General features: G+C 74.4%; 107 protein-coding genes and 1 pseudogene (2 of these 108 cut by a window edge). 54 read left to right on the forward strand and 54 right to left on the reverse strand.

The genetic code is table 11. From position 1 onward, the window contains the following. The 4 genes from A6F73_RS29825 to A6F73_RS29840 all read left to right on the forward strand — a co-directional run. Positions 1–55, forward strand: the 3' portion of a protein-coding gene (locus A6F73_RS29825) for a hypothetical protein (RefSeq protein WP_063350607.1). Its footprint begins 413 nt before the window's first position; the window shows 55 of its 468 coding nt (coding positions 414–468); its start codon lies beyond the left edge, outside the window; it ends in the stop codon at positions 53–55. A 66-nt stretch (positions 56–121) separates the two neighbouring features. Next, entirely contained in the window at positions 122–559 is a 438-nt protein-coding gene (locus tag A6F73_RS29830; protein WP_159398574.1) for a DUF3040 domain-containing protein, read from the forward strand. Beyond that, complete coding sequence (locus A6F73_RS29835) at positions 559–864, forward strand: hypothetical protein (RefSeq protein WP_063350609.1); 306 nt, start codon at positions 559–561, stop codon at positions 862–864. The genes A6F73_RS29830 and A6F73_RS29835 overlap by 1 nt, the downstream gene beginning before the upstream one ends. Positions 865–867: 3 nt before the next feature. Continuing rightward, a complete protein-coding gene (locus tag A6F73_RS29840; RefSeq protein ID WP_063350610.1) occupies positions 868–1452 on the forward strand; it encodes a type 1 glutamine amidotransferase domain-containing protein in 585 nt (194 codons plus the stop codon). A gap of 60 nt (positions 1453–1512) precedes the next feature. On the opposite strand, the gene A6F73_RS43510 is transcribed toward A6F73_RS29840, so the two are convergent. The 4 genes and pseudogenes from A6F73_RS43510 to A6F73_RS29855 all read right to left on the reverse strand — a co-directional run bounded on the left by A6F73_RS43510 (position 1513) and on the right by A6F73_RS29855 (position 4823). Continuing rightward, positions 1513–2367, reverse strand: a complete 855-nt coding sequence (locus tag A6F73_RS43510; RefSeq protein WP_244293741.1) for a DNA ligase — start codon at positions 2365–2367, stop codon at positions 1513–1515. 75 nt (positions 2368–2442) lie between these two features. Then, positions 2443–3321 (reverse strand): annotated as a pseudogene (gene ligD / locus A6F73_RS43515) (non-homologous end-joining DNA ligase); the annotation flags it as partial. Between the two features lie 104 nt (positions 3322–3425). Continuing rightward, complete coding sequence (locus tag A6F73_RS29850; RefSeq protein ID WP_063350612.1) at positions 3426–3857, reverse strand: VOC family protein; 432 nt, start codon at positions 3855–3857, stop codon at positions 3426–3428. Between the two features lie 27 nt (positions 3858–3884). After that, positions 3885–4823, reverse strand: coding sequence for a helix-turn-helix domain-containing protein (locus tag A6F73_RS29855; protein WP_347878557.1), 939 nt, complete (start codon positions 4821–4823; stop codon positions 3885–3887). A 174-nt stretch (positions 4824–4997) separates the two neighbouring features. On the opposite strand from A6F73_RS29855, the gene A6F73_RS29860 reads away from it, so the two are divergent. Continuing rightward, the gene (locus A6F73_RS29860; RefSeq protein WP_063350613.1) at positions 4998–5588 is read left to right on the forward strand and encodes a pyridoxamine 5'-phosphate oxidase family protein; all 591 of its coding nucleotides are present in this window, start codon (positions 4998–5000) and stop codon (positions 5586–5588) included. 24 nt (positions 5589–5612) lie between these two features. Here the strand turns inward: A6F73_RS29860 and A6F73_RS29865 are convergent, their stop codons facing one another. Beyond that, the gene (locus A6F73_RS29865; protein WP_063350614.1) at positions 5613–5969 is read right to left on the reverse strand and encodes a hypothetical protein; all 357 of its coding nucleotides are present in this window, start codon (positions 5967–5969) and stop codon (positions 5613–5615) included. Between the two features lie 287 nt (positions 5970–6256). Next, a complete protein-coding gene (locus tag A6F73_RS29870; RefSeq protein WP_063350615.1) occupies positions 6257–6652 on the reverse strand; it encodes a transglycosylase family protein in 396 nt (131 codons plus the stop codon). A 501-nt stretch (positions 6653–7153) separates the two neighbouring features. Here A6F73_RS29870 and A6F73_RS29875 point away from each other — a divergent pair. The 4 genes from A6F73_RS29875 to A6F73_RS29890 all read left to right on the forward strand — a co-directional run bounded on the left by A6F73_RS29875 (position 7154) and on the right by A6F73_RS29890 (position 11883). Further along, positions 7154–7648 (forward strand): universal stress protein, encoded by a 495-nt coding sequence (locus tag A6F73_RS29875; RefSeq protein WP_063350616.1) that lies wholly within the window; start codon positions 7154–7156, stop codon positions 7646–7648. A gap of 54 nt (positions 7649–7702) precedes the next feature. After that, complete coding sequence (locus A6F73_RS29880; protein WP_063350617.1) at positions 7703–9157, forward strand: PLP-dependent aminotransferase family protein; 1455 nt, start codon at positions 7703–7705, stop codon at positions 9155–9157. A 220-nt stretch (positions 9158–9377) separates the two neighbouring features. Further along, on the forward strand, positions 9378–9890 hold the full coding sequence (locus A6F73_RS29885; protein WP_063350618.1) for a hypothetical protein: 513 nt from the start codon (positions 9378–9380) through the stop codon (positions 9888–9890). Positions 9891–10473: 583 nt separating this feature from the next. Further along, a complete protein-coding gene (locus A6F73_RS29890; RefSeq protein WP_063350619.1) occupies positions 10474–11883 on the forward strand; it encodes a family 2B encapsulin nanocompartment shell protein in 1410 nt (469 codons plus the stop codon). 720 nt (positions 11884–12603) lie between these two features. Here the strand turns inward: A6F73_RS29890 and A6F73_RS39660 are convergent. Beyond that, the gene (locus A6F73_RS39660; protein WP_159398575.1) at positions 12604–13101 is read right to left on the reverse strand and encodes a hypothetical protein; all 498 of its coding nucleotides are present in this window, start codon (positions 13099–13101) and stop codon (positions 12604–12606) included. A gap of 190 nt (positions 13102–13291) precedes the next feature. Between A6F73_RS39660 and A6F73_RS29905 the strand changes: the two genes are divergently transcribed. Further along, positions 13292–14062, forward strand: a complete 771-nt coding sequence (locus tag A6F73_RS29905; protein WP_063350621.1) for a DUF4239 domain-containing protein — start codon at positions 13292–13294, stop codon at positions 14060–14062. 84 nt (positions 14063–14146) lie between these two features. Here A6F73_RS29905 and A6F73_RS44440 read toward each other — a convergent pair whose 3' ends face one another. Then, positions 14147–16432 carry a glycosyl hydrolase family 18 protein gene (locus tag A6F73_RS44440; RefSeq protein ID WP_107453107.1) on the reverse strand — a complete coding sequence of 762 codons (2286 nt, stop codon included), beginning with the start codon at positions 16430–16432 and terminating at the stop codon, positions 14147–14149. A gap of 356 nt (positions 16433–16788) precedes the next feature. Here A6F73_RS44440 and A6F73_RS29915 point away from each other — a divergent pair, with 356 nt between their 5' ends. The 3 genes from A6F73_RS29915 (at position 16789) to A6F73_RS29925 (ending at position 19304) form a co-directional block, all read left to right on the forward strand. Then, positions 16789–17436 (forward strand): class I SAM-dependent methyltransferase, encoded by a 648-nt coding sequence (locus tag A6F73_RS29915; protein WP_079136135.1) that lies wholly within the window; start codon positions 16789–16791, stop codon positions 17434–17436. Positions 17437–17528: 92 nt separating this feature from the next. Further along, on the forward strand, positions 17529–18206 hold the full coding sequence (locus A6F73_RS29920; protein WP_063350623.1) for a hypothetical protein: 678 nt from the start codon (positions 17529–17531) through the stop codon (positions 18204–18206). Positions 18207–18257: 51 nt separating this feature from the next. Next, complete coding sequence (locus A6F73_RS29925; protein WP_063350624.1) at positions 18258–19304, forward strand: TolB family protein; 1047 nt, start codon at positions 18258–18260, stop codon at positions 19302–19304. Between the two features lie 12 nt (positions 19305–19316). Here the strand turns inward: A6F73_RS29925 and A6F73_RS29930 are convergent, their stop codons facing one another. Continuing rightward, positions 19317–21530: a hypothetical protein gene (locus A6F73_RS29930; protein WP_063350625.1), complete on the reverse strand. Its 2214-nt coding sequence runs from the start codon at positions 21528–21530 to the stop codon at positions 19317–19319. Positions 21531–21902: 372 nt separating this feature from the next. On the opposite strand from A6F73_RS29930, the gene A6F73_RS29935 reads away from it, so the two are divergent. Beyond that, the gene (locus A6F73_RS29935) at positions 21903–22490 is read left to right on the forward strand and encodes a TerD family protein (RefSeq protein ID WP_063350626.1); all 588 of its coding nucleotides are present in this window, start codon (positions 21903–21905) and stop codon (positions 22488–22490) included. 50 nt (positions 22491–22540) lie between these two features. Here the strand turns inward: A6F73_RS29935 and A6F73_RS29940 are convergent, their stop codons facing one another. Both A6F73_RS29940 and A6F73_RS29945 read right to left on the reverse strand, forming a co-directional pair. Beyond that, positions 22541–24202 (reverse strand): hypothetical protein, encoded by a 1662-nt coding sequence (locus A6F73_RS29940; protein WP_063350627.1) that lies wholly within the window; start codon positions 24200–24202, stop codon positions 22541–22543. Beyond that, on the reverse strand, positions 24199–25125 hold the full coding sequence (locus tag A6F73_RS29945) for an ABC transporter ATP-binding protein (protein ID WP_063350628.1): 927 nt from the start codon (positions 25123–25125) through the stop codon (positions 24199–24201). Before A6F73_RS29945 ends, A6F73_RS29940 begins: the two co-directional genes overlap by 4 nt. A 68-nt stretch (positions 25126–25193) precedes the next feature. Here A6F73_RS29945 and A6F73_RS29950 point away from each other — a divergent pair, with 68 nt between their 5' ends. Then, complete coding sequence (locus A6F73_RS29950) at positions 25194–25760, forward strand: MarR family transcriptional regulator (protein ID WP_244293549.1); 567 nt, start codon at positions 25194–25196, stop codon at positions 25758–25760. A gap of 92 nt (positions 25761–25852) precedes the next feature. Here A6F73_RS29950 and A6F73_RS29955 read toward each other — a convergent pair whose 3' ends face one another. Beyond that, the gene (locus tag A6F73_RS29955; RefSeq protein WP_063350629.1) at positions 25853–27352 is read right to left on the reverse strand and encodes a lytic murein transglycosylase; all 1500 of its coding nucleotides are present in this window, start codon (positions 27350–27352) and stop codon (positions 25853–25855) included. Between the two features lie 673 nt (positions 27353–28025). Between A6F73_RS29955 and A6F73_RS29960 the strand changes: the two genes are divergently transcribed. Next, on the forward strand, positions 28026–28409 hold the full coding sequence (locus A6F73_RS29960; protein ID WP_159398576.1) for a hypothetical protein: 384 nt from the start codon (positions 28026–28028) through the stop codon (positions 28407–28409). A 33-nt stretch (positions 28410–28442) separates the two neighbouring features. After that, on the forward strand, positions 28443–28739 hold the full coding sequence (locus A6F73_RS29965) for a hypothetical protein (RefSeq protein ID WP_159398577.1): 297 nt from the start codon (positions 28443–28445) through the stop codon (positions 28737–28739). 34 nt (positions 28740–28773) lie between these two features. On the opposite strand, the gene A6F73_RS29970 is transcribed toward A6F73_RS29965, so the two are convergent. The 4 genes from A6F73_RS29970 to A6F73_RS29985 all read right to left on the reverse strand — a co-directional run bounded on the left by A6F73_RS29970 (position 28774) and on the right by A6F73_RS29985 (position 33035). Next, a complete protein-coding gene (locus tag A6F73_RS29970; RefSeq protein WP_063350632.1) occupies positions 28774–29472 on the reverse strand; it encodes a DUF6585 family protein in 699 nt (232 codons plus the stop codon). 168 nt (positions 29473–29640) lie between these two features. Continuing rightward, a complete protein-coding gene (locus A6F73_RS29975) occupies positions 29641–31275 on the reverse strand; it encodes an alpha/beta hydrolase (RefSeq protein WP_244293550.1) in 1635 nt (544 codons plus the stop codon). A 100-nt stretch (positions 31276–31375) separates the two neighbouring features. Then, positions 31376–32017: an NAD(P)H-binding protein gene (locus A6F73_RS29980; protein ID WP_063350633.1), complete on the reverse strand. Its 642-nt coding sequence runs from the start codon at positions 32015–32017 to the stop codon at positions 31376–31378. Between the two features lie 88 nt (positions 32018–32105). Next, positions 32106–33035: an EamA family transporter gene (locus tag A6F73_RS29985; RefSeq protein ID WP_063350634.1), complete on the reverse strand. Its 930-nt coding sequence runs from the start codon at positions 33033–33035 to the stop codon at positions 32106–32108. Between the two features lie 111 nt (positions 33036–33146). Between A6F73_RS29985 and A6F73_RS29990 the strand changes: the two genes are divergently transcribed. After that, positions 33147–33650, forward strand: coding sequence for a MarR family transcriptional regulator (locus A6F73_RS29990; RefSeq protein ID WP_063350635.1), 504 nt, complete (start codon positions 33147–33149; stop codon positions 33648–33650). A 39-nt stretch (positions 33651–33689) separates the two neighbouring features. Here A6F73_RS29990 and A6F73_RS29995 read toward each other — a convergent pair whose 3' ends face one another. Then, complete coding sequence (locus A6F73_RS29995) at positions 33690–34565, reverse strand: L-histidine N(alpha)-methyltransferase (RefSeq protein ID WP_079136136.1); 876 nt, start codon at positions 34563–34565, stop codon at positions 33690–33692. 28 nt (positions 34566–34593) lie between these two features. On the opposite strand from A6F73_RS29995, the gene A6F73_RS30000 reads away from it, so the two are divergent. From A6F73_RS30000 to A6F73_RS41715, 5 genes are all read left to right on the forward strand, one after another. Then, on the forward strand, positions 34594–36132 hold the full coding sequence (locus tag A6F73_RS30000) for a PLP-dependent aminotransferase family protein (protein WP_063350636.1): 1539 nt from the start codon (positions 34594–34596) through the stop codon (positions 36130–36132). Between the two features lie 158 nt (positions 36133–36290). Further along, a complete protein-coding gene (locus A6F73_RS30005) occupies positions 36291–37505 on the forward strand; it encodes a glycoside hydrolase family 3 N-terminal domain-containing protein (protein ID WP_244293551.1) in 1215 nt (404 codons plus the stop codon). Between the two features lie 251 nt (positions 37506–37756). Further along, positions 37757–38227 carry a hypothetical protein gene (locus tag A6F73_RS30010; RefSeq protein WP_063350637.1) on the forward strand — a complete coding sequence of 157 codons (471 nt, stop codon included), beginning with the start codon at positions 37757–37759 and terminating at the stop codon, positions 38225–38227. A 257-nt stretch (positions 38228–38484) separates the two neighbouring features. Continuing rightward, positions 38485–38829, forward strand: coding sequence for a metalloregulator ArsR/SmtB family transcription factor (locus tag A6F73_RS30015; protein ID WP_063350638.1), 345 nt, complete (start codon positions 38485–38487; stop codon positions 38827–38829). 134 nt (positions 38830–38963) lie between these two features. Then, positions 38964–39107 (forward strand): DUF6126 family protein, encoded by a 144-nt coding sequence (locus A6F73_RS41715; RefSeq protein WP_159398578.1) that lies wholly within the window; start codon positions 38964–38966, stop codon positions 39105–39107. A 7-nt stretch (positions 39108–39114) separates the two neighbouring features. Here A6F73_RS41715 and A6F73_RS44180 read toward each other — a convergent pair whose 3' ends face one another. Next, on the reverse strand, positions 39115–41700 hold the full coding sequence (locus A6F73_RS44180; RefSeq protein WP_063350640.1) for a cytochrome P450: 2586 nt from the start codon (positions 41698–41700) through the stop codon (positions 39115–39117). A 340-nt stretch (positions 41701–42040) separates the two neighbouring features. Here A6F73_RS44180 and A6F73_RS30030 point away from each other — a divergent pair, with 340 nt between their 5' ends. The 4 genes from A6F73_RS30030 to galE all read left to right on the forward strand — a co-directional run bounded on the left by A6F73_RS30030 (position 42041) and on the right by galE (position 45823). Further along, positions 42041–42778 carry a sigma 54 modulation/S30EA ribosomal C-terminal domain-containing protein gene (locus tag A6F73_RS30030; protein WP_079136139.1) on the forward strand — a complete coding sequence of 246 codons (738 nt, stop codon included), beginning with the start codon at positions 42041–42043 and terminating at the stop codon, positions 42776–42778. Positions 42779–42869: 91 nt separating this feature from the next. Further along, positions 42870–43301, forward strand: coding sequence for a hypothetical protein (locus A6F73_RS30035; RefSeq protein WP_063350641.1), 432 nt, complete (start codon positions 42870–42872; stop codon positions 43299–43301). A 786-nt stretch (positions 43302–44087) separates the two neighbouring features. Continuing rightward, positions 44088–44714, forward strand: a complete 627-nt coding sequence (locus tag A6F73_RS30040) for a hypothetical protein (RefSeq protein ID WP_063350642.1) — start codon at positions 44088–44090, stop codon at positions 44712–44714. A 92-nt stretch (positions 44715–44806) separates the two neighbouring features. After that, positions 44807–45823: a UDP-glucose 4-epimerase GalE gene (gene galE, locus A6F73_RS30045; RefSeq protein WP_063350643.1), complete on the forward strand. Its 1017-nt coding sequence runs from the start codon at positions 44807–44809 to the stop codon at positions 45821–45823. A gap of 39 nt (positions 45824–45862) precedes the next feature. On the opposite strand, the gene A6F73_RS30050 is transcribed toward galE, so the two are convergent. Then, positions 45863–46567: a hypothetical protein gene (locus A6F73_RS30050; RefSeq protein ID WP_063350644.1), complete on the reverse strand. Its 705-nt coding sequence runs from the start codon at positions 46565–46567 to the stop codon at positions 45863–45865. A gap of 72 nt (positions 46568–46639) precedes the next feature. Continuing rightward, positions 46640–46846, reverse strand: a complete 207-nt coding sequence (locus tag A6F73_RS30055; RefSeq protein ID WP_063350645.1) for an antitoxin — start codon at positions 46844–46846, stop codon at positions 46640–46642. Positions 46847–47105: 259 nt separating this feature from the next. On the opposite strand from A6F73_RS30055, the gene A6F73_RS30060 reads away from it, so the two are divergent. Both A6F73_RS30060 and A6F73_RS30065 read left to right on the forward strand, forming a co-directional pair. Next, positions 47106–47681 (forward strand): DUF6542 domain-containing protein, encoded by a 576-nt coding sequence (locus A6F73_RS30060; protein WP_063350646.1) that lies wholly within the window; start codon positions 47106–47108, stop codon positions 47679–47681. Further along, the gene (locus A6F73_RS30065; protein ID WP_079136140.1) at positions 47674–49269 is read left to right on the forward strand and encodes an LCP family protein; all 1596 of its coding nucleotides are present in this window, start codon (positions 47674–47676) and stop codon (positions 49267–49269) included. The genes A6F73_RS30060 and A6F73_RS30065 overlap by 8 nt, the downstream gene beginning before the upstream one ends. A gap of 72 nt (positions 49270–49341) precedes the next feature. On the opposite strand, the gene A6F73_RS41720 is transcribed toward A6F73_RS30065, so the two are convergent. Next, positions 49342–49794, reverse strand: coding sequence for a hypothetical protein (locus tag A6F73_RS41720; RefSeq protein ID WP_159398579.1), 453 nt, complete (start codon positions 49792–49794; stop codon positions 49342–49344). 140 nt (positions 49795–49934) lie between these two features. After that, complete coding sequence (locus A6F73_RS30075) at positions 49935–51164, reverse strand: MFS transporter (protein WP_063350648.1); 1230 nt, start codon at positions 51162–51164, stop codon at positions 49935–49937. Between the two features lie 137 nt (positions 51165–51301). On the opposite strand from A6F73_RS30075, the gene A6F73_RS30080 reads away from it, so the two are divergent. Next, positions 51302–51745 carry a helix-turn-helix domain-containing protein gene (locus tag A6F73_RS30080; protein ID WP_063350649.1) on the forward strand — a complete coding sequence of 148 codons (444 nt, stop codon included), beginning with the start codon at positions 51302–51304 and terminating at the stop codon, positions 51743–51745. Positions 51746–51821: 76 nt separating this feature from the next. Here the strand turns inward: A6F73_RS30080 and A6F73_RS30085 are convergent, their stop codons facing one another. Then, positions 51822–53174, reverse strand: coding sequence for a DUF6777 domain-containing protein (locus A6F73_RS30085; protein ID WP_063350650.1), 1353 nt, complete (start codon positions 53172–53174; stop codon positions 51822–51824). A gap of 419 nt (positions 53175–53593) precedes the next feature. On the opposite strand from A6F73_RS30085, the gene A6F73_RS30090 reads away from it, so the two are divergent. Beyond that, positions 53594–54991 (forward strand): streptophobe family protein, encoded by a 1398-nt coding sequence (locus A6F73_RS30090; RefSeq protein ID WP_063350651.1) that lies wholly within the window; start codon positions 53594–53596, stop codon positions 54989–54991. Positions 54992–55012: 21 nt separating this feature from the next. Here the strand turns inward: A6F73_RS30090 and A6F73_RS30095 are convergent, their stop codons facing one another. The 4 genes from A6F73_RS30095 to A6F73_RS30110 form a co-directional block, all read right to left on the reverse strand. Next, positions 55013–55387, reverse strand: a complete 375-nt coding sequence (locus A6F73_RS30095; protein WP_063350652.1) for a DUF1304 family protein — start codon at positions 55385–55387, stop codon at positions 55013–55015. Between the two features lie 71 nt (positions 55388–55458). After that, entirely contained in the window at positions 55459–56451 is a 993-nt protein-coding gene (locus A6F73_RS30100; RefSeq protein WP_063351672.1) for a serine/threonine-protein kinase, read from the reverse strand. Positions 56452–56552: 101 nt separating this feature from the next. Further along, positions 56553–57143, reverse strand: a complete 591-nt coding sequence (locus A6F73_RS30105) for a hypothetical protein (protein ID WP_063350653.1) — start codon at positions 57141–57143, stop codon at positions 56553–56555. A gap of 129 nt (positions 57144–57272) precedes the next feature. After that, positions 57273–59675 (reverse strand): FHA domain-containing protein, encoded by a 2403-nt coding sequence (locus A6F73_RS30110; protein ID WP_063350654.1) that lies wholly within the window; start codon positions 59673–59675, stop codon positions 57273–57275. A 214-nt stretch (positions 59676–59889) separates the two neighbouring features. Between A6F73_RS30110 and A6F73_RS30115 the strand changes: the two genes are divergently transcribed. Continuing rightward, positions 59890–61161 carry an acyltransferase gene (locus A6F73_RS30115; protein ID WP_159398580.1) on the forward strand — a complete coding sequence of 424 codons (1272 nt, stop codon included), beginning with the start codon at positions 59890–59892 and terminating at the stop codon, positions 61159–61161. A 49-nt stretch (positions 61162–61210) separates the two neighbouring features. Here the strand turns inward: A6F73_RS30115 and A6F73_RS30120 are convergent, their stop codons facing one another. The 12 genes from A6F73_RS30120 to A6F73_RS30175 all read right to left on the reverse strand — a co-directional run bounded on the left by A6F73_RS30120 (position 61211) and on the right by A6F73_RS30175 (position 73048). Then, complete coding sequence (locus A6F73_RS30120; RefSeq protein ID WP_063350656.1) at positions 61211–61999, reverse strand: DUF3050 domain-containing protein; 789 nt, start codon at positions 61997–61999, stop codon at positions 61211–61213. Between the two features lie 33 nt (positions 62000–62032). Continuing rightward, the gene (locus A6F73_RS30125) at positions 62033–63001 is read right to left on the reverse strand and encodes a transketolase C-terminal domain-containing protein (protein ID WP_063350657.1); all 969 of its coding nucleotides are present in this window, start codon (positions 62999–63001) and stop codon (positions 62033–62035) included. Further along, positions 62998–64068 (reverse strand): thiamine pyrophosphate-dependent dehydrogenase E1 component subunit alpha, encoded by a 1071-nt coding sequence (locus A6F73_RS30130; RefSeq protein ID WP_244293552.1) that lies wholly within the window; start codon positions 64066–64068, stop codon positions 62998–63000. The genes A6F73_RS30125 and A6F73_RS30130 overlap by 4 nt, the downstream gene beginning before the upstream one ends. Further along, the gene (locus A6F73_RS30135; RefSeq protein WP_063350658.1) at positions 64065–64979 is read right to left on the reverse strand and encodes a phytanoyl-CoA dioxygenase family protein; all 915 of its coding nucleotides are present in this window, start codon (positions 64977–64979) and stop codon (positions 64065–64067) included. Before A6F73_RS30135 ends, A6F73_RS30130 begins: the two co-directional genes overlap by 4 nt. 33 nt (positions 64980–65012) lie before the next feature. Further along, positions 65013–65999, reverse strand: coding sequence for a 4-hydroxyphenylpyruvate dioxygenase (gene hppD, locus A6F73_RS30140; protein ID WP_063350659.1), 987 nt, complete (start codon positions 65997–65999; stop codon positions 65013–65015). Positions 66000–66041: 42 nt separating this feature from the next. Then, positions 66042–67298: a beta-ketoacyl-[acyl-carrier-protein] synthase family protein gene (locus A6F73_RS30145; RefSeq protein ID WP_063350660.1), complete on the reverse strand. Its 1257-nt coding sequence runs from the start codon at positions 67296–67298 to the stop codon at positions 66042–66044. Then, on the reverse strand, positions 67295–68917 hold the full coding sequence (locus A6F73_RS30150) for a class I adenylate-forming enzyme family protein (RefSeq protein WP_063350661.1): 1623 nt from the start codon (positions 68915–68917) through the stop codon (positions 67295–67297). The genes A6F73_RS30145 and A6F73_RS30150 overlap by 4 nt, the downstream gene beginning before the upstream one ends. A 304-nt stretch (positions 68918–69221) precedes the next feature. Continuing rightward, positions 69222–69839, reverse strand: a complete 618-nt coding sequence (locus A6F73_RS30155; RefSeq protein WP_208869130.1) for a hypothetical protein — start codon at positions 69837–69839, stop codon at positions 69222–69224. 61 nt (positions 69840–69900) lie between these two features. Continuing rightward, the gene (locus tag A6F73_RS30160; protein ID WP_063350662.1) at positions 69901–71049 is read right to left on the reverse strand and encodes a beta-ketoacyl synthase N-terminal-like domain-containing protein; all 1149 of its coding nucleotides are present in this window, start codon (positions 71047–71049) and stop codon (positions 69901–69903) included. Then, positions 71046–71300: a hypothetical protein gene (locus A6F73_RS30165; protein ID WP_079136142.1), complete on the reverse strand. Its 255-nt coding sequence runs from the start codon at positions 71298–71300 to the stop codon at positions 71046–71048. Before A6F73_RS30165 ends, A6F73_RS30160 begins: the two co-directional genes overlap by 4 nt. Beyond that, positions 71297–71578: a phosphopantetheine-binding protein gene (locus A6F73_RS30170; RefSeq protein ID WP_063350663.1), complete on the reverse strand. Its 282-nt coding sequence runs from the start codon at positions 71576–71578 to the stop codon at positions 71297–71299. Before A6F73_RS30170 ends, A6F73_RS30165 begins: the two co-directional genes overlap by 4 nt. A gap of 33 nt (positions 71579–71611) precedes the next feature. Further along, the gene (locus A6F73_RS30175; protein ID WP_208869131.1) at positions 71612–73048 is read right to left on the reverse strand and encodes an AMP-binding protein; all 1437 of its coding nucleotides are present in this window, start codon (positions 73046–73048) and stop codon (positions 71612–71614) included. A 180-nt stretch (positions 73049–73228) separates the two neighbouring features. Here A6F73_RS30175 and A6F73_RS30180 point away from each other — a divergent pair, with 180 nt between their 5' ends. The 4 genes from A6F73_RS30180 (at position 73229) to A6F73_RS30195 (ending at position 77524) form a co-directional block, all read left to right on the forward strand. Then, positions 73229–74323 carry an alpha-hydroxy acid oxidase gene (locus A6F73_RS30180; RefSeq protein WP_244293553.1) on the forward strand — a complete coding sequence of 365 codons (1095 nt, stop codon included), beginning with the start codon at positions 73229–73231 and terminating at the stop codon, positions 74321–74323. A gap of 49 nt (positions 74324–74372) precedes the next feature. Then, positions 74373–75167 carry a class I SAM-dependent methyltransferase gene (locus A6F73_RS30185; RefSeq protein ID WP_063350664.1) on the forward strand — a complete coding sequence of 265 codons (795 nt, stop codon included), beginning with the start codon at positions 74373–74375 and terminating at the stop codon, positions 75165–75167. A 126-nt stretch (positions 75168–75293) separates the two neighbouring features. Beyond that, positions 75294–76229, forward strand: coding sequence for an alpha/beta hydrolase (locus tag A6F73_RS30190; protein ID WP_063350665.1), 936 nt, complete (start codon positions 75294–75296; stop codon positions 76227–76229). After that, complete coding sequence (locus tag A6F73_RS30195) at positions 76226–77524, forward strand: PLP-dependent aminotransferase family protein (protein ID WP_063350666.1); 1299 nt, start codon at positions 76226–76228, stop codon at positions 77522–77524. The genes A6F73_RS30190 and A6F73_RS30195 overlap by 4 nt, the downstream gene beginning before the upstream one ends. Positions 77525–77621: 97 nt before the next feature. On the opposite strand, the gene A6F73_RS30200 is transcribed toward A6F73_RS30195, so the two are convergent. From A6F73_RS30200 to A6F73_RS30215, 4 genes are all read right to left on the reverse strand, one after another. Next, positions 77622–78386, reverse strand: a complete 765-nt coding sequence (locus A6F73_RS30200) for an ABC transporter permease (RefSeq protein WP_063350667.1) — start codon at positions 78384–78386, stop codon at positions 77622–77624. 22 nt (positions 78387–78408) lie between these two features. Next, positions 78409–79383, reverse strand: coding sequence for an ATP-binding cassette domain-containing protein (locus tag A6F73_RS30205; protein WP_063350668.1), 975 nt, complete (start codon positions 79381–79383; stop codon positions 78409–78411). Positions 79384–79529: 146 nt separating this feature from the next. Next, on the reverse strand, positions 79530–80723 hold the full coding sequence (locus A6F73_RS30210) for a glycosyltransferase (RefSeq protein WP_063350669.1): 1194 nt from the start codon (positions 80721–80723) through the stop codon (positions 79530–79532). Continuing rightward, positions 80720–81043: a hypothetical protein gene (locus tag A6F73_RS30215; protein ID WP_159398581.1), complete on the reverse strand. Its 324-nt coding sequence runs from the start codon at positions 81041–81043 to the stop codon at positions 80720–80722. Before A6F73_RS30215 ends, A6F73_RS30210 begins: the two co-directional genes overlap by 4 nt. Before the next feature lie 145 nt (positions 81044–81188). Between A6F73_RS30215 and A6F73_RS30220 the strand changes: the two genes are divergently transcribed. The 4 genes from A6F73_RS30220 to A6F73_RS30235 all read left to right on the forward strand — a co-directional run bounded on the left by A6F73_RS30220 (position 81189) and on the right by A6F73_RS30235 (position 85166). Next, positions 81189–82121 carry a 3-oxoacyl-[acyl-carrier-protein] synthase III C-terminal domain-containing protein gene (locus A6F73_RS30220; RefSeq protein ID WP_063350671.1) on the forward strand — a complete coding sequence of 311 codons (933 nt, stop codon included), beginning with the start codon at positions 81189–81191 and terminating at the stop codon, positions 82119–82121. A gap of 69 nt (positions 82122–82190) precedes the next feature. After that, positions 82191–82481: a phosphopantetheine-binding protein gene (locus A6F73_RS30225; RefSeq protein WP_079136143.1), complete on the forward strand. Its 291-nt coding sequence runs from the start codon at positions 82191–82193 to the stop codon at positions 82479–82481. Positions 82482–82485: 4 nt separating this feature from the next. Next, a complete protein-coding gene (locus A6F73_RS30230) occupies positions 82486–83265 on the forward strand; it encodes a hypothetical protein (protein WP_063350672.1) in 780 nt (259 codons plus the stop codon). A 158-nt stretch (positions 83266–83423) separates the two neighbouring features. Then, positions 83424–85166: a condensation domain-containing protein gene (locus tag A6F73_RS30235; RefSeq protein ID WP_063350673.1), complete on the forward strand. Its 1743-nt coding sequence runs from the start codon at positions 83424–83426 to the stop codon at positions 85164–85166. A 30-nt stretch (positions 85167–85196) separates the two neighbouring features. Here A6F73_RS30235 and A6F73_RS30240 read toward each other — a convergent pair whose 3' ends face one another. Together A6F73_RS30240 and A6F73_RS30245 are read right to left on the reverse strand one after the other, a co-directional pair. Beyond that, a complete protein-coding gene (locus A6F73_RS30240; protein ID WP_063350674.1) occupies positions 85197–85844 on the reverse strand; it encodes a hypothetical protein in 648 nt (215 codons plus the stop codon). A 122-nt stretch (positions 85845–85966) separates the two neighbouring features. Continuing rightward, positions 85967–86641, reverse strand: coding sequence for a sigma-70 family RNA polymerase sigma factor (locus A6F73_RS30245; RefSeq protein WP_063350675.1), 675 nt, complete (start codon positions 86639–86641; stop codon positions 85967–85969). 223 nt (positions 86642–86864) lie between these two features. On the opposite strand from A6F73_RS30245, the gene A6F73_RS30250 reads away from it, so the two are divergent. The 4 genes from A6F73_RS30250 to A6F73_RS30265 all read left to right on the forward strand — a co-directional run bounded on the left by A6F73_RS30250 (position 86865) and on the right by A6F73_RS30265 (position 90313). Further along, positions 86865–87668 (forward strand): SAM-dependent methyltransferase, encoded by an 804-nt coding sequence (locus A6F73_RS30250; protein WP_063350676.1) that lies wholly within the window; start codon positions 86865–86867, stop codon positions 87666–87668. A 102-nt stretch (positions 87669–87770) separates the two neighbouring features. Then, the gene (locus A6F73_RS30255) at positions 87771–88697 is read left to right on the forward strand and encodes a hypothetical protein (protein ID WP_063350677.1); all 927 of its coding nucleotides are present in this window, start codon (positions 87771–87773) and stop codon (positions 88695–88697) included. A 135-nt stretch (positions 88698–88832) separates the two neighbouring features. Further along, positions 88833–89564, forward strand: a complete 732-nt coding sequence (locus A6F73_RS30260) for an SDR family NAD(P)-dependent oxidoreductase (protein ID WP_244293554.1) — start codon at positions 88833–88835, stop codon at positions 89562–89564. Positions 89565–89569: 5 nt separating this feature from the next. After that, on the forward strand, positions 89570–90313 hold the full coding sequence (locus tag A6F73_RS30265; RefSeq protein WP_347878558.1) for a polysaccharide deacetylase family protein: 744 nt from the start codon (positions 89570–89572) through the stop codon (positions 90311–90313). A 92-nt stretch (positions 90314–90405) separates the two neighbouring features. Here A6F73_RS30265 and A6F73_RS43540 read toward each other — a convergent pair whose 3' ends face one another. The 4 genes from A6F73_RS43540 to A6F73_RS30285 form a co-directional block, all read right to left on the reverse strand. After that, positions 90406–91365: an excalibur calcium-binding domain-containing protein gene (locus tag A6F73_RS43540; protein ID WP_063350679.1), complete on the reverse strand. Its 960-nt coding sequence runs from the start codon at positions 91363–91365 to the stop codon at positions 90406–90408. A gap of 253 nt (positions 91366–91618) precedes the next feature. After that, positions 91619–92698 (reverse strand): glycosyl hydrolase, encoded by a 1080-nt coding sequence (locus tag A6F73_RS30275; RefSeq protein WP_063350680.1) that lies wholly within the window; start codon positions 92696–92698, stop codon positions 91619–91621. 12 nt (positions 92699–92710) lie between these two features. Beyond that, the gene (locus tag A6F73_RS30280) at positions 92711–93655 is read right to left on the reverse strand and encodes an NAD-dependent epimerase/dehydratase family protein (RefSeq protein WP_063350681.1); all 945 of its coding nucleotides are present in this window, start codon (positions 93653–93655) and stop codon (positions 92711–92713) included. A gap of 96 nt (positions 93656–93751) precedes the next feature. Further along, a complete protein-coding gene (locus A6F73_RS30285; protein WP_063350682.1) occupies positions 93752–94876 on the reverse strand; it encodes a DegT/DnrJ/EryC1/StrS family aminotransferase in 1125 nt (374 codons plus the stop codon). 415 nt (positions 94877–95291) lie between these two features. Between A6F73_RS30285 and A6F73_RS30290 the strand changes: the two genes are divergently transcribed. The 4 genes from A6F73_RS30290 to A6F73_RS30305 all read left to right on the forward strand — a co-directional run bounded on the left by A6F73_RS30290 (position 95292) and on the right by A6F73_RS30305 (position 100596). Next, the gene (locus A6F73_RS30290) at positions 95292–97481 is read left to right on the forward strand and encodes an MMPL family transporter (protein WP_063350683.1); all 2190 of its coding nucleotides are present in this window, start codon (positions 95292–95294) and stop codon (positions 97479–97481) included. Positions 97482–97722: 241 nt separating this feature from the next. After that, positions 97723–99066, forward strand: a complete 1344-nt coding sequence (locus A6F73_RS30295) for a histidine kinase (RefSeq protein ID WP_063350684.1) — start codon at positions 97723–97725, stop codon at positions 99064–99066. Continuing rightward, complete coding sequence (locus A6F73_RS30300) at positions 99063–99737, forward strand: response regulator transcription factor (protein WP_063350685.1); 675 nt, start codon at positions 99063–99065, stop codon at positions 99735–99737. The genes A6F73_RS30295 and A6F73_RS30300 overlap by 4 nt, the downstream gene beginning before the upstream one ends. A 208-nt stretch (positions 99738–99945) precedes the next feature. Next, positions 99946–100596: a hypothetical protein gene (locus A6F73_RS30305; RefSeq protein WP_244293555.1), complete on the forward strand. Its 651-nt coding sequence runs from the start codon at positions 99946–99948 to the stop codon at positions 100594–100596. A gap of 105 nt (positions 100597–100701) precedes the next feature. Here the strand turns inward: A6F73_RS30305 and A6F73_RS30310 are convergent, their stop codons facing one another. Both A6F73_RS30310 and A6F73_RS30315 read right to left on the reverse strand, forming a co-directional pair. After that, positions 100702–101427 (reverse strand): DUF4097 family beta strand repeat-containing protein, encoded by a 726-nt coding sequence (locus tag A6F73_RS30310; RefSeq protein ID WP_063350686.1) that lies wholly within the window; start codon positions 101425–101427, stop codon positions 100702–100704. 402 nt (positions 101428–101829) lie between these two features. Then, entirely contained in the window at positions 101830–102660 is an 831-nt protein-coding gene (locus A6F73_RS30315; RefSeq protein ID WP_063350687.1) for an SAM-dependent methyltransferase, read from the reverse strand. Between the two features lie 235 nt (positions 102661–102895). Between A6F73_RS30315 and A6F73_RS30320 the strand changes: the two genes are divergently transcribed. The 6 genes from A6F73_RS30320 (at position 102896) to A6F73_RS30345 (ending at position 108477) form a co-directional block, all read left to right on the forward strand. Next, the gene (locus tag A6F73_RS30320) at positions 102896–103252 is read left to right on the forward strand and encodes a PRC-barrel domain-containing protein (RefSeq protein WP_208869133.1); all 357 of its coding nucleotides are present in this window, start codon (positions 102896–102898) and stop codon (positions 103250–103252) included. Between the two features lie 145 nt (positions 103253–103397). Beyond that, complete coding sequence (locus tag A6F73_RS30325) at positions 103398–103664, forward strand: metal-sensitive transcriptional regulator (RefSeq protein ID WP_063350689.1); 267 nt, start codon at positions 103398–103400, stop codon at positions 103662–103664. Between the two features lie 348 nt (positions 103665–104012). Continuing rightward, positions 104013–105446, forward strand: coding sequence for an endonuclease/exonuclease/phosphatase family protein (locus A6F73_RS30330; protein WP_063350690.1), 1434 nt, complete (start codon positions 104013–104015; stop codon positions 105444–105446). 14 nt (positions 105447–105460) lie between these two features. Continuing rightward, positions 105461–107452 carry a phospholipase C, phosphocholine-specific gene (locus A6F73_RS30335; RefSeq protein ID WP_063350691.1) on the forward strand — a complete coding sequence of 664 codons (1992 nt, stop codon included), beginning with the start codon at positions 105461–105463 and terminating at the stop codon, positions 107450–107452. Between the two features lie 97 nt (positions 107453–107549). Continuing rightward, on the forward strand, positions 107550–108023 hold the full coding sequence (locus A6F73_RS30340; RefSeq protein ID WP_063350692.1) for a VOC family protein: 474 nt from the start codon (positions 107550–107552) through the stop codon (positions 108021–108023). 4 nt (positions 108024–108027) lie between these two features. After that, on the forward strand, positions 108028–108477 hold the full coding sequence (locus A6F73_RS30345; protein WP_063350693.1) for an SRPBCC family protein: 450 nt from the start codon (positions 108028–108030) through the stop codon (positions 108475–108477). Between the two features lie 49 nt (positions 108478–108526). On the opposite strand, the gene A6F73_RS30350 is transcribed toward A6F73_RS30345, so the two are convergent. The 3 genes from A6F73_RS30350 to A6F73_RS30360 form a co-directional block, all read right to left on the reverse strand. Then, positions 108527–109762: an aromatic acid exporter family protein gene (locus A6F73_RS30350; protein ID WP_063350694.1), complete on the reverse strand. Its 1236-nt coding sequence runs from the start codon at positions 109760–109762 to the stop codon at positions 108527–108529. A 107-nt stretch (positions 109763–109869) separates the two neighbouring features. Continuing rightward, complete coding sequence (locus A6F73_RS30355) at positions 109870–110610, reverse strand: polyprenol monophosphomannose synthase (protein ID WP_063350695.1); 741 nt, start codon at positions 110608–110610, stop codon at positions 109870–109872. Positions 110611–110880: 270 nt separating this feature from the next. After that, positions 110881–111132, reverse strand: the 3' end of a protein-coding gene (locus A6F73_RS30360; RefSeq protein WP_208869134.1) for a N,N-dimethylformamidase beta subunit family domain-containing protein. Its footprint extends 1326 nt past the window's final position; 252 of the gene's 1578 nt are visible here — the last part of the coding sequence; its start codon lies beyond the right edge, outside the window — the gene reads right to left on this strand; it ends in the stop codon at positions 110881–110883.

The following is a 111132-nucleotide window of genomic DNA, read 5'->3' on the forward strand; positions in this document are numbered from 1 at the left end:
CGCCGCCGCCGGCGCCGCACCACACGTCGTAACCGGCGGCCCCCTGAGCGGTTAGCGCCTGCCCGTACCGGGCAACCGCCCGGGTGCGAGCACGTCACCGGAAGTGTCGGAGGTGACCGAGATGGACGGACCCGCGTTGAGCGGATGGGAGCGACGGCTCCTTGAGGAGATCGAGTCCGATCTGCGCCAGGACACGCGCCTCGACCGGAAGTTGAGCACGATGGGCGCCAAGCCGCCGAGCCGGGCCCGGCGCGTGCTGCGCGGCGTCGGGCGCCGCCTGTCCGCCGGGGTGGTGCTGACCGCCCTGGTGATGTCCGCGATCTGCCTCAGCATCGGCGTGCGGACCCCGACCACCGCGGTGCTGACCGCCCTCGGGGTGGTGTGGGCGGCCTCGGTGGCGGCGGCGATCGCCACCTCGGCGCTGCTGCGCCGCCGGGCCGCGGGCCGGGGCGAGGGCCGGGACCAGGCTGCGGGCCGGGACCGGGGCGAACGCCGGGCCGCACCCCCCGACCGGGACGAGCGCCGCGAACGCCGCCCCTGGGACCAACCGGAGGCATGATGACCACCGACCTGTGGGAGTACCGTCCGGGCCCCCACCACGCCGCCGACCTGAGCCTGACCGGGTACGAGGTGCAGGCGACCGACGGCCCGCTCGGCCGGGTCGAACAGGACACCGGGGACCACCTGCTGATCGACGCAGGGCCCTGGGTGGCGGGCACCCGGCTGTCCGTCCCGGTCGGCCTGGTGTCGCGGATCGACCACCTGGAGCTGACCGTCCACCTGGACTGCCCGCGCGCCCGGCTCAGCCCCACCCCGCCCGCCGCCGTCCATCTGGGTTCTGCCTGCGACCCGCACCGGCACTGAGCCATGGGCTGGCCGTCCACCACGCTCACCGGCCGGACGATCGCCTTCCTGGTCGCGCCGTACGGGGCGGAGCAGATCGAGCTGACCTCGCCGTGGCAGGCGGTGGCCGAGTCCGGCGGCACCCCGCGGTTGCTGTCCACCGGGCCCGGCCGCGTCCAGGCCGTCCGGCACCGAGCCCCGGGCGACACCTTCGCCGTCGACGTCCTCGTCGCCGGGGCGCGGCCGTCCGCCTTCGACGGCCTGGTCCTGCCCGGCGGCGTCGCGAGCCCCGACGCGCTGCGGCTGGACGAGGCCGCGGTGGCCTTCGTCCGCGCCTACTGCGCCTCCGGCCGCCCGGTCGCCGCGATCTGCCACGCCGCCTGGACCCTGATCGAGGCCGACGCCGTCCGCGGCCGCACCCTCACCTCCTGGCCTAGCCTGCGCACCGACCTGCGCAACGCAGGCGCCCACTGGGTGGACGAGGAGGTGCACGTCTGCCGCGCCGGCCCCGGCCCCCTCGTCACCAGCCGCCGACCCGCCGACCTGCCGGTCTTCAACGACACCCTGGTCACCGAGTTCGTCCACGCGGCGAAGCGCCGGAAGGGGTGAACCCGCGTCCTGCTACGGGGAGTTCCGGGTCATTCGAGACCTGAGGTGCACCGGGGGCGGTCAGTCGCCGCGCAGCCGGACGAAGGCGGCGGCGGGTGGGCGGCCGGTGAGGGTCAGTTCGGCGCGCAGCGGGCCGGTGAGGGGGTGGACCGGGCCGTGTTCGGGGTCGGTGACGGGCGGGCCGGCGAGGGGAGCGGCGGCCTCGGCGACCTCGCGGGCCTGGACAGGGGTGAGCCGGGGGGTGCTGAGGAGCACCCGGCCGTCGTCGAGTTCGAGGACGAGGGCGTGCGGACGGGAGGCCGGACCGGTGAAGGCGCGGACGGTGGCGTCGAGGGTGTCGCTGCGGCGGTACTTGACCCAGGCGCGGCCGGCGCCTCGCGGGCGGTAGGGGGAGCCGGCGGCCTTGCAGACCAGGCCCTCGACGCCGGTGTCGGCGAGGCGGGCCATCCAGTCCAGTGCCTCCGCCCGGTCGGTGGTGGCCAGGACCGGCTGGATCGGCGGCGGGACGTCGGCCAGGGCGGCGAGCAGCAGCCGGCGGCGGTCGGTGAGCGGCAGCCGGCGCAGGTCGCGGCCCGGCAGGGCGAGCAGGTCGAAGGCGATCAGGCCGAGGACGACGTCCGGGGCGGCGGCCCGGGCCCGGCGGGTGCGCAGCAGTTCCCCGAAGGCGAACCGGCCGGCCCGCCAGGCGACGAGTTCGGCGTCCAGCACCAGCCCTTCGGGCAGCCGGGCGACGGCGGCGGCGATCGGCGGGAACTCGGGGGCGAGGTCGCGGCCGGTGCGGGACTGCAGGACGGGCGGGCGGGCGCCGCGGGCGAAGGCGACGCAGCGGAAGCCGTCCAGCTTCAGCTCGTACTGCACGCCCGCGCCGCCCAGGCCGTCGGCGGGCGGGACGGCGGTGACGGCGGCGGGGCGCATCACCTCGACGGGCGGGTGGAGCACCTGGCGGGGCTGCTCCTGGCGGGGCTGCTCCTGCCGGGTCGTCGGGCCGGCCGGGAGCGGTCGGGCCCGCTCCGGGTCCAGCAGCGGGGCGAACAGGTCGCCGTGGGCGGCGAGGCGCTCCGGCACCTCGGCGAGGGTGAACACCAGGTCGTCCGCCGTGCCGGCGCGCTCCAGCTCGGCCCAGGACAGCGGGGTGGAGACCGTCGGCAGCGGCCGGGCCCGGAGGGTGTACGGCGCGGCGGTGGTCTTCCTGGCGTTGTTCTGCGACCAGTCGACCAGCACCCGGCCGGCCCGCCGGGCCTTCGCCATGGTGTGCACCACCAGCTCCGGGCGGTCGCCCTCCAGGGCGGCGGCGAGCGCCTTCGCGTACGCCGAGACCCGGGCGCTGGGGGTGGGCTCGATCGGGACCAGCAGGTGCAGGCCCTTGGAGCCGGAGGTCTTCACCCAGGCCGCCAGGCCGTCCGCCGCGAGCCGCTCGCGCAGCAGGACGGCGACGGTGCGGCAGGTGAGGACGGACGCGCCCGCGCCGGGGTCGAGGTCCAGGACGAGGCGGTCGGCGAGCCCGGGTGCGGCCGCGTGCCACTGCGGGACGTGCAGTTCCAGACAGCCCAGGTTGGCGGCCCAGAGCAGCGCGGCGCCGTCGTCGAGGACCACCTGGCGCAGGCCACCGCCGCTGCTCGGCACCTCGACGGTGCGCACCCAGCGCGGGGTGCCGGCCGGCGGGTTCTTGGCGATGAACACCTCGGCCTCCACACCGTCCGGGCAGCGCAGGAAGGAGACCGGGCGGTTGCGCAGGTGGGGCAGCAGGGCGCCGTGCACGGCGGCGTAGTAACGCAGCACCTCGCCCTTGAGGGTGCCGGTGCGCGGGTAGTACACCTTGTCGAGGTGGGAGAGCGCGAGGGTGCGCCCGTCCACCGTGAGCTGCGGCATGGGTGCTCTCCGGAGCCTGGGCGGGCCTGTGCGTGGCCCCGCAGCCAGTCTGCCCGGACGGCGGCGGGGGCGCAGCCGGTCCACCGGCGTCGGCGGCGGGACGCTCAGCCCCGCGCGGGGGCGGCGGGCCGGGGCGCGCCCGGGTAGGTGCCGAAGTACCACTGGTTGCCCTCCGGGTCGGCGGCGGCGAAGTCGCGCGAGCCGTAGTCCGTCTCGGTGAGCGCGGTGGTGATCCGGGCCCCGGCGGCGACGGCGCGGTCGTGCACGGCGTCTGGGTCCGCAGTGACCACGTACGCGGTGAAACCGCCCGGCCGGCTCGGGCAGGGTGCGCCGCCCTCGGGCGTCTCCCGGTCGGAGCCGAGCATCACGCCGCCGCCCTCCGGCCATGCCAGTTCGGCGTGGGCGACGAACCCGCCCTCACCGTAGGTGACGACCTCCTGGAAGCCGAAGGCGTCGACCAGGAAGCGGATCAGGGCCCGGGCGTCGGTGGCGCGCAGGCTGGGCCAGACCTGCGGGGCGGGGGCGGTGCCGTCCATGGCTGTCTCCTCGGGGGCTCGGGTTGCTTACGCCTCCCACTCTGCGGCCGCCGCAGCCGCCGCGCCTTGGACGTTTCGGAACTTCGCCTCCTCCGGCCCCTCCGCCGCCAGCCATACGCTCGGCGCCGCCCCGGCCAGGGCACGGAACTCCCGGGCCAGGTGCGCCTGGTCGAAGTACCCGCAGCGGACGGCCAGGTCGCCGAGCCGGGGCGGCGGCGAGGCGGCCAGCAGATGGCGGGCCCGGTCGAAGCGGATCACCCGGGCGGCGGCCTTCGGCGTCAGACCGGTCTCCCGGCGGAACCGCTCCTGGAGGTGCCGGGCGCTCCAGCCGGTCTCCCGGGCCAGCGCCGCCACCGGCAGGGCGCCGTTGCTGCGCCGCAGCGCCCGCCAGGCCCAGCCGACCTCCGGAGGCACCTGCCCGGACGGACGGGCGGCCCGCAGCAGCGTCCCGTCCAGCACGGCGAAGCGCTCGGACCAGGTGTGCGCGGACTGCAACTGCTCCTGGAGGCGCGGGCCGAGCCGCCCCAGCACCTCCTCCGCCGGGAGGTCGATCCCGGCCAACTCGCCGGCGGGCAGCCCGAACAGCGCCCGGGCGGCCAGCGGGTGTACGGCGATCTGCACGCCGGACTGCCGGCCGTCGTGGGTGATCAGGGCCGGGCCGGTGTGCAGGCCGCCGAGCAGCGTCGGGTAGCTGCCGGGCGGCTGTGTCGGGTCGGGGTGCCCGGCGATCACCAGCGGCTCGTCCAGGGTGAGGATGAACGTCAGGTACGGGGACGGCAGGCCGCGGTGCAGGGCGGGCGGGATGCCGCGCTGGCGGTACCCGGAGTACCACGCCACGTACGGGCGCAGCGCGGGCGCGGGCCGGGCGCGGACGGCTTCGTCGATCAGGCCGGCGTCGGTGTCGGCGGCCGGGTCTGCGGCCTCGTCGGCTGCGGCTGCGGACGTCTCGGGGGCTTCCGTCGTCACGTTTCCAGTATCGGCGGCCGGAGGGGCGCGTACCGCAGTGGAACGGGCGTCCTGGACAAATGCGCACCGGGGCGGCCGAGTTCGGCCGTCCAGCGGGTGCCCTCGGGTGGAGCGTCCGTCTCGCTCAGTGGATCATGCTTTTTTGTCGGGCGAGATGCGCGCACACTGATGGGCATGGGAAAGCAGTATGAGAGCATCAACGGCAGGCTGCGGGCGTTCATCGAACGGCAGCCCGTCTACTTCGTCGCGACCGCGCCCGTCTCGACCGACGGGCACGTCAACGTCTCGCCCAAGGGCCGCTCCGGCACGCTCGTGGTGATCGACGAACTCACCCTCGCTTACCTGGACTTCGGCGGATCCACCGCCGAGACGATCGCCCACCTGCGGGAGAACGGCCGGATCACGCTGATGTGGTGCGCCTTCGACGGCCCGCCGACCGTGGTGCGGGTGCACGGCCGGGGCGAGCCGGTGTTCCGCGACGACCCGCGCTTCGCCGGGCTGCTGGGCCGCTTCGACCCGGCCGTCGACGGCTCGGGGCTGCGCGCGATCGTGCTGGTGCGGGCCGAACGGGTCAGCGACTCCTGCGGGTTCGCCGTCCCGCTGATGGACTTCCGCGCCGACCGCGAGCTGCACGCGCAGTACTTCGGCCGCAAGGACGAGGAGGAGTTCAACACCTACTGCGAGGGCAAGCAGTACGTCGGCACCAGCATCGACGGCCTGCCTGCTCTCCCGCTGCCGCTCCCGCCCCGGCCGGGCACGGCGTAGGCCCTGCGGGCCGTCAGGCCTGCGCTACGGGCAGGGTTCCTCGACGCGCATCGCGGTCAGGCCGATCACCTGCCCGGTCAGCACCTCGCCGGCCGCCGGGCTCTGCCCGCACACCTGCCACTCCCACTGCACCACCACGACCCGCCCCCGCGGATCGGCGTCCCGCACGCTGACCGGGTACCAGAGGGGCAGCAGCGCCCGTGCCGCCAGGACGGTCTGGCCGCGCAGCTCGGGCATCGGCGGGTGGGGCGGGCTGGGTGCGGGGACCGCGTAGCCGGGCCGGTCGTCCGGCGGCAGCGTGCGGCCGGGATCGGTGTGCGGATCGCAGGCGGCCAGCCCGAGCGAGGCCACGAGCACGAGCAGGGTCCAGGTGCGGCGCATGATCCCCCCGGTGGATTCGCCTACGGTCCCGGCGAGCCGACCGTACCTGCCGTGCGGTGCGCCGGATCGGTTCGTGACCGGCTCGCGGCCGGAACGTCGCCACCTCGGTACGCGCCGGGGCCCGGCCGGGGCCCCCGGGGAAGCCCGTGCACGAGCGGAACGGGCACCGTGCGGCGCTGCGCGGGCGTGTGGTCGGCCGCGGCGGGCGGGAACGCGACGACGCCGCCGCACCCGGGGAGGGTGCGGCGGCGTCGGGGGCCCTGGACAGGTGGGCCGAGGGGTGGGGACTACTTGCCCAGACCGGCCTTGACGGAGCAGATCGGCCAGGCGCCGGGGCCCTGGGCGGCGAGGACCTTCTCGCCGATGGCGATCTGCTGGTCCTTGGTGGCCTGGTGGGCCTGCGGGGCGTACGCGGTGCCGCCGAAGGCGGCCCAGGTGCTGGAGGTGAACTGCAGGCCGCCGAAGAAGCCGTTGCCGGAGTTGACGGCCCAGTTGCCGGTGGCCTCGCAGGAGGCGACCTTGTCCCAGACCGTGGCCGGCGCGGCGGAGGCGCTGGTGGCCGTGACGAGGCCGGCGACCGGCAGGGCGGTGATCGCCCCGGCCATCAGAGCCATCCGGACGCGGTTGCGGCGCTTCGGGGTGGCAGTGGTGGTGGCAGCGGCAGTCTCGTTACGGAAAGTCATGCGGGTCCTTTCGGAGGGGGCTGCGAGCGTGCGGAACCAGGCCCTCGGAAGGCCGTTGGTTTCGGGGGACACGTTGCTCGCCTGGTCCGGCACCGTTCCGGTTCCGGGGCGGTGAGGCCGACCGGAGCGGAGTGCTTGGTGCAACGAGTTCGAAGGTACGGGGGCGATTGAGGCGGTTTCAAGGATTTGGAGGTTTAGGCACGTCAGGGGGCTGTTACCGGTCGTAAGGATCAAGGAAATGGCATGATTTGGCCCGATTTGCCACCATTTGCAAGATCAAACCACCCGGCGAAGTGGCCTGCGTCACGCCGCATGTCCTGTGAGCCCGCCCACATCGTCGACAGCGCGTGACGGCCCACCAGCCCCCGGTGTCGAAATCGCCGCACCGTCCGGCGCCCCGGGTGGCCCGCACCACAACCCTCACCGGGAGGGCCCCCTCCGCTCACGCACGGTGGCGGGCATAGCCTCGGGGCCATGAGCAACGAGAGCGATGCAGAGGACATGGAGGCCGTCGGCGGCGCCGAGGAGCCCGGGGTGGCAGCGGCCCCCGCGGGCTTCGAACTGGGGACGGACGGGCCCAAGGTGATCCTGGCGGGGCTGGACGGCTCCGACTCCTCCTGGCGCGCCACCGCCTACGCCGCCGGGCTGGCCCGCCGGCAGGGCGCCACCCTCGCGGTCGCCTACGTCCAGCCGATCCTGGGTGCGGCCACCGCCCTGGCCGGGGCGGCGGTGGAGGAGACCACCCAGGAGATCGCGGACGAGCTGCTGTCCGCCCTGCGCGAGGCCGAGCACCACGTGAAGGAGGTGTGGCGGGTGGAATGGCGCTTCCTCACCATGCGCGGCGACCCCTATACGGGGCTGGCCAAGCTCGCGGACGAACTGCGCGCCGACGCCGTCGTGGTCGGCGCCTCCGAGCAGGCCGGGCACCGGGTGATCGGCTCGGTCGCCGTCCGCCTGGTGAAGGCGGGCCGCTGGCCGGTCACCGTGGTGCCGTAGCGCGGCCGGGCCGCCCGGCAGGGGGCCGGGCGGCGGCGGGTAGGGTGCGTGACCATGACGGAAACGCCGGGCGCGCACCCCACCGGGCCCGCCCACCCGACCGGCAGCGACCTGCACCTCGACCTCCCCGCCGTCGGGGGCCGCCGTGCCGCGCTGATGGCGGCCCTGCGCGAGGCGATCCGCAGCGGCCGACTCGCCCCCGGCACCCGGCTGCCGCCGTACCGCGCGCTCGCCGCCGACCTCGGGCTGGCCCGCAACACCGCCGCCGAGGCGTACGCCGAACTCGTCGCGGAGGGCTGGCTGACCGCCCGTCAGGGCTCCGGCACCGCCGTCGCCGAGCGCGCCGAGCCCGTCCCGCCGAGCCCGTCCCCTCGGCCCTCCCTGCGGCCGGGGCCCGTCCACGACCTGCGCCAGGGCCAGCCGGACGCCGCGTCCTTCCCGCGCACCGCCTGGCTGGCCGCCGCCCGCCGGGCCCTGACCGCAGCGCCCAACGAGGCCTTCGGACCCGGCGATCCGCAGGGCCGGCCCGAACTGCGCACCGCCCTCGCCGACTACCTGGCCCGCGTCCGCGGAGTGCGCACCGACCCGGACCGGATCGTGGTCTGCTCGGGCTTCGCCCACGCGCTGCGGCTGCTGTTCGCCGGCGGGGCGCCCGCCCTGCCGCCCGAGGCGACCGGGCCGCTGGCCGTCGAGGCGTACGGGCTGGGGTTCCACCGCGGGCTGCTGGCCGCCGCCGGGGTCGCCACCGTGCCCCTTCCGGTCGACGAACACGGCGCCCGGCTCGGCGGGTTGGCGCACCGTCAGGACGTCCGGACGGCCCTGCTCACCCCCGCCCACCAGTTCCCGACCGGCGGGCCGCTGCACGCCGGCCGCCGCGCCGCCGTGGTCGACTGGGCGCGCGGGCGCGGCGGCCTGCTGCTGGAGGACGACTACGACGGCGAGTTCCGCTACGACCGCCAGCCGGTCGGAGCCGTCCAGGGGCTCGACCCCGAGCGGGTGGTCTACCTCGGCTCGGTCAGCAAGAGCCTGTCACCGGCGCTGCGGCTCGGCTGGATGGTGCTGCCGGACCACCTGGTCGACCGGGTGCTCGCCGCCAAGGGCGAACGCGAGGGCTGGGCCAGCGCGTTGGACCAGCTGACCCTCGCCGAGCTGATCGACTCCGGCGGCTACGACCGGCACGTGCGGCGGATGCGCCGCCGCTACCGGGAGCGCCGCGACCAGCTGGTGGCCGCGCTGGCGGCGCGCGCCCCGCACGTCGGGGTCTCCGGCGTCGCGGCCGGCCTGCACGCCGTCCTGCGGCTGGAGCCCGGCACCGAGGACGCGGTGCTCCAGGCCGCCGCCCACCGGGGCCTGGGCCTGGACGGGCTCGCCGACTTCCGGCACCCGGGGATCGGCCCGGAGGCCATGCCGGTCATGGACGGCCTGGTCGTGGGCTACGCCACGCCGCCCGACCACGCCTACCCGGCGGCGCTCGCCGCGCTCTGCGACATCCTGCCGCCGCCCGCCTGAACCGGCCGGACCCGGGGCGGCCGGACCGGCACCGGCCTGCCGGGCGACGGGCCTCGGGTGGCCGTCCGGGGCGGCGGGCGAAGCATAGGGCCCCGGGCGGGGGAGTGGGGGCGGAACGCGGCCGGGCTGGTCCACGGTGTCCGCCCCCGACTCGTGCGTCGGTACGGACCGGGGCGGAGCGGGGCAACGGAACCGGTACGGCGCCCTACGCTCCTTGGTCATGCGCAGAACACATTTGAGCCGTGTCGCCCTCGCCGCGTGCCCGGCCCTCGCCGTCGGTCTGCTCCTCTCCGCCACACCCGCCCAGGCCGACACCCCGCTGCCGTTCACGGCCGTCTCCGACCGGCAAACGACCGTCCGGGGCGGCGAGTTCACCCTGACCCTGACGCTCAGCAACCCGTACGACACGCCGATCCAGTTCGTGTACCAGAGCGTTCAGCCGACCTACCAGACCAGTCTGGAGAACGGCCTCAAGTTCGCCGCCACGGCCTGCGGCACCCAGACCAACGGCTGCAGCGACAACGTCCACGGCGGGATCGCCCGGTACAACGTGCCGCTCGCCCCCGGTGCCACCAGCAGTTTCACGGTCACCTACACCGTGGCGCCGGACTCGACCTGCGGCGCGGCGACCAGGATCGACTTCTACTCCTACCTGTACTACGAGTACAAGGGGGGCGAGGCCAAGAACTCCGGCATCGTCGGCATCCCCGGCAGCCAGATCGCCTGCGCCTGACGCATCGCCCGACCGGCGCTGCCCTCGCCGCTTCCCCGTCGCACCCCCACTGCGCATCCCCGATCCCCCGTCAGGTGCCGGCCGCCCCCGTCCCGGCACCTGACGGGCCGTTCGCGTGCCCGGAGCCCGGTGGCGGGCCGGTGCCCATGGTCGGGGCGCAGCTCACCGGGCCCGTTTCGCCGCCCCCGTTGACGATCCGCTCCCGCCGATGTCGTACGGGAGGTACGCCGCCTGTCCGCTTTGTCCGGGCGTGCGGGCGGTCGCGGGCGGGCGTCGGTCGTGCGGGATCCGCGGTGGCGAACGGATGTTCTCGCGACCTGGGGCCGAGCGGAATGGGACTGCTTCAGATTCACCCTATCGGGGGGTAGTCGGTCTCCGCGCGGGTCCGGTCGGGCGCTGGTGATCTAGGGTTCCCGATGGGCCGCCGGGAGACGGTGGCCGTGATCGCGATGAATCGCCAACACCCCCATCGATACGCGTGTCTGATGATCCGTCATGGCATCAGTCGGGGTGGGCAGGGACGACTCCGTCGCCGTCCGACCCTGACCGCGTGATCCGACCAGATGAATGGAGACCCCTGCCGATGCCCGTGGACACGAGCCCGGAGACAGCGCAGGTCCCGCAGCAGTCCAGCCTCACGACGGCCGCTGCCCGCAACCTTGCCACCACGACCAAGTCCGCACCGCAGATGCAGGAGATCACCTCCCGCTGGCTGCTCAAGGTGCTTCCCTGGGTACAGGCCGCCGGCGGCGCCTACCGTGTCAACCGACGGCTCACCTACACCGTCGGCAACGGTGTGGTCGAGTTCATCAAGACCGGCTCCCAGGTCCGGGTGATCCCCGCCGAGCTGGGTGAGCTCGCCCTGCTGCGCGGCTTCGAGGACGAGGAGGTGCTGACCGCCCTCGCCGACCGCTGCGAGCAGCGCGACTTCGGCCCCGGCGAGGTGCTCACCACCCAGGGCGAGGCCGCCGACCGGATCTTCCTGATCGCGCACGGCAAGGTCAACAAGATCGGCACCGGCAAGTACGGCGACGACACCGTGGTCGGCGTGGCCGGCGACGGCGACCGCTTCGGCGACGACGCCCTGCTGAACCCGGACGCCGCCTGGGAGTTCACCGCCACGACCGCCACCGCCGGCGTCGCGCTCACCCTGACCCGCCGCGACTTCGCCGCCATCCGGGACAACTCGCCGAGCCTCCAGGAGCACCTGCTCGGGTTCCTGGCCCTGCCGCAGCAGGCCCAGAACGAGCGCGGCGAGGCCGAGATCGCCATGTCGGCCGGCCACCACGGCGAGTTCGAGCTGCCCGGCGCCTTCGTGGACTACGAGCTCAAGCCCCGCGAGTACGAGCTGAGCGTCGCGCAAACCATCCTCAAGGTCCACACCCGCGTCGCCGACCTGTACAACGAGCCGATGAACCAGGTCGAGCACCAGCTCCGGCTGACCATCGAGGCGCTGCGCGAGCGCCAGGAGCACGAGCTGGTCAACAACCCGGAGTTCGGCCTGCTCAACAACGCCGACTTCGACCAGCGGATCCAGACCCACTCCGGCCCGCCCACCCCGGACGACCTGGACGAGCTGCTCAACCGCCGCCGCGACCCCGACTACCTGCTCGCCCACCCGCGCGCGATCGCCGCGATCGGCCGCGAGTTCAACGCCCGTGGACTGTACCCCCACCACGTCGACCTCGGCGGGCAGCAGGTGCCGGCCTGGCGCGGGGTGCCGATCCTGCCGTGCAACAAGATCCCGATCACCAAGGAGAACACCAGCTCCATCCTGGTGATCCGTACCGGTGAGGACAACCAGGGCGTCATCGGCCTGCACCAGAACGGCATCCCGGACGAGTACCAGCCCTCGCTGTCCGTCCGCTTCATGGGCATCGACGAGAAGGCGATCATCTCGTACCTGGTCAGCGCCTACTACTCGGCCGCGATCCTGGTGCCGGACGCGGTCGGCGTCCTGGAGAACGTCGAGATCGCGCACCGCCGCCACTGAGGACGGCCGACAAGGGGCCCGGGCCGTAACCGGCCGGCTCGAAGATCGTTTGACCTGATGACGGACGGCCCGCCCCCGGAAGGCGGGCCGTCCGCCTGATCGTGCCCCATCACGTCTGATCACGCCTGCCCGCGTCCTCCTGCGGGCCGGGCGGATCGCCCTGTTCTGATCCCGTCCCTGGCGACCCGAGAGGTGAGTGGAGCCCATGCCGCAGCGCCGGCAGTCCCGACGGATATCGCTGGACGGCGGTGGGGGTGCGGCCTCCGGTCGGCGGACCAGGCTGATCGGCGCCGCGGTCGGTGTGGTCGCGATGTGCGCCCTGGTCGGCGGCGCCTCGGCGTCCGGCACCGAACACCACGGCGGGGAGCAGCCGCGCGGCACGACCGTCGACTCGTGTGTCTGCACCGGGACGGACGTGTCGGTGCAGGTCGGGCCGGGCGGGGACGTGAACGTCGGGGTCGACGTGGACGTCCAGGTCGGCGTCACCGTCGCCCCGACGGCCGACGCGCGGCACCAGGGCCCCAAGCCCCCGCACCGGCACCATCCGTGCCGCACGCCGAAGGCCGCGCCCGGACCGGCCTCACCACGACCCTCGGACACCACGGGGGTCCGCCAACAGCCCGGCCGCCCGGACGACGAGCACGGCGGGTACGGGGGCCATGACGGGGACGGCGGCCACGGCGGGGACTGGTGGCACGGGGACTGGTGGCACCACCACCATCACCACCCGCACCCCTGCCCGAGCCCGACGGCGACCCCGACGCCGAGCCCCACCCACACGCCCAGCCCCACACCGACCCCGACGCCGAGCGCCACGCCGACGCCGAGCGCCACCCCGACGCCTTCGCCGACGTCGAAGCCCAGTCCGACTCCGACACCCGTCCCCACGGCGTCGCCGACCCCCGCGCCGACAACGCCGGCTCCCAGCAGGACGCCTGGGCCCACCTCGCCGCCTGCGGCACCCGCGCCTGCTCCGCCGCCCGCGCCGAACCCGCCCGCGCCGAACCCGCCTGCACCCCCGGCGCCGGCCCCGGCGGCACCCGCGCCCCCGCCGGACCCGGTGGCCCCCAGTCCGGCCACGCCGAGTCCGGTGCGCCCGAGCCCGCTGTGGCCGACCCCGGCGGCGCAGCCGGTGTACCACGTGCGGGCGGCGCAGCCGCCGGCCCCGCTGCAGCACCACCACAACGCCCCGGCGACGACCACCATGCTGCTGGTCACCGTGCCCGCCATCCTGGCGGCGGCGGCCCTGCGCCCGGGCCGTGGACGCGGCCGCGGCCGTTCCGGGCGGTCCTGACCGCCCCACCGAGGCGGCCCGCCCCGGCCCCGGTCCGGCCCTGGAGCCCGACCTGCCTGGGGCCGAGTCCGACCCTTTGTTCCGTCACAAGCCGAGCCAGAGAAGGGAGTTCCCATGTCCGAATGGTTGGCGTTGGCCATCGCGATGGCGGCGGCCTGTGCCGTCGTGGTGGCGGTGGTGGTGCTGCGGCACCGCCGGGTGGGCACCGAGAAGAACGTCGACGAGACCCCGGACGTCATCGACTACATCACGATGATGATCGGCGTGGTCTACGCGATCGTCCTCGGTCTCGCCCTCGCGGGTGTCTGGGAGGCGCGCGGCGCCGCCCAGGACGACCTGTTCCGGGAGGCACAGTCGTTGCAGGAGGTGAGCGACCGGGCGGTGGTCTACCCGGCCGAGTTCCGCGACCAGGTCCGGGCCGACGTGGACGCCTACGTCTCGTACGTGGTGAAGGTCGAGTGGGACTACATGCGCAAGAACGGCGAGATCTCCGACAAGGGCACCGAACTGCTGGACAAGCTGCGGGTGGACGTCGCCACCCGGCCGCCGGCCTCCGAGCTGGAGTCGCAGTCCTACCAGCCGATCATGGACCGGATCAGCCAGGCCGACGACGCCCGCAACTCGCGCGGGCAGAACGCCGGGCCGACCATGCCCGGGGTCGTCTGGTTCGGCCTGATCACCGGTGCGGTGGTGACCGTCGGCATGCTGTTCGCGTTGCAGATCCGGCGCACGCCGAGGGAGTTGATCCTGGCGGGCTGCTTCAGTGCGCTGATCGCGTTCCTGCTGTTCATGATCTGGGACTTCGACGATCCGTTCGGCCGCAGCGTCTCGGTGACCACCCAGCCGTTCGTCGACCTGTTCCCCTCCCTCGGGCTGAAGGGCTGAAGGGCTGAGCAAGGCCCGCTGAACCTCGCCGAAGCACGGTGGGCCCGCGCGGAGATCCGCGCGGGCCCACCGGTGTGCCGGGCGTCAGCGCAGGCTGCCGTCCATGGAGTTGAGCAGCGTGCCGGAGGCGTCGTCGTTCTCCAGGGAGAAGGCGAACAGACCGCCGAGGCCCTTGCTCTTGGTGTAGGCGCCGCGCGCCTGGATGGCCTGCGGGGTGTCGCCGGTCCAGAAGTTGGTGCCGTCGTAGACCCAGCTGCTCTCGGTGACCGGGTCCCAGTGGGTGGTGGCGGCGGTCGGGTTGAGCTCCTTCCAGGCGGCCAGTCCGGCCTCCTGGCTCAGCGGCTTGGCGGCCGTCGGGCCGGTCGCGCTCTGGTACAGGCCGTAGTTGGAGCCGGCCGGGACGCCCGTCCAGCCGCGCCAGTAGAACGGGATGCCGAGCACCAGCTTGTTGGCGGGGAAGCCGCCGGGGATGCCGTACTCGGGCAGGCCGGTGGTGTACGCGGCGAGCATGGTGTCCACGTTGTACTTGCGGGTGCCGGGGGTGATCGGCGTGGTCGGGTCGGCCGGGCTGTCGTGCAACGGGTCCTGGTGGTTGGTCGGGCCCTTGGCGTCCCAGGCGCCGTGCATGTCGTAGGACATGACGTCGGCGTAGTCGAGGTAGTTGCCGATCTTGTCGGTCTCCAGCTGGGCGATCTTGTCCTGGCCGCTGGGCAGGGCCGCGGACAGCAGGTAGCGCTTGCCCTGGGCGGAGCCGAGGGCGTCCAGCTGGGTGCGGAACTCCTTGAGCAGGAGGGTGAAGTTCTGCTTGTCGGCGGGGGAGTAGTGGTTGCCGGTGTGGCCGCCGGCCGAGCCCGGGTACTCCCAGTCGAGGTCGACGCCGTCGAAGATTCCGGCCGCCGTGGCCGCGCCGCCGGAGGCGTCGCCCGCGACGCCGGTCGGCAGGTTCCCCTTGAGGAACATGTCGACGCAGGAGGAGACGAAGGTCTTCCGGGAGGCGTCGGTGGCGGCCGCGTCGGAGAAGTACTTGGAGTACGTCCAGCCGCCGATCGAGATGGTGAACCGCAGGTTCGGGTACTTGGCCTTGAGCTGGCGCAGCTGGTTGAAGTTGCCCTTGAGCGGCTGCTCCCAGGTGTCGCTGCTGCCGTCCACGCTGGTGCCGGAGTTGTAGTCGGACTGGTAGTCGGCGTAGGCGTCGCCCGCGCCGTCACCGGCGTTGGGGTTGTTCTCGTTGGTCGAGTCGGAGGCCTTCACCGCCTGGAAGCAGGTGAGCTTGGTGGGGTCGATGTTGGCGAACGCGTAGTGGATGACGTCCAGCTTGCCCGCGGCGCCGCTGGTGTCGACGTTCTTCGGGTAGTACGCGTTCTCGTAGACGCCCCACTGGTCGAAGTAGGCCGAGCGGACGGGCTGTTGCGCGGGCGCGGCGGCCGTCGTGGTGCTCACCGCGGCGGACTGGGCGGAGGCGTGGGAGCCGGAGTAGCCCTGGACGCTGAAGGTGTACGCCTTGCCGGGCAGCAGCGAGCTGACGGCGACGGAGGTGCCCATCGAGGTGGCGACCAGCTGGCCGTTGGACCACACCTTGTAGGCGATCGGGCCGTCGCCGGTGGTCAGGGTGGAGGGCTGCCAGGTGAGCACCACGGCGCCTGCGGTGACCTTGCTGACGGCGACGCCGGTGGGCGTGGTGACCTTGCCGTCCCCGGCCGGGCCGCTGGCGGTGGCCGTCGCGGTCGGGGTGCCGGATCCGGTGGGGCTGCCGCTGGCCGTCGGGCTGCCGCTCGCGGTGGGGCTGGTCGAGGCGGTGGGGCTGCCGGACGCGGTCGGACTGCTGGACGCGGTGGGGCTTCCGGAGGCCGTCGGGCTGCCGCTCGCGGTGGGGCTGCCGGTGGAGGTGGGCCCGGCCGGGCCGGTGAGGCTGAGGTCGTCGGCGTAGTAGGCGCCGGTGCCGTACCAGCCGTGGGTGAAGACCGTCACCGAGGTGGTGGTGGCGCCGGTGGTGAAGGTGGTGCTCAGCTGGTTCCACCCGGTGCCGCCGGGCGTCCAGACCGAGGAGTTGACGCCCGTCCCGGTGGCGCCGAGGTAGACGTAGCTGCCCTGGACGAAGCCGGACAGGGTGTACGTGGTGTTCGGCTGGACGGTGACGGTCTGCTGGCACTGCGCGGTGTCGGAGGCCGAGGCCGCGCCGCTGAGCGCGTAACTCCCGCCGTGCACCGGGGTGGTGACGACGGAGCCGTTGGCGCAGGTCCAGCCGGCCAGGGTGCCGGCCTCGAAGTCGCCGTTGGCCAGCAGGTTCACCGGGGCGGCCGAGGCGGGGCTGAGGGTCAGGGCGAGGGCGGCGCCGCTGGTGCTGAGCGTGGCGGCGAGGGCCAGGGCCATGGCCCGTCTGCGCGGAGCGGTCCGGCGCCCGGCGGCCTGGGCGGGCCGTGCGGGCATGACGCGGTCGTGCATGCGGTGTGTCCTCCGGATGTGTGGGGGTTCCGGCGGTGCGTGGCCCGGGTGGGCCGGGGGAGCCGCCCTGGCGCTGTGGGGGCGCGCGGGCAGGTGGAGCGTGCCGACGTACGGACGGCGGGCGCGGCGGGCCGGCTGACCCGCTCGCGTCACGACATCACAGATTGGACTGGACCAATATTCGCCGTCAAGGGTGTCCGCCCGCTGGACCGTTCCGGGCCGCCGCCGCCCGGGCCCGGTAGGTTGACCGCTGCGGAGCAGGCCCGCCGAACGGAGGACTCGCCATGGACAGCCAGGACTGGGACGACCGCTACGCCGCGACCGAGCTGGTGTGGGGCGCCGAGCCCAACCGCTGGGTGGTCCGCGAACTGGCCGGCCTCACCCCGGCCCACACCCCCGGCCACGCCCTCGACCTGGCCGCCGGCGAAGGCCGCAACGCCATCTGGCTGGCCGGCCGGGGCTGGGAGGTCACCGGGCTGGACTACTCCGCCGTCGCCCTGGAACGCGCCGAGCGGCTCACCGCCGACCTGCCCGACGAGGTCGCCGACCGGCTCACCTGGCGGCACGGCGACGCCCGCACCTTTGAGGCCCCCGCCGCCGGCTACGACCTGATCCTGGTCGCCTATCTCCAAGTCCCCGCCCAGGACCGGCGGACCGCGCTGCGCCGCGCCGCCGCCGCGCTCGCTCCCGGCGGCACCCTGCTGGTGGTCGGGCACGACCTGAGCAACCTCACCGAGGGCGTCGGCGGCCCGCAGGACCCGGCCGTGCTGTTCACCCCGGAGGACGTCCTCGCCGACCTCGCCGACCGCGGCCTGCGCACCGTCCGGGCCGAACGGGTGCACCGGACGGTCGGCCCGGAGCCCGGGCACAAGGGCGAGGGCGACGGCGTCGCGGTCGACGCGCTGGTGCGCCTGGAGCGGGGTGCCGAGTGATGACGGGGCGCCGAGTGGTGGGCCACCGAGTGGTGGGAGACCAGGTGGCGGGGGGCCAGGTGATGGGAGGCCGAGTGATGGAGCAACGGGTGATGGAGCACCGAGTGGCGGCGCGGCCGGCCCGGCGCACCCTGCTCACCGGCCTGGCGATCGCCGCTCCGGCGCTGCTGGCGGGCTGCTCGGCCGCCTCCGGCAAGGCCGGCAAGAAGGCGGGCAAGGACGCCGGCGCGGCCAGGGCTAGCGACGCGGGCGGCGAGGCCCTGGTGATGATCATCCGCCACGGCGAGAAGCCCGACGGCAGTCACCCGGGACTGGACGAGAACGGCGGCCACGACGGCAAGTCCCTGACCGAGCGCGGCTGGTCCCGCGCCCGGGCGCTGCCCACCCTGTTCGCCCCGCCCGCCCCCGGCCTGCGCACCCCCGCCCGGATCCTCGCCGCCACCGACCAGGGCCCGCTGGCCGGGGCGCACCGGATGCGGCAGACCGTCACCCCGCTGGCCGCCAAGCTCGGGCTGACCGTCGACACCGGGTACGCCGAGTCCCAGGAGACGGCGCTGGCCGGCGCCGCCCTGGCGGGGCCCCAGCCGGTGCTGATCTGCTGGGAGCACTCGCGGATCCCGCGGATCGTCGAGGCGCTCGGCGCCGCCGGCAGCGGCGCGCCCGCCACCTGGCCGGACCGCTTCGACCTGGTCTGGGTGTTCGCCCGCCCGGCCGGCGGGGCCTGGACCTTCCAGGAGGTCCGCCAGCACCTGCTGGACGGCGACGCCTGATCCGCCTGCCGGCGTACGCGATGTGACGAAGAGTCAACTAGCTTGTGATTCATGAGAATTCGCGCGTTCTTCGCCGCCGCGGCCGTCACGGCGCTGCTGCTGTCCGGCTGCGCCGAATCCGGCTCCGAGGGCGGGCCGCAGCCCCGGCCGACCCGGGCCAGCGGCGCGCCGCCGACCGGGGGCGAGCGCCGGGCCGACGGTGCCGAACTGCTCTACCGGGCCGAGGCCGGTCGCAGCGCCCAGAACCCGGCCTTCGCCCCGGACGGCCGCTCGGTGCTGTTGACCGAGTTCAGCGAGGGCTACAACAAGGGCGCCGCCGCCCTCGGGGTGCTGCCGCTGGACGGCGGCCGCACGCCGCAGAAGGTCCTGGAGGATCCCGACAAGGCCGCCGTCAACCTCCCGGGCACCAGCTGGAACGCCGCCACCGGCGCCTTCACCTTCGCCACCGACCGGGAGTCCGGCCACGACGAGGTCTGGCTGATGACGCCCGGCGGCAGCCCCGAGCGGGTCACCCGGCACGAGGACGGCAGCGGCTACAGCGAGCCGAGCTTCTCCCCGGACGGCGCCTGGATCGTCTTCCAGCAGAGCTGGGAGCCGGAACACGCCGCCGTGCACGGCGACGACGCCGAACAGGACTCGCTCTGGAAGGTCCGCCGCGACGGCGGCCCCCCGGTCCGGCTGGTCGACGGCAAGGGCACCGGCACCGACAACCGGCAGCCGAACTGGTCGCCCCGGGGCGACCGGATCGTCTTCCAGCGGCGTGCCGCCGGCAGTGAGAACTGGGCGCTGTGGACGGTCGGCGCGGACGGCACCGGCCTGCGCCAGGTCACCGACGTGCCGGGCGAGCACACCGATCCCACCTGGTCCCCGGACGGCCGGTACCTGGTGTTCTCCTCCAACCTCGGCGACCTGCCGAACGCCCAGGTCTTCGTGGTCGCGGCCGACGGCGGCCGCCCCGTCCGGGTGACCGGCGACGACGGCTCGTACGACGGCGCGCCGAGCTGGTCCCCGGACGGGAAGTGGATCGCCTTCGAGTCCGCCCCGGGCGGCGAGGCCAACCCCGCCGCCCTCTGGCGCATCCCCGCGCCCGCGCTTTAGGACCGGACAGACCTAGCCCGCCGTCACCGTCACCACCGAGTACTGCACGACGGTCAGCGGCACGCTGACCGTCGCTCCCGTGACGGTGTACGGGACGGGCTTGGGCGTCGGGTCGGTGCCGTCCGGGGTGGCGACGGTGACGGCCGTGACGGCGGCGCCGGCCGGGAGGGCGTAGGAGAGCGTGCAGTTGGCGGGCGTGGTGCGGAAGGCCGCCGGGGTGTCGCCGAAGTTGGTGAAGTTCACCAGGTGGACGACGGTGTCGTTGCCGAGCCGCCGCGCGTCCAGGAAGATCCGGCGGTCCCCGGCCAGGGTGACGGCGGGCGGTGCGGACTGGCGGACGGGGGCGAGCAGTTGGTCGGCCGAGGCCTGGTCGGTCTTGGTGAGGTAGCTGAGCCCGGCCCGGTTGCGGACGTACCAGCAGGTGCCGCTGCCGTAGGAGTTCTGCTTGGCGGCCGGCAGCGGGCTTCCGCGGCGCAGCCCGAGCACGTCGGAGAGGGCGAACTCGGTGCGCTGGCCGCCCAGTTCTTCGAGCGCGGTGGGTGCCGGGCCGGTGATCACGATCGTCCCGCCGGCCGCGACGAAGCCCCGCAGCACGGCCGCCTCGGCGTCCGAGACCGCCTGGAGGTCGGGCAGCAGCAGCACCTTGAACCGGGCCAGGTCGGCGGCGGCCAGGCCGGGGCTGGGCACCGTGTCGAACGGGATGTGCGCGTACACCAGCGCCTTCACCGCGCCCCGGAACTCGCCCAGCCAGGGGACGGAGGCGCAGCTCTGCTCCGGGTCGTCGCCGCCCCACCAGTCGGCGATCCCGGCCGGTGCGGTCGCGTTGACGTACATCCCGATGCCCGCGCCCGGGCTGACGTAGTCCCGGGACGGGCTGGAGTGGTAGATGCCGACCTGGGCGGTCGAGGTGGCGTTGTAGAGCCGCTCCTGGTTGGTCTGGACGAAGCGGTACATCCGGGCGCGCATCGCCGCGTCCACGGTGTCGTTCTTGTACGGCGTCTTCACCTCGTAGGGGTTGCAGCCGGCCGCGATCAGCTGGGACATCACCAGCGAGGCGTCGTCGGCCTGCCAGCCGTAGGAGAACGCCCAGGCGGGCTTGGTTCCGCTGGCGCCGCGCGCGTACTTGTACATCGAGATGAGACAGACCCAGTCGGAGGTGGTGGCGTGCCGCATGCCGTCGTAGTTGCCGAGGATGTCCACCTCCCAGACCTGGCTGACGGCGCCCTCGGCCTGGCGCAGGTAGCCGCCGTCCAGGCCGATCGAGGTGGCGTAGCGGTAGTCCATCGAGACGGTCTCGACGAAGGTGACCAGGTCGGGGTTGACCGCGCGCCCGGCGGCGGCGATGTCGAGCTGGAACTGGAGCAGGTTGCGGTGGCGCCATTCGACGTAGCGGCGGAACACCGGGTCGGCGAAGTCGGCGGCCTTGGGCAGGGCGAGGCCGGTGTCGGCCTTGAAGGCGGCCGCGCCCCAGGTGGAGGCGTCGCACCAGGAGAGCACGCCGTCGAAGTAGATCGGGACGTCGGGCCAGATGCCGTCCACGCCGGTGGCGGCCACGCCCTTGATCCGCTTGAGGTAGTAGTCCCGCCAGGGCGAGTTGGGGCTGAGCCAGACGCTCTCGTCGCCCGGGTCGACCCAGACCACCACGCTGCCGTAGAACACGTTGGGCTTTCCGGCGAGGTCGCGCTGCACCCAGGCGCCGCCCTGGTCGTTCTTGTAGAACGAGCGGCCCTTCTCGCCGCCGGGGGAGATCAGCTCCAGGGAGGGGTAGTACATGACGACCTTCAGACCGGCGGCGTGCGCCAGGCCGGTGAAGGTCTTCACCTCGGCCATGTGGGCCGCGAACTCGGCGTCGGTGAGCCAGTTGGAGAGCAGGGTGTCGAGTTCGATGACGCTGACGTTCTGCGCCTTGAGGGCGTCGACGGCGCTCTGCATGTCGGCGGGCTCGTTGAAGGTGCCGTCGCCGACGCGGGCGAACCGGGCCCAGTCTGGCCAGGGCTGCGCCGTGGCGGCGGCGCCCGGGAGGGGTGCGGGTGCGGGCGCGGACTCCGGTACGGGCACGGGCGCGGACTCCGGGGCGGCGGCCCAGGCCTGGCCGCCGGGCAGCAGGCGGACGGCGGCGAGCGCGCCGCCGGTGCCCAGGCCGGCCCGCAGCAGGCGGCGGCGGCCGAGGCGCGAGGTGGTGGCGGCGGTGGCGGGTGCGGGCGGTGTTCCTTCGTGCTCGGACATGGTGGTCCCCCCAGCGTGGGTTGGCGGATCACGGGAACGTGCGCGGAACGCTCGGTGCGTCGGCGGCCGTTCTCCCGGTCGGCGGCGCCTCCGAGCCGACCCTAGTCCGCGTGCCGCCCGCCTGTTCGGCCCCTGTTCGCGGCTACGCCAGACGTCGGATCGCCGGTTGCCAGGTTGACCGAGCCGGATTGCGCGCCCGCCCCGCGCAAGCTCCTCCCCGGGGCGCTTGACAGTGTGCAGACCGCCCCCGGTGGTGACGGCGGGGGGAGCGCGGGGTAGGGGTGCGGGGAGCGCGCCGGTCGGATGATCATAGAAGTTCGACAGTGCTGTAGATTCACGGCACGGAGCGGCGGCAGGGACGAGGAGGGCACGATGAGCGTTTCGCTGGCCAAGGGGCAGAAGATCAGCCTGGAGAAGCCGGGCGGCGGTCAGCTGAGTGTGGTCCGGATGGGCCTGGGCTGGAAGGCCGCGCAGCCCAAGGGCTTCTTCGCCAAGCTGCTGGCCGCCGGTCGGGAGATCGACCTGGACGCCTCGGCGGTGCTGTTCTCCCAGGGGCGGCCGGTGGACGTGGTCTTCTTCCAGCACCTCAACAGCAATGACGGTTCCGTCCGGCACAGCGGCGACAACCTGGTCGGCGGCGCGGGCGACGCGACCGACGACGAGTCGATCACCGTCGACCTGACCAAGATGGCCGCCGAGGTCGACCAGATCCTCTTCACCGTCAACTCCTTCACCGGCCAGACCTTCCAGGAGGTCGAGGCGGCCTTCTGCCGGCTGGTCGACGAGCAGACCGGCGCCGAACTGGCCCGGTACACGCTCACCGGGGGCGGCCCGTACACCGCGCAGATCATGGCCAAGGTGCAGCGCACGCCCACCGGTTGGCAGATGACCGCGATCGGGCAGCCGGCCAGCGGGCGGACCTTCCAGGACCTGATGCCGGAGCTGGTCAAGCACCTGTGACCCGGTCCGGGGCCGGCCCGCCGCGGCCGGCCCCGTCGCGGGCCTTGACGTCAGCGCACTTCCAGGTCGCGGCGCCGGAACCCGGCCAGCGCCAGGGCGATCAGGGCGGCCGCGACCAGGGTGAGCGCCGCTAGCGGCGTCCAGTCCATGGCGGCTGCCGGGAGCCGGGGCACCTGCCCGAACGGGGAGAGCCGGTCCAGGCCCGCCGGGAGCTTCAGCAGCGGGCCCAGGTACCCGATCACGAACGCGTACGCCGGCACCAGCCAGGCCAGCTGCGTCGCCCGGGGCAGCCAGCCGTACACGGCGGCGGCGAAACCCACCGTCACCCATTGGGCGGGCGCGAACGCCAGGGCCGCGCCGAGCAGTCGCGGGAACGCGCCGGCGTCACCGGTGGACAGCGCCCCGGCCAGGCCGAAGCCCACCCCCGCCGCGAGCAGCACCGCGGTCGAGCCCAGCAATGCCGCCGCCAGGTGCCCGCCCAGCCAGCCGGACCGGGACACCCCGGTGGCCAGCACCGGCTCGGCCCGCCCGGCGCTCTCCTCGGCGCGCGGGCGCAGCGTCGCCAGCACCGCGTAGACCGCGCTGACCACCGCCACCACCAGCAGGGTCATCGCGGCGAAGGAGTCGGTGAGCGAGCGGCCGCCGAGCCGGGCGAGGGCCTCCTTCAGCTGGTCGACGTCCTTGACCATCGCGTCGGCGCCGCCCAGCAGCGACCCGTACATCGCGCCGAGCAGCAGCAGCGCGACCGCGAAGCCGCCCAGCAGGCCGCGGTGCAGGCGCAGGGCGAGGCCGAGCGGGGTGCCGAGGGCGGGGCGCGCGGTGGGCGGCCCCGGGCGGGCGGCGCGCAGGCCGGCGCCCACGTCCCGGCGGGTGCTCAGCGCGAAGCCGGCCGCGCCGGTGACGACGGTCAGGGCGAGTGCGGGCAGCAGCGGCCACCAGTGGTCGTCCACGAAGGGGTAGCTGCGCTGGAGCCAGCCGATCGGAGAGGCCCAGGAGAGCTCGTTCGACCCGGCGTCCCCGGCCGCGCGCACCGCGTAGGCGGCGCCGAGCACCGCGAGGGCCAGCCCGGAGGCCGTCCGGGCGTGCGCGGTGACCTGGACGGCGACGGCGGCGACCGCCGCGAACAGCAGTCCGGCGGCGGTGGTCGCGGCCCCGAACAGCAGCGCGCCGCCGGTGCCGAGCCCGGGGACGCCGAGGGCGGGCAGCCCGGCGGCGAGCAGCACGCCGAGCGCGAGGTCGGCGACGGCGGCGGCGCCCAGGGCGGCCGCGAGCTGGGCGTGCCGGCCGACGGCGGCGGAGCGGACCAGCTCGGCCCGCCCGCTCTCCTCCTCGGCCCGGGTGTGCCGGGCGACGGTCAGCACGCTCATCAGCCCGGCCAGCACCGCCAGCAGGCCGAGCAGCCGGTGGCCGAGCATGGCGCCCCAGGTGTAGTCGGCCAGGTAGTGCCCGGGGCCGGTCATGGCGAGGACGGCTGAGCCGGCGGAGGCGTGGGCGATCGAGGCGCGGTCGGCGGCGGTCGGGTAGAGGGTGTGCACGCTGTTGGCGCTGGCGAGGGTGAGCAGGCCGAGGCCGAGCACCCAGGCGGAGAGGCGGAGCCGGTCGCGGCGCAGGGCGAAGCGGAGCAGCGTGGCGGTGCCGGCCAGGGTGGTGTGCGGGCGGGGCGGGCGCGGGGCCGTGGCGGGCGCGCTGGTCGCGGTGGTGGTGGCGGTCATCGGGCGGCCTCGCCGTCGAGCGGGTGCCCGTTGGCGGCCAGCTCGTCGCCGTAGTGGCGCAGCATCAGCTCCTCCAGCGTGGGCGGGTGGCTGACCAGGCTGCGCAGTCCGGCCTCGCCGAGGCGGCGGATGGCGGCGTCCAGGTGGGCGCCGTCCACGGCGAAGTGCACCCGGGCGCCCTCGGTGCGGACGGCGTGCACGCCCTCCAGCGTCTCCAGTCCGGTGACGGGGCGGTGGGTCTCGGCCTCGACCGTGGTGCGGGTGAGGTGGCGCAGTTCGCCGAGGCTGCCGGTCTGCACCACCCGGCCGTGGCGGATGATGCTGACCCGGTCGCCGAGCTTCTCCACCTCGTCCAGGATGTGGCTGGACAGCAGGACGGTCCGCCCCTGCCGCCGGGCCTGGAGGACGACGTCCTGGAAGACCACCTCCATCAGCGGGTCGAGGCCGGAGGTCGGCTCGTCGAGCAGCAGCAGTTCGGCGTCGGAGGCGAGCGCGGCGACGATGGCGACCTTCTGCCGGTTGCCCTTGGAGTAGCTGCGGCCCTTCTTGGTGGGGTCGAGGTCGAAGCGCTCGATCAGCTCGTCGCGGCGGCGGCGGTCGAGCCGGCCGCGCAGCCGGGACAGCAGGTCGATGGCCTCGCCGCCGGTGAGGTTGGGCCACAGTTCGACGTCGCCGGGGACGTAGGCGAGGCGGCGGTGCAGTTCGACGGCGTCGTGCCAGGGGTCCTTGCCGAGCAGTCGGGCGCTGCCGCCGTCGGCGCGCAGCAGGCCGAGGAGCACCCGGATGGCGGTGGACTTCCCGGCGCCGTTGGGCCCCAGGAATCCGTGCACCTCGCCGGTCTCGACGGTGAGGTCGAGGCCGTCCAGCGCGGTGGTCCGGCCGAAGGTCTTGCGCAGGCCGGTCAGGGTGATTGCCTTCGTCATGCTGCTGAAGCTACCGTAGTTTCAGAAAAACGTGAATATTGGGAAGGCGTTAAAGTTCAGTCGAGTTGTTGATCACCGGAGAGGGGAAGGCGCGCGTGGTGGAGCGGGAAGCGGAGCAGGGGCGCGACGAGCAGGCGGTGTCGGACTTCGTCGAACGGTTCGCGGCCGAGCTGGCGTCCGCGGGCATGGGCCGGATGCCGTCCCGCCTCTTCTCCTGCCTGATGGCCGAGGAGAGCGGCGTCCTGACCTCCGCCGAGCTCTCCGAGCGGCTGCGGATCAGCCCGGCCGCGGTGTCCGGCGGGATGCGCTACCTCATCCAGATCGGCCTGGCCGCCAAGGAACGCGAGCCGGGCTCGCGGCGCGACCGCTACCGGGTGCTGAACGACGTCTGGTTCGAGTCGCTGACCCGGCGCGACGAGTACCTGCTGCGCTGGGTGCGGGTGCTCAGGGACGGCGAGGCCACCGTCGGCGCGGGCACCGTCGCGGGGGCGCGGCTGGGGGAGAGCGCGGCCTTCTTCGCGTTCATGGTGGACGAACTGCACGGCATGCTCGCGCGGTGGCGGGTGCACCGGGAGGGGCTGGGGCCGGGGGCGCTGCCGGGGGCCGGGGCCGGGGCCGGGTCGGATCCGGCGTAGGGCTCGGTCTCGGTCTCGGGAGCGTAGCGGGCGGGGCGGGGAACGCGGACGGCCCGCACCAGGGGTGCGGGCCGTCGGCGGATGAGGCGGTGTCAGCGGGTCGGCGGGGCCGCCGAGGGGGAGAGGCCCGCGCTGGGGGTCGTGCTCGGGGCGGCGGAGGAGGGGGTGCCGCCCGGGGTGGGGGTGCCGCCGGGGGTCGGCGTCGCCGTGGCGCATCCGGGGGTGGCCGGGGTGCCGGTCGGCGTTCCGGTCGGGGTGGCCGTCGGGGACGGGCTGCCCGTCGGGGTGGTCGTGGCCGTGGCCGTCGGGCTCGGGCAGCCGGTGGGCGTTCCGGTCGGCGTCGTGGTCGGCGTCGTGGTGGGGGTGCCGGACGGCGTTCCGGACGGGGTGCCCGACGGCGTTCCGGACGGGGTGCCCGACGGCGTTCCGGACGGGGTGCCCGACGGAGTGGTCGACGGCGTGCCGGACGGCGTGGCCGGCGCGGTCGACGGCGGCGTGCTGCTGGGCGTGCCCGTCGGGGTGGTGCTCGGGTCCGTCGTCGGCTGCGCGGAGGACGACTGCGTCGGGGCCGGCGAGGTCGGCTGCGCGCTCGGCGAGGGCTGCCCGCCCGGGGTCGGGGTGGTCGCGGGGGCGCTTGGCGTCCCGGTGGTGGCGCCCGGAGTCGTCCCGGTCGGGGGCAGCAGCGGCACGAGCGGCAGGAGCGGGGACGGCAGCGAGGCCGGCGGGGTCGAGGAGGCCGGGCGGTTCGGCACGGTGGTGACGGTGCCGCTGCCGTAGTGCGCCATCCAGTTGCGGACCGTCCGCAGGTACTCGCCCGAGTTGTTGTAGCTGAGGATCGCCCGGTCGAGCTGCGCCGGGTCGGCGAGGTCGCGCCCGCCCGCGCACAGGTAGCGGGCGGCGCTCTCGGCGGCGTCGAAGATGTTGTTCGGGTCGGCCTTGCCGTCGCCGTTGGCGTCCGTGCCCCAGGTCGCCCAGGTGGAGGGGATGAACTGCATCGGTCCGACGGCGCGGTCCCAGCGTGCGTCGCCGTCGTAGCGCCCGCCGTCGCTGTCGGGTATCGCGGCGAAGCCGTTGCCGTCCAGGGCCGGTCCGAGGATCGGGGTGAGGGTCGTCCCCGCCGCGTCCACCTGGCCGCCGTTGGCCTGGCCGGACTCGACCTGGCCGATCGCGGCCAGCAGTTGCCACGGCAGGTGGCAGCCGGGCGAGCGCTGCGCGGCCGAGGCCTCGGCCTGGCGGTAGGCGGCGAGCACGGTCGCGGGCAGGGCCGGGCCGGTGGCGGCGAAGGGGCCGGCGGTGGGCGCGCCGGGCACCGTGCCGGGCGGCTGCGGCAGTTGGACGGTGCCGCCGCCGTCGGCCGGGAGGCCGGTGCCGAAGGTGCTGCCGGCGCCGGCGGTCGGGCCGCCACCGGCCGGTGAGCCGGCGGTGTCCGGCGCCGTCACGGCGTCGGCGGCCGCGACCGGGGCGAGCCCGAAGCCCGTCACCTGGGAGCCCGTCAGCGCGGCGAGTGCGGTGAAGGCCGCAGCCGTCCCCGTGACCCGCTTGCCGAGCCGCAGCCCGCGCCCGCCCTGCACCTTGCCGAACCTCGCCGTCATACCGTGCCCCTCCCCGTAGCCGTCCCGGCCCTCCCGGAACGGATGAACCGCCGTCATCGTGCCTGCCGCCGGCCGGCGGCTCCCACAGTCGCAACGATTAGTATCACGACGATCTGACGCGACAGGGGTGGCCGGAGGTTGCCCCGGCCCGGCACCGGCGTCACAAGCCGCACGTCACCAGGGGTGGGGGAGCTGCCGCTCGGGCTCGGTTCGGGGCCGGATCCGCGTCGCGGCCGGGCGGGCCGACGGCCCTGCCGGGTAAGCGAGTTGGCGTGCGCGCGCGTCCCCCGCAGGTTCCGTCCACAGGCCCGGTGGCGGCGCCGGAGGGGTGTCCGGGTCGGGTGTCGGCGGCATATCCCCTTTCTGCCAAGGGAGTTGACCGGGGGCGTGCCGGTGGTGGGCCGGGCGTGCAGGGGCCCGGACCGGCGGTCTGGGGCGCGGGGGTGGTGCGTGCGCGTCGTTCCGGGCTCCCCGGCGGCGCCCGCCGTCGACCCTCCTGACCTGCGTGGATGCCGGCCGCCGGGTGGGTGTTTCCCTACCAGGGCGGGCGTGCGGACGCCAGGGGGCGGCCCCAACTCGCCCCTGGACGGGTGACGTTCTGGTGAAAAGGGCATGCCAGGAATCTCCGCCCGGCATGCTGTGCCCCGTGACCATGCGGATGGAGGCCCGGACTGTGAGCGCGAACCTGCCCGAGACCGTCGCCGAGGGAGCGGTCGTCCTGCCGACCCCTCCTCGGGTGGTCGACGACCTGGCCCGCGACCTGACCCAGGCCGCGGCCGCCGTCCGGGCGGTCTCGCGGGTCGCCCGCAGCGGTGGGGACCTCGCCGTCGCCGCGTACACCGCCGTGGTGTGCACCGGGCGTTCGGCCGCCCGCGTACTGGAGGAGGCCGCCGCCTGGTGCCGGCAGGCCCCCGGGGCCGAGGTGCACTCGCTGGCCTGGGCCCGGGTGCCGGGGCACCGCGAGGACGTGGACGAGTACCGCGTCACCCTCGCCGTCAGCTTCCCCGACGACGAGACCGGCGAGCACCTCGGCGACACCCATCGCGCCCGTCGGTGAGGAAGCCGGTGAGGAATCCGTAGGATGATCCCCATGGGTGATGGGGACACGAAGCAGCTGACGGGCGACCAGTCGCAGGACGCGACGGGCGACGGCCCGCGAGAGCTCTCGCGGGCCGCCGCCGTGGCCGTCACGGTGCTCGCCGCCCTCTGCGGCGCCGCCGTCCTGCTGGCCGTCTTCCACTGGCTGGGCTGGAGCGTCCCCTGGGTCGGCTGGATCGTCGCCAAGGCCGGCATCAAGCTCGCCGTCGGGGGCTTCGCCGGGCTCGCCGCCGCCTTCGCCTGGCTCCGGTCGCGGCTGGGGCGTTCGGCGAGCGACTCGCCGTCCTGACGGCGCTCCAGGGTCCGTCCGGGCCGGCCGTGCGTCAGCCGGAACGGCCCAGCAGCATCATGAAGAGCGCGTAGTTCGGGATCAGGCTGACCGCGGTGTTCGACAGCGAGAGGAACTTGCCGTCCTTCTTGACCACCAGGTAGCCGTTGACCACGCTGATCGACTTGATGTCGGACCAGGGCACGAAACCGCGCTTCACCGTGCTCAGTCCGGCCGAGCTGACCAGCAGGTCACCGAAGGCCAGTTCCTCTCCGTCCGCCAGTGAGGCCCGGGCCCCGGACAGCTGGGTGGCCGCGACGTAGTGTGCGGCGGTCTCGCCCAACTCCGCCCACCTGCCCAGCTGGGTGCCTTTGTCCCCGCCGCTGAGCTTGGCGCGCCGAGGGTCGCGGTACTTGCCGTCGATCGTGAACGTCTCCCCGTCGTCCCGGGTGAACTGGTAGGAGAAGTCCGTTTCGGTGTAGATGCTGTGCGTGTAGTGGGCGACGGTCGACTGCATCACGGTCGAGACCTCGTCCCAGCGGAAGACCGTGAGCTCCAGGCCGCCGCCCTCGTGCACCAGGCCGTGGTCGAAGTGGTAGACCCGGAGCTTCTCCTGCTCGCGCGGCTGGCCGAACAGTCGTGTCTTCGTCAGCACCAGGAAGCACTGGCGCAGCAGGCCGAGGTCGGCCTCCTGCGCCTGCTCGGCCACTGCGGCGGTGATCTGGGTATCCGTGGTCTCGACGACCTTCACCATGGCTCGCTCCTGTGTGTGGCGACTACGTCCATCGCAGTATTCCCCGGAGCCGGGAGTGGTGAGGCACAACGGCGCCCGCCCGCTTGGACTTTGGCAGTCTTTCGGCCAATCGCGCCCCGCCGGGCCTCACCCGGTGCGTGCCACGGCCGCGGTGGAGCGGCCGGACGCTCAACCCGCCTGCGGGGTGGGGCAGACGAGGTCGCGCTCGGGGGCGCGGCCGCCCAGCAGGTAGCTCTCGACGACGTTCGTGACGCAGGAGTTGGCGGTGGGGTACTGGCCGTGGTCGCCGCTCCCGGTGACGGTCACCAGCTTGGAGCCGCGCAGCGCGCGGTGCGCGCCGAGCGCCGCCTCGTAGTACGTCGCCGGGTCGTGCACCGAGTTGAGCATCAGCACCGTCGGCAGGTGGGCGCCGGTCACCTTGACCTTGGGGGCGGGCGCGGTCGGCCAGGACGCGCAGACCGCGCTGAAGGCCAGCGTGCGGGCGCCCACCAGCGGGTAGCGCGCGGTGTTCTCCGCGCCGTGCTGGACCCAGGTGTCCATGTCCTTGGTCCACGGGGTGTCGTTGCAGGTCACCGAGAAGTACTCGGCGAGGAACTCCGGGCTGAGGTACTGGCCGAACAGCCGCCCGGCCATCGTCTTGGCCGCGGGGTCGGCCCCCTGCCAGTCGTCGACCGCGGTCAGGGCCTGGGCGAGGAAGGGGAAGGTGTCCCGCTCGTAGATCGCGCTGATCGCGCCGTTGTCCAGCTGGTTCGGGCCGATCGTCAGGGAGCCGTCGGTGATGGGCTGGTCGTGCAGCGCGGCGCGCCGCTGCTCCCAGCGCGCCTGCACCTCCTCGGGGGTGGAGCCCCAGTGGTAGGTGGCGTCGCGGGCCGCCAGCCACGGCACGAAGTCCTCGTCGAAGCGGCGCTGGAAGCTCATCGGCTGGCCCAGTTCGAACTTCTCCCAGGTGCCGTCGAAGCCGATGTTGCTGTCCAGGACCATCCGCTCGACCCGGTGCGGGAAGAGCGTCCCGTAGTAGGCCCCGATCATCGAGGCGTAGGACGGGCCGAAGTAGCTGAGCTTCTGCTCGCCGAGCAGGCCGCGGAACAGGTCGATGTCGTGGGCGGTCTGCTCGGTGTTCAGGTAGGGCAGCAGGTCGCCCGTGCGCTCCTGGCAACTGGCAGCCAGCTTCTTGGAGTTGGCGACCACCCGGTCGATCGCCGCCGGGGACTGGTCGCGGAAGTCGCCGGCCAGGAAGTCCTGGAACTCCTCCGGCGTCTGGCACACGGCCCGGGTGCTCTCGCCGACCCCGCGCTGGTCGAAGCCCACGATGTCGTACGCGGCGCCGACGGCCGGGGCGGCGGTGGCCAGGTTCGCCGGGCGCAGCAGGCCCGACGCGCCGGGGCCGCCGGCGGCCATCAGCAGCGTGCCCTTGCGCTTGGCCGGGTCGCCGGCGCGGTGCCGGGAGACGGCGATCGTCACGTCGGCGCCGGCGTCGGCGTGGTGCCAGTCGCGCGGGGCGGTCATGGTGGCGCAGTCCAGCGCCGGCTGCTTGGCGCAGGGCTGCCAGGCGAGGGTCTGGTGGGTGTAGCGGGCGGGGGCGACCTCGGCGTCGCCCGGGTTCCGACCGGCGTCCGGGGCAGCGCTGGCGGTGGCCGGCACGGCCAGGCCGGCCAGGACGGCGGCGACGACGGCCACGGCGGCGCGCCGGGTGCGGGAGGCGGGGGCGCCGGCCGCCGGGGTGTGCGAGGCGGTGGTGTTCGGCGCGGTGGTGCTCGGCGTGATGGTGTGCGAGGCCGTGGTGTTCGATGCGTTGGTGTTCACGGGAATGATCCTGTCCGAGCCCGCCCTGACGGTCGATCATGCGGGGTTCCGTGTCCGGGGTGGTGCTGGGTACACCCCGGACACGGAGGATCGCCCCAGGTCAGTAGGCGGCGGTGAAGCGGGTGCGGCGGTGTGCGGGCTGCTCGGCCTCGTCGAGCAGGGCGACGGCGAGGTCCTCCATGGAGATCACCGAGGCGCCCTCGGCGTCCACCAGCAGTTCGTCCCGTCCGAGCCGGAAGCGGCCGGTGCGCTCGCCGGGTTCGAGCAGGGCGGCGGGGCTCAGGTAGGTCCAGTCGACGTCCGGGTCGGCGGCGCGGTAGAGGTCGAGCTGCTCGCGGCAGGCCCGGGCGATCGGCCGGAGTTCGGCGGGGAAGCCGGGGTCGTCGGCGAGGGTCGTCCCGTCGCGGCCGGGGAGGGTGAGGCTGCCCGCGCCGCCGACGGCCATCAGGCGCACGCCCGTTCCGGCGAGACCGGCCAGCAGGCCCCGGGTGGCGGCGGACAGCTCGTGCTCGCTGCCGGGCGCCGGGCGGGTGGCGGTGATCACCAGGTCCTGCCCGGCGGCGAGGCGGGCGACGTCCTCGGGGTTGCGGGCGTCGCCGACACCGAGGGCGACGGCGGCCGGCAGGCCGTGCGGTTTGGCGGGGTCGCGCAGGACGGCGGTGATCCGGTGGTGGCGGGCGAGCGCCTCGGTCACCACCCGGCTGCCGACGTTGCCGGTGGCGCCGAACACGGTGATGTGCATGGAGGTTCTCCTGGTGCGGTGGGGTGTCAGCGGCTGCTGGGCGGGGGTCGGGGAGTGCGGAGGGGAGTTCGGCGGGAGCGGGGCGGGGTCAGGCGTTCTCGCGGACGGGCGGCGCGGCGGCCGGGGCGCTGGGTACGGCGGGCGCAGTGGCCGCGGCGGTGCTGGGGCGTCGCCGGGTCTGGGCCGCGATCAGTGAGCCGAGGACGATCAGTGCGCCGAGCGCCTGGAGCGGGCTGAGGTCCTGCCCGAGGGCCAGCCAGCCGATCGCGGTGGCGACCACCGGGCTGAGCAGCGAGAGGAAGGAGACCGAGGTCGGCGGTAGTGCCCGGATCCCGCGGAACCAGAGCGCGTACGTGAGCGCCGCGCCGATCAGGCTGAGGTAGCCGTAGCCGAGCAGGTTGCCGCCGGTGAGGTGGGACGGCGGGGCGCCCTCGACGAACAGCGCGACCGGCACCAGCAGCAGTCCGCCGGCGGTGAGCTGCCAGCCGGTGGTGGCGAGCAGCGGGGCGGGGGAGACCCAGCGCTTGGAGAGGACGACGCCGGTGGCCATGACGACCGCGCCGGCGAGCGCGGCGGCCACGCCGACGGCGTCCAGCTGGGCGTTGGCCCGCAGGACGAGCAGGCTGACGCCCGCGATCCCCGCGATGCCGCAGATCACCGTGCGCGGTGTGAGCCGGTCGCCGAGCAGTGCGGCCGAGAGTCCGGCGGTGATCAGCGGCTGGACGGCGCCGACGGTGGCGGCGACCCCGCCGGGGAGGCGGTAGGCGGCGATGAAGAGGAGGGCGAGGAAGGCGCCGATGTTCAGCGCGCCGAGGACCAGTGCGCGCCACCACCAGCTGCCCTTCGGCAGCTGGCGGGTGACGGCGATCAGCAGCAGTCCTGCGGGCAGGGCCCGGAGGACGGCCGCGAGGAGTGGACGGTGGGGCGGGAGCAGTTCGGTGGTGACGATGTACGTCGACCCCCAGACGGCGGGGGCTATCGCCGTCACCAGCACGATTCCGAGGCGGTTTCTTAGCACTAAGCAAATGTATCTCAGTGCTAAGACATCTCTCACCGCTTTGGCGGGGTGACGTGGCTCACAGTTACCTCATCGCTAAGGAATCCCGGCGGAATCCCCTACCCTGAACCTGTGGCAGATGCAGATCATGTGGACCGAGTAGTCGCGCAGTGGGCCGCCGAACGCCCCGACCTGGACGTCTCCCCGATGGAGGTGATCGGCCGGCTCAAGCGCCTCTACCGCCTGATGGACGCGGAGCTCAACCGGACCTTCGGCGAACACGGCCTGGACGCCGCCTCCTTCGACGTCCTCGCCACCCTCAAGCGCAGCGGCCCGCCCTACCGCCTCACCCCCACCGGGCTGATGCAGTCCGCCATGGTCACCTCCGGAGCCATCACCCAGCGCCTCGACCGTCTGGAGGCCCGCGGCCTGGTCACCCGCACCCAGAGTGACCAGGACGGCCGCAGCCGCGTGGTCGGGCTCACCCCCGAGGGCCACGCCCTGATCGACCGCGCCCTCCCCGACCACCTCGCCACCGAGCGGCTCCTCCTCGCCGGCCTCGACGCCCCCCGGACCGCCGCGCTCGTCGACGCCATGCGCACCCTCCTGGCCGCCCTCGGCGACAGCCCGGAGTGAGCGGGCGGGCAGGCGGGCGGACCTCCCCGCCCGACCGGCCTACGGGTTGACCGCCACCGCCTTGAAGAAGGTGTAGTGGAACGTCCCGCCCGGCTCGGCCGTGCGGCGCAGTTCGGCGATGCCGCGGTCGAAGGCGTCGGGGGTGGTCAGCCCGGCAGCCAGCGCCTCGGTGCGGACGGCCTCGACCATCGCGACGAAGGTGCGCCGGGTGAAGCCCTCGACCAGGGCGGGGCGGGCGCCGTCGGCGTGGACGGTGCGGGGGCGGACGGCCGCGTCCCGGAAGCCGGCCTCCGCCAGGAGCGGGTACAGGCGGCGCCCGAGCAGGGCGTCGCCGCCCGCCGCCGCCTGGAGCCGCACCAGCAGGTCGACCGCGTCGCGGGCCGCCGGGCCCTGCGGGTGGAAGAAGGCCGAGCCGTGGTCGCCCTCGATCACCGTGATCGTCCCGCCCGGCCGCAGCACCCGCCGCAGCGCGGTCAACGCGGCCACCGGATCGGCCAGGTGCTCCAGCACGAAGCACACGAAGACGTGGTCGAACGCGCCGTCCGGGAAGGGGAGTCGGTGCAGGTCGCCGTGGTGCCAGGTGACCCGCGCGGTGGGCGCCTCGGCCGCCACCCGGGCCCGGGCCTGCGCCAGCGACTCCGCCGAGACGTCCACCGCCGTCAGCAGCACGCCGGGACTGGCGGCCAGCAGGTGCGCGGTCTGCGCCCCCACCCCGCAGCCGGCCTCCAGCACCCGGCTGCCCGCCGGGTACGCGGTGCCCGCGTGCAGCAGCTCGGCGAGGGTGTCCGCCTGGTCGCCGAGCCGTTGCGCCTCGGTCTCCGAGTAGCCGTGGACGTAACCCGGGACGTAGCCGGTGAGGTGGTCGGGGCCTTCGGCGTCCTGCCGGTCGTTCAGTGGTGCCGTTTCCGTGGTCATGGCCCCACCCTCACGCCACAATGGCCCGGTGAACAGGTCCAAAGAAGCGCCAGACGACAGGTCCAAACAGGCGGACCCGGGCGCCGACTTCCTCCAGCTCGACACCGCCGACGCCCCGCCCGGCGGCCTGACCGGCTGGCTCGCCCGCCGACTGCGCGAGGCCATCGCCGACGGCCGCCTCCCCACGGGCAGCAGGCTGCCCGCCACCCGGGGGCTGGCGGCCGAACTCGGCGTCTCCCGGGGAGTGGTGACCGACGCCTACCGGCGCCTCGCCGAGGAGGGCCAGATCGCCGGCCGGGGCAGGGGCGGCACCGTCGTCGTCGCGGTTCCGGCGCCGCCCGCGCCCCCGTTGTCGGCCGCGCCCCCCTTGTCGGCCGCATCCCCGTTGTCAGCCACATCCCCGGCCCCGCCGCGCGCCCGGCCAGAGCCCGTCCTGTTCCACGCCGACCCCGACCCCGAGGTGTTCGACCTGCTGCGCGGCACGCCCGCCCGGATCGACCTCACGCCCGGCGTGCCCGACCTCGCCGCCTTCCCCCGCACCGCCTGGCTGCGCGCCGAACGCGCCGTCCTCGACGGCCTCGCCGCCGCCGACCTCGGCTACGGCGACGTCCGCGGCACCCCCGCACTGCGCAGGGCCGTCGCCCACTGGCTGGCCCGCAACCGGGGCATCCGCGCCGACCCGGACGAGGTGCTGATCGTCGCCGGGACGGCCCAGGCCCTCGCCCTGCTCGGCCGGGCCCTCGGCCGGATGGGCGTCACCGAGGTCGCCGTCGAGGACCCGGGCTCGCTCGGCGCCCGCCAGCACCTCGCCCACTGGCTCGCAGCGACCCCGCCCGTCCCGGTCGACGCCGAGGGCGTCCGGGTCGACGCGCTGCGCGCCACCGGCGCCCCGGCCGTCCTGCTCACCCCGGCCCACCAGTACCCGACCGGGGTCGTCCTCGGCGGCGAGCGGCGGCGCGAACTGCTGCGCTGGGCGGGCGAGGGCGGCCTGGTCATCGAGGACGACTACGACGCCGAGCACCGCTACGACCGCCCGCCCGTCCCCGCGCTGCGCGCCGCCCTGCCGGAGCAGGTCTGCTACGCGGGCAGCATCTCCAAGCTGCTCGCCCCCGCGCTGCGCACCGGCTGGCTGCTGGTGCCGCCGCGGCTGCGCGAGGCCGTCCTGGAGGCCAAGCGGTTCGCCGACCTGGGCAACCCGGTGCTGCCGCAGCTGGTGCTGGCCCGGCTGATGGAGTCCGGCGAACTCGACCGCCACCTGCGGCTGTTGCGCCACCGCCACCGCCGCCGACGGGACGCGATGATCGCCGCCGTCCACGCCCACCTCCCCGGCGCCACCGTCCACGGCGCGGCGGCCGGCCTGCACCTGATGCTCACCCTGCCGCCCGGGGGCCGCTGTACGGACACCGAACTGGCCACGGCGGCGCTCGCCGAGGGCGTCAAGGTGCAGCCGCTGTCCTGGCACGCGCGGCTGCCGTACCCGCCGGGACTGGTGCTCGGCTACGCGGCGGGTGCGCCGGGGGAGATCGCGGAGGGGATCGCCGTCCTGGGGCGGTTGCTGCGCCGGTAGGTCTGAGGTCTGAGGGCGTCGGCACCCGGGTCCCCCGTCCGCGCGGGCGCGGGTGTGCTCCTCCGGGGTCCGGGCTATGGTGGCGACGGGCTCGGGTGCCTTGACGGCCTCGGGTGCCTTGACGGGCCGTATCCCGCTGCCGACCTCAGGGAGGCGTGATGGCCGTGCTTCGGCGCACCGTCCAGTTCGGCGCGATGCTGGTGGTGTTGGCGGCCACGCTCGGGCCGGTTCCGGCCGGGTCGGTGTCGGCGTCCGCACCGGCGTCCGCACCAATATCCGCGCGGGCCTCGATACCGGACGTGCCGGGGTCGATACCGGGGCGGGGAGTTGCCCCGGGCGAGGGGACGGTGGCGGCGGAGATGGCCGACCAGGACGCGCGGCAGCTCGCGGGGCGCCGGATCGTACTCTCCTACGCCGGTCCGACACCGCCGCCGGGCGTGCTGCAGACGATTCGGGAGGGGCGGGCGGCCGGGGTCATCCTGTTCGCCGAGAATGTCACGAGCCCGGCGCAACTCGCCGAGGCCGTCGGTCAGTTGCGGCAGGCGGCGGCGCAGTCGCCGGTGTCCGAGGGGCTGTTGCTGATGACCGACCAGGAAGGCGGCAAGGTGCGCCGCCTGCCCGGCGAGCCCGAACTCTCCGCCCGCCGGACCGGATCGGAGCCCGACCCGCTCGGCGCGGCGGGCCGCGCCGGGGTCGGCGCCGCCGGGACGCTCGCGGACGCGGGGCTCAACGTGAACCTCGCGCCGGTGCTGGACGTCTACGACACCCCGGGCAACTTCATCGACCGCCATGAGCGCTCCTACGGTCAGGACCCCGCCGGCGTCGGCGAGTTGGGCAGCGCCTTCCTCGCCGCCCAGCAGGGCTTGGGCGTCGCCGCCACCGCCAAGCACTTCCCCGGGCTGGGCTCGGCAGTCAACGGCGAGAACACCGATGACCGCCCCGTCACCCTGTCCGTGCCGCTGGACGAGCTGCGCACCCGCGGCGAGGAGCCCTACCGGGCGGCCATCGCGGCGGGCGTCCGGCTGGTGATGGCCTCCTGGGCGGTCTACCCGGTGCTCGACCCGGACCGCCCGGCGGGGATGTCGCCCGCCGTGGTCGAGGGCGAGCTGCGCGGCCGTCTGGGCTTCCGGGGCGTCACCGTCACCGACGCCCTGGAGGCCGAGGCCCTCGCCCCGTACGGCGGCCCCGGCGACCGCGCGGTGGCCGCCGCCGAGGCCGGGATGGACCTGATCCTCTGCTCCGCCCGCGACCCTCAGCAGGCCGAGGACGCCACCACGGCCCTCGCCGACGCCCTGGACTCCGGCCGGCTCGACCGTGCCGCCTTCGCGGCCGCCGTCACCCGGGTCGACGCCCTGCGGGCCTCCCTGGACTGAGCCGGCGGCGGCCGACCGGCCCCGCGCCGGGCACCGGGGAGGCCGGCCGTGGCAGGTGCGCGGAGCCCGACCCTCCGGGGTGGGATTACGCCATCAAAGGTCTGGTTTCGGTCTGCTCGGCACTTCGAAGGCAGAATCGCGGTCATGGCATGGGAATCGCATGGCAAAGTCTCTTCATGGCGCATGTGAAATGTCACATGTGCTACCTCACCTGTTCTGATCGTTCCTCGTACCCTCCGAAGGAGGAGGCAATGAACCGCATCACCCGGATCGCCTCGGGCGCGGCCGGCGCCGTCGCCCTGCTCGCGGCGCCGGTGCCGGCGCTCGCCGTGTCGACCAGCGGCGCGGCCGAGACCGCCGCCACGGTGACGACCTGCGGCTACAACGGCCTGCAGGCCGGGCTGTCGACCAAGGTCTGCGCCGAGGTCACCGGCGCCAGCGTCGTGCTGTATGGGCAGATCGGCCTGGCCGGTCCGCCCACCCCGGACACCCCGTGGCCGCCGAAGCCGCAGGAACTGCTCACCCGCCTGTCGGCCGGGGTGGTCGGCGGCGAGTCGCTCGGCTCGGCGAGCGTGCGCGCCGTGTTCACGGCCGCCACCGTGCGGGTCGACGGCGTCAGCGTCACCGTGCCGTGCGGTTCGACCCTCCGCGCGACCTTCGCCGTCGAGTCGATCTGGCGGGGGCCGGCCCCGGTCGAGGTGGATGTACCTGTAGTCTGCTGACGGAACCTCACCATGACGGCCGAGTCCGGGAGTTGGCAGCGTCCCGGGCTCGGCTTCCGGCGTTCCCGCGCGCCCTCCGGATGTGACGTGGACCACTCGGTGGTGGCCCCGGTGGGCCGGGCGGCCGCCAGACGACGGCCGGGCGCCCACTGTGACGACTTGAAGAAATCTTCATCTGTGGCGATGATGCTTGCCGGCCGCCGGTGAGGACGCGGCCGCACGCTCACCGAGCCGTACCCGAGGGAGGGACGCGGACCATGCCCGTCCCGCTGTACCAGGCCAAGGCGGAGTTCTTCCGCACCCTCGGCCATCCGGTCCGGATCCGGGTGCTGGAACTGCTCCAGGACGGGCCCCGGCCGGTGCGCGAGCTGCTGGCCGAGATCGAGGTCGAGCCCTCCAACCTCTCCCAGCAGCTCGCGGTGCTGCGCCGTACCCAACTGGTCGCCGCCACCCGCGAGGGCAACACCGTGGTGTACGCGCTCAGCACCCCGGACGTGGCCGAGCTGCTGCGGGCCGCGCGCCGGATCCTGACCGAGCTGATCACCGACCAGGGCGCGCTGCTCACCGAACTGCGCGAGCCCGGCGGCCGGCCGCACCGTTGAGCCCGCCGAGGCCCTCGGGCCGGTCGAGCGTGTCGAGCCCTTCGAGCCCGTCGAGCCCGTTGAACCCTTCGAGCCCGTCGGGCCCGCTGAACCCGCGCCCGACCCGGCCGGCCGACCCGAGGAGAACCCCCGCCATGAGCGAGAGCACGAGCGACGGCACGCGCGAGGAGAAGCGCCGACGCAAGGCCATGCTCATCCGGGCGGGCATCTACATCTTCGCCACGCACCTGTTCGCCGGCTTCGTGCTGCTGCTGTTCGCGCTCGGCGGCCGCAAGTAGGCACCTCCTACGTCCGAGGGCCGTCCGTCACGAGGTAGCGGTCGCTGGTGCTGGTCCAGGCCTGGACGCCCTCGATGAGCTCCCGGGTGCCGTCCAGGTACCAGCGCCCGGCCGGGTGGCGGTGACGCAGGTCGCTGCGCAGGGCGTCGTTCTCCCGCCGCAGCCGGGCGACCCGGGAGCGGACGGCGCCGACGGCCCGGCTGCGGGTGCAGCCGCGGATCCGTTGCAGGGTGAGGACGGTGTTGAAGGCGGCCGCGCTCTGGCGTTCCTCCCGCTCCAGTGAGTACAGGTCGTTGATCAGCGTGGCGGCGTCGGCGGTGTTGGCACGCAGCCGGTGCAGTGCGGGCTCCGCGTGGAGGGCGGCGGGGGCGTCGGCGCCGTGGACCCGTTCCAGTATGTTCATGAACGGGTAGAGACAGCTGCCGTGGCGGCGCAGCCGCATGGTCTCGGGCAGGCCGAGGGCGGGGACGGTGCCGTGGGCGCGGTGTTCGGCCTCGGCGGGGAAGGTCTCCAGACAGGCCTGCCACTCCCGGGCGGCCCGGGCGCGCCAGTTGGGGGACATGCCCTGCGCCTGGCGGCTCCACAGGTCGTGCCAGGCGCGGAGTACGTGGTCGCCGGAGCGCGGCGCCGGGCCCGCGCCGACCGGCGCGGAGGCGCCCGTCCGATCGGCCCCGGTGCGGTACAGGACGTCGATGAGCGGGTCGACGACGTCGCGGGCTTCGACGGGGCGGCGCCCGGGCGGGCCGTCGAAGCGGTCGTCGAGGATGGTGAACCAGCCCAGCATGTCCACCAGCAGGTCGAGGTCGGCGCCGTGGGCGCGGGGGAAGGCGTGGCCGATCAACTCGTGCAGGGCGTAGGCCCCGTAGCGGGTCATCTCGGGCGGGGTGAGGAGGTTGCGGCCGACCACCCAGGCGGCGTGCCGGGCCGCGGCGGTGCGCAGTTCGCCGGACCGTTGCGGGAGTTGGGGCGCGGCGGGGGCCGGGGCGGGGATGCTCACCGGGCAGCGGGCCGCCGGCGGGGCCTCGACGGCCGCCCGGTCGTCCCGCGCTCGGTCCTCTCCCGCTCGGTCCTCTCCCGCCCGGTCCTCTCCCGCCCGGTCGTCCCCCGCCCGGTCGTCCCCCGCCCGGTCGTCCCCCGCTCGGCCCTCTCCCACCCGGTCGTCCGGCGGGCTGTCCGGGCGGGGCACCCGGGCGCCGCGCGGGGTCAGCCGCACGCGCAGCCCGTGCGCCTGGACCGTCGTCCACACCACTTCCCGGGCCCGGGCGCCGGGGACGGCCACCGGCCGCCAGCGGCGCAGGATCGCGGCCGCCGCGACCGTCAGCTCGGCCCAGGCGAAGGCTTCCCCGATGCACTTGTGCTTTCCGGCCCCGAACGGGAGGAAGGAGTGCCGCCCGGCCCCGCCGGACTGCCAGCGCTCCGGGCGGAAGCGCAGCGGGTCGGGGTAGCGGTCCGGGTCGCGGTGCAGTGCGGTGAGGCTGTAGAGCAGTTCGGTGCCGGCCGGGATCCGGTACGGGCCGAGGTCCACCGGCACCTGGGCGGTGCGCATCAGGAAGGCGTTGGGTGCGTGCAGCCGCACCACCTCCTGGGTGACGCTGCGGGTGTAGGTGAGCCTGGCCAGCGCCTCGGGGGTGGGGGCGGCTCCGGCGGGCAGGTGCTCGTCGAGTTCGGCGAGCACCCGGGCCTCCACCTCGGGGTGGCGCAGGAGTTCATCGAGGAGCCAGGTCAGTGTGGTGGAGACGGTCTCGGTGCCGGCGCCGAACATGGTGATCGCCTCGGACCGGACGTCCGCCTCGGTGAGCGGCCGGCCGGTGCCCGGGTCGGTGGCGGCGCGCAGCAGGGCGGGCAGGGTGCCGCCCCGTTCGGCGGATCGGGTGCCCGTCGGCCTGACGGCCTGGTCGACGACCTGGTTGAGCACCCGGACGGCGGCGTCGAAGCGCCGGTTGACCGCCAGCGGCAGCCGGGCGAGCGCCGGGTGCGGGTAGAGGGACTGGACGATCTGGCCCTTCACCAGGTCCGGCAGGGCCTGGTGGAAGGCCAGGGTGGCATCCTCGCTCAGCCGGGCGTCGAACAGCGAGCGGGTGACGATCTCCAGCGCGAGGTGGTTCATCTCCTTGGCCACGTCGAGGACTTGCCCGGGGTGCCAGCGCCTGGCCCGCTCCTCGGTGACCTGGTGCATCACGGCGACGTACTCGGCCATCCGGTCCGGCCCGAAGGCGGGTTGGATGATCCGGCGGCGGTCGCGGTGGGCCTGGCCCTCGGACATCAGCAGGCCGTCGCCGAACGCCGTCTTGAGGGTGTCCTGGACGGCGCCGCGCGGGCAGTCGTAGGCGAGGGCGACGAGCAGGGTGTGGACGAGCGGGGCGTCGGTGACCACGCAGACGGTGCGCGGCCCGAGCCGGATCCGGACGACGCCGCCGTGCCGGGAGAGCGAGCCGAGGAAGCCGAGCGGGTCGCGCAGCAGGGCGGCTGCGTGGCCGAGGCCGGGGACGGCGCCGGGGGCGAGCGGGGGGACGGTCGCGGGGGTGGTGCGGGGTGCGGTGGGTGCGGTTCTCGGGGGGAGGTCCCGTTGCCGCGTCTCGGTCAGCAGGGTCATGTCAGTACCTCTCATCAGAGGAGCCGGTGCGGACGGTACCGGGGGCCCCGACGGGCCGGCCGGGTGGTGGGGGGCCGGCTCGCGCGGATCCGCGCGTGCCCCGGCTGGAGGGGCGCACGTCATGGCAAACGCGCCGGTTCGACGGGCGTTGCGCCGAACGCGGGTGGATCACTCCAACGGTCGATCATCCGCAGTGGCTCCGACCGCCCCGGAACGCGGTGCTGACCTGCGGCGAAGGCCCCACCGGAAAGATCCGGGCCGGTCCCCTCGCGCAGGGTCTTTGGACCCTCGCCGCCCGGCCGCCCGAGGGCCAGCATGGTCCGGGAGAAGGAGGACCCTGATGACCAGTCTGCGCCACCGGCCCGCCCTCGACGTCCGGGTGGAGATCCGCGGCGAGCTGCCGCGCGAGAACGCCGAGTACGCCCGGGCGCAGGCACTGGACACGGCGGCCGGGCTCGGCCCCGGAACCCGCGCGCTGCGCATCCGGCTCACCCGCGTGCGCGACCGGGCCATGACCCGGCCCGCCCTCGCACAGGCCGACGTCGACCTGGCCGGCGCCGGTCCGGTCCGGGTGCAACTCGCCGCCGCCACCGCCCGCGAGGCCGTCGACGTCGCCCTGGGCACCCTCGCCGGCCGGGCCGCCCGGCTGCGTGAGCAGGGCGACATCGGATTCGCCGCCGCCCACGAGAGCGCCTACCGCCCGCAGTACGCCGCCCGCCCGCTCGCCGAACGGCGGATCGCCCGGCGCAAGGAGGTCGTCCTCGCCCGCCGCACCCCCGAGCAGGCCACCCGCGAACTGCTCGCGCTGGACCGGTCGTTCCACCTCTTCGCGGACGCCGTGACCGGCCGGGACGCGCTGGTCCACCGCTGCCCGCTCAGCGGCGCGCCCGGGGCGGGCCGGTCCACGGGCGCCGACCCGGCGGACCCGCTCGACCTCACCGAGGCGGCCCGGCGGCTCTGGCTGGCCGGCGGCCCGTTCGTCTGCTACGCCGACCCCGGCGACGGCCGTGCCCGGGTGCTCTACCGCCGCTACGACGGCCACTACGGCCTGATAACGCCGGTAGCGGAGCCTCGTTGACGGGCAGGAGAACCACCGGGGCGGGCCCACCGGCCCCGATGGCCACGACCGCCACGACCGCCACGACTTCCACGACAGGGGAACCGGGACCATGGACTGCGACGAGGTCATGCTGACCGTCCGGATCACCGCCGCCGAACGCGCGCTGCTGCGGGCCCTCGCCCGCGGCCACGGCGGGGACGTCTCCGAGGTGGTGGTCGACGGCCTGCTGGAGGTCATCCCCGCGCTGCACGACGACGCCTCCGCGCTGCCGCTGCGGCGCGTCCTGGCCCGGCCCGCCCCCTGCGCCCTGACCCTCTGGCTGCCCGCCCCGATCGCGGACCTGCTGCCGCTGTTGGGCGAGCGGATCGCGCGGACCGGCGGCCCGTCGAGCGGACCGGCCAGCGCCGCGCTGTCCGCCGCGCTGCGCCTGTGGCTCGCCGGGGACCGGGCGGGGCTGGCGGCCGGGCTGGCCCGGCTGCACGGCGGCTGCGCCGGCGGGCGGGCGGCGGCGCAGCAGGCCCCGGTGCGGGCGGCGGCCTGACCGGTTCCGGTGGCCGGGCGGCGACCTGGCCGGTTGTTGACGGTACGTCAGTCATCGGCCCCAGCTGGCATGTCCTGGGCGGGAATTGGCCAGTTCAGGACTCTGGTCAGGGCCCCGTGACACGCCCTAGCATTCCCGTCACGGCCGTCTGAGCCCAGGCCCCGGGACTCCGGCCGGGTGGCCGCCACCACCCCGTTGCCGGGGAGCGCACACCCCCCGAGTGCGCTTCCCGGCATCGTCGCGTCCGGGGCCGTCCCCGGGGGCTCACGGGTTGCCCCCGACCTTCCCCCCGGTGTCGTCAGCTCCGCGCGACCCGGCCCGCCGCGTGCGAGCGGCCGAATTCCGCAAGAGGTTTTCGTTATTCCCGTGCGGCCCACCGCTCTCCTGAGTGCCGGAAGGTGTGGGCCCCCGCTCGGCAGGGCGCCCGCACCTCGCACGAGGAGGGGAAACGCGATGGGACGCCGGAGCGCGGAGCCGCGCCCCCCGTAGCGGCAACTCGCCTTCGGCGTCGGCCGGTTCACTTCACGGCGGGTGGCGGCGCGCTGGTGCTCGGGCTCGACGGCCGCTGGTACTACGGTGGTCGGCTAGGGCGTGTCCTGATCCACAAGACACGCCCCCGGGGGGAGTTCCAGCAGCCCGAACGGCCGGCCGTGCAACAACCGGCCGCTGCTGAAGGCCTCCTGAGACCGTCCGGCGGCGCCGGGTGCGGGCGCCGCCACCACCCGGTGGCGCCCGCACCCGGCGTCACCGCTCCCTGCCCCTCACCCCTCACGAGGATTGCCCGCCATGCGAACCCGACCCTTCGTCGCCGCCCTCGCCCTCGCCGGTGCGGCCGTGCTGCCCGCCGCCGTGCCGGTCGCCGCCCACGGCGACACCGTCCACCTGGACGTCTCCGGCCAGCGGAACGGCCGCGTCAGCACCGTCGCCACCTGGGAGAACGACCACGACCCGGTCACCGGGGAGTTCACCGGCACGCTGGCCGCGACGGCCACCGACGGTCGCATGGTCGGCCCCTGGCGCCTGGTCGCCGTCCCGGGCGAGCCGGGGACGTACACCACCCGGGAGATCCTCCCGGCCGGGCACTGGCGGGTGAGCGTCGACTGCGCGTTTCCCTCGCCGGGGCACGGCGAGGGTGAACTCGACGTCGAGGCTGCGGTGATCGGCGATCCGCCGCTGCCGGGGGCCCCGATACCCGCGCCCGCTCCCACGGCCACCCCCACTCCCATTCCCACACCCACGGCCCCCACCGCCCCGCCGGCCGCCGACAGCGCCGCCCGGGCCCGCTCCGCCGCCCGCGACACCCCCTCCGACACCACGCCCGACGCCGCCACCTGGGCCGCGATCGGCACCGCCGTCGCGGCCGTCGTGCTGGTCGCCACCGGCTTCTGGCTCCGCCGCCGCCCCCACCGCTGAGCCCGCCGACGGAACCATCGAGCGCGAACCACCGTCCCAGAGGTCACCGGGCGCCACCGGGCGCCCGGCCGACCGCAAGGGAGCGTCCGCGCATGAAGAAGGTCCTGATCACCGGCGGCGCGGGATTCATCGGCAGTTCGGTGGTGTTCGCCCTCCTCGACCAGGGCATCACCCCGGTCATCCTGGACGACCTGTCTAAGGGCCGGGCCGAGTTCGTCGAGGGCAAGGTGTTCTACCAGGGCGACGTCGCCGATGCGGCCCTGCTCGACCGGATCTTCGCCGAGCACCCGGACATCGACGCCGCCGTGCACTGCGCGGCCAGGATCGTCGTCCCGGACTCGGTGGCCAGGCCGCTGTACTACTACCGGGAGAACGTCGGCAAGACCATCGAACTGCTCGACGCCCTCCAGCGCCACGGCTGCACCCGCGTCGTCTTCAGCAGCTCCGCCTCCATCTACGCGCCCACCCCGGACGCGCGGGTCGACGAGAGCAGCCCGGTCGAAGCCAACAGCCCCTACGCGCGCACCAAGCTGATGATGGAGCAGGTGCTCCAGGACTGGACCAGGGGGGAGGGCGCCGAGCGGCAGCGGGTCATCTCCCTGCGCTACTTCAACCCGATCGGCGCCGACCCGCGGCTGCGCAGCGGGCTCCAGGACCTCAACCCCAGCCACGCCCTGGGCAAGCTGATCGAGGCGCACACCAACGGCACCCCGTTCACCGTCACCGGCGTCGACTGGGCGACCAGGGACGGCTCCGGCATCCGCGACTACGTCCACGTGCGGGACCTCGCCGAGGCGCACGTCGCGGCGCTGCTCCGCTTCGACGAGGTGATCGCCGAGGGCGCCGAGGACCGCTACCGGGTCATCAACGTTGGCACGGGCGACGGCACCACCGTGCGCGAGCTGATCGCCGCCTTCGAGCAGGCCGTCGGCGCGACGCTCGACGTCCGCGAGGCGGGCCCCCGACCGGGCGACGTGATCGGCTGCTACGCGGCCGTCGACACCGCCCGCGAACTGCTCGGCTGGCAGCCGCGGCGGGGCATCGCCGAGGGCGTCGCCGACGCGCTGGCCTGGCGCGCGCAGTGGGCCGCCCGCCTCGACGCCAGCTGATTCCCGGCGCGGCCGCCCCCGCCCCCGGGGGCGGCCGCGCTACTGGACGGCCGTGCCGGACTTGGCCCAGTTGTCGTGCAGCCGGTCGAGGTAGGACTGCGCCTGGGAACCCACCTTGACCCCCCGGGCGAAGGCCAGCATGTTGCCCGCGCCGGCGTTGTAGCCGAGGGCGAGGAGCTCGTCGTGGTTCAGTGGCGCGCTCGGCCGCGCCGGGAGCTGCCCGGCCAGGTCGTGCAGGTGCCAGGCGGCCGCCTGGACGGCCAGGTCGCGGTCGTCCGGCAGCTCCTCCCACTGGCGGTCGGCGAAGGGGCGGCCGGGTTTGGTGTCGTCGAAGGCGGCGCGGTGCATGTTGGCGATGCCGAACGAGGCTTCGGGCTTGCTGCGCTGCCAGGCCCGTTCGAGCTCCGGGTCGTGCGGCTTGTACGACTCGTTGTAGAGGATCGCCATCAGCAGCTGCGGGTTGACCCCGGCCTCGGCGGCGAACCGGCGCACCGGGGCCGCGTAGTCGGCGGGGTCGTAGCGGCCGGACGGCTTCGACGGCTTCGACGGCGCGGTCGAGGCTGACCCGGACGGGGCGGACGCGGAGGGCCCGGCACCGTCCGGGGAGGGGGTCGCCGACGGGGAGGCGCCGGACGACGCCGTGGTGGGGTGGTCACCGCCGTGGACGATGCCCCACCCGGCCGCGACGAGTACGCCGATGACCAGCCAGCGCCCCCAGCGCGACCCCTGTTGCCCCTCGCTCATCGCTGCCGACCCCTCCCCGTGTGCCCGTGCCCTTGTTCGACCGTCGTACTGTCGATCGTGCCCGGTGGCAGGCTACTCGGCCGGCTTCTGCTCGCCGTCGAGGTTGCGCAGGAAGCCCTTGGCCTTCTCGACGCCGGTGTCGATCTGGCCGCTGTACTTGCCGTCCGTGCGGTCGTCGATCACGTCGCCGACCTTGTCCAGGCCCTGCCCGAGCACGCCGCTGTGCTCGCGGGCGAGGTCGGTGGCCTTGTCCGCGAGGTTCTTCAGACTCTCAAACATGGTGACGCTCTGCTCCTCTGACGCGTTCCTGATGGTGTGCCGACGTGGCGGGGGATCATGACCATCCTAACGACGGCCCACCAGGCGCTCGGCCGCTGCCGAAGGACGGCGGGTGACTTTGCTGGAATGGGTTTGTATGCTCCAGCCCAACTTCTACAGCCATGTAGAAGCTGGGAACCGCCACCAGGACGGAACGCGTCCCGGCACGCACAGCGGCGCGCACGCGCCGCGGCAGCCGAAACGAGCGAGGGAAGTGCGCATGGCCGGCCAGCGGGCGAGAACGCCGTACCAGGACGCGGGACCGCGCACCGAGGACCCCGCCCTGCCCGCGCAGCGCTCGCGCGCGGCCGCCCCGGCGGAGCCCACCGCGCCGCCCGCCGCCCGCCCGCCACGGCCCGCGGCCTCCCGCCGCCGGCCGCAGGCCCGCCGGGGCGTCCGACTGCCGGTGCTGCTCACCGCCGTCGGCCTGCCCGTCCTCGGCGGTGTCGCGGACGAGCTCGGGGGCCCCGGCGTCGGCGTGCTCTTCGCGGTCGGTGCGGTCGGCGGGACGGGCGCCGCGGCGGCACTGTGCAGCCGGGCCGGCCGCTGGTGGGTCGTCACCGCGGCCCCGCTCGTGGTGCTGCTCGGCGCCGCCGGCATCGAGTACCTGGCGAACCGGGACGCGTACCAGGGCAAGCAGCTCGGCACCGGCGCGCTGCGGTGGGTGGTGGGGGCGTTCCCGGTGATGGCGGCGACGGTGGGGGTCGCGCTGCTGGTCGTCGCGGTCCGCATCGCGCTCGACCGCCGACGGCTCCGCAGGGCGGGCACCCCGGCCGGAAGGAGCCGTCGTGGCTGAACGCGCCGCCCGCCTCCGCCCGCGCGGCCGCGCCCCGCGCCGCGGCCCCGCCCCGCTGACCGTCGCCGGGCGCACCCTCGCCTGCACCGTCTCCGTCGCCGTCCTCGGCGCCAGCGGCTTCACCTGGTACGAGTACCGCAGCCTCGACGACGGCATGACCAAGTCCACCGCGCTGAGCGAGGCCAAGAAGAACGCCCCGCCCCACCTCGACAAGTCCGTCAACCTGCTGCTGATCGGCCTCGACAGCCGCAAGGACATGGACGGCAACGACCTGCCCAAGCAGTTCGTCGAGGACGAACTGCACGCCGGGTCGAGCGAGATCGGCGGCTACAACACCAACGCCCTGATCGTCCTGCACATCCCGGCCAACGGCGGCAAGGTCACCGCGCTGTCCGTCCCGCGCGACGACTACGTGCAGACCCTCGGCGCCGACGGAAAGATGCACAAGATCAAGGAGGCCTACGGCATCGCCAAGGTGGCCGCCGAGCAGAAACTCGCCGGTAAGGGGCTCTCCAAGGCCGACCTGGAGCGGCAGAGCCGCGAAGCCGGACGCTCCGCCACCATCCAGACCGTGCAGGGCTTCCTCGACGTCCCGATCGACCACTTCGCCGAGGTCAACCTGATCGGCTTCTACGACATCGCCAAGGCCGTCGAGCCGATCCAGGTCTGCCTCAACCACCCCGTCGACGACCCGATCACCGCCCGCACCGTCGCCCACGAGGGCGGTGGCACCGGCCTCAAGCTCCCCGCCGGCATCAGCTCCCTCAACGCCGCCCAGGCCCTCTCCTTCGTCCGCCAGCGCCACCACCTCGCCAACGGCGACCTCGACCGCACACACCGGCAGCAGGCGTTCATCTCCTCCGTCGAGTACCGGCTCAAGCAGCAGGGCATCCTCAACGACTTCGGGCAGATGCAGAAGCTGTTCGGGGTGGTGAAGAAGGACGTCGTCATCGACAACGAGTGGAACATCCTCGACTTCGCCCAGCAGGCGCCCAACCTCACCGGCGGGAACGTCGAGTTCAACACCCTGCCGATCACCGGGTTCAAGACCGTCGGCGGCCAGGAGGTCAACACCGTCAACCCGGAGCTGATCAAGAAGATCGTCCGGCAGCTGTTCAACCGCGAGCCGGCCCCCGTCCAGGCCGTCCCCGCGCCCACCGAGACGGCCGCCGAGACCGCCACCCCCTCGCCGTCCGCCGCCTCCCCGACCGCGACCAGGGCCGTCGTGGACGTCAACGCCGTCGCGGGCGCCGGCGCGGCCGCCACCGAGTCCAAGGCCCTCGCCGAACTCGGCTACCAGCCGGGGAAGATCGGCGACGCCGCCGCCAGGACCAGGGCCACCACCGTCACCTACGGCAGCGGCGCCAAGGCCGACGCCCAGCAGCTCGCCACCCGCTACGGCGTCACCGCCACCGCGGCCGCCGTCGTCGCCCCCGGCCACATCGTCGTCACCCTCGCCGTCACCCGCACCCCCAGCCCCTCCGTCGCCGCCACCACCGGGCCGGGCGACGCGGCCACCGACCCCGCCGCCGGCCTCCCCATGCAGGGCCCCGCCGTCAAGGCCGGCGGCATCCCCTGCGTGGACTGACGGGGGCGGCGGGCGCCGCGCGGCCGCACCCACGAGGCGGTGGGCGGACCGGCTCGGCGGCCGAACCGGGCGTCACGGGAGGAGAGTCCGGCCCCGGGCGCGCTGGACGAGCAGGCCGACCAGCCACAGCAGGACCGCCGTGGCGCCCACCGCGGCCAGCACGTAGGTCGCGGGCATGTCGTCGTTGGGGTAGTGGTCGCCGGCCACGCGCACGGTGGCCGGGTCGTCCGCCGCCGCCTCCAGGGGGACGGTCATCCCGACGTGCGGCTTCTCGACCCGTTTGAGGCCGAGCGCCGACGTGCGGTAGTCGCGATCCCCGGCCCGGTAGGTGATGGTGTAGAGCCAGCCGCCCTTGCGCAGGGCCACGGCGCTGACCGTCCCGTCGACCCGCAGCGGCGCGGCGTCTATCCGGCTCGCGGCCCGCCACTGCGCGGACGCGGCGAACAGGCTCCAGCAGAGCACCAGCAGCGAGACCACCGCGCCCGCCAACGGAAGGGACCACACCCGGCGTAACACTGCCTTCATGGCCCGGACGATACCCGCCCCGTGACGCGCCGTCGGTGGCCGGGGCGCCGCCCCCTTCGAGAGCGACACGGCGGTGGACTTCGCCGACGGCCTGGCGCGGACGCCGCCGGATCAGGGCGAGGAGCCGTTCCGAGACTTCGTCAATTCTGCTTCCTGGCAAGCCAGTAGAGCAGTGCGGCCAGACTGGTGGCCGCGCCGAGGAGACAGACGGCCGTCCAGCCCCAGTGCTCGTAGACGACGGTGGAGCCGATCGCGCCCGCCGCACAGCCGGCGGAGTAGAGGAGCATGTACCCGGCGGTGAGCCGGCTCTGCGCCTCGGGGCGGACCTGGTACAGCAGGTGCTGGTTGACCACGTGCACGGACTGCAGGCCGTAGTCGATCACCACCATGGCGAGCACCAGCCACCACACCGAGCGCGGCAGCAGGGCCGCCGGGATCCAGGCGGCGAGCATGGCCAACAGGCCGATGCCGGCGGTGTGTTCGGCCCGGCCGCGGTCGGCCTGCCGGCCCGCGCGGCCGGCACCCAGGGCTCCGGCGGCGCCGGCCAGGCCGAACAGCCCGATCTGGGTGTGGCTGAGACTGAACGGCGGGGCGGCGAGCGGGAGCACCATCGGGGTGAGCAGGACGGTGATGGAGGTGAAGGTGAGCAGCGCGAGGACCGCCCGGGCGCGGAGCACGGGCTCCTCGGCGAAGAGCGTGAACACCGAGCCGATCAGCCGGGGGTAGCTGATCCGTGCGGTCCGTGCGGTCTGCCCGGTCGGTGCCGACGGCCGGTGACGTTCGGCCGGGAGGACGACCGCGACGGCGAGGGCCATCGCGCCGGTGGCGACGGCGGACACCACGTAGACGGCGCGCCAGCCGGCCAGGTCGCCGATGGTGCCGGCGACGGTGCGGGCGAGCAGGATGCCGACCACGATGCCGCTGGTGACGGTACCGACCACCCGGCCCCGGTCGGCTGGCGCGGCGAGCGAGGCCGCGTACGCGACGACGACCTGGGCGACCACCGCGAGGACTCCGACGGCGGCCATCGCGGCGAGCATCAGCGGCGCGGAGGGGGCGAGCGCGACGGCGGCGAGGGCGAGCACGGAGAGCCCGAGCTGAGCGGTGGTGAGGGTGCGGCGGTTGACGCGGTCGCCGAGCGGGACGAGCAGCAGCAGGCCGAGCGCGTAGCCCGTCTGGGTGAGGGTGCCGACGAGCCCGATGGTGGCCGGGTCGATGCCGTAGTCCGCGGCGATGAGGTCGAGCAGGGGCTGTGAGTAGTAGACGTTGGCGACGGCGAGGCCGCAGGCGACGGAGAGGAGCCAGGCGGCGGCGGGTGGCAGGCCGCGTGGGGGCGCTTCGGCGGCGGTGGCGCGGGTGGGCGAGGTCATGGGCGGGACTTCCTGGTGGCGGGCACGGCCGGACTGGTTTCAAAGTGCTACCACGCCACCCTGGCATAATGTGGTTTCAATAAGCAACCACGCGACTCGCCGCTAGGCTGGGCGCCGACCGGTGGAAGGTGGGAGAAGTGCCGAAGCGCACCACGCACGAGGAGTCGACCTGCCCGGTCGCCCGCCCGCTCGACGTCGTCGGCGACGGCTGGACGCTGCTGATCGTCCGCGACGCCTTCGACGGGCTGCGCCGCTTCGGGCAGTTCCAGAAGAACCTGGGCCTCGCCAGGAACATCCTCTCGGCCCGCCTCACCAACCTGGTCGCCAACGGGGTGTTCGAGCTCGCGCCGGCCGCCGACGGCAGCCCGTACCAGGAGTACGTGCTGACCGAGAAGGGGCGCGCCCTCTTCCCCGTGATCACCGCGCTGCGGCAGTGGGGTGACCAGTGGTTCTTCGCGGAGGGCGAGCCGCGCGCCCGGCTGGTGGAACGCGGGACGGGCGCGCCGATCGAGGCGATGGAGGTCCGCGCGGCCGGCGGCCGGGTGCTGGGGCCCGAGGACGCCGAGGTGCTGCTGCCCTGAGACGCGCCGCCGCCACCGGCGGACGGGCGGCCGGTGGCGGCGGGTAGTGGCGGGTGGTGCGGGGGAGTCGGGCGGATCAGCTGGGGGTGGCGCTCCCGGCCGTCGCGGTCTTCGGGGGTTCGGTGGCCGTCGCGGTGGTGCCGTTGGTGGTGTTCGTCGTGGTGGAACCGGTCGTGGTCGCCGGGGCCTTGGTGCTCGGCGGCGGGGTCGGGGTCTGGGTCGGCGTCTTGGTGGTGGACGAACCCGTGGACGAACCCGTCGAGGAGCCTGCGGACGACCCCGTGGACGAGCCGGTCGAGGAGCCGGTGGACGCGGACGAGGAGCCGGTCGTCTTGGTCGTCCCGGTCGGGGTGCCCGAGGAGGTGGACGACGTTGCCGAGGCGGAGCCCGTCCCGGTCGAGGCGCCCGAGGACGTCGCCCCGGACGAGGTCGCTCCGGAGGACGTGGCCCCCGAGGAGGTCGCCCCGGACGAGGTCGAACCCGAGGTCGTCGCCGAGCCGGACCCGGAGGTCGCCCCGGAGGTGGCCCCGGAGGACGAGGCGGAGGTCGAGTGCGACGTCGAGGCCGTGCCCGCCGGCGTGGTGGGCGTCATCTTCCCCGGCGGCGGGACGCCTGGCGCCAGCGGCCCCTTGGGCGGTCCGACGTTCCGGTCGACCACGTCGATCCGCCCGGTCAGGCGGGAGAACCAGCCGCCCGTCTCGATGTTCACCAGGATGATCTCGGTCACCGGCTGCGGCGCGGGCACCACGACGACCAGCGTGGTCGGGTGGAAGCCGGCCCATGCCTTCCCGGTGTACTTGGCGTCGCTCACCAGCACCGGCGGCTTCAGCGGGTTGCCGCAGGAGCAGCGCACCCGGGGCACGCCCTGGGAGTCCACCAGGACGGCGGTGCCGGCCTGGAGCGCGGACTGGTACTCGGCGACGGCGCCGCTCTTGTAGTTGTGGTTGGTGACCCGGGTGTCCACCCGCAGATAGGCCGAGGTCAGCGAGCGCAGGTAGGACGGGATCTCGGACTGCTGGACGCCCGCGGCGGAGGCCCAGGCGCGGCCGGAGTCCCCGCTGGAGACCATCCCGATCAGGCGCTCGGTGTCGCAGCTGGGCTTGGTCATCGTCCCGCCGTACAGCCCGGCGGAGTTGCCCTCGACGCTGTGGATCACCGCCGGGGAGGCGGCCGTGGACCGGCCGCCCGGCCCGGACTGCGGTGCCTGGGCGGACTGCGGCGCCGGCCCGGACTGCGGCTCCTGGGCGGGGGCGGGGGCGCTCACCCCCTGGGTTTCCACCGATGGGGTGAACGGGTCCGGCCCCGGGTCGGCCGGGGCCTGGAGGGCCACCTCGTTGGCGGCCGGCAGGGTGTCGTGGTGACCGCCGCCCTGGCTGTTCACGATCAGCACGGTGGCCACCACGGCCACCGCCAGCGTGCCGGCGGCCAACGCGAGCCCCCGCCCGGAGCGCCACCACGGCGTGTGCGGCCCCCGACCGCCGCCGGAGGACGGCCCTGACGGCCCTGACGGACCAGATGGACCAGACGGCCCGGAAGGCCCGGAAGGGCCGGATGACCCGGGCGGCGGCCCGAACTGGCCGCCGCCCGACGGGGGACCGGCCAGCGGGCCGGACGGGGGGCCGTGGGGCGGCTCGCTCGGCGGGCCGGACGGGGGCGGTTGGGAACTCATCGAGGCTCCGTTTCGCAGGCGGCCGGCGGATGCGCCGACCCGGGAAGCTCCTGCCACTGGCCTCCATTTCCCCCCGGCTCCCCACCCGCCGCAACAGCAGGTGCGGAAACCGTCGCCGAGCGTGCCCGCCGGGTGTCGGCCACCCTGGAACGCGAAGCCCGACGCACCGAGGAGGCGCCATGCAGCAGCCCACCACCCGGGTCGCGGGCCCGCCCGGCGCCCTGCGCGGCTGGCTGGACGCGCTCGCCGTGGTGCTGGCCGGGTTCGCCGCCATGGCGGCGGTCGCCGCGCTCGGCCTCTGGCTGGCCGGCGCCGACGACCTCCCGGGGGGCGGCTTCCCGGCCGTGCTGGCCGGGGCGGTGGTGCTGGCCGTCGGCGGCGCCGTCCAACTCGACGGCGGAGCCGGGCAGTTCGCCGCAGTGGATGCCGGGATCAGTGCCATGCCGCTGTCCGTCTCGCTGGCCGGTGCGGTGGTGATGGCCGAGGTGTTCCTGCGGCAGCTGCGTTTTCGCGCGGTGGCCGGCGGCGGCGAACTGCTCGGCCGGATCGCCCGCACGGTGGTGCTCTGGCTGGTCGCCCTCGCGCTGCTCACCCTCGGCGCCCGGCACACCTTCGTCGTCCCGCTCGGCGGCGACCTGGCGCAGACCATCGGCGGCGCGCTCGGGCTCACCCCGGAGGTCGGCTTCCACGCGGACGCCCCGAGCACGGTCGGCATCGGGCTGGCCTGGCTGCTCGTCGTCCTCGCGGGCACCTTCGCGGTGTCCCGGCGGGCGCCGCTGCCGCGCGCCCTGCTGCCCTACCAACTGGCCGTCCGCCCAGCCGCGTTCGCGCTCTGGCTGGTCCTGCTGGCGTACCTGGTGATCGGGCTGGCGGCCGGGGTGTTGACCGCGATCGTGCACGGCAACGCCCGGCAGACCCTGGCCGTGCTGCTGCTCGCCCTGCCCGACCTGGTCTGGCTGGCCTTCGGCGTCGGGCTCGGCGCGCAGTGGCACGGGCGGCTCAGCGGCGCGCTCGGCCTGCCGGTGCCCAGGCCGCTCGCCGAGGTGCTGCGGGCTCCGGACGGGCAGCAGGCCACCATCAGCCTGGGCACCCTCGCCGACCAGGACGCGCGCAGCTGGTGGCTGCTGCCGCTGGCCGCCGTGCTGCTGCTCGCGGCCGGCTTCCTCGCCGCGTACCGCTCGCCGCGTACCGTCCGGCTCTGGCAGCACGCCGTCCGGTTCGCTCTGGCCAGCGCGGTGACGGTGCTGCTGGTCGGGCTCTGGACCAGGGCGGACGCCGACTACGGGCTGTCGGTGCTCGGCGTCGGCGTCGGCCAGGGCGGCCTCGGCGACCTGATCGGCTCGCTCCTCGGCGGCGCCAACCCGCTGGCCGGCCTCGGCAGCGGCAGCCTCACCCTGCGCCCGGTGCTGTGGACGGCCGTCCCGCTGGCGGCGGGCTGGGGCCTGCTGGCCGGCGCGCTGGGCGCCCTGCTGGCCGCCCGCACCGGCCGCCGGGGCGAGGTCTCCAGCGGGGACGTCCCCGGTGGCGACGTCCCCGGTGGTGAGGTCCCAGGTGGCGAGGTGCCCGGGGCGGGGTGACGGCTGCCGGGCGGCGCGCGCTCAGAACGCCTCGGCGATGAGGATCGCCGCCGCCGGCAGCGCCTGGGCGAGGGCGCCGCGCCAGACCTTCGGCTCCGAGGCGAAGAGGGTGATCCCGCCGGCGGCCATGAACGCGGCGACGTAGCTGATCACGGCGCGGCCGGAGGCGGCGTGCCCGGTGTGCAGCAGGACCAGTCCGGCGACCAGGCCGAGCGCCAGGAACAGGTTGTAGAAGCCGACGTTGAAGCGCCACAGCCGGACCTCCGGCGCGTCCGCCGTGCTGCCGGTGAGCAGGAAGCGCACCCGCGGGTGGCCGTACAGGAAGCTCTCCAGCGGCCACGCGAGGAGGTGGACCGCGGCGGCGATCACGGCGAAGACCTGGCTCACGGCGTTCATGGCGGTCGGCTTCCTGAGGGGGCGGTTTCCTGGCGGGTCGGTTTCCTGGCGGGCGGTGGACGGTACGGCGCTCACCACGGCGGCGGGTGGACGACCGGGGCGGCCCACGCGGGCGGCTCGGGCACGACGGCCGCCGCGGCGAGCCCGGGGACGACCGCCTGGACGACCCGGGTCGGCGGCCCGTTCCCGCTCCCGCTCCACGCCCTCGGCGCGGCGCCGAGGCCGGGCACGACGGCGGTGGCCGCGCGCAGCTCGGCGACGAACTGCAGGCAGCTGGCGTAGCGGTCCTGGGGGGCCTTGGCGAGCGCCCGGGCGACCGCCGCCCCGACGGCGGCGGGCAGGTCGGGGCGGTGGTCGCGCAACGCGGGCGGCGGGTCGTTGAGGTGCGCCCAGAGCAGTGCCACGTCGCTCTCCCGGCGGAACGGCGGGGCGCCCGCGAGCATCTCGAAGACCACGCAGCCGAGGCCGTACTGGTCGCAGCGCCCGTCCAGCGGCTTGCCGGAGATCTGCTCGGGCGCGGCGTAGTCCAGCGTTCCGACGATCTGGCCGACGCTGGTCAGGCCGCTCAGCGAGAGGGACTTCTTGGTGAGGCCGAAGTCCGCCAGGTACAGGTGTTCGGGGTGCTCGCTGTCCGTCCCGGCGGCGACCAGCACGTTGCCGGGCTTGACGTCCCGGTGGACCAGGTCGTGGTCGTGCGCGGCGTCGAGCGCGGAGGCGATCTGCAGGGCCAGCTGGGCGGTCCGCTCGGCCGAGAAGGGGCCGCCCCGGTTCATCAGCCCGCGCAGGTCGCCGCCCTCGACGTAGCGCATCGCGATGAACAGGATGCCGTCGTGCTCGCCGGCCTCGAACACCGGGATGATGTGCGGGTGGTCGATCGCGGCGGCGGCCTCGGACTCGTGCATGAAGCGCTGCCGGAACACCTCGTTGCGGGCCAGTTCGGGGGCGAGCAGTTTGACCGCGACGGTCCGGCCGAGCCGCAGGTCCTTGGCCCGGTACACCACGGCCATGCCGCCGCGGCCGATCTCGCGCTCCAGCCGGTAGCCGGCGATCCGGCGCCCGACCATGCCGGCCGGCAGGCCGGGTGCGGACGGCCGGTCGGGGTGGTCGAGCTGGTCGGACTTATCGGCATGGTCAGGGTGGTCTTCGGGCACCCGTTCGGCCGGGGTCACCGCGCGCCCGGCCGGGTGGGGGCGTACGGAGCGGGCGCGGGCCCCGGCGGGGTGGCGGGGGCGGGCGACGGCGTGGGGGACGGTGTGGGCGACGACCCGGGCACCGGCCGGTCGGTGGCCGCGTACGTCTGGAGCTGGAGCCCGTCGCAGTAGCACCAGCGGTCGCGCACCGGGTCGAACACCCAGAGCGCCTCGGCGTCCACGACCAGGCCGATCCGCAGGCCACGGGTCCGCTCCCGGAAGGCCTCCAGGTCCAGGGCGCCCGCCGCGAGGTCCTCCAGCAGGGCCCGGTAGCGGGCCACCGCGGCCTCGGCCTCCACGAGCGCCGGGCGCGGGTCCGCCGTCCGGGCGGGCGGGCCCCCGGCGGTGGGCGGCGGCTCCGGGAGGGCGACCAGCAGACGGCCGTCGACCCAGGCCGTCCAGCCGTTGGAGCAGAGGATCTGCGCCCAGTCGCCCTGCCGGGCGACCACCCGCACCGGCAGCAGCGCGTCCAGCCGGGTGGCGGGCCGGGCCGGGTCCGGGGCCGCCCAGGTGGCCATCCCGGCCGGTGGGGCGACGTGGGTGGGGCGGAACGCGAACTCGTCCATGGGCGGCTACATTTCCTCCGCCGCGCGAGCCCGCGGCTGCGCGCGGTCATAGCGATGGGACTCGCACCACAGGTCGCTTCCCACTGTACCGGCGGTGGTCGGCCGGGGCCCGGGGTCGCCCTTCGAGGCTCAGCGCCGCATGATCGCGGGCTCGTGCCGCCGCAGCAGGGCCAGCACCAGCAGCCCGTACGCGACCGCGAGGCCGGGCAGCACCGCGATGTCGAACAGCCAGCCGGCGCGCTCGTGGCGGAACATCGGGTCGGCGGTGATCGCGGTCGGGAAGATGCCGTGCAGCTCGACGGTGCGGGCCATCGCGGCCATGCCCCAGCGGGACGGGATCAGCCAGGCGAACTGCTCCAGCCCGGGTACGCCGTGCAGCTTGAGCATCAGGCCGCTGAAGACGATCTGCACCACCGAGAGGAGCACCAGCAGCGGCATGGTGGCCTCCTCCTTGTCCACGATCGCCGAGACCACCAGGCCGAGCATCATCGCCGAGAACGCCAGCAGCGCGACCGCGATGATCAGTTCGGGCAGCTGCGGCATCACCACCCCGGTCGGCACCGCCCAGGAGAGGTCCACCCCGGCCAGGCCGACCACGGTCAGCACGGCGGCCTGGGCGACCGTGACCGTGCCGAGCACCACCACCTTGGAGACCAGGTACGCCGATCTGGACAGTCCGACCACGCGCTCGCGGCGGTAGATCGCCCGCTCCTTGACCACCTCGCGCACCGAGTTGGCGGCGCCGGTCAGCAGGCCGCCGATGCACAGCGTGAGCAGGCAGTTCACGGCGTTGTCGGGGGTGAGCCGGGAGCCGGCCATCACCCGGCACATCAGGCCGATCACGAAGGGCAGCACCACCATGATGGTCAGGAACAGCCGGTCGGCGGCGAGCACCGCGGTGTACCGGCGCACCAGGGTGCCCAGCTGGGAGAACCAGCCCTGCGGCTTCTCCCAGCCGATCGGGTCCCGCCCGGCCGCCGGTGCCTGCGCCGGCCCCGCCGCCTCCGGCGCTCCCGATGCCGCGGCCGGCGCTCCCGGCACCGCGGCCGGCGTCAGGGACACCGCCTCGGCGGCGACGTACCGCTCGTACTGCGGGGAGGAGCGGAAGCGGCGCTGCCAGGCCTCGTGGTCCTCGCTCTCGAAGGCCTCGAAGGCCTCCGGCCACTCCGCGAAGCCGAAGAACGCCAGCGCCTCGCCCGGCGGGCCGTAGTAGGCCGTCCGGCCGCCGGGGGCGAGCACCAGCAGGCGGTCGCACACGTTCAGGCTCAGCACGCTGTGCGTCACCACGACCACCGTCCGGCCGTCGTCGGCCAGCCCGCGCAGCATGTGCATCACCGAGCGCTCCATGCCCGGGTCCAGACCGGAGGTCGGCTCGTCGAGGAATAGCAGCGAGGGCTTGGTGAGCAGCTCCAGTGCGACGCTGACCCGCTTGCGCTGGCCGCCGGAGAGGCTGCCGATCACCTGGTCGGCCCGGCAGGCCAGGCCCAGCTCGTGGACCACCTCGACGACCCGGGCCTCCCGCTCGTGCTTCGCGGTGTCGCCGGGGAAGCGCAGTTCGGCGGCGTAGCCGAGCGCGCGGCGGACGGTGAGCTGGGTGTGCAGGATGTCGTCCTGCGGCACCAGGCCGATCCGGCGGCGCAGTTCGGCGTAGTCGCGGTAGAGGTCGCGCCCGTCGTACAGCACGGTGCCCTCGTCGGCGGGGCGCAGCCCGGTCAGGGCGTTGAGCAGGGTGGACTTGCCGGCGCCGCTCGGGCCGGCCACCGCCAGCAGCGCCTTCTCGGCGAGCGGGAAGCTGACGTCGTCCAGCAGCACCCGGTGGTCGGAGCCGACCCGGACCACCAGGTGCCGTACGTCCAGGGAGATCTCGCCGGTGTCGGTGTACTCGACCAGGTGGTCGTCGGCGAGGCAGAGCGCGGAGTGGCCGATGCCGACGATGTCGGCCGGGCCGACCGGCGCCCGCTGCACCGGGCGGCCGTTGTGGTAGGTGCCGTTGTGGCTGTCCAGGTCGACGATCTCGTGGCCGCCGCCGGGCAGTTCGCGCAGTTCGGCGTGGTGGCGGGAGACCACCAGGTCGTCCAGGACCAGGTCGTTGTCGTGCGAGCGGCCGATCCGGACCGTGCGGCCGGGCAGCTGGAGCACCGAGCTGGGGCTGCGGAAGGTGCCGGAGGCCTGCGGGGCGAGCAGGGAGGGCCGCTCGCCGGGGTCGGGGCGGGGCAGGCCGGCGAAGGTCGCGGACGGGCCGTCGGCCGGGTCGCCGAAGCGCAGCCGGGTGCCGGGGCCGATGTCCTCGCGGTCGACCCGGTGGCCCTGGTCGTAGGTGCCGTTGGTGCTGCCGACGTCCTCCAGTAGCCAGTGCCCGTCGGTGGCCCGCAGCACGGCGTGGTGCCAGGAGACCCGGGGGTCGTCCAGGACGATCTCGCTGGTCGGGTCGCGGCCGAGGTGGTAGGCCAGGGCCGGGTCGATCAGCAGCGACCCGGTGTCGGTGACCAGGACGAGGGGCGGCGCGGTGGGTGCGCCCGGGCGCTCTCCCATGCTGGGCATTCTATCGCCGCAGCAGTCCAGCGGCCTTTCCGGATCCCGGGATTGGACTGGACCACTGTGACGGCGCGGCACTATCGTTCGGCGTGCCCGCACGCCACCCGCAGAACAACCGGGGACGGAACGCATGAACAGTTGGCCGGTGTTGCGAAGATCCCGGACTGTCAGGGCCGGCCGCGCCCCCGGAACGGTGCTGCACTGCGGCCTGATGGACACCATGCTGGCGGACCTCGCCGTCTCGGTCGTGCTCTACTTCGACCAGGCGCTGGACGAGGACCGGCTGGCCGCCGGACTGGCCCGCGCACTGGACCGGGTGCCGGTGTTCGCCGGGCGGCTGCGCACCGGTGAGGGAGGCGCCCTCGAAGCGGTCTGCGACGACTCCGGCGTCCCGCTGGACGTCTACACCGTGGACGGCACGCTCGCCGAGACGATGGGCCGGGTGACGGCCGCCGGCTCCGAACTGGTCGATCCGGTGGACGCCCCGGCCGCGCGCGGCGGCGGCGTCCCGCTGCTCACCGTCCGGGTCACCCGCACCGGCGACGGCGGGACGGTGCTGGGATGCTCCTGGCACCACGCGATCGGCGATCTGCACAGCTTCATGCTGCTGCTGCGGATCTGGTCGGCGGCGGTCGAGGACGAGGAGCTGCCGGAGGCCGAACTGGTCGAAGACCAGGACGAGTTGCTGAACCGAGTGCTCCCGGCCGAGGACTGCGGACGGCCCGGCTTCCGGGTGCCCTCGACGGCGCAGGCGCAGCTGCTGGCCCGCGAGGTGGCGCTCGGTCCGCGGGCCAATCGGACCGTCCAGATCTACTTCGGGGACGCCGAAGTCGAGCGGATGCGCACGGAGTTCAGTGCGACGGCCAGCCGGCGGCTCTCCTCCGGTGACGTGCTCTGCGCCCATGTCGTCAGCACCATAAGGGAGTTGGACGGCGACAAGGCGGAGCGCTGGCTGACCGTACCGGTCAACGCCCGGCGCTGGCTCGGACTCTCACCCGCCCTGGTGGGCAACCTGCTGGGCGACGTCCACGTGTCGCACCGGCCCGAGGGCGGCCCGGCGGCGCTCGCGGGCGCGCTGCGGGTGGCGGTCGAGGAGTTCCCGGCCGCCCACCTCAACCTGCGTTCCAACCTGGGCTTCCTGGCCTCGCTCGGCCGCTCCCGGCTGCGGGACTGCGTGCCGCTGGGCTTCGACCCGCAGGAGCGCCGGTTCAGCTTCTCGAACTGGAGCCGGTTCGGGGCCTATCGGGTGAGCTTCCAGGGGCACCGGCCGGTGTTCTTCAGCCCTGCTGCCAACTACCCTCTTCCCTGGGTGAGTTGGACGGTCGAGGGGTTCGGCGGCGCCGGCTACCTGACCACCGTGGTGCTGCCGGCCCGGCTCGCCGCCCGGGTGCGGGGGGCGGAGGGCCGGGCCGCGCTGCACCGCTTCCGGACGGCGGCGGACGAACTGCCCGCGTCGGCCGCCGCCGTCCCGAAGGTGGTCTGAGCCGCACCGCGTGTGGCGTGAGGCGCTTGTGAGCCGCGCCCCGGCCGCGCTACGCGAAGGCGGCCTCGATCGCCGTCCACAGCTGCACCCGGGCGCGCAGCGCGGTGCGGACGGTCTCGGCGCACTCGTCCCACTTGGCCTGGTCGTCGCCGCACAGGTCGATCAGCATCTGCATCGCCATCGGGGTGTGCTGCTCGCCGTCCACCTCGATGTGCCGGGCCAGGTAGTCCTTGAAGACGGTGAGCACGCCGTCCGGGTCGTCGATGCCGACCACCTGGGCGAACATGTCCGGGATCAGGTCCTCGCGGCCGAAGGCGAAGGCGGCGGCCCGGCAGTGCACCGGCGCGTTCTCGATGATCGACCAGGTGGTGCCGGTGAAGTCGACGGCGGCCTGCGGCACCGCGGCGGCCTTCAGCGCCTCCGGGACGGCGGTGCCGGTGCCCAGCAGCCCCAGGAACTCCTCCACCGGGCCCGGGTCGGCGCCGGCCTGCCGCATGCCCTCGACGTACAGCTCGAAGTGGCTGGTGTAGCCCTCCCCGAGTTCGTCGCTCTCCTCGACCAGCACGATCTCGTTGATCAGCCGGCGGCTGGCGGTCGGCCCGCTCGGGACCCACGGGACCTCGACGCTGGTGAGGTCGCGCTGCAGGCTCTTCAGCAGCGACATGAAGTCCCAGACCGCGAAGACGTGGCTGTCCAGGAAGGTGCGGACGCGCCCGATGCTGGTCAGCCCGCCGTACACGCCATGGCCGACCACCTCGCGGCGCAGCGGGTCGATGGCCTGCTGGAGGCTGGTCAGGCCGGGGTGCGAACGGTCCCAGTGGTAGCGGTTGGTGGACAAGGCGGCTCCTTCTGCTCGGGGGTCTCAGGGGTCTCAGGGGTGCTTGAGGACGGCGTGCAGGGCGTGGCGCAGCTGCTCGCGGCCGGGCTGCAGGGCGCGGTCGAGGGCGGGGGCGAACGGTAGGACGGTGCCGTCGGGGCGGGTGACCCGGCGGGGCGGGGCGACCAGGCGCATCTCCTCGGCGGCGGTGGCCAGCACCTCCGCGGCGAAGCCGCAGCTGCGGTTGGAGTCGTCGAAGACGACCAGCCGGCCGGTGCGTTCCAGCGAGGCGGCGAGCGCGGCCCAATCCATGGGGTACAGCGTGCGGGGGTCGAGGACTTCGACCGAGATGTCCTCGGCGACCTCGTCCGCCACGGCGAGCGCGTCGTGCACCAGGTGTCCGACGGCGACCACGGTGACGTCGGTGCCGGGGCGGTGGATCCGGGCCCGGCCGAGCGGGATCGGCGCGAGGTCCCAGGTGACGGTCTCGCGCACCGGGAGGGCGGCGGCGGGCGCGAACACCACGACCGGATCCGGGTCGCGGATCGCCGAGCGCAGCAGCCCGTAGGCGTCGGTCGGGGTGGCGGGCACCACGGTCTTCACCCCGGCGTGCGCGAACAGGCTGTACGGGTGGTCGGAGTGCTGCCCGGCCCAGCCGTCCCGGGAGCCCGAGCCGGGCACCAGGCAGGTCAGCGGGACGCTCGCCTGCCCGCCGGTCATCAGCGAGAACTTGTGCGCCTGGTTGACGAGTTGCTCGAAGACCAGGAACAGCAGCGAGGGGATCTGGAACTCCAGCACCGGGCGCCGCCCGGCGAGCGCCGCGCCGATCGCCATGGCGGTGAAGGCCTGTTCGGACAGCGGGGTGTCGACGATCCGCTCGGGCCCGAAGCGGTCCAGCAGGCCGAGCGTCGGGCCGGCCATCCCGGCGCCGATGTCCTCGCCGAAGACGCAGACCGCCGGGTCGTCGGCGAGTTCGTCGGCGATCGCCCGGTTGAGGGCCTTGGTGTACGAGAGCCTGGTCATGCCACCGCCCCGGCTCGGGGCCGCAGGCCGTCGGCGTACAGGTGGTCCGACGCGCCGGCCGGGTCGGGGTGTTCGGAGGCGAGGGCGAACTCCTCGGCGGCGGCGAGCTGGCGGGCCACCGCGTCGTCGACTTCGGCGACGGCCGGCTGCTCCAGCTGGGCGGCGGCCCGGGGGAGCGGGTCGCGGGCGCGCCAGGCCTCGACCTCCTCGGGGGTGCGGTAGTGCAGTTTCATCCGGCGTTCCATGGTGTGGTGGCCCTCGTAGCGGTAGGTGCGGCATTCCAGGAAGCCGGGGCCGCCGCCGGACCGGGCCCGTTCCACCGCGCGCAGGGCGGCGGCGCGGACGGCCTCGGTGTCCATGCCGTCCACCTCCTCGGCGGGGATGCCGAAGGCGGCCGCCCGCCCGGTCGCGCTGCCCGCGACCGCGGTGGCGGCGGGCAGGGTGGTGGCGTAGCCGTTGTTCTCGCAGACGAACACCACCGGAAGCTGCCACATCGCGGCGAGGTTGAACGACTCCAGCAGCACGCCCTGGTTGAGCGCGCCGTCGCCGAAGAAGGCCACCGCGACCCGGCCGTCCCCGGCCTGCCGGGCGGCCCAGGCGGCGCCGACCGCGATCGGGGCGCCGGCGCCGACGATGCCGTTGGCGCCGAGGATGCCCAGCGAGAGGTCGGCGGCGTGCATCGAGCCGCCCCGGCCGCCGTTCAACCCGTCGACGCGGCCGGCGAGTTCGGCGAGCAGCCGGTGCGGTGCGGCGCCCCGGGCGAGCACGTGGCCGTGGCCGCGGTGGGTGCTGGTGAGCCGGTCGGCGGGGCCGAGTGCCGAGCAGACGCCGACCGCGACGGCCTCCTGGCCGATGTACGGGTGGATGCCGCCGGGGATCGCGCTGGCCTTCACCAGGCCGAGCGCCAGCTCCTCGAAGCCGCGGATCAGCCGCAGCATCCGGTAGCGCTCGGCTGGCGTGTCCAGCGGCGCGGTGCCGGGAACCGCGGTGCCGGGAGCAGTGGTGCCGGGAACCGCGGTACCGGGAGCCGCGGTGCCGGGGGGCACGGTCGCCGGGGGAGCCGTCACCGGGCCCCTCGCCAGATGGTCGGGCAGAACTGCGGGTCGGCGTAGTCGGGCCGGCCGTCGGCGGTGCGGCGCACCAGCACGTCGTGGTTGTACACCACCGGGCCGCCGTCCGCCCGGGTGTGGTGGCGGTACTCGTTCGCGCCGTCCTGAAGGTGCAGCGAGACGGCCCGGCGCGGGAAGGAGGCCAGGTTGGGGCCGCTGCCGTGGTAGGTGCGGCAGTGGTGGAAGGACATGTGGCCGCGCGGGATGTGCATCGGGACGATGCGCACCTGCTGCCCGTTGTGGGCGGCGTTGGCGGCCAGGATGTCGTCGAGTTCGGTGCGGTCGCGGTCGGCGAAGTGGCGGGTGGAGTCCTCGCCGGAGTCCAGCTCCCGCCAGCGGTGGCTGCCGTCCACCATGGTGATGGTGCCGTTCTCCTCGCGGCAGTCGTGGAACGGGATGAACGCGGTGAGCATCTCCTCCGAGGTGGAGGTCTGCCAGTAGTGCTTGTCGAAGTGCCAGGGCACCTGGTTGCTCGGCTCCCCGGGCACCGGCGGCTTGTAGATCAGGGTGGCCTGGAACACCCGGATCTCCTCGGCGCCGGCCAGCAGGGCGGCGACCGCGCCGATCAGCGGCTTGCGCAGGATCGCGCCGATGGCGTCGCTCTCGTAGTGCACGTAGTCGTTGTGCCGCTGGATCGGGCCCTGCGAGGGCTCCCAGGCGGCCAGGCGCGGCGGGCGGGCGGGTAGTTCGCGGTCGCGGTGGCCGCCGTAGTAGAGCTCGGTGGCGGCCTGGAGGGTGTCCAGTTCCTCGTCGCTGAACAGCTTCCGGGACAGGTACCAGCCGTGCTCGCGGTAGTGGGCCACCTCCTCGGGCGTGGGCAGCAGGGCGTGTTCGGCCTCACTGAGGCGGAACTCGACGGCGGTGGTCATGGGGTGTGCCCCTTCTTGAGGTGTGGGCGGCGGTCAGACGGCGGCGTCGGAGCTCTGCCGCTCGACGGCCTCGTACAGGGCCTTGATGTTCGCGGTGCCGAAGGTGCCGGCGCCCTGGCGCTCGATCAGCTCCAGGAAGTACGTCCGTCGCGGGTGGGTGGAGCGGACGAAGATCTGGAACAGCTGGCCGCCGTGGTCCTGGTCGACGAGCACGTGCAGGTCGCGCAGGGTCTCCACCGGGATGGCCGTCTCGCCGAACCGCTCGGCCAGGGCGTCGAAGTAGGCGCCCGGGGTGCTCAGGAACTCCACGCCGTTGGCCCGGGCGGTCCGGACGGCGGTGGCGATGTCGCCGGTGCGGAAGGCCAGGTGCTGCACTCCGGCGCCGTCGTGGGAGGCCAGGAACTCGTCGATCTGGCCGGGCCGCCGGGTGGTGTCCGGCTCGATCAGGGTGAAGGTGACCTCGCCGGAGGCGCTCTGCACCACGCTGGAGTCCATGGCCTGCTGGCCGACCTCGATGTACTCGCCGAAGATCCGGTGGAAGCCGAGCGCGGCCTCGCAGAACCGTACGGCGTCGGCGAGTTCGCCGGCCGGGACGCAGATCGCAACGTGGTCCAGGGCGTCCAGCAGGCCCGGCTCGTCGGCGGGTTCGGCCGAGGGCAGCGGCACGAACCGCAGGGCGGTGTCGCCGAAGCCGGCGATCAGCCCGCCGGCCCGGTCCAGCACGCGGGCGCCGTGCCGCTCGGCGCGCTCCAGCGCGGCCTGCGGGTCGGTGCAGGCGAGGGCGAGGGCGGCGACGCCGTCCCCGTGCCGGGCGACGAAGCCGGCCACCGGGTGGTCGGGGTCGGCGGCGGAGGCCAGGTGCATCCGGATCGAGCCCTGGCGCAGCCGGATGGTACGGGCGCCGTCCGGTGCGGTCTCCGGGGCGTCGGCGGTGAAGTCGAAGTCGGCGCAGAGCCCGGCCGCGGTCTTGTCGGCGTCCGCGCAGTGGAACTCGACGTGGGTGATGGACTGGATGGACAACGGGATCTCCCCCGGAGGGATGGAAGGGCGTGGATCGGCGCGCTACTTGGCGGCCCGGGTGGACGCCGGGCCGAGGATCAGGCTGAGGTTGTGGCCGCCGAAGGCGAAGGCGTTGCTCAGCGCGGCGCGCACCGGTGCGGATCGGGCCCCGCCCCGGACGTGGTCCAGGTCGCAGGCCGGGTCGGGGTCGGTCAGGTTGAGTGTCGGCGGCAGCGTCCCCCTCGCCACCGCCAGGGCGGTCACCACCGCCTCCAACGCGCCTGCGGCGCCGAGGAGATGGCCGGTGGCGCCCTTGGTGGAGCTGACCGCGGGCGGGTGCGCGCCGAAGACGGCGTGCAGGGCGGCGGTCTCGGCCACGTCGCCGAGCTTGGTGCCGGTGCCGTGGGCGTTCACGTAGTCGATGTCGCCCGGTGCCAGGCCCGCGTTGGCGAGCGCGGAGCGCATCGCGTCGGCGGCGCCGGAGCCGTCGGGGCGGGGCATGGTCGGGTGGTGGGCGTCGGTGGAGGCGCCCCAGCCGATGACGTCCGCGTACCCGGCGGCGCCGCGGGCGTCGGCGTGGTCGGCGCGTTCCAGGACGAGGACGGCGCTGCCCTCGCCGAGCACGAAGCCGTTGCGGCGGGTGTCGAAGGGCCGGCTGGCCTGCTCCGGATCGTCCCAACCCTGGGCGAGCGCACGGGCGTTGGTGAAGGCGGCGGCGATGGTCGGGTGCAGCGAGGACTCGGTGCCGCCGCACACCACCACGTCCGCGTCGCCGGAGCGGATCAGCCGCAGCCCCTCGGCGACGGCCTGGGCGCCGGCCGCGCAGGCCGTCACCACGGCCGAACTGTAGCCGCGGATCCCGTGTTTGATGGCGATCCGGGCGGTGGCCATGTTGGAGAGCATGCCCGGCAGCAGGTACGGGCTGACGCCGGGGCGGCCGCGTTCCAGCCGGCGGTGCGACTGCTGCTCGAAGGTCTCCAGTCCGCCGCCGCCGGTGGCCAGCACCACGGCGGTGCGGTGCGGGTCGGCGTCCCGGCCGACGACCAGGCCGGCGTCGGCGAGCGCGTCGTCGGCGGCGGCCAGGGCGAGCAGCACGAAGCGGTCCACGCAGCGGGTCTCGGTGGGCGGCAGCACCTCGCGGCCGTCCACGGCGGGGGCGATCCCGGCGGCGGGCAGCCAGCCGTGCGCGGCGTGGCCCTCGGGGACGGCGGTCAGCCCGGAGCGCCCGGCGTTGAGCGCGTCGAACACCTCGGCGGGCTTGCGGCCGAGCGGCGAGACCAGGCCGAGGCCGGTGACGACGGCGCCCTCGCGGCGGGTCATCGGGCACCGGCCGCGGCGTCGAGGTAGCGCTGGCGCAGCAGCACCTTGCGGACCTTGCCGGTGGGGCCGAGCGGGATGTCGTCCCCGGAGACGACCAGCACCTGGCGCACGGTCGCGGCGGCGGCCTCGTCCAGGGCGGCGATGACGTCCTTGGTCCGGTCGGCGGCCGGGTCGGCGTCGGCGGCGAGGATCAGCAGCACGTCGGTGACCACGCGCTCGCCGTCCCGCACGGCGACCACCGTGCAGTCCGCCACGTCCGGGCGGGCGGCCAGCACCCGCTCCTCCGACATGGCGGTGAACAGCCGCTTGCCGTCGCCGAGTTCGACGGAGTCGACGGCCCGGTCGACGTGGTAGTAGTAGCCCTCCTCGTCCCGGTACATCAGGTCGCCGGTGAGGAAGCGGCCGCGGATCCGGGTGCGGAAGGTGGTGGCCGAGTCGTTCCAGTAGCCGAGCGCCAGGGTCGGTGAGGAGGTGGCGAGTTCGCCGACCTCGCCGGGGCCGAGCGGCTCGCCGTCCGGGCCGACCACCTCGCAGTCGACGAAGGCGTGCGGGCGCCCGACGCAGCGCCCGTAGCGCTCGGTGCCGGGGCCGTGGGTGATGAAGAAGTGCGAGTGGCCCATCTCGGTGGAGCCCAGGCCGTCGACGAACAGCGAGCCCGGCGTCCGGGTGCGGCCCGCACGGGTGACGGACTCCCGGCTGCCGGTGGCGATCAGGCGGCGGATGTGCACCTCGTGCGCGCAGTCGCCGGTGTTCCACCACAGGGCGACGGTGGCGAGGTCCCGGGCGGCGAGGTCGTGGTGGGCGAGTTCGGCCCAGGTGGCGGCGAAGCCGATCACCCCGGTGGGCCGCCACTGCTCGATCGCGTCCAGCACCCCGGCGCCGGACTGCCGTGACAGCACGGCGAGTTCGGTGTGCGAGCTGAGCGCCAGGTTGAGCGCGATCAGGGTGGCGGCGTGCGGCGCGGGCAGTGCGCTGAGCATCCGGTCCTGGCCCTGCGGGCGGGGCAGCCGCAGCCGGTGGCGGATCGCCGCGTACAGGCTCGCGTGCGAGTGGACGACGGCCTTGGGCATTCCGGTGGTGCCGGAGGAGTGGGTGATCGCCACCGGGTCGCCGGACCAGTGCCGGTACGGCTCGGGGGCGGCGTCCGGGTCGCCCGCGCCGAGGGTGGAGATCTCGGGCAGCAGCGGCGCGCCGGGGTCGTGGCCGGCCAGCGCGGCCAGGTGGGCCGGGTCGGCGAGGACGCCGACGGCGCCGAGGCGGGCGATGTAGCGGGCGGCCCGCTCGCCGTCCACGTTGGGGTTGAGCAGCGCGGGGATGGCGCCGAGCCGGGTCAGGGCGAGGAAGGCGAGCACGTGGTCGGCGGCGTCGCTGGCGAAGACCACGACCGGGTCGCGCCGGGTGATGCCGAGGGCGTGCAGGGCGGCGGCGCGGGCCCGGACGGCGCGGTCGAGCTCGCGCAGGGTGAGCGGCTGCCAGGCGGGGTGGTCGTCCACCGGGGTGTCGAAGGTCAGCAGCGGTTCGTCGAGGCCGAGGCCGAGTGCGAGCCGGGCGGTCAGGACGTTGCCGGCGCCCACGTCGGGGTCGTCCGCGATCAGGCTGCGGACACTGCGGATGGTCACGGGGTGGATCCCTCCCTCGGGGCCGGAGACGGCCCGGGCGGCTGATCGGTTGGCGTGGGTCGGGCGGCCGCGCGGGCGGCGCAGGGTGTCGGCGAACGGTGTCGGCGGGTGTCGGTGGGCTGTCGGCGGGTGCGACGGGGCCTGGGTGGGTGACGGGGCCGGGTGCTGGTCTGCCGGGTGCGGCTGCTTCAGTCGTCGGGCCTCGTCCGTGGGTACGGCCGGCGGTGGCCGGACGGTTCAGCCGGTGACTCGGTCGGTGACTGAGCCGGTGACTCGGTCGGTGACTGAGACGGTGACCAGGACGTCAGCCGGTGACCAGGACGGCCACCGCGTGTCCGGCGGCCTCGCCCGGTCCGTCGTCGCCCGGTTCGGCGGCGATGACCAGCACTTGGTCGGCGTCGCCGTCCGCGAGGAGCAGCGCCGCGAGGTCGAGCGCGTCCGCGGGCACCTGCCCGGGGACGGCGTGGGCCGGGCTGATCGCCACGACGGGGCCGGTCAGGCCCCAGCGGGCGGCGATGTGCCCGAGGACGGCGTTGGGGTTGGACTGGAAGAACAGCAGGGGTGCGGGGCGCCGTCCGGGTTCGGCGCTCTGGTCGATGGCCCGCGCGGTGGCGCGGTCGCCGCCGGCGCTGGCCAGCAGCAGTGCGGTCCGCCCGGGGGCGGGCGGGGCGCCGTGGTGGGCGCGCAGGCAGCGGTCGGCGGTGTCGGCGACCAGCGGGTTGAAGCCGGAGGCGGCGAAGCCGGGCAGCGGTGGCGGTGGGCCGGCCAGGTCGGGGTCGGCCGAGCCGGGGTCGGGTCGGCGGGCCTCGGCGAGGACCCGCAGCCGGGCGGCGGCCGGGGCGGGTGCGGCGCCGACGTTCGTGGCGTCGGGGTCTGTGGCGTCGAAGGCCGTGGTGTCGGAGTCTGTGGCGTCGGTGGTCATGGTGTGGGTGCCGGGGTACGGGGTCGGCGCCGTCGGGCGGCGGGCGGGGTCCGGTGGCCGGTCATGCGGGGGCCACCAGCAGGGCGGTGTTGGCGCCGCCGAAGGCGGAGTTGAGGCTGAGCGCGTAGCGGGGGCGGGCGGCGCGGGGGCCGTCCAGGACGAGGTCCAGGCCGACGTCCGGGTCCGGGCCGAGCCAGCCGGCATTGACCGGGAGCAGCCCGGTGTCCAACGCGCCGATGGTGACGGCGAGTTCGAGCAGGGCGGAGGCTTCCAGGGCGTGCCCGTGGACGGATTTGCTGGAGCTGACCGGGAGTTCGGCGGTGTGCGCGCCGAAGACCCGGCGCAGCGCGCTCGCCTCGGCCTGGTCGGCGAGGGTGGAGCCGGTGCCGTTGGCGTTGACGTAGCCGACCTCGGCCGGGGCGACGCCGGCGCGGGTGAGCGCGGCCTCGACGGCCCGGGCGACTCCGGCGCCGTCCGGTTCGGGGCGGCACACGTGGTGGGCGTCCCCGGCCCGGCCCCAACCGGCCAGCCGGGCGAGGGCGGCGGCGCCGCGCCGTTCGGCGGCCGGGGCGGCCTCGACCAGCACGGCGGCGGCCGCGTCGCCGAGCAGGGTGCCCGTGCGGCCGGTGCTGAACGGGCGCAGCTCGCCGTCCCGGGCCAGCGCGCGGCCGGCGTCGAAGACGGCGAAGACGCCCGGCTCGACCAGGTGCCCGGCCGCGACCAGGACCCGCTCGTGCCGCCCGGTGGCGACCAGCGCCGCGGCGTCCGCGACGGCGGTCGCGGCTGCCACGCAGGCGCCGGTGTACACCCGGGTGACGCCCGCGGTGCCCCAGGCGGCGCGGACGCCGGCGGCCACCGCGTCGGCGGTGCCCCTGGTCCGTTCGTCGCTGTGCAGGGCGAGCAGGACGGGCGTGTCCGCGCCGTCGGCGGCGGTCAGTCCGGCCTGGCGGCAGGCCTGGCCGACGGCGTCGAGCACCGCGCGGGCCAGCGGGAAGGTGTGCGCGAGCGGCACGTCGTCGGGCAGCAGGGCGGCCCGGTTGGTGCGGCGGGCGCTCACGTCGAAGCGGGTGACCGGGCCGAATGCGGTCTTGCCGTGGGCGGCGGCCTCGGTCAGCGGGCCGAGTCCGCGCCCGGCGGCGCTGAGCACGCCGAGCCCGGTGACCACCGGCCGGCCGCGCGGCCGGTGCGCGGAGGGCGCGCCGGTGGTCATGGCCGGGCGCCCACACGTTCGGCCAGGACGGCCGCGCGCAGCAGTTCGGTGGCGTCGTCGACCGTCCGGACGGCGCCGAAGCGGTCGTCGTCGAGGTCCACCTGGATGCCGTAGCGCTGCTCGAACTCGGCTATGAGCCAGGTGAGTTCGAGCGATCCGAGGTCGTCGGGCACGGTGTCGGCGGCGCGCTGCCCGAACGCCGCCAGCATCGCGCGGACCTCGGCCCGGTCGGGGAGGGCGGAGCCGCTCACGCCGGGCTGCCGGCGGTGGCGGTGGCGGCGCTGGCGTCGATCCGCTTGACGACGTCGGCGGTGAACTCGTCGAGCGTCATCAGCGCGGTGGTCTCCATCTCGTCGAGGTCGAACTTGATCCCGAACTCGTCCTCGACCTGCACCGACAGCTCGGCCAGCGCGAGCGATTCGAGGTCCAGCCCGGCCGGGCCGAGGTCGGTGTCCCCGGTGACCTCGGAGACGTCGTACTGCATCTCGGTGAGCGAGGCGAGGACGAACTCGCGGACGCGGTCCTGCATGGTGTGGCTCCTTGTCGGGGTGCGTGCGGTGGATCAGAGCGCGGCGGCCGTGGCGGTGCTGCGCAGGGCGGCCGGGTCGCGCAGGAGTTTTCCGGTGGCGGTACGGGGGAGTCGGGGCAGCAGGGCGAGCCGTCGCGGCCGCTTGTAGGCGGCGAGCCGGCGGGCCAGCCCGTCCTGGACGAGGGCGAGGTCGGCGTCGGGTTCGGTGGCGAGGTAGGCCTCGATCGCGCCGTCCTCGAAGACCACGACGGCCTCGCGGACCTCGGGCAGCGCGGTGAGGGTCTGCTCGATCTCGGTGAGGTCGACCTTGAGGCCGCCGATCGAGACCTGTGAGTCCAGGCGGCCGAGGACGGTGACCAGGCCGGTGGCCGGGTCGAGTTCGGCCGCGTCGCGGGTGTGCAGCCAGCCGTCCGACCAGCGGGTCGGGTCGTCCAGCCCCGGGTAGGGCGAGGCCTCCGTGCCGATCCGCAGCTCGCCCGTGACCAGCCGCAGCCGCATCCCGTGGACGGGCTGCTTGGCCGGGTGGAGCGTGCCGGACAGGTCGGTGGCGATGACCCCGGTCTCGGTCATCCCGTACATGGTGCCGAGCGGGACGCCGTAGCGGTCGGTGAACAGCGCGGGCAGGCCCGGGCGGACCAGTTCGCCGGCCACGATCATCCGCCGCAGCCCCGGCAGCGCCGGGGGGTTGACGGTGCCGGCCAGCAGTTCGGCGTGGAAGGGTACCCCGATGACGGTGGTCGGCCGGTCGCCGGCGGCGACCGCGGCGAGGATGCCCGCCGCCGTCATCCGCTCGGGCACGGTGAGCGCGACCCGCGCGTGCAGACTGTTGAGCAGTCCGCCGACCAGGCCGAGCACGTGCACCACGGAGGACAGCAGGACGACCCGCTCGCCCTCGCCGGGGAACTCCACCAGCCTGTGGTAGCAGTCGAGTTCGCGGAGCAGGTCGGAGGCCGTGCGGGCGATGACCTTGGCCGGGCCGGTGGATCCGGAGCTGAGCTGGATCAGTGCGTGCCCGGTGCGGGCCGGGAGCCCGTCCGGCAGCCGGACGGCCACCGGCTCGACCTCGGAGAAGCCGCGCAGGGCCGCCGCGGGCCGGTGGGCGGAGCCTACCAGGACCTGCGGAGCCAGCCGCGCCACCGCCGCGTCGACCTCGTGGTCCGTCAAGCGGTGGTCGAGCAGCGCCACTTGGGCGCCGAGCCGCCAGCACGCCAGCAGCACCGTGACGAACGCCACCGAGGGCGGCAGCCGTAGCGCGGCGGTGCCGCCGGGGCCGAGTCCGGCCGCGGCGAGGTGCGCGGCCTGTTCGTCGACCAGGGCGCGCAGGGCGTCCCGGTCGAGTGGTCCGCCGAGATGCAGGCACTCCTCGCCTCCGGGGCCGGCCAGCAACAGCCGGTCGACCCAGGCGTCCGGGGCGTCGGCGTGCGGCGGTGAGGAAGGCGGAAGTGAAGAGGGGGAAATGCCGGTCAACACCGCTCCACACAAGTGAGGGGATTTGACATGAACGCCGTTCACAACCAAAACGGTCAATTCCGTTGCCAGACGATTGCACAGACGTTTGGTCAAATCAAGGTCTATACCAATGTGGTTGTTGCTCCTACGCTGCCGAACCGGGGCTGGTCCACGCGTGGCCGCCCGGAATCGAGGACGCCCGTGGGAGAACTCACGCTGGCCGGGATGGAGCACGCCGCGCGCGCGCAACTTTCCCCGGAAATATGGGACTTCATCGAGGGTGGCAGCGGCACGGAACGCACCGTGGCGGCGAACCGGGAAATGTTCGCGCGCTATGCACTGCGCCCGCGCACGATGGTCGACGTCTCCGACTGCTCGCCCGGGCGCACACTGCTCGGCGCGCCGCTCGGCCTGCCGGTCGGCATCGCCCCGATGGCCTACCACCGGCTGGTCGACCCGGAGGGCGAGACCGCCACCGCGCGCGCCGCCGGCCGCGCCGGGGCCCTGCTGGTCGCCGGCATGTTCGCCAGCCGCACCCTGGAGGAGATCGCGGCCGCCGCCACCGGCCCGCTCTGGCTCCAGCTGTACTGGCTGCGCGAACGCGCCGCGCTCGCCGCCCTGGTCGAACGCGCCGAGGCGGCCGGCTACTCCGCGCTCGTCCTGACCGTGGACGCCCCCAGGATCGGCCGCCGCCTGCGCGACCTGCGCAACGGCTTCGCGATCCCGCCCGCCGTCCGCGCCGTCAACCTGGACCAGGACCTGATGTCCGCCAGCCACCGCGCGACGCACGGCGGTTCGGGCATCGCCGAGCACGCCCGCGAACAGTTCGACCCCACCCTGACCTGGGCCGACCTCGCCTGGTTGCGCGCCCGCACCCGGCTGCCGCTGGTCCTCAAGGGCATCCTGACCGCCGAGGACGCCCGGCTCGCCGCCGAGCACGGCGCCGACGCCGTCGTGGTCTCCAACCACGGCGGGCGGCAACTCGACGGCGCACTGCCCTCCCTGGCCGCACTGCCCGAGGTCGTCGACGCGGTACCCGCCGACCTGCCGGTGCTGCTCGACGGCGGGGTGCGCACCGGCGCCGACATCGCCGTCGCGCTCGCCCTCGGCGCCCGCGCCGTCCTGGTCGGCCGTCCGGTGTTCTGGGGCCTCGCCACCGAGGGGGAGGCCGGCGTGCACCGCGTCCTCGACCTGCTGCGCGAGGAACTGGAGCACACCATGGCCCTGTTGGGCCGCCCCCGGCTCGCCGACCTGGACCGCACGGCCCTCGCCCCCTGGCCCTGCCCGGCCCGCTGAACCGCGCACGGCCCGCACCACGTTGTCCTTACTGGATGGAGAACAGCAGATGACCGAACCGACCCCCGAGACCGAACGCAACGACCCCTTCCCCGGCTGGGACTGGGACGACCCCGACGGCCTCGCCACCCGCCTGGACGCCTTCAGCGAGCAGGTCGCCACCTGCGACACGCTCGAAGCGCACCCCGGCGGGCTGCCCCGCGACCACGCCGGATTCCGCGAACTCGGCCTCACTGGAATCGAGTTCGCCGCCTTCCGGACCGCCCACCCGGAAGGACTCGGCACCGACCTCACCGCCCTGCGCAGCCCCGGCGCCGCCACCGAACCCGGCACCCTCTACCGGATCGACGGCGACCGCTGGTTCACCCAGCTCGACATCGGCCGGCCGCTGCCCTTCGCCGACGCCAGCGTCGACTGGGTCTACGCCGAGCACCTGATCGAGCACGTCACCATGCCGGTCGCGGTCGGCTGGCTGCGCGAGGCCCGCCGCGTCCTGCGCCCCGGCGGCGTGCTGCGCCTCACCACCCCGGACCTCGCCCGCTACCTGGCCGGCTACGCCAACGGGGACGGCTTCCTCGCCAAGCACCGCCGCCGCCTCACCACCCTCGGCTTCGGCCCGCCGATGCCCGCCCGCCCGGCCTTCCTGGTCAACCAGATCTTCCGTTACTACGGGCACCAGTGGATCTACGACCTGGACGAGCTGCGCCACGTCCTCGCCCTCGCCGGCTTCGAACCGGAGCGGATCCGCCACTGCGCCTACCGCCAGGGTGCCCGCCCCGACGTCGCCGACCTCGACACCGCGTTCCGCACCGACGAGACCGTCTACGTCGAAGCCGACCGCTAGGCCCGTAGACCCCTAGGCTCGTCAGGCCCTCGGGTCCTGAGGCCCTCAGCTCCTCAGGCCCTGAGTCCGCCCGCCGACGCCCCCGCACCGGATCTGTGCCGAATCTGTACCGAACGGGACCACCCCATGCCCCTGCACCCCCAGGCCGAGGCGCTGCGCGCCCGGCGCGCGAGCAGCGGTGCGCCGCCGCTCTACACCCTCACCCTGGCCGAGGCCCGCGCCGCCGACCTCGCCGACATCCGCGCCGCGGCCGGGAGCCCCGAGCCGGTCGCCGCCGTCGAGGAGCGCCGCATCCCCGGACCGGGCGGCGAACTCGCCCTACGGCTCTACCGTCCCGAGTCGCCCGGCCGTCAACTGCCGGCCCTGCTCTATCTGTTCGGCGGCGGGTGGGCCCTCGGCTCGCCCGACACCAGCGACGCGATCTGCCGCCGGCTGACCAACGCGGCCGGCTGCGTCACCGCCTCCGTCGGCTACCGGCTCGCCCCCGAACACCCCTTCCCCGCGGCCGTCCAGGACTGCCGCGCCGCGCTGTACTGGCTCGCCGCACACGCCGGCGAACTCGGCGTCGACCCGGGCCGGCTCGCCGTCGGCGGCGACAGCGCCGGCGGCAACCTCACCGCCGCCCTCACCCTGATCGCCCGCGACGAGAACGGCCCGGCCCTGCGCCACCAGCTGCTCGTCTACCCCAACACCGACCACGCCGCCGACACCCCCTCGCTGCGCGAGCACGACGACCCGATGCTCTTCAACCGCCGCTCGGTGGACTGGTACTGGGGCCACTACCTGGCCGACCCCGCCGACGGCGCCCACCCGCACGCCTCCCCGCTGCGCGCCCCCGGTCTGGCCGGACTGCCGCCCGCGACCGTCATCACCGCCGAGTACGACCCGCTGCGCGACGAGGGCGAGCAGTACGCCGAGGCGCTGCGCGCGGCCGGCGTCCCGGTGGAGAGCCGCCGCTACGACGGCATGCCGCACGGCTTCTTCGCCATGACCGGCACCCTGGACGCGGCCGCCGACGCCCAGCGCTACGCCGCCGAGCGGCTGCGCGAGGCCCTGCGGTGAGCGCGCCCGAGCCCCTGCCCCTGGCCGACCTGCACGCCAGCCTGGCCGACCCGCTGCTGGACGCGATGACCTTCCTCAACGAGGTCACCACCCGCTACCCCGACGCCGTCTCCTTCGCCCCCGGCCGCCCCTACGAGGGCTTCTTCGAACCCGAGGACGTCCCCGCCTACCTGGACACCTACCTCGCCCACCTGGCGGCCCGCGGCCTCGACCGGGAAGCCGTGCGCACCGCGCTGTTCCAGTACGGCCCCACCAAGGGGATCATCGCCGACCTGGTCGCCCGCACCCTCGCCAACGACGAGGGCCTGGCGGTGGCCCCCGAGGCCCTGGTGCTGACGGTCGGCGCCCAGGAGGGCATGCTGCTCACCCTGCGCGCCCTGTGCGCCGGCCCGGACGACGTCCTGCTGGTCAGCTCGCCCTGCTACGTCGGCGTCACCGGCGCCGCCCGGCTGCTCGACCTGACCACCCTGCCCGTCCCCGAGGGCCCGGCCGGCGGCCCCGACCCGGAGGCCGTGCGCGCCGCCGCCCGGGCCGTGCGGGCCGAGGGCCGCCGCCCGCGCGCCCTCTACGTCGTCCCGGACTTCGCCAACCCCTCGGGCACCAGCATGCCCGTCGCGGCCCGCACCCGGCTGCTGGAGGCGGCCGCCGAGGAGGGCCTGCTCGTCATCGAGGACAACCCGTACGGCTTCTTCGCCCGTGACCCGGGGGAGCGGCCGACGCTCAAGGCGCTCGACCGCCGCCGCCAGGTGGTCTACCTGGGCTCCTTCGCCAAGACCTGCTTCCCCGGCGCCCGCCTCGGCTACGTCGTGGCCGACCAGGAGGTGGCCGGCCCCGGCGGGCGGCGCACCCTGCTGGCGGACGAACTGGCCAAGCTGAAGAGCATGACGACGGTCAACACACCCGCGCTCAGCCAGGCCGTCATCGGCGGCATGCTGCTGCGCCACGACTGCCGGCTGCGTGCCGCCAACGCCGCCGCCACGGCCCACTACGCGGCCGGCATGGACACCCTGCTGCGGGAGCTGGACCGGCACTTCCCGGCCTCCGAGCGGCGCCGGCTGGGCGTGTCCTGGAACCGGCCCGAGGGCGGCTTCTTCGCGGTGCTGACCGTCCCGTTCGCCGCCGACGACGCGGCGATGGAGCGCTGCGCCCGCGGGTACGGGGTGCTGTGGACGCCGATGGCGCCGTTCTACCCGGCGGGCGGCGGGGAACACCGGCTGCGGCTCTCGATCAGTTCCCTGACGCAGGCTCAGATCATCGATGGTGTGGCCAAGTTGGCGGCGTTCATCGCCTCCTGAGCGACCGCCTCCTGGGCGATCGCTTCCTGAGCGGCGCTGGCGGCAACAGCAGGAGGGGCCCGGCTCGTGAGCCGGGCCCCTCCTCTCATGTCGTGTCTCAGCGCACCCGGGTGGAGAACAACCGGGCCGACCAGTACACCGACAGCACGGTCATCACCACGACGACCAGCAGGCCCTGCCACACCGCACTGTCCCCGAGGTGGCCGGAGAACAGTGCGCGCATGCCCTCCACCGCCCAGTAGAAGGGGTTCCACTTGGCGGCCTGCTGCTGCCAGTGCGGTGCCAGGGTGAGCGGCAGCAGCACCCCCGAGAGCAGTGCGATCGGCTGTGCGAGGGTGTTCACCACCGGTGCCATCGCCGCGTCCGTCGGCACCATCAGCGCGATGCCGTAGGAGATCGCCGAGGTCATCAGCGCCAGCAGCCCGAGCAGCAGGTAGGCGAGCAGCAGGTTCAGCGGGCTCACCCGCAGCCCGAACGGCAGCGCGATCAGGGTGATCAGGACGGCCTGCACCAGCAGCGCCACCATCTCCCGCAGCGCCCGCCCGAGCAGCAGCGCCAGCCGGCTCACCGGCGTCACCCGGGCGCGCTCGATGATGCCGGCCTTCAGCTCGCCGAGCAGGCTGAAGCCGGTGAACAGCCCGCCGAAGATGCACAGCACCGCCAGCAGGCCCGGCACGTACATCTGGTAGGTGTCGGCGTAGCTGCTGGTACCGCCGGGGACGAGCACCTTCTTCAGCAGCGGGGCGAACAGCAGCAGGTAGAGCACGGGCTGGATGATCCCGACGGCGATCCAGATCGGGGTGCGGATCATCAGCAGCACCTGGCGCTGGAAGACCAGCCAGGTGTCGCGGGCGAGCTTCATGGTCTCCCCAGGAATGGGCGGATCAGGACTGCTGGAGCGAACGGCCGGTGCGGGCCAGGAACACGTCGTCCAGGCTGGGGCGTTGGAGCTGGACGGTGCCGGGGGTCACGCCCGCTCCGTCGAGTGCGCGCAGCAGCTGCGGGATGGCCGCCGCGCCGTCCTCCAGGTAGAGCCGCAGTCCGTCCTCCCCGCTGAACTCCAGCCGGTGCAGGTAGGGCTGCGGGCGCAGCACCTCGGCGGCCCGCTCGGCGACGCCCTCTCCGGGCTCCAGTCCGAGCAGCACGACGTCGCCGGAGATCTCGCGCTTGAGCACCTCGGGCGTGCCCTCGGCCACCACTTGGCCGTGGTCGACGATCGCGACCCGGTCGCACAGGGCGTCGGCCTCGTCGAGGTAGTGCGTGGTGACGACGACGGTCATGCCCTCGGTGCGCAGCCGGCGGATCTCCTCCCACACGTACGCCCGGCTGGCCGGGTCCAGCCCGACCGTGGGCTCGTCCAGGAACAGCACCCGGGGCTCGTGGATGACGCCGAGCGCGATGTCCACCCGGCGGCGCTGGCCGCCGGAGTAGGTGGCGCACGGGCGGTCGCCGAATTCGGCCAGGTCGAAGGCCTTGAGCGCGCCCTCGGCGGCCTGGACGGCCTGCGCCTTGGCGGCGCCGTACATCCGGGCCTGGAGCACCAGCTCCTCGCGGGCGCTGACGGTGTCGGTGGTGCCGCCGCCCTGGGCGACGTAGCCGATCCGGCGGCGTACACCGGCCGGGTCGGTGAAGAGGTCGGCCCCGGCGATGCTGGCCTGACCGCCGTCCGGGCGGATCAGGGTGGCCAGCATGCGCAGGGTGGTGGTCTTCCCGGCGCCGTTGGGCCCGAGGAAACCGTAGATTTCGCCCGCGTCGACGGACAGGTCGATGCCGCGCACAGCGTCGACGGTGGGGTTCTCGCCGCTCTTGCGGGAGGTCTTCTTGCGATAGGACTTGCGCAGTCCCGTGGTCTCGATCAACCGGAACTCCCGTGCTGGGATGGGCTGCCACGGCACCTGGGAAGGCGGTGCTCGGCACCTGCGAAGGCGGTGCTGGGCGCCACCCTAGGGCGAACCCCGGCCCGGAGACAATGGCCTAGACCAATGGACGTTGATCTTCCGGTCTGCTACAGGGCCCCCGGTAGCGGCTGCCGGAAGTCCCGCCCGGCGCGGGCAGCCAGGCCCTCCAGCCGGTCCGCGGCCGTGGCCGCCCCGCCGCCCGCGCGCAGCGCCTCGCCGATCCGGACCGCGCTGCGCCGGTAGTCCGCCGTGTCCAGGACGGCCCGCAGGGCCTGCGCCAGCCGCTCCGGCGTCACCCGGGCGAACGGCACCCGCAGCCCCGCCCCGGCCGCCGCCACCTGCGCCGCGACGAACGGCTGGTCGTGCCGGATCGGTGCGGTGACCAACGGCAGGCCGTGCGTCAGTGCCTCGCCGACGGTGTTCATCCCGCCGTGGCACAGCACCGCGTCCAGCGCGCCGCGCGCCATCAGCTCCAGCACCGGCGCCCGGTCCACCGCGACGGCCTGCGGTGGCAGTTCGGGCAGCAGCTCGCGCGGGGCGGCGAACACCGGCTGCACGTCGTCGCCGCACAGCTCCAGCGCCCGGGCGGCCCGCGCGTGGAAGTCCGCGCCCAGCTCGCCGGCCAGCGTGCCCATGGTGACCAGCACCCGCCGCTGCCCGGGCAGCAGCCGCTCCCACGGGAAGTCCGGGTCGGCCGGGCGGGCGGACTGGACCGGCCCGACCAGCGCGTGGTGCGGGGGCGGCGCGTCGTCACCGGTCAGCGCGGGGCCGGTGGTCGCCAGCACCAGGGCGGGGGAGAAGCGCGGGTCCACGTACTCCTGCGCGGGCAGCCGGGCGCGCTCCCACAACCCGCGCAGCAGGCCGGTCATCCAGGCCTCCACCTGCGGCAATGCCCGGTACGGCCGGCCCAGTTCCATCGCCCCGGGCGCGAAGCTCGCCCACGGCAGGCCGTGCCGGTGGGCGGCCAGCGCGCCCGCCGGGGTGTGCTGGTCGACGAGCAGGACGTCCGGCCGGAACTCCCGCACGATCGCGTCCAGCGGCTTCGCGGTGAACCGCGCGTACGGGACGATGAAGCCCTCCCACAGCGAACGCAGCGCGGCGAGCCCGTGCCCGCCCTGCGCCCGGAAGGCCCGGGTGCCGGTGCCGAGCACCTGGGCCTGGGGGCCGAGCAGCGGGCGCAGCACCGACTCGGTGCCGGTCCAGGCGACGTCGTGTCCGCGCGCGGTCAACTCGGCGGCGATGCCCGCCGCGGGATTGACGTGCCCGGTCAACGGGGGCATCACCAGCAGGAACCGGGTCATCGTGCACCCTCCTCGGGGATCAGTTTCTGCAGGTCGGCGACGGTCAGCGCTTCCAGGGCGGCCAGGTCCAGCCCGGCGCGCAGCCGGGCCAGGTCGGCGGCCGGGCCGAAGCGTTCGCGCAGGCGCCCGGCGAGCGCGGCCAGCTCGCCCTCGTCGAGCAGCAGGTCGCCGTCCAGCCGGGCGTCCGGGGTCAGCCGGTCGGCCCAGCCGGGGGGCGCCCCGGCGGCCTCGACCAGCAGCGCGACCAGCTCGGGGTGCAACGGCGCGGCGGGGTGGTGCGGTTCACGGTCGGACGACGTGTGAGAAATGGCATCGGACATCGAAGGGGGTCTCCCACCTGCTCGACGGCACGGGGGTGAACGCGCCCGCCCCGGAGGCGGATTCGGCGGCCTCGGAGACGAACGCGACGGTGAAGGGGCCCGAGATCACTTGTGCGACCCGGCGGGCGTCGGAATACTAGCCCGCGTGACAGCACTGGAGGCAGTGGCCGTTCACCTCCCCCCGCACGCCGTGCCCATCGAGGCGGTTGGTGAGCGGATCGGCCTGACCCCACGTCAACTTCGACTCTTCCGCCGCTTCCACGGACTGGACCAGCTCCGTCTGGACCCGTCCGGGACGCTGCCCGACCTGCTTGACTCCGCCCTCGACAACCTGCCTGAGCTGCGCGGACGCGAACGGGACGTCCGCTTCGTGATCCACGCGCGCAGCATGCCGGTGGCGGTGCCCTACCCGCTCAACCCGCTGCACGACCTGCTCGCCCCGCGCGGCCTCGCGCACGCCAACGCCTTCACGGTGACCCACCACGCGTGCGCGGTGGGCCTGCTGGCCATCGACCTGGCCGGCCGGCTGCTCGCCGCCGAGCCCGACCCGCGGGCGCTGGCGCTCATCCTGGCGGGCGAGAAGACCTTCACCAAGGACGCCCAGGTGGTGCCCGAGACGGGTATCTTCGCCGAGGGCGCGGCCGCCTGTCTGGTGAGCGCCGACGGCGAGCGCCACCGGGTGCTCTCCTTCGCGGTGCGCCAGCGCCCGGAGTTCGACGGCCGGCTGGCCGAGGACGCGGACCTCCTGGGCCGCTACCAGCGCGAGTACCCGAACGTGATGGTGGAGGCGATCGAGGCCGCCCTGGACGAGGCAGGTCTGGACCTCTCCGACCTGGCCGCGGTGCTTCCGCACAACGTCAACCAGGCGTCGTGGCGGATGATAGCGCGCCGGATCGGCTATCCGCTCGACAAGGTGGTGCTGGACAACGTGCTGTCGGTGGGGCACAGTTTCGCTGCGGACAGCCTCATCAATCTTCACACCGCCACCACGCGGGGGCTGCTGCGCCGCGGCGACCACTACCTGATCGCCGCCGCCGGTGTCGGAGCCACGTTCTCCGCGATGGCGGTCCGCTGCTGACGAAGCGTCGGCTTCGTCCATCCTTCCCATGCCAGACCACTCTCCCACGTACGACGGGACGGGACACCCATGTCAGAACCTGTGGTCCAGACCACTGACCCCGAGCTGCGCGAGCGGATCCGCACCGGCATCGGCGAACTGCTGCCCCGCGTCCTCAAGCGCGAACTGCCCGAGATCCCCGAGAACGCCTGCCTCTTCGACGATCTCGGCCTCACCTCGGCCGGCACCATCGAGCTCATCCTGGAGCTGGAGGAGTCGCTCGACATCCAGGTGGACGTCGAGCAGATCACCGAGGACGACCTGCGCTCGGTCACCAAGCTGGCCGACTACGTCGCCGGACACGTCATCCCCGAGGACTGACCAGGTGGCCGACCACGGCCTGCGGATCACCCGGGCGCTCGCGCGGCGCTTCGACGGGCGCTCGGAGGCCTCGCTCCACCCGGACCTGCGGGTGTTCGTCTCCGACCTCGTCCGCCCCTACGGCCTGCCGCTGCGCGAGGACCTGCTGCGCGAGGGCGTCGGCCACTCCTACGAGGAGCTGGCCGCCGACCTGCTGCGCGAGGCGCTCGCCGAGGACGAGCCCGTCGACCTGCTGATCCTGGCCTTCGACACCCCGGACGTCCGACCGGGCGCGCCGTCCTCGCTGGCGCTCAGTCGGTCCTGTCCGGGCACGCCGCTCGCCTTCGCGGTCTGCGACCAGGGCGTCGCCGCGGCCTTCACCGCGCTGCGCCTCGCGGTCGACTACCACCGCACCGGATCCTGCCGTCGGGCGGTCGTGGTGCTCGCCGAGCAGACCGCGCTGCACCACGAGCCGGCCGCGCCGGTGTCGCTTCCGGAGCGGCACGGCGTGGTGGTGCTGGTCTGCGAGGAGGCCCCCGGGCCTGATATGACGATCCATCAGATACCTGGTGCCGGGCTGTCGGACACGGTGGTGCGGGATCGGGCTACCGGGCTGGGGCCCGACCCGGCGCTCGTGCTCGGCCCCGGGCTGACCGGTGCCGACAGTGCGGCCGCCCAGCCGTTCACCGGGGCCTGGGCGGAGCTCGCCGAGCAGCTGCCCGCCTGGCGGGCGCAGGGGCGCCCCGTCCTGGTCGCCGACCTGGACCGCCGGCTCGGCGTGCTGAGCACGTTGACCCTTCCGTAGCCATGGTTCAGTTCATGCCAACTCGCTTGTCTCACACAGGAATTGACGAATCATCGGTTTGGTGGACGATTGGTCTGGACCAGCATGTGAGGTCGCTGGTAGCGTCCCGATCGCACCCCCGCTGAACCCTTCCCGGCGAGCCGAAAGGCGCGTACGACGTGACCCCGTACGGCGAGACACAGAGCAGTAGGCGGATCGAGGTCCGGTACGCGGCCCCGGCCGACGGTTCGGCCGACGGTTCGGCTGTCGATTCGGGACCGCTCACGCTCGGCCAGGACAACATGATCCGGTGCATCGGGCGCGACGCCCCCGAGCAGATCAACAAGGATTCGCTCTGGCCCGTCCCGGACGGCACCTCGGTGTCGGCCGGGCTGACCGCCCTGCGCCGGCTCGTCGAACGGCACGAGTCGCTGCGCACCTCCTTCCCCGCCGGCCCCGGCGCGGACGGCTTCCCGGAGCGCCAGGTGGTGCACCCGGAAGGCCGGTTCACCGTCACCGTGATCGAGGCGGGCGATCGCGACGGCACCCAACTGGACGCGTTCGCAGCGGAGTTGGGCCGGGCCGACGTCGCCGTTCCGTTCGACCTGGCCGCCGCCCCGCGGCTGCGCGTCACCCTCGTCGCCGACGGGGAGCGACTGCTGCGGCTGGTCGCGGTGGTCTGCCACGCGGGCGCCGACGGCGCCGCCACCGTGCTGCTGATCCAGGACTGGCTGGACCTCGCCGCCGGCAAGGACCTCCCGCCGGTCACCGCCCCGACCCCGCTGCGGATCGCGGACGCGGAACGGAGCGCGCAGGGCCGCCGCAAGTCGGCCGCCGCCCTGCGGTACTGGGCCCGCAGCCTCGCCACCGGCCCGCAGGTGGTGTTCGCCGACGCGCGGATCACCGGCCCCCCGCGCGACCACTCGGCCGTCCTGGTCCGCTCCCGCACCGCCGCCGAGGACCTCGCCGCCGTCTGCCGCCGCACCGGCGCGAGCCCGTCCGTCGTCCTGCTCGCCGCCTTCGCCGCGCTCGTCACGCACCGGTCCGGCCGTACCGAGCTGGCGCTCTCGGCGCTCTCCGCGAACCGCCAGCGCGCCGCCCTGGTCGACCACGTCGGCACCCTGGCGCAGGACGCCCTGATCCGGCTCGACACCGGGGCGGCCGACCTCGACCAGCTGATCGGCCGGGCCAAGGCGGCCTCGCTGAGCGCCTACTGGCACAGCACCCTGGACGCCGAACAGGTCTGGCGGCTCATCGAGGACTGCGCCCACCTGCGCGGCAGCCGCTTCCCCCGGCATGTCGTGGTCAACGACCTGAGCCTGACCATCCCCGCGGCCGTCGTCGACGCCCAACCCGCCGCGGCCGCCGACCCCGAACTGACCCGGGTGCCCGCCCCGCCGCTGCCGGTCCGGCTGATGTTCACCATCCTGCGGATCAGCGGCAGCCTCGACTTCGCCCTGATCAGCTGCCCGCAGGTGCTGGACCCGGACGAGACCGACCGGTTCGCGCGGGCGCTGCTCGCCGTCCTCGCCGCCGCCGCCCGCGGGCCCGTGCCGCTCGACGCCCTGCCCGGCGTCGGCGGCGTGCCGACCCCCGGCCGGAGCGGGGAGTGGCACCTGGTCGACGGTTCCTGGGTCGACCTGGCCGCCGTCCGCGCCCTGCTGGAGGCCGCCCTCGGCGCGCGGGCGGACATCGAACTGGCGCTGGACGAGGGAAGGCTGACCGCCAGGCTGACCAGCGCGGACCACGCACTCACCCCGGCCGTCGCCCACCACGCGGTGGTCGCCGCCCTGCCCGGCCGCGACACGGCGATGGCGCCGCACCACTACGTCGTCCGGCACACCGGCCCCGGGGCGGAGACCGTCACCGCCGGCGGCGGCCGCGACCCGGACATCGCCGCCCGGCAGGCGGTGCTCACCTGAACGGGGGGAGGGCGGGCAGACGCGGGCGGCTCACTCCAACGGGTCCTCGCCGTCCCACCGGACGTCCCACGAACACGCCGAGGTCGCCCCCGAGGTGAGCCCCCACGGGCTCGGCACCTCCTCCTCGTCCTCGTCGCCCTGCACCGGCAGCCGGTCGATGACCGCGACCAGCCGCGGCGGCAGTTGCGGCGCCAGCCCGTGGTGGACCCGGGACAGGATGTCGCGCCGCACGTCGTCCGGCAGCAGCGGCCTGGTCATCCGCAACGGCATCGGCCCGGAGGGGCGTCCGGCCGCCGCCAGCTGGTCCGACCAGGCCCGCCAGTAGTCGGCGTCGTCGTTCTCGCCGAGCTTCAGATGGTGCAGGTGCAGGCAGTACGCCGCCGTGCCGCAGCCCGATCCGGCGGCGAAGCGCCACCAGAACTCGGCGCCCTCCTCCCGCCCGGTCGCGTACAGCAGCGCGGCGAACACCTCCGCCCCCTCGGGCTGGATCCGGCGGGCGTTCACCAGGAGGTCGAGCCCCCGGGAGGCGTCCGGCGCGCCCAGCACCAGGGCCACCACCAGGCCCAGTTCGAAGGCGGCCTGCTCGAACTCCGACGGCAGGTGTGTCGGCGCGGCCGTGAGCCGGGCCTGGCGCAGTGCTGCGATGCGCTCGGCGTGCGCGCGTTCCGGCCGGGGCACGTGAACCACCGCACGCCCCCCACCGCTCGCGCCCGCCCCACCGCTCGTACCCGCCCCACCGCTCGTACCCGCCTCGCCGCTCGCGCCCGCCCCGTCGGGCGGGTCCGCTTCCGGCCCGGGCGTCACAGCTGACCCGCGCGGTCCGGCAGTTCACCCGCGCGGTCGGCCGGTTCGCCGGAGCTGTCCGGCAGTTCGCCCACCCCGAGCCGGCGCGCCAGTCGCTCCCGGGCGTGCCGGAGGTTGGAGTGCACCGTCGCCACCGGCCGCCCCAGGTAGGCCGCGATCACCTTGACGTGCAGGCCCAGCAGGTACCGCAGGATGATCACATCCCGCTGCCGGTCCGGGAGTTCGAGGATCGCCGCGTACAGCCGCACCTCGTCCGCCTCGCTGTGCAGCAGCCCGTTCGCGACCTGTTTGAAAGCGCCGATCACCGCGGCGAAGGTGACGGCCTCCACCGCCACCGGTTCCTCGGCGGACATCCAGTCCGAGACGTGCCGGTTCGCCAACCGCCAGGCGTACGCGGCCGGCTCCTCGAACCGCAGCACCTGCGGCCAGCAGCGGGCCAGGTCCGCCTTCACGGCCTCGACCACCAGCGCGGCGTCCGCCTGGCCGCCTATCCTGGTCAACGCGAGGGCGTGCCAGGCGGGTTCATGGGTCTCGCAGAACGACGCGTAGGTGAGGTCCAGCCGCAGGCCGAGGTCGCCACCGGCCTCCCGGTCCGACTCCGGGCCGTCGGCGCGCTCCAGCGTGGGCCCTCCCCGGTACCCGCGCACGGGGGCGCCCCTGTCGATCGTCATCGAGCCTGCTTTCCGTGGCCGCCGGCAGCTCGGCGGTCCACTCGAGGGTCGGGCTGTCTGCGCCCATCCTCAGTCCATCCGGCTCGTCACTCCAGGCCGCATCCCGAATACGGATTGTCATCCCATCGGATCAGCCGAACGGTTGGAATGCGGCGGACCGCGCCTGACCTCCGGATACGGTGGGCACCAATCGACAGGTGTCCGCGACGCCAAGGGGAACGCGATGAGCCTCTACGACGGAGTCGACCTGCGGCTCAACATGCCGCACTCGGCCCGGATGTACGACTACTACCTCGGCGGCTTCACCAACTTCGCCGCCGACCGCGAGGCCGCCGGGCACGCCCTCGCCCTCGGACCCTGGCTGCGCGTCGCCGCCCGCGCCAACCGGTCCTTCGTCCACCGCTCCACCCGTGCCCTCGCCCGGGCCGGCATCGACCAGTTCCTCGACATCGGCACCGGCATCCCCACCCCGCCCAACCTCCACGAGGTCGCCCAGAGCGTGGAACCGTGTGCCCGCGTCGTCTACGCCGACAACGACCCGATCGTGCTCTCACACGCCCAGGCCCTGCTCACCGGCACCCCCGAAGGCCGCACCGCCTACGTCGAGGCCGACGTCACCGACCCCGCCCGGCTCCTCGCCTCGCCCGGCCTGCGCGACACCATCGACCTCACCCGGCCCGTTGCGCTCTCCCTCAACGCCGTCCTGCACTTCGTCCCCGACACCCACGGCGCCCACGAGCTCGTCGAGCACCTCAAAGCGGCCCTCGCCCCCGGCAGCGCCCTGGTGATGACCCACGTCACCCCCGATTTCGCCCCGGCCGAGATCGCCGGCCTAGTCCGGATCTACGAATCCGCCGGCACCGCCGCCCAGGCCCGCACGCTCCCCGAGTTCACCCGCTTCTTCGACGGCTGGAGCCTCATCGCCCCCGGGATCGTCCCCACCCCCCACTGGCGTCCCACCCCCACCGACCCGCCGGCCACCGCCCCCGAAGCCGCCGCCTACGCGGCCGTGGCCCTCAAACCCTGACCCCGCCGGCCGCGCCGCCCCCACCCGCTCCACCCGTGCGGCCTCGCCGCCCCGGGGACAGACTGGTGGTGGATCGATGCTGCCCGTGAGGCTGGGAGAGGCATGCTGCTGGGACTCACCACCGCCTTGGTCGCGACCGTGTGCTTCGGGTTCGGGGCGGTGTTCCAGGCGCGTGGGGCGCGGTCGGCGCCGCAGGCGGACCGGGTGCGGGCGGGGCTGCTGGCCGCGCTGGCGCGCTCGTGGGAGTTCCTGCTCGGCACCGTGCTGGACATCGTCGGTTTCGCGCTGAGCATCGTGGCGCTGCGCAGCCTGCCCCTGTTCCTCGTGCAGGCCGTCACCAATGCGAGCCTGGCCGTGACGGCGCTCGCCGCCGTCCGGCTGCTCGGGGCACGGCTGCGCCGGGGGGACGCGGTCGGAATCGTCGCCGTGGTGGTCGGCCTGACGCTGCTGGCGCTGGGGTCGGGCCGGGAGGGCCGGGAGCACGCCCCGCCGCTGTTCCACTGGGCGCTGCTCGCGACGACGGCCGTGATGCTGCTGCTGACCCTCGTCCTGGTGCGCCGGGCCGGCACCGTGGCGGCGGCCGGGCTTGGGCTGCTGGCGGGGGTGGGTTTCGGGGTGACGAGCCTGGCGGTGCGGGTGCTGGACGCGTCGAGCCTGGTCACCGTCCTCACCGACCCGGCGGCGTACGCGCTCGTGGTGGGCGGCCTCGGCGGCTACCTGGCGTACGCGCTGGCCCTGCAGCGCGGCACGGTCACGGCCGCGACCGCCGCCGGGACGGTCGCCGAGACCTTCGGTCCGGCGCTGGTGGGTGTGGCGGCGCTGGGCGACGCGGCGCGTCCGGGGTTCGAGTGGTGCGCGCTGGCGGGCTTCGCGGTGGCGGTGGGCGGCACCTTCCTGCTGTCCAGGTTCGGGGAGTTGGAGGGGCAGTCCGCAGAGGTGGCCGGTGCGCGGCCGGGCGCGGCGGACCGGGACCCTGAACCCGGCCCGGGCCCGGAGGCGGAGTCCGAGCCGGCCGTCCCGCCCCGGTAGCCCGGGCGGCGCCGCCGTGCGAAGGTGACATGCCGGACAAATCGGACGGCTGAACGCCCACGGAGCGGCAGGTGCGCGATGGCGGACGAAGCCCAGCCGGGCCCCCGACGGCCGGGGCCCGCCGACCCTCCGGTCGTGCTCGTCACCGGAGCCTCCTCCGGCATCGGCCTGGCCACGGCCGTCCGCCTGGCCGACGCCGGCTGGCGGACCCTGCTGTCCGGTACGGACGGCGCCCGCCTGGACGAGGTCGCCGCCCGGACCGGTGGCCGCGTCCTGCCCGAGGACCTGAGCAAACCGGACGGCCCGAGCCGGCTCGCGGAGGCGGCCCTCGCGGAGGCCGGCCGGGTGGACGCGCTGGTCGCCAGTGCGGGCCTGGGGTGGCGCGGACCGTTCGCGGACACCCCCTCGGACGTCCTGGACCGGATGATCGAGGTCAATTTCGCCGCCCCGCTGCGGCTGGTCCGCCTGCTCCTGCCGGGCATGCTGGAGCGCCGCCGGGGCCGGATCGTGCTGCTCGGCTCGATGGCCGGCCAGGTCGGCGTGCGCGACGAGTCGGGGTACGCGGCGACCAAGGGCGGGCTGGCGATGTTCGCGGAGAGCCTCTGGTACGAGCTGCGCGGCACCGGGGTGGGGGTGCGCCTGGTGCTGCCGGGCCCGGTGGACACCCCGTTCTTCGACCGGCGCGGCACGCCCTACCAGCGGGAGCGGCCACGGCCCGTGCCGGCGGAGCGGGTCGCCGACACCGTGGTCGCGACCATCACCACCGGTCGCGACCGGCTCTTCGTGCCGCACTGGCTCGGCTTCCCGGCCCGGATCCACGGCGTGGCGCCGGGCGTGTTCCGGCGCATGGCCTCCCGCTTCGGGTGAGCCCGGTGAACATCGCCACCCGGGTGCTCGCGGCGGCGGCCGCGGCGGAGTTCGCGCACCTGGCCCCGGCGGCGGTGCGCCTCCCGGCACTGCGCCGCACGCTGGCCCGTCGAACCGCAGGCCTCGGTGCCGACCCGCACCACGTCGCCCTGACCTTCGACGACGGCCCCGACCCGCGCAGCACCCCGGAGATCCTGGATGCGCTGGACGCGCTGGGCGGTGTCCGGGCCACCTTCTTCCTGCTGGGCTCGATGCTGGAGCGCGCCCCCGCCCCCGCCCTCGGCCGGGAGCTGGTGCTGCGCGGCCACGAGGTGGCCGTCCACGGCTGGCACCACCGGCCGCAGTGGTACCCGGCCCCGGCCCGTGACCTGCGCGAACTGCGCCGCGCGACCGAGGCGGTGACCGCGCTGTGCGGGGTGCGCCCGCACTGGTACCGCCCGCCGTACGGGGTGCTGACGGCGGGCCCGGCCCTGGCCGCCCGGCGGCTGGGCCTGCGCCCGGTGCTGTGGACGGCCTGGGGCCGGGACTGGACGGCGGAGGCGACCGGGGCCTCCGTCTACGCGACCGCCCGCCCCGGCCTCACCGGCGGCGCGACCCTCCTCCTGCACGACTCCGACTGCACCTCCGCCCCCGACTCCTGGCGGGCCGCCCTCGCCGCCCTCCCGCTGATCGCCGCCCACTGCCGCGCCCACTCCCTCACCCTCGGCCCGCTCCGCGACCACGCCGTCCCGGGGGCCGCCCGCGGCTGACGGCATCGCGCCCGCCGCCGAGCGCCGGGCGGACGGCGAAGCCCCGCCTCGACCGAGGCGGGGCTTCGCCGTGTGGCGTTGCTCGGCGTCTTCTAGCGTTCGCAGGCGACGCCGTCGTTGTCGCGGTCCAGGCCGGACCGGTACCCGGGGTCGCCCCGGTGCAGGGGGGCCTTGCCGGCGGCCTTCACCGCGTCGCAGTTCTTGTAGTAGGCGCTGCCGCCGGCACCGCCCTGGGAACCGCCACCCGACGCCCCGTCCGAGTTCGTGTCCGAGCCCCCGCCTGACGTTCCGCCTGACGTTCCGCCCGACGACCCGCCAGTGGAACTGCCGCCGGCGTTGCCCTGGTGGTTCGGGCTGGACGGGTCGTTGCGTTCGTCCGCGTAGAGCGCCGCGTACCGGTCCGCCGGGCACGAAGCCCCCGGCTTCACCAGCTGGAGCGCGGGAGAGGCCGCCGGGTACAGCTTGCTCCCGGGCTGGAGCACGTTCGCGCACACCACCCAGGCGTCGTGGTCGGCGGGCAGCACGAGGTCCAGGTAGCGGCTGTGCTCCTGGATCCGGTCGGCTGCGACACCGGCCGCCACCAGTAGGGCACGCGCCTCCCCGGCGGTGTGCTGGGCGACGTCGGGCATGACACCCGACGCGGCGCTCGGAGTTGGAGTCGCGCTCGGAGCGGGAGTGGGAGTCGCGCTCGGGGTCGGAGTCGCGCTCGGGGTCGGCGTCGGGGACCCGGCGTCGGCCGGGGTGGCCGCCGTCGTAGCCGTAGCCGTGGCCGTAGCGGTCGGAGCCGGAGCGGCGGTCGTCTCCGAGGCGGCGACCGGCTGCGCCTTCTCCGGCTTCGGCCCCGTGATGACGCCCAACCAGAAGAGCGAGCCGATCAGGCAGCAGAAGGTCAGCGCCACCTTGGCGGCGACGTGCAGGCGGCGGGAGCGCCACAGCCAGATCGCGGCGAGCGGCGGTACGAACAGCAGGGCGGCGGCTCGGACGAGCCGGTTGGCCGTGGTGCGGGGCGGTACGGCCTGGGGCCCGGGCGGCCGGTGCGGGTCGGGGGTCACGAGGGGGTTCCTTCGAGCAGGAGTGTGTCCCCGGGGAGAGCGGCACCCCGGGGTGGGTGCTCCGGCCTGGGCTGGACGGCCGCCGCTGCCGGCGGGCGAGGCCGCTGTCCGGGGCCGTCCGGAGGCTTCGGAGAGTGTAAAGGACTCGTATGGAACAGGTATGCGCCAGGTAGCGAACTCCGGCCCCGGCCCCCGCCCGGGTGCATGGCTCCACCCCGGCCGGGACTCCCGCGTTGCTCGCCCCGGCCCTCGGCTACGCCAGCCCCACCTGGGCCAGGGCCGCGGTGAACCCGGTGCGCCAGGGCTCCGGGGTGGCGCCGGGGGAGGGGGCGGGCCCGGGGCGGGCGAGGGCGGCGAGGGCGTTGCGGACCACCTCGGCGGGGTGGGCGGAGGCGACGTCGGCGTGGCCGAGTTCCAGCTCGTGCTGGAGGTTGTCGCGACCGTGGCCCTGGACGACGTCGAGCAGCAGCAGTCGCCGTCCGAGCGCGCGGGCCTCGCTACAGGTGTCGCCGGAGCTGGTGACGACGAGGTCGGCGGCGGCCATCATGGCGGGGATCCGGTCGGTGTAGCCGAAGGGGTGCAGACGCGGCTCCCGGCGGGCGGCGGCCCGCAGCCGCCGTTCCAGTTCCCGGTTGCGCCCGGCGACGGCGAGCACGTGCGGACCGGCGGCGGCGAGCGAGGCGGCGGTGCGGGCGAGCGGTCCGAGCCCCCAGGCGCCGGACATCAGCAGCACGCACCGCCCGCCCGCCGGGACGCCCAGTTCGGCACGCGCCTCGGCCCGGCCGGGCGGCCGGTAGAACGGTTCCCGCAGCGGAGCGGGCAGGACGGTGACGGCGGCGTCCGGCCGGTAGCGGCGGACGGCGCAGGCGGCGACCTCGGAGGTGACCAGGAACAGGTCGGTGCCCTCCTGCACCCAGAGCCGGTGCGGTGTCACGTCGGTGCAGAACACGAAGTGCCGGAAGTCCCGTTGCGGCAGCCGGTTGACGGCCGAGGTGGCGGTGGCGAACACGGAGACCACCAGCTGCGGCCGCTGCACCGCGACCAGTTGGCGCAGGGCCGGGACGAGCCGGCTGCGGGCGGCCGCGTCGGCGAGCAGCGCGAGCCGGGCGCCGGGCCGCAACGCCGAGAAGTGGAAGGCGTCGTACACGCCGGGCAGGTCGAGCAGCCGCCGGAACACGGCCTCCCCGGCGGCGCCGGAGCGCTCCCCGAGCAGGGCCATCGCGTCGACCGTGTGGGTGGTCCAGCCGCGGGCCCGCAGGGTGTCGGCGCAGGCCTGGGCCATCACGTCGTGGCCCTGGCCGAGGGAGCCGGAGACGAGCAGGGCGTGCGGCATCGGGCGGCCCGCTCAGGAGGCGGCGGAGGCGGCTGCGGCGGCCCGGTACCAGTCGGCGTAACTCCGTACGCCGTCCGCGAAGTTGGTGTGCGGAGACCAGCCGAGCAGGCGCTTGGCCTGGGCGCAGGAGATCCGCCGCCCGGTGTAGTCGGCCTTGCGGCCGTCGATGTGCTCGATCGAGACCGGCCCCAGCAGGTCGTCGACGGTGTCGGCGATGTCGCGCACCGAGACGGCGGTGGAGCCCTCCAGGGCGAAGGTCTGGTCCTCGGCGGCGGGGGACAGGGCCCGGACGTGGGCGTCGGCGAGGTCCTCGACGTAGACGAAGTTGCGGCTCTGCCGCCCGTCGCCGGCGATGGTGATCGGCCGCCCGGTGAGCGCGGCCTGGACGAACCGGGCGACGACCAGTTCGTCGCGCATCCGGGGCCCGTACGGGATGCCGTAGCGCAGGATGGTGAAGTGCTGCCCGTACAGCTCGCGGTAGCTGTGCACCAGCATCTCGGCGGCGAGCTTGGTGGCCACGTAGAGGTGGCCGCTGTGTTCCAGCTCGATCGGCACGTGTTCGTCCAACTCCTGCTCCCCGCCGTCGAGTTGATCGTCGGTGAGGGCGGCGCCGTAGACCCAGACGGTGCTCGCCAGCACGGTGCGGCTCAGCCCGCTGCGCCGGGCGGCCTCCAGGACGGCCTCGGTGCCGTCGATGTTGGTCCGCACGGCCCGCACCGGGTCGGCGGAGACCTGTTCGACGTCGGCCATCGCGGCGAGGTGGTACACCACTTCACTGCCGGCCAGCGCGGAGGTGAGGGCCGCGAGGTCGAGGATGTCGAGCCGGGCGTGTTCGGCGTCGGGGTTGAGGTACTTGTCGGTGGTGTCCACCGCGAGGACGTCGTGGCCGGCCGCGAGCAGGTGGTCCACGACGTGTGACCCGATGAATCCACATCCCCCGGTGACGGCTATCCGCACGATCTCTCTCCTTGTCGGGCTCCGTGTCGAGCGCCTTCTCGAACTCCGTGTCGAGCGCCTCGGCGCGCCCGCCTGGTCGGGTCGACCCCGCCCCGGCTATCCGGCGAGTCTCCGGTGCACCGCCGAGACGGCCTCGATGACCTGCTCGGTCTCGTCCCCGGTCATGTCGGAGTGCACCGGCAGGCACACCTGCCGCGCGCAGACGTCCTCGGCGACCGGCAGCGGCCCGCGCCGGTAGGGGGCGAGGACGGGTTGCAGGTGCAGCGGCAGGTCGTACACCTCGCCGGACAGCCGCACGCCGTAGTCCTCGGCGACCGCCCGCTTGAACGCGGCGCGCTCCACCCCGGGCGGCAGCAGCGCCACGTACTTGTAGTAGTTGCCGCGGCAGCCGGGCGGTTCGAGCACCGGCTCCAGGCCGTCGAGCCCGGCCAGCGCCTCGTCGTAGCGGCGGGCGACGGCCCGGCGGGTCTCGATGAACTCCTTGAGCCGGCGCAGGTGCACGGCGCCGACGGCCGCGCTGAGCTCGCTCATCCGCCAGGCGTGGCCGAGCCGGACGTGGTGGTTGGTGGTGAAGGAGCCCTTGCCCTGGTCGCGGTAGGTGCGGGCCTCGTCGCGCAGCTCGGGCGACTCGGTGAGGACCAGGCCGCCCTCGCCGCTGGTGGTGACCTTGGTCGGGTAGAACGAGAAGGCCCCGGCCAGGCCGAACGTCCCGGCGCTGCGCCTGTCGAGGCTGCTGCCGTGGGCGTGTGCGGCGTCCTCGACCAGCGGGACGCCGTGCCGGTCGCAGAGCGCGCGCAGCTCCTCGACCCGCGGGGTGATCAGTCCGCCGATGTGGACGAGTACGACGGCTGCGGTATCCGGGGTGAGGGCCGCCTCCAGCGTCTCGGGGGAGAGCGCCAGGGTGGCCGGGTCGACGTCGGCGATCATCGGGCGCCCGCCGGCGTGCAGGACGGCGCCGGCGGTCGCGTAGAAGGTGACGGCCGGCACGACGACGTCGCGGCCCCGGACGTCGACCGTGCGCAGGATCACCTCCAGCGCCGCGGTGCCGCTGCTCACCGCGACGGCGTGCGAGGCGCCGTGCTCGGCGGCGAAGGCCTGCTCGAAGCGCTCGGTCCACGGGCCCAGGGTGAGGGCGCCGGTGGTGAGCATCTCCATCACCGCCTCGGCGACGGCCGCGCGGTCGGATTCGTCGAACACGATGCGGGCGGCTGGAACGCCCATGGGCACCTCCGGCGGCGGGCTGGGGTCAGCACCGATCGGGTCAGATGGGTCCGAACCATAGGAAAAGGGTCGGGCCTGGCACATCACGCTACTTCGGCCGCCGGGCCGCGGCCCGTCGTCGCCGCCCGCCCGGGTGACGGCGCCCGGCCCCGTCGCCGCGCTGCCGCTGCCCCCGTCAGCGCTCCGTCGCCGCCGCCGGGAGTGCGCCCGACTGCTCCCGCCACAGCTGATGCGCTTCCGCCGTCCGGGGAGAGTCCGTACTGCGTCCGCAGTACGCAAACGGCCTGCGCAGGGACGACGACGGAGGAGGGGCCGGCGATCAAGGATGGGTCATGCTGCGGGCGGTCCGCGCCGAAAGGCGTCGGGGCGGCCGCGGTGCGCACGCTGACCGAGATCCGAAGGAGTCCACTCTTCCGTGGCCACGTTCCTGTACCGCCTGGGCCGCTGGGCCTTCGTCCGACGCCGGCTGGTGACCCTGCTCTGGGTCGCCGTGCTGGCGGTCTGCGGAGTCCTGGCGGCCAAGGCGCCCGCCGCACCCGACGACGGCTTCGCGATGCCCGGTACGGAGGCGCAGAAGGCCTTCGACCTGATGAACGAGCGCTTCCCCGGCGGCCACGCCGACGGCGCCTCGGCCCGCCTGGTGTTCGTCGCCCCGTCCGGGCAGAAGATCACCGCCGAGCCCAACCAGCAGGCGGTGGAGCGGACGGTCGCCGAGCTCGCCCACGCCGACGAGGTCACCGGCGCGGTCAGCCCGTTCAAGGCCAACACCGTCTCCAAGGACGGCACCACCGCGTACGCGACCGTCAGCTACTCCGCCAAGGCGGGCGAGCTGTCCAAGGGCGCCACCGACGCCCTCGAACAGGCCGCCCAGCACGGGCGGGACGCCGGGCTCAAGGTCGAGGTCGGCGGCAACGCGCTGATGGCCAAGCCCGAGGCCGGCGGCAGCAGCGAGATGATCGGCATGGCGCTGTCCGCGGTCGTCCTGGTGATCACCTTCGGCTCACTCGTGGCCGCGGGCCTGCCGCTGCTCACCGCCGTGATCGGGGTCGGCCTCGGCATGGCCCTGATCACCGGGCTGGGCAGCACGCTCGGCCTGTCCTCCACTACCAGCACGCTCGCGATGATGCTGGGCCTCGCGGTCGGCATCGACTACGCCGTGTTCATCGTCTCCCGCTTCCGGGCCGAGCTCGCCGAGGGCCACACCCCGCAGGAGGCGGCCGGCCGGGCCGTCGGCACCGCCGGCTCCGCCGTGGTGTTCGCCGGACTCACCGTGGTGATCGCCCTGGCCGGGCTCTCGGTGGTCGGCATCCCGATGCTCGCCAAGATGGGCATGGCCGCGGCCGGCACGGTGGTCATCGCCGTCCTGGTCGCGCTCACCCTGGTCCCCGCGCTGCTCGGCTTCATCGGCCGCCGGGTGCTACCCCGCAAGGCCCGCAAGGGCACCGTCCAGCCGAAGAAGGAGAACGGCGGCTCCCGCTGGGCCAAGTTCGTGCTGCGGCGCCCGCTCGCGGTGCTGCTCGGCGGCGTGATCGGCCTCGGGGTGCTCGCCGCCCCGGCGCTCGACCTGCGGCTCGGCCTGCCCGGGGACGAGTCCAAGCCGACCTCCACCACCCAGCGCCGCGCCTACGACCTGCTGTCCGAGGGCTTCGGCCCCGGCTTCAACGGGCCGCTGACCGTCATGGTGGACGTCAAGGGCACGCCCGATCCGAAGGCCGCCGCGAGCGAGGTCGCCAAGACGGTCTCCGGGCTGCCCGGCGTGGTCTCCGTCACCCCGCCGATGTTCAACAAGGCGGGGGACACCGCCCTGCTGAACGCCGTCCCGTCCACCGGTCCGAGCGCTGCGGAGACCAAGGACCTGGTCCAGGCGATCCGCGGCCACGCCGCCGGCCTCAAGACGACCACCGGGGCGACGGTCCTGGTCAGCGGCACGACGGCGATGAACATCGACGTCTCGCAGAAGCTCACCGACGCGCTGGTGCCCTACCTCGCGGTGGTCGTCGGCCTCGCCGTCGTCCTGCTGCTGGTGGTGTTCCGCTCGGTGCTCGTCCCGCTGAAGGCGGCGCTCGGCTTCCTGCTCTCGGTGGCCGCCGCGCTCGGCGCGGTCGTCGCGGTCTTCCAGTGGGGCTGGCTGGCCAACCTGATCGGCGTCGAACAGACCGGCCCGGTGATGAGCATGATGCCGATCTTCATGGTCGGCGTGGTCTTCGGCCTCGCCATGGACTACGAGGTGTTCCTGGTCACCCGGATCCGCGAGGGCTTCGTCCACGGCGAGCAGCCCGACGAGGCCATCGTCACCGGCTTCCGGCACAACGCCCGGGTGGTCACCGCCGCCGCGTTCATCATGATCGCCGTCTTCGCGGGCTTCATCGGCATGGGCGAACCGATGATCAAGATGATGGGCCTGGGCCTCGCCGCGGCCGTCGCCTTCGACGCCTTCGTGGTCCGGATGGCCATCGTCCCGGCCGTCCTGGCCCTGCTCGGCCGCCGCGCCTGGTGGCTGCCGCGCTGGCTGGACCGGCTGATACCGGACATCGACGTCGAGGGCAGCAAGCTGCAGACCGCCGCCCCCGAACCGGCCCCGGTCCGGGAGTCCGTCGGCGTCTAGGGCGTGTCTTCAAGCCCCCGTCGACCCCCCTGCGGACCAGCCGGGGCCCGTCCCGATCCACGGGGCGGGCCCCGGCCCGGACAATGGTTCGATCCCTACCGTTACCGTTGCTGTCGGGGTCCGCCACGCACACGGCGGCCCCCGACCCGGCCCACCCCGCCCGGCAGGGCGCGGTTCGGCACGAACTGGCAGAACCCGGCGAGGGTGCCGCCAGGGCACCCCCGACCCGGAGAGCACCACGATGAGCGACACCTGGCAGCGGCTGCGCCGCGACCACCCCCGGCTGCTCGACGCCGTCGGCGGCGCCGTGCTGATCGCGATGACCGGCCTCGGCGTCACCGTCGACCAGACCGGCCACGTCATCTCCTTCAGGCCGCTCAGCGCCACCATCGCGCTGGCCTCCGCCGTCACCGTGTTCGCCCACCGACGGCACCCGCGGACCGTGGTCGTCATCACGCTGATCTGCACGATGGCCCTCATCCTCACCACCCCCCGCCTCACCCCCGGGCTGGCCACCCCGCTGCTGCTCGCCCTCTACTTCCTCGCCGTCCGCACCGACCGCGCCACCGCCCTGCGCGCCTCGATCGCCTCCGCCGTCCTGCTCACCGGCACCTCGCTGATCGGCGACGGCGGCGGCCCGATCGGCCAACGGCTCGGCGTCCTCGCCTGGGCCCTGCTGCCCGGCGCCCTCGGCGACTCCATCCGCAACCGCCGCGCCCACCTCGCCGCCATCGAGGAACGCGCCGAACGCGCCGAACGCACCCGCGAGGAGGAGGCCCGCCGCCGGGTCGCCGACGAGCGGATCCGGATCGCCCGCGACCTGCACGACGTCGTCGCCCACCACATCGCCCTCGCCAACGCCCAGGCCGGCATCGCCGTCTACCTCATGGACCGCCACCCCACCCAGGCCCGCGAGGTGCTCAGCCACATCACCGACGCCACCGGCTCCGCGCTCCAGGAACTGCGCGCCACCGTCGGCCTGCTGCGCCGCGCCGAGGAGCCCGCCCCGCTCGAACCGGCCCCCGGCCTCGACCGGCTCCCCGAGCTGATCAACGCCTTCGAACGCACCGGCCTGCCGGTGCGGCTCACCGTCGAGGGCGAGGCCCGCGCGCTCTCGCCCGGCGTGGACCTCACCGCCTACCGGATCGTCCAGGAGTCCCTGACCAACGTCGCCAAGCACGCCCAGGGCGCCGGCGCCGAGATCACCCTCGCCTACAGCGGCAGCCGGGTCGCCGTCAGCGTCGCCAACGGCCGCCCGCCGACCAGCGCACGCCCCCGGCAGGCCCTGCTGCCCCACCCGGCCCCCGGCGAGGGCGGCTTCGGACTGATCGGCATGCGCGAACGGGCCGGCGCGGTCGGCGGCCGCCTCACCGCCGACAGCCGGCCCGACGGCGGCTTCCTGGTCACCGCCGAACTTCCGCTGCGCACCGGCGCCCGGGACGACAGCGCCGGTCGCGGTGGCTGTGCCGGTCGCGGTGACAGCGCCGTACGGGCGGACCGTGCCGGCCGGGAAGACCGTGCCGTTCGAGTAGACCGTGCCGGCCGGGAAGACCGCGCCGTTCGAGTAGACAAGGACCACGCATGACCATCCGGGTACTGCTCGCGGACGACCAGGCGCTGCTGCGCGGTGCGTTCCGGGTGCTGATCGACGCCGAGGACGACATGGAGGTGGTCGGCGAGGCCGCCGACGGCCACCAGGCCGTCGAACTCGCCCGCGCCACCCGCCCCGACATCGTCCTGATGGACATCCGCATGCCCGGCGCCGACGGCCTCGGTGCGACGGCCGCCATCTGCGGCGACGAGGACCTGGCCGGCACCCGGGTGCTGATCCTCACCACCTTCGAGATCGACGAGTACGTGGCCCAGGCACTGCGGGCCGGCGCCGGCGGCTTCCTTGGCAAGGGGGCGGACCCGGCGGAACTGCTCGCGGCCGTCCGCACCGTCGCCGCCGGGGACGCCCTGCTCTCGCCCGCCGCCACCCGGGCCGTCATCGACCAGCTCCTCGCCCAGCCCGATCCGGCGGCCGGCGGCACCTCCGAGCGGCTGTCCGTGCTCACCGCGCGCGAGCGCGAGGTGATGTCGATGGCCGCCACCGGGCTCACCAACGAGGAGATCGCCGAGCGGATGTTCGTCAGCCCGTTCACCGTCCGCACCCACGTCCACCGCGCGATGGCCAAGCTGGACGCCCGGGACCGGGCCCAACTCGTCGCGATCGCCTACCAGTCCGGCCTGGTCCCGCCGGGCCGTCCGGCCTGACCGGCGAAGGCCCGCCCGTCGGCTCATCCGTCGGCCCGTCCGTCGGCCCGTCCGTCCAACTCGCCTGGTTTGCGCCGGTAGCAGGGCTGAGCGACCGTCAAACTCCGGCCATATGTCGGTGATCTGAATTCCAGCCTGCCCGAAAACGACCTCCGAACTGGTGTATCAGCGAGTAGTCTGCCGATGACTCAGGATGAGGAGGGTGTTCGTGGAAACGAAGGACACGGCAGGCGAGGTGCGGATTCTCCAGCCGTTGCCCGGGCGCACGGCGGACGGATCGCAGGAGTTCGACCTGCGGTTGACGCGTTTGCTCCGCCTGCTCGGGGCTGAGGCCGCGCACGGGGCGGACTTCCCGAGCGCGGCCCGGTGGGAGGTCCACAAGGCGCTTTCCGGGCGTACCGACCTGCCCGAGGAGTACTTCGAGGCACTGCTGGAAGCGGCGATCTACGACCCCAACCCGAGCTTCAACCGGCGCTTCGTCGAGCCGGCCCTGCTCGCTTTCGGCCAGCGCCGGGTCCGGCTGACCCTGCTCGGCTACCTGCACACCGGCACCGACACCGAGCGCGCCGGCGCCGCCCGGGCCTGGTACTGGACGTCCCTGTCGGTCGGGGACGGCCGCGGCACGGCCGCCGCCGACGAGGGCTCGACCGTGCGGGACGCCTGGTACGAGGCCGCGCTGCGGGAGTTCGTCGCCAACGAGGACCTGGACGTGCGGCGCTGCATCCTCCCCGGGCTGCCCCTCGTGCCGCGTGCCTACCCGTCGCGGCTGCACGCCCTGGTGGAGGCCGCGGTGGCCATCGCGAGGGCGCACCCCGACGAGTACATCCGGCACCGCGCCGAGGTCCAGGTCGGTCTCTGACCGCCCCCGGCCCCGCCAGGCCCACCGGCGGGGCCGGGCGACCGCGCTGGGGGGCCGAACTCGGCCGTCACGGCGCCCCGTTGGCGGCCCCGTCGACCGGGTCGGTCAGCCCGTCTTGACGGTGATCTCGCCGATGTTCGTCCCGAGGTCCAGCTTGTACTGGCCGTTCGGGTCGTTCTGGACGCCGATGTGCTTCTCGCCCAGGTCGGTCGAGGCGGTGACGTGGTACGAGGCGGTCGGCACGGTCACGTTGATCTCGCCGTTGGAGGTCTTCGCCGTGATGTTCTGGGCCTTGCCGGGGGTGAGCTTGATCCCGCCGTTGTCGGTCTTGGCGCTGACCCGGTCACCCTTGAGCGAAGTGCCCTTGATCTCGCCGTTGTCGGTGCGCACGTCGACCGGCCCGGCCACGTCGTCGAGCGTGATGTCGCCGGAGCTGGTGTGCACCGAGACGTCGCCGACCTGGGTGAGCTTGATCCCGCCCGCCGACGTCCCCCCGGTGATCGGCAGCCCCGGCGGCAGCTCGACGGTGTAGTCCACCGAGCAGTTGCGCCCGCAGCCGCCGAGCACCAGCACGCCGCCGTCCACCCGGGTGCTCGCGCCCGGCTTGCCGCTCCGGTACGTGATGTTGCGGTGGACGGCGGCCTGGGTGGCGCCGGCCTTGCCGCGCACGGTCACCTCCCCGGCGTCGCTGTCCAGCCGGATGCCGGTGATCTTGTCCGTGACGGTGGCGTCGTCGGTGAAGTTGGTCCCGATCGGGTTGCAGGCGCTGAGCACCCCGGCGGAGACCCCGGCGACCACGAGAGCCCCCGCGAAACGGTGGTACCTGCCCATGTTCGTCCCCCATGTGTCCTGCGCTGCTTGTTGCGCGATAGCCCCTGATGACCGCCCCCGTCCGGAGCCGTCCCGACGACAGTAACCGCACGTGGTGGCCCCGGTCGGTGGTATTAACCCCCCTAAAGCGACTCCAGTCAGCCCCCCGGCGCCGCTCCCCCCACCCCCACCCGTGCCCACCTGGGCCCATCCGTGCCCCTGCCGTCGCCCCCGAGGAAAAATCTGTAGACCGGCCTACATATTTTCCGGGGGCGGTCGCGGAGCCGTTTTCCGCACAGGAAGTCGGACCCGCCGACTTCCTGTGCGCAGGGCGGAATCGTCGGATCAGCGGTTGTTCGGGGAGGGTCCGGGCTCGGGGCGGGGAATCAGTAGACCGGTCGGTATATTTGCCCCGGGGCGCCGTCAGGGCTTGCGACCCACCGCGCCGTAGATGCTGACGCGGTCGGCGCCGGGGGCGGGGGCGGTGTCGGGGCGCCAGAGGGGGACGGTGGTGATGCCGGGGTCGAGGAGGTCGAGGCCGTCGAAGAAGGTGCGGACCTCGTCGCGGGTGCGGCCGACGAGGGGGGCGGTGGCCTTGTCGTAGATGCCGGTGACACGGTCGCGGACCTCGGCGGGGATGAAGTCGGCAGTGCCGTGCGAGAGGACGAGGTGGCTGCCGGAGGGGAGCGCGTCCATCAGCGTGTCGACCGCCTGGTACGGCTTGTCCTCGTCGCGCAGGAAGTGCAGGACGGCGGCCAGGACGAGGCCGACCGGTCGGGAGAGGTCGAGGAGCCCTGCGGCCTCGACAGCGGCGAGTACGGCGGACGGCTCGCGCAGGTCGGCCTGGAGGACGGCGGTCCGCCCCGGGCCCGTGCCGGACATCAGGGCGCGGGCGTGGCTGAGCACGATCGGGTCGTTGTCGACGTAGGCGACCTGCGCCCCGGGATTGGCGGCCTGGGCGATCTCATGGGTGTTGCCGGCGGTGGGGATGCCGGTGCCGATGTCGAGGAACTGGTCGATGCCGAGGTCGGCGACGCAGCGCACCGCGCGGGTGAGGAAGCCCCGGTTGGCCCGCGCGGTGGAGCGGAACTCCGGATTGGCGGTGAGCGCCTTCTCGGCGGCGGCCCGGTCGGCGGGGAAGTTGTCCTTCCCGCCGAGGTAGTAGTCGTACATCCGGGCCGGGTGCGGGATGTCGGGCCGTAGGTCGGCCGGGGTTCCGGCCTCGCCGGACTCCCACAGGTCGTCGTGTCCCACGGCCGTTGCCTCCGCCTGTTGACGATCGGATGATCTGCTTGCAACTCCCTCGGCGGACAGCCTAAAGCCCAGGTCACGGCCCTGGTGGCGGTTGGTCGGGTCACCCCTGTATGTCCGTTTTCGTCGCCCATCGCGCGCCCCCGGTCGTCCCGGCGCAGGATGGGAGGTCCCGGCGGCGAACCGTCGCCGGACGACGGAAGCGGAAAGGCCGGGGAACGGGAGGTCCGACGCCGTGGTGATCGCTATGGCAGACATCCGCGAATGGCGCGGCCACGTCGTGGTCGACGAGAAGAGCCACCGCATCGGCTCGCTGGAGTCCGTCTACGTGGAGACGGCCACCGACCAGCCGTTCTTCGCCACCGTCACGGTCGGCCTGGTGACCAAGCGCCGCCTGGTGTTCGTCCCGCTCGACGGGGCGGTGGTCGGGCCGGACTACGTCCGGGTGGCGTTCCCGAAGAACCAGGTCAAGCAGGCGCCGTCGATCGGCACCGACGACGTCCTGCCCGCCGAGGAGGAACCGGCCGTGTTCGCGCACTACGGGCTCCCGTACGAGACCGGCGCCGGTGGCGAGCGCCGCCTCGCCCGCCGCTGAGCACAGCCGCTGACCAAAGCCGCTGAACACCGCCGCTGAACCGCCGAAGGCCCCAGCGCCCCTCGCCCGCATCGCCCCGCCCGGGAATGGATACCCCGCCGGGTACAGTTGTCAGTCGACAGTCGATGCGAAAGGCGGCCCGGACATGCAGGTGGACGAGGAGTCGGTCGGCGCGGTCCTGAACCGGCTGCGCCGTGCCCAGGGCCAGTTGGCCGGGGTGATCGCGATGATCGAGGCGGGCCGTGACTGCAAGGACGTGGTCACCCAGCTCGCGGCGGTCTCGCGCGCCCTGGACCGGGCCGGGTTCAAGATCGTGGCCAGCGGCATGCGCCAGTGCATGGCCGTCTCCGACGAGGACACCCCGCCGATGAGCGAGGCCGAGCTGGAGAAGCTGTTCCTCGCCCTGGCATAAGTCAGGAAGCCGAGGAGCGCAGAAGCCAAGAGGCACAGAGGCGCAGCAGCGCAGCGGTGCAGGAGGGCCGCGACGGATCCCGTCGCGGCCCCCCGGCGTTTCCGGCCCTCCCAGCGCTTCCGGTGTTTCCGCCGAGGATTCCCGCCGCCCGCCACGGAGTTCCCGAACCGCCCGATGGGCCGTCACGCGCCGTTCACGTCCCGGTCGCTGACTTTCGGATGAATGAGGGCCGCCCGCAGTTGTACAGCCAACTGCCGGGCCCTCCCTCCCCAGCCTCCGTGACCAGCCGCGCGCGGACCCGGCGCCGACCCCCGGCGGACCGGGCCCCGGGCGGCGGACAGGACAACCGTGGCCGCAGGCAGCGCCCTGACCCTCACCTCCTCCGCCAACCCCACCGAAGGCGACCGGCTCACCTTCCACTGGACGACCGACGCCCCCGACGCCAAGAACTGGGTCGGCGTGTACGACGGCGGCCGCCAGCCCGGCAACGGCAGCTCCCTCGTCTGGAAGTACGTCCCGGGCACCTCCGGCGACCTCCAGCTCGACACCTCCGCGCTGACCGGCGGCCCGTACACCGCCTACCTGCTCGCCAAGGACGGCTACGGCGTCCTCGCCCAGACGGCCCCGTTCAGCTTCCGCGCCAAGCCGGCCGTCGTCCGCCCGCACAGCGCCGTGGACGCCCTCACCACCGCGCCCGTCGCCCCTGGCGCGGCGGTCTCCGTCAAGCTCGGCGGCCTCTGGTCCCGCCCGGCCGGCAACCCGGCGGGGAGCGCCGCCTTCCGCAAGGTCAGCGGGCCGTCCTGGCTGAACGTCACCGCCGACGGCACGCTCACCGGCACCGCGCCCGCGGCGGGCAAGAGCCCCGAGGTGGCCGTCGTCGGCGTCAAGGACAGCGCGGGTGCCGTCGACACCGTCACCGTCCTCATCCCCGTGGTCGACCCCGCCGCGCCGCCGCGCCTCAAGGCCGCCAGCTGGAACCTGCACGACGCCGGCGCCGGGTACACCGACGCCCTGGAGAAGCAGCTGCGCGTCGTCCTCACCCAGGGCCTGGACGTGCTCGCCCTCCAGGAGACCGCTGGTGAGCGGGCGAAGACCCTGGCCGACGCGCTCGGCTGGTACGCCTACCAGAGCCCCGGCAGCGTCGGCATCCTGAGCCGCTACCCGCTCGCCGACGTCACCCCGCCGACCGCCGACCTGCCCGCCGCCGGGGCCACCGTGCAGCTCCCCGGTGGCCGGGCCGTCCGGTTCTGGGCCGCGCACCTCGACGAGGCCGGCTACGGCCCGTACGCGCTCCAGGACGGTCGGACGGCCGCCCAGACGGAGGCGGCCGAGACCGCCTCGCTCCGCGTGAAGCAGGCCAAGGCCCTGGCCGCCGCGGTGCGCGCGGACATCGCCCGGCACACTCCGGTGCTGCTCGCCGGCGCCCTCTCCTCGCCGTCCCACCTGGACTGGACGGCCGCCACCGCCGCCGCGCACGGCGGCGTCGGGGTGCTCAACTGGCCCGTCGGCGTGGCCCTTCAGGGCGCGGGGCTGACCGACACCTTCCGCGAGGAGCACCGCGACCCGGTCAAGTTCCCGGGCGCGACCTGGTCGCCCACCCGCAAGCAGCGCGGCGCCAAGCCCGAGCCGCAGGACCGCATCGACTACGTCCAGTACGCCGGCCCGCTGAAGCTGGTCGAGGCACACACCCTGGTCGCCGACTGGCCGCAGCCCGAGCCGAACACCGCCGCCAACGAGTGGCCCTCCGACACCGCCGCCGCCGTCGCCACTTTCCAGCTCTGAGAGGCCAGTTCGTGATGTCCGAGCTCTCCCGCCGCACCTTCGTCGGCGCCACCGCGGCCGTCGGCGCCACCGCCCTGACCGGATTGGGCGCCGCCCCCGCCGAGGCCGCCCCCGCCGCCGCCCCTGCCGCCTCCGAGCGGCTGACGGGCACCATCAAGGACGTCAAGCACGTCGTCGTGCTGATGCAGGAGAACCGCAGCTTCGACCACTACTTCGGCACGCTCAGCGGCGTCCGCGGCTTCGGCGACAAGCAGGCGCTCCAATTCCCGGACGGCGCCGACGTGTTCCGCCAGCCGGACAGCCGCCGCAGCGACGGCGGAGCCATGCTGCCGTACCGGATGGACACCTCGAAGTACAACGCGCAGAACGCCGGCGGCCTGCCCCACGACTGGGCGACCGGCCACCAGGCGATCAACAACGGCGCGATGAACAAGTGGATCGCCGCCAAGGGCGAGCGCACCATGGGCTACTTCACCCGGGACGACATCCCCTACCAGTACGCCCTGGCCGACGCGTTCACCCTCTGCGACGCCTACTTCACCTCCCTCGCCGGCCCGACCGACCCCAACCGGCTCTACCTCTGGACGGGCACCTCCGGCCCCGGCCGCGACGGCACCACCGGGCCCTGGATCGACAACACCCCGGTCACCGACAACCCCGTCGCCGACTGGACCACCTACGCCGAGCGCCTGGAGCAGGCCGGCGTCAGCTGGCGGGTCTACCACAACCCCAGCAAGGACGACCGCACCGGCGACTACGACGACAACGCCCTCTCCTACTTCAAGCAGTTCCACAACTTCCCGCCCACCGACCCGCGTTACATCAACGCGATGACCAAGTTCGACCCGGCCGCCTTCGACCGCCACTGCAAGGACGGCACCCTGCCGACCATCTCCTGGCTGGTCGCCCCCTACCTCTTCTCCGAGCACCCGGAGGCCGGCCCGGCGTACGGGGCGCACTGGGTCAACCAGGCCCTCCAGTCGCTGATGTCCAACCCGGCGGTGTGGGAGCACACCGTCTTCCTGGTCATGTACGACGAGAACGACGGCTACTTCGACCACATGGTCCCGCCCACCCCCGAGCCCGGCACTCCCGAGGAGTTCACCCAGGGCCGCGCCATCGGCCTCGGCAACCGCGTCCCGCTGTGGGTCGTCTCGCCCTGGTCGCGCGGCGGTTGGGTCAACTCCCAGGTCTTCGACCACACTTCCGTGCTGCGCTTCATGGAGCTGGTCACGGGCGTCGCCGAGCCGAACATCTCGGCCTGGCGCCGGTCCGTCTGCGGCGACCTCACCAGCTGCTTCGACTTCGCCGCGCCGAACCCGTCCGTCCCGGCGCTGCCCGACACCACCGCCCTGATGGCCAGGGCCGACGCGGGCACCAAGCTGCCCGGCGTCGCCCTCCCGGCGGTCGGAGCCCAGTCGATGCCCGTCCAGGAGCGCGGCGAGCGCCCGCACCGCCCGCTGCCCTACCAGCCGTGGGCCGACGTGGAGGTGGACCGCAAGACCGGCAAGGTCACCTGCACGATGAGCAACGACGGTTCGGTGGCCTTCCCGTACACCGTCTACCCGAACATCGCGCTGCCCTTCGCGGGCACCCCGTACACCGTCGCCCCCGGCGCCACCGCCCGGTACGTCTGGGACGCCGCCACCACCAACGGCCGCTACGACTTCACCGTCCACGGCCCGGACGGCTTCGTCCGCCGCTTCGCCGGCACCGTGGTTCGGGACGGGCAGGACGGCCAGAACGACATCGGCGTGCCGATCGTCACCGCCGACCTGCACGGCAGCGTGCGGCTCACCTTGCAGGTGGCCAACGACGGCATGACCGACGTCTCCTTCACCGCCGCCCCCAACGACTTCGCCGGCACCGCGCAGACCGTCCGGGTCAAGCCCGGGCAGCAGGTGAACCTGTCCTGGCCGCTGGACAAGCAGGGCCGCTACGACGTCGTCGTCACCGCCCACACCGGCCTGCGCTTCGTGCAGCGCTACGCGGGCTGGGTGCACTGACCCGGTAGCGGGCGGGCCGCGGGCCGGGGGCGCCGAACCGGTGACCCCCGGCCGTGGCTCGGCCGTCCGGGCGGGGCCCGGGGCTACCGTCGGGCGCATGCAGAAGATCACCACCTTCCTCTGGTTCGACGGCCAGGCCGAAGCGGCCGCCACCTTCTACACCTCCCTCTTCCCCAACTCCCGCATCACGCAGGTCACCCGCTACCCCGAGACCGGCCCCGGCGGAGCCGGCTCGGTCATGACCGTCGCCTTCGAACTCGCCGGGCGGGAGTACGCGGCCCTCAACGGCGGCCCCGAGTTCCACTTCACCGAGGCCATGTCGCTGCAGGTGGAATGCGAGGATCAGCAGGAGGTCGACGAGCTCTGGGCCGAGCTCACCGCCGACGGCGGCCAGGCGGGCCCGTGCGGCTGGCTCAAGGACCGCTTCGGCCTCTCCTGGCAGATCACCCCGCGCGTCCTGCTCGACCTGATCGCCGACGAGGACCGGGCCAAGGCAGGCCGGGTGATGGCGACGATGATGCGGATGCAGAAGATCGAGGTCCAGCCGCTGCTCGACGCGGCCAGGGGGTGACGCGATGGCCGCGCCCGCCTTCCGCAGCACCCTCTACCTGCGCGCCACCCCCGAGCGGGTCTGGCACGCCCTCACCAACGCCGACGAGTCCGGCCTCTACTGGGGCCACCGCAACGTCTCCACCTGGCTGCCCGGCGCGGCCTGGGAGCACCAGCGGGCCGACGGCTCCGGGACGGCCGACGTGATCGGCGTCGTCGAGGCCGTCGACCGCCCGCACCGGCTGGTCACCACCTGGGCGGGGCCCGGGGAACGACGCCCGGGCGGTCCCTCCCGGGTCACCTTCGAGCTCCGGGGCTGGCACGACCTCACCCGGCTCACCGTCACCCACGACCAGCTGGCCGACGAGGCCGAGCGGGCGGACGTCGAGCAGGGCTGGTCGGCGGTGCTGTCCAACCTGAAGACCTACCTGGAGACCGGCCACCCGCTCCCGCAGGAACCCTGGTCGATGCCCTGAGCCCCCTGAGCCCCCTGAGCCCCCCGACCCCCCGGAGTCCGACGCAGGGTCAGCGCCCGGCCCGCACCGCCGGGCGCGCCCGCTCGCCCCGGACGAACCGGCGCAGCCCGGCGAACCGCGAGAACCGCTCCCGGCTCGCCACCGAGGCCCGGTCCAGCTCCTCCATCAGCCGTCGGCTGCGGTGCTCCAGGTCCAGTTCGTCCAGGATCCGGTCCACCTCGGCCAGTATCGAACCGTGCAACTGCCACGCCTCCGGGTGCTCCCGCACCTTCTGCAGCAGCACCTGGGCGACGTTCTCCCGGCAGGTCCAGGCCGCGGCCAGCTCGGCGGTCAGCCGCCGCTCCGCCTCCTCGGCGCTGCGGCTCACCTGGGTGGTGACCAGCACCGCGAAGCTGACCATGGCCCCGCCGACGTGCGCCAGCAGTTCCTCCAGGCCCACCGCGACGTCCGGCGGGAACAGCCGCTCGCCGGGCGCGCGCCGCTTGGCCAGGTCGGTCAGCGAACGGGCCAGCACCCGGATGACCACCACGCAGATCTCCAGGGTGTCCAGCCCGGTGCGCAGCACCAGCCGGGACAGCAGCCCGTCGTTGATCCGCGGATTGAGCCGCAGGCTGTCCTCCGCCTGGCGCAGTGCCACGTCCACGTCGGCGATGGCGTGGTCGAGCCGGCGGGCCTCGTGCAGCTGCTCGGCGGCCCGGGCGACCGGGGTCGGACGGCCCAGCTGCTCGGCGATGTCCAGCAGCAGCTGCCGGGCCCGCCGGGCGAGGTCCTCGATCGACTCCCCGGCGGTGTCCACCCAGACCGGCGGGGCGAACAGCAGGTTGAACAGCAGGCCGACGGCGGCGCCGATCAGCGTCTCCAGCACCCGGTCCCAGGCCTGCGAGGCGAGCCCGCTGACGCCGAGGATCAGCATGGCGCTGATCGCGACCTCCTGGACGAACTCCTCGACCCGGACGAACCGGCCGACGACCAGCGAGGCCAGGATGATCAGCCCGAGGCTCCACCAGGAGAGCCCCACCACGGCGCTGAAACCGGTCGCGATCAGCACGCCGACCACCACCGAGTTGACCCGGCGGATGCTGGTCTTGAGCGTCGAGTAGACGGTGACCTGCACCACCAGCAGCGCGGTGAGCGGGGCCGTCAGCGGGGCCGGCTCGTTGCTGAGCCGGGTGGCCACCGCGAAGGCGAGGGTGGCGGCCACGGTGGCCCGTACGGTCTGGACGACGAAGGGTTCTCGGGCACCGCGGCGGATCAGGGCCGTGAGGGACTCCGGGAGAAGGGCCATGTCGCCCTTCTTTCCCTGTGGCAGCCCTTCACACCGCCGAGCCGCCCGACCGGCACCCGTATGCCCGGGCCTTGACCCGGGCCAGGGTCACGGCGGCGGGCCACGGCCTACCGCGGGTCCTGACGGTTCAGCCGCAGCTTCCAGGGCGCCAGCGCCGACTCGACCTGCACCCCGATGCTCATCTTCGACGCGCCCTCGATCCGCTCCTCGAAGCGGATCGGCACCTCGCGGATCGTCAGGCCGCGCTGGACGACCCGGTAGTTCATCTCGACCTGGAACGAGTACCCGCTGCTCTGCACGGTCGGCAGGTCGATCGCCCGCAGGGTGCTCGCCCGCCAGGCCTTGAAACCGGCGGTGGCGTCCCGGACGCCCAGGCCGAGGATGGTGTTGACGTAGAGGTTGGCCCAGGCGGACAGGGCCTTGCGGTGCCAGGGCCACTCCGCGGCGGTCGAACCGCCGGGCACGTAGCGGGAGCCGAGCACCACGGCGGTGTCGTCGGCCAGCAGGGCCTGGACCATCGCGGGTATCGCCGAGGCCGGGTGCGAGAGGTCGGCGTCCATCTGGACCACGACGTCGGCGTCCTCGTCCAGGGCCCGGGCCATGCCGGCCAGGTAGGCGCGGCCGAGGCCGTCCTTCTCGGTGCGGTGCAGCACGCCCACGGTGCCGCCGGACTCCGCGGCGAGCTTGTCGGCGATCTCGCCGGTGCCGTCCGGCGAGTTGTCGTCGACCACCAGCAGGTGCAGGCCCGGTACCGGGAGGTCCGCGAGAAGACCCGCGAGGACCGGAAGGTTCTCCCGTTCGTTGTACGTGGGGACGACGACAACGACCTTCGGGGAGGCCTCGACCATGTTCTGTTTCCCTCGTGCCCTTTCCGGCCGGCACCCGTGCCACGCCGGACGGTTGTCCTTGACGACCTGCGGTGGATGAGACCGTGCGAGTGTATCGGTGCGGCGGACGGTTCCTCGCCCCGGGTGACGGGCTGGGCACGGCCGGCCACGGCCCGGAAATCCGTTCGACTGCGATGCGTGCCCGGGGCGCCGCGTCACCGCCCCGATCCGTCGTTCCGGGAAATTTCTTCGACGGCCCCTCGCAGACGGTCCCTCGCAGCTCCCGGCGGGCTACGCCCCGCCGTAGACGGTCGCGAGGTTGTCCCGGGCCGGGTGGGTCAGGCCGGCCGGGCCGGCGGCGAAGGTGCGCAGGACGTTCTCGGTGACCCGGCGGACCAGGTCCCCGGCCCGGGCGTCGATCCCGTGGTCGGCGCTGCCGCCCCCGGGCCCGTGCGCGTCCAGGGCCTCCACCCAGCGCATCGTCCCGGAGGCGAACACCCCGGCGCCGCCCGGCACGGTGTAGTACGCGGTGTCGGAGTGCGA

Source organism: Streptomyces sp. MJM8645 (assembly GCF_001625365.1).
GTDB lineage: Bacteria > Actinomycetota > Actinomycetes > Streptomycetales > Streptomycetaceae > Kitasatospora.

What these genes read in the sequence shown, in the direction of transcription:
- A6F73_RS29830 (WP_159398574.1), top strand. Translation starts at nt 122, where the DNA reads ATGGACGGACCCGCGTTGAGCGGATGGGAGCGACGGCTCCTTGAGGAG.
- A6F73_RS29835 (WP_063350609.1), top strand. Translation starts at nt 559, where the DNA reads ATGACCACCGACCTGTGGGAGTACCGTCCGGGCCCCCACCACGCCGCC.
- A6F73_RS29840 (WP_063350610.1), top strand. Translation starts at nt 868, where the DNA reads ATGGGCTGGCCGTCCACCACGCTCACCGGCCGGACGATCGCCTTCCTG.
- A6F73_RS43510 (WP_244293741.1), bottom strand. Translation starts at nt 2,367, where the DNA reads ATGCGCCCCGCCGCCGTCACCGCCGTCCCGCCCGCCGACGGCCTGGGC.
- A6F73_RS29850 (WP_063350612.1), bottom strand. Translation starts at nt 3,857, where the DNA reads ATGGACGGCACCGCCCCCGCCCCGCAGGTCTGGCCCAGCCTGCGCGCC.
- A6F73_RS29860 (WP_063350613.1), top strand. Translation starts at nt 4,998, where the DNA reads ATGGGAAAGCAGTATGAGAGCATCAACGGCAGGCTGCGGGCGTTCATC.
- A6F73_RS29865 (WP_063350614.1), bottom strand. Translation starts at nt 5,969, where the DNA reads ATGCGCCGCACCTGGACCCTGCTCGTGCTCGTGGCCTCGCTCGGGCTG.
- A6F73_RS29870 (WP_063350615.1), bottom strand. Translation starts at nt 6,652, where the DNA reads ATGACTTTCCGTAACGAGACTGCCGCTGCCACCACCACTGCCACCCCG.
- A6F73_RS29875 (WP_063350616.1), top strand. Translation starts at nt 7,154, where the DNA reads ATGGAGGCCGTCGGCGGCGCCGAGGAGCCCGGGGTGGCAGCGGCCCCC.
- A6F73_RS29880 (WP_063350617.1), top strand. Translation starts at nt 7,703, where the DNA reads ATGACGGAAACGCCGGGCGCGCACCCCACCGGGCCCGCCCACCCGACC.
- A6F73_RS29885 (WP_063350618.1), top strand. Translation starts at nt 9,378, where the DNA reads ATGCGCAGAACACATTTGAGCCGTGTCGCCCTCGCCGCGTGCCCGGCC.
- A6F73_RS29890 (WP_063350619.1), top strand. Translation starts at nt 10,474, where the DNA reads ATGCCCGTGGACACGAGCCCGGAGACAGCGCAGGTCCCGCAGCAGTCC.
- A6F73_RS29905 (WP_063350621.1), top strand. Translation starts at nt 13,292, where the DNA reads ATGTCCGAATGGTTGGCGTTGGCCATCGCGATGGCGGCGGCCTGTGCC.
- A6F73_RS44440 (WP_107453107.1), bottom strand. Translation starts at nt 16,432, where the DNA reads ATGGCCCTGGCCCTCGCCGCCACGCTCAGCACCAGCGGCGCCGCCCTC.
- A6F73_RS29915 (WP_079136135.1), top strand. Translation starts at nt 16,789, where the DNA reads ATGGACAGCCAGGACTGGGACGACCGCTACGCCGCGACCGAGCTGGTG.
- A6F73_RS29920 (WP_063350623.1), top strand. Translation starts at nt 17,529, where the DNA reads ATGGAGCACCGAGTGGCGGCGCGGCCGGCCCGGCGCACCCTGCTCACC.
- A6F73_RS29925 (WP_063350624.1), top strand. Translation starts at nt 18,258, where the DNA reads ATGAGAATTCGCGCGTTCTTCGCCGCCGCGGCCGTCACGGCGCTGCTG.
- A6F73_RS29930 (WP_063350625.1), bottom strand. Translation starts at nt 21,530, where the DNA reads ATGTCCGAGCACGAAGGAACACCGCCCGCACCCGCCACCGCCGCCACC.
- A6F73_RS29935 (WP_063350626.1), top strand. Translation starts at nt 21,903, where the DNA reads ATGAGCGTTTCGCTGGCCAAGGGGCAGAAGATCAGCCTGGAGAAGCCG.
- A6F73_RS29940 (WP_063350627.1), bottom strand. Translation starts at nt 24,202, where the DNA reads ATGACCGCCACCACCACCGCGACCAGCGCGCCCGCCACGGCCCCGCGC.
- A6F73_RS29945 (WP_063350628.1), bottom strand. Translation starts at nt 25,125, where the DNA reads ATGACGAAGGCAATCACCCTGACCGGCCTGCGCAAGACCTTCGGCCGG.
- A6F73_RS29955 (WP_063350629.1), bottom strand. Translation starts at nt 27,352, where the DNA reads ATGACGGCGAGGTTCGGCAAGGTGCAGGGCGGGCGCGGGCTGCGGCTC.
- A6F73_RS29965 (WP_159398577.1), top strand. Translation starts at nt 28,443, where the DNA reads ATGGGTGATGGGGACACGAAGCAGCTGACGGGCGACCAGTCGCAGGAC.
- A6F73_RS29970 (WP_063350632.1), bottom strand. Translation starts at nt 29,472, where the DNA reads ATGGTGAAGGTCGTCGAGACCACGGATACCCAGATCACCGCCGCAGTG.
- A6F73_RS29980 (WP_063350633.1), bottom strand. Translation starts at nt 32,017, where the DNA reads ATGCACATCACCGTGTTCGGCGCCACCGGCAACGTCGGCAGCCGGGTG.
- A6F73_RS29995 (WP_079136136.1), bottom strand. Translation starts at nt 34,565, where the DNA reads ATGACCACGGAAACGGCACCACTGAACGACCGGCAGGACGCCGAAGGC.
- A6F73_RS30005 (WP_244293551.1), top strand. Translation starts at nt 36,291, where the DNA reads ATGGCCGTGCTTCGGCGCACCGTCCAGTTCGGCGCGATGCTGGTGGTG.
- A6F73_RS30010 (WP_063350637.1), top strand. Translation starts at nt 37,757, where the DNA reads ATGAACCGCATCACCCGGATCGCCTCGGGCGCGGCCGGCGCCGTCGCC.
- A6F73_RS30015 (WP_063350638.1), top strand. Translation starts at nt 38,485, where the DNA reads ATGCCCGTCCCGCTGTACCAGGCCAAGGCGGAGTTCTTCCGCACCCTC.
- A6F73_RS41715 (WP_159398578.1), top strand. Translation starts at nt 38,964, where the DNA reads ATGAGCGAGAGCACGAGCGACGGCACGCGCGAGGAGAAGCGCCGACGC.
- A6F73_RS44180 (WP_063350640.1), bottom strand. Translation starts at nt 41,700, where the DNA reads ATGACCCTGCTGACCGAGACGCGGCAACGGGACCTCCCCCCGAGAACC.
- A6F73_RS30030 (WP_079136139.1), top strand. Translation starts at nt 42,041, where the DNA reads ATGACCAGTCTGCGCCACCGGCCCGCCCTCGACGTCCGGGTGGAGATC.
- A6F73_RS30035 (WP_063350641.1), top strand. Translation starts at nt 42,870, where the DNA reads ATGGACTGCGACGAGGTCATGCTGACCGTCCGGATCACCGCCGCCGAA.
- A6F73_RS30040 (WP_063350642.1), top strand. Translation starts at nt 44,088, where the DNA reads ATGCGAACCCGACCCTTCGTCGCCGCCCTCGCCCTCGCCGGTGCGGCC.
- galE (WP_063350643.1), top strand. Translation starts at nt 44,807, where the DNA reads ATGAAGAAGGTCCTGATCACCGGCGGCGCGGGATTCATCGGCAGTTCG.
- A6F73_RS30050 (WP_063350644.1), bottom strand. Translation starts at nt 46,567, where the DNA reads ATGAGCGAGGGGCAACAGGGGTCGCGCTGGGGGCGCTGGCTGGTCATC.
- A6F73_RS30055 (WP_063350645.1), bottom strand. Translation starts at nt 46,846, where the DNA reads ATGTTTGAGAGTCTGAAGAACCTCGCGGACAAGGCCACCGACCTCGCC.
- A6F73_RS30060 (WP_063350646.1), top strand. Translation starts at nt 47,106, where the DNA reads ATGGCCGGCCAGCGGGCGAGAACGCCGTACCAGGACGCGGGACCGCGC.
- A6F73_RS41720 (WP_159398579.1), bottom strand. Translation starts at nt 49,794, where the DNA reads ATGAAGGCAGTGTTACGCCGGGTGTGGTCCCTTCCGTTGGCGGGCGCG.
- A6F73_RS30075 (WP_063350648.1), bottom strand. Translation starts at nt 51,164, where the DNA reads ATGACCTCGCCCACCCGCGCCACCGCCGCCGAAGCGCCCCCACGCGGC.
- A6F73_RS30090 (WP_063350651.1), top strand. Translation starts at nt 53,594, where the DNA reads ATGCAGCAGCCCACCACCCGGGTCGCGGGCCCGCCCGGCGCCCTGCGC.
- A6F73_RS30095 (WP_063350652.1), bottom strand. Translation starts at nt 55,387, where the DNA reads ATGAACGCCGTGAGCCAGGTCTTCGCCGTGATCGCCGCCGCGGTCCAC.
- A6F73_RS30100 (WP_063351672.1), bottom strand. Translation starts at nt 56,451, where the DNA reads ATGGTCGGGCGCCGGATCGCCGGCTACCGGCTGGAGCGCGAGATCGGC.
- A6F73_RS30105 (WP_063350653.1), bottom strand. Translation starts at nt 57,143, where the DNA reads ATGGACGAGTTCGCGTTCCGCCCCACCCACGTCGCCCCACCGGCCGGG.
- A6F73_RS30110 (WP_063350654.1), bottom strand. Translation starts at nt 59,675, where the DNA reads ATGGGAGAGCGCCCGGGCGCACCCACCGCGCCGCCCCTCGTCCTGGTC.
- A6F73_RS30115 (WP_159398580.1), top strand. Translation starts at nt 59,890, where the DNA reads ATGGACACCATGCTGGCGGACCTCGCCGTCTCGGTCGTGCTCTACTTC.
- A6F73_RS30125 (WP_063350657.1), bottom strand. Translation starts at nt 63,001, where the DNA reads ATGACCAGGCTCTCGTACACCAAGGCCCTCAACCGGGCGATCGCCGAC.
- A6F73_RS30135 (WP_063350658.1), bottom strand. Translation starts at nt 64,979, where the DNA reads ATGACCACCGCCGTCGAGTTCCGCCTCAGTGAGGCCGAACACGCCCTG.
- A6F73_RS30145 (WP_063350660.1), bottom strand. Translation starts at nt 67,298, where the DNA reads ATGACCCGCCGCGAGGGCGCCGTCGTCACCGGCCTCGGCCTGGTCTCG.
- A6F73_RS30155 (WP_208869130.1), bottom strand. Translation starts at nt 69,839, where the DNA reads ATGACCACCGACGCCACAGACTCCGACACCACGGCCTTCGACGCCACA.
- A6F73_RS30160 (WP_063350662.1), bottom strand. Translation starts at nt 71,049, where the DNA reads ATGACCACCGGCGCGCCCTCCGCGCACCGGCCGCGCGGCCGGCCGGTG.
- A6F73_RS30170 (WP_063350663.1), bottom strand. Translation starts at nt 71,578, where the DNA reads ATGCAGGACCGCGTCCGCGAGTTCGTCCTCGCCTCGCTCACCGAGATG.
- A6F73_RS30185 (WP_063350664.1), top strand. Translation starts at nt 74,373, where the DNA reads ATGACCGAACCGACCCCCGAGACCGAACGCAACGACCCCTTCCCCGGC.
- A6F73_RS30190 (WP_063350665.1), top strand. Translation starts at nt 75,294, where the DNA reads ATGCCCCTGCACCCCCAGGCCGAGGCGCTGCGCGCCCGGCGCGCGAGC.
- A6F73_RS30200 (WP_063350667.1), bottom strand. Translation starts at nt 78,386, where the DNA reads ATGAAGCTCGCCCGCGACACCTGGCTGGTCTTCCAGCGCCAGGTGCTG.
- A6F73_RS30210 (WP_063350669.1), bottom strand. Translation starts at nt 80,723, where the DNA reads ATGACCCGGTTCCTGCTGGTGATGCCCCCGTTGACCGGGCACGTCAAT.
- A6F73_RS30215 (WP_159398581.1), bottom strand. Translation starts at nt 81,043, where the DNA reads ATGTCCGATGCCATTTCTCACACGTCGTCCGACCGTGAACCGCACCAC.
- A6F73_RS30225 (WP_079136143.1), top strand. Translation starts at nt 82,191, where the DNA reads ATGTCAGAACCTGTGGTCCAGACCACTGACCCCGAGCTGCGCGAGCGG.
- A6F73_RS30245 (WP_063350675.1), bottom strand. Translation starts at nt 86,641, where the DNA reads ATGACGATCGACAGGGGCGCCCCCGTGCGCGGGTACCGGGGAGGGCCC.
- A6F73_RS30250 (WP_063350676.1), top strand. Translation starts at nt 86,865, where the DNA reads ATGAGCCTCTACGACGGAGTCGACCTGCGGCTCAACATGCCGCACTCG.
- A6F73_RS30255 (WP_063350677.1), top strand. Translation starts at nt 87,771, where the DNA reads ATGCTGCTGGGACTCACCACCGCCTTGGTCGCGACCGTGTGCTTCGGG.
- A6F73_RS30275 (WP_063350680.1), bottom strand. Translation starts at nt 92,698, where the DNA reads ATGCCGCACGCCCTGCTCGTCTCCGGCTCCCTCGGCCAGGGCCACGAC.
- A6F73_RS30285 (WP_063350682.1), bottom strand. Translation starts at nt 94,876, where the DNA reads ATGGGCGTTCCAGCCGCCCGCATCGTGTTCGACGAATCCGACCGCGCG.
- A6F73_RS30295 (WP_063350684.1), top strand. Translation starts at nt 97,723, where the DNA reads ATGAGCGACACCTGGCAGCGGCTGCGCCGCGACCACCCCCGGCTGCTC.
- A6F73_RS30300 (WP_063350685.1), top strand. Translation starts at nt 99,063, where the DNA reads ATGACCATCCGGGTACTGCTCGCGGACGACCAGGCGCTGCTGCGCGGT.
- A6F73_RS30310 (WP_063350686.1), bottom strand. Translation starts at nt 101,427, where the DNA reads ATGGGCAGGTACCACCGTTTCGCGGGGGCTCTCGTGGTCGCCGGGGTC.
- A6F73_RS30325 (WP_063350689.1), top strand. Translation starts at nt 103,398, where the DNA reads ATGCAGGTGGACGAGGAGTCGGTCGGCGCGGTCCTGAACCGGCTGCGC.
- A6F73_RS30335 (WP_063350691.1), top strand. Translation starts at nt 105,461, where the DNA reads ATGTCCGAGCTCTCCCGCCGCACCTTCGTCGGCGCCACCGCGGCCGTC.
- A6F73_RS30340 (WP_063350692.1), top strand. Translation starts at nt 107,550, where the DNA reads ATGCAGAAGATCACCACCTTCCTCTGGTTCGACGGCCAGGCCGAAGCG.
- A6F73_RS30345 (WP_063350693.1), top strand. Translation starts at nt 108,028, where the DNA reads ATGGCCGCGCCCGCCTTCCGCAGCACCCTCTACCTGCGCGCCACCCCC.
- A6F73_RS30350 (WP_063350694.1), bottom strand. Translation starts at nt 109,762, where the DNA reads ATGGCCCTTCTCCCGGAGTCCCTCACGGCCCTGATCCGCCGCGGTGCC.
- A6F73_RS30355 (WP_063350695.1), bottom strand. Translation starts at nt 110,610, where the DNA reads ATGGTCGAGGCCTCCCCGAAGGTCGTTGTCGTCGTCCCCACGTACAAC.